Genomic DNA, 112,709 nt, shown 5'->3' on the forward strand with positions numbered 1-112,709 from the left:
GAGATCAACATCGTGGTTTCGGATATCGAAATGCCTGAAATGGACGGTTATGCGCTGACTCGCGCCCTTCGTGAGACCCAGGACTTCAACAAGCTGTATATCTTGCTGCACACCTCGCTGGACAGCGCCATGAACAGCCGGCGGGCCGCGGAGGCAGGAGCCGACGCGGTATTGACCAAGTTTTCATCGCCCGAGCTGACCGAGTGCCTTATCCGCGCTGCTGGCGCTGTCGCCAATAGGCCTGCCTGAGCCGCAGCAGGTTCATAGCTGGATAATCAAAGCGCCAATGCGGACCAGCCAGCCCACAAACGATGGCCCGGCCTGGGGAAACAGCAATTGAACAGCGGCGGCAGCGCCTATAAACAGCAAGCTGGGAACGACACTGTGGGCGATGGACATAAGAAGGCTCTGTTTTGCGTTCGGGCGCTAGTGTCCTTGCCCACCACCGACGAAATCTATCAGCCCTTTCTGCGTCTTCTGTAGGAAAAATAACCGTGGCGGGAGGGGTTCGATTACAGAAAGACCAGGCCGCAGTGACTATTTTCAAACAAGCGTTTGTAACAAGTCCTCGACAAAAGTGTACCTTTACAGATACAACCTATTGAAATACATGAATTTTTTTTGATGATACAGCGGCCTACGTAACATGTTGCCAGCGGCATGGCACTTAGCCGGCGAAACGCGTCTTGTGACCCCCTCCCCCCCTCCATAGAATGACCGCGCCCTGCCGTCGAGCCCGCGTTTCATGCCCAACCATTCTGCCCGCCTTGCCGCCAAAGCCGAGCGCACCCTGGTTATGGGAAGCGCGGCGGCCATCATGACGATCCTCGGGATCGTGCTGTTCCTGCTCAGCGAAGAGTACGACAGCGCCCGCGAAGTGGCTCTGCGCAGCGCCAAGAACATGGCTCAACTCATCGACAGCGACATTCAACGCAACGTTGAACTGTACGATCTTTCGCTCCAGGGGCTTATCGATGCGTCACAAAACCCCGACCTTGCCCGGGTGCCCCCTTCGCTGCAGCGCCAGGTGCTGTTCGGCCGCGCCATCTCCGCCCCCCTGCGTGGCGACATTTTATGGATTAACGAAAGCGGCCAGATCGTAGCCGACTCCTTGGCCGTCGTCCCTCGGCACTTCGACTTCAGCCAGCGGGAAAACTTCCTGTTCCACCAAGCGTCGAGCGCTGACGGCCTACGCATCAGCCGGCCCATTAGGGATCAGCTCGGCGACTTGAAGTGGTGCATCGCCTTTAGCCGCAGGATATCCGGCCCCGATGGCGGCTTTCATGGCATGGCATCCGGAGTATTGCGCCTCGAGTATTTCAGCGACCTGTTCAAGACCCTGAACATCGGCGCCGGTAGCACAGTCAGCCTGATCAACACCGATGGCGATATCCTCGCGCACGAGCCGGAAACGCAGCAAAACTCACTCATCGGGCTCAACCTGGCGGACCGCCCGAACATGCGGCGGATATTAGGAGGTGGCCAGAACGGTTACTTCACCGCCATCTCCAGCTTGCACGGAGGCCGGCTGCTTTATAGCTACACCCGGGTTGAGGGCCTGCCGCTGCTGGTGGTTGTCGCGCTGGCGTACGACGACGTCTTCGGCCCTTGGCAGCGCACTGCCGCGGTCATCTGCATGGCAACGCTCGGGCTATGCCTAGGCATTGCCTGGCTCACCCTGATGTTCCGTCGGGAGCTACGCCGGGGCCGGCGTTCGGAAAGCAACCTGGCCACGCTTGCAGCTACCGATCCGCTGACAGGCCTGGCCAACCGCCGTCGCTTGGACCAAACCCTTGAGTTGGAGTGGGCGCGTGCGCAACGCAGCGGTCGTGGCATGGCGGTGTTGATGATCGACGTCGATCATTTTGGCGCATTCAATGAGCTGCACGGCCACCACGGCGGCGACGAAGCGCTGCGCAATGTGGCCAGGGTCGTCGGCCAGAGTGCGCAACGCCCAGGTGACCTGGCCGCCCGCTACGGCGGCGAGGAATTCGTGGTGCTGTTGGTAGAAACCGGCTTGAGCGGCGCGCTGCAGCTTGCCCAGGCCATTCGCGAACAGATAGAAACCCTTCCCCCATTGAGCAAGGCTACAACGCCATTGACTGTTAGCATCGGCGTGGCGGTCAAGGCGAATGCAGCCTCGCCGCCTGCGACCTTGACCGCCCTGCTCTGCGAAGCGGATGCCGCGCTGTATCGAGCCAAGCACGAAGGCCGCAACCGGGTGTGCCATGCCGACCCGGCACAGCAGTCAAAAAAAACGCCGGCAACGCCGGCGTAAGTGGGAATCCATGCGTTAGCTGGCCCGTGCGATATTGCGTAGCGCCTTGATCTGGTCGTGGTTGCGCTGCACGCCGTGGAACTGGCGTTCGACGATAGCGTAGACATTGGCAGGCAGCGGTTGGGCCAGGGCTTCTTTGTAAGCCTTGATAGCCACGTCTTCGCCGCGCTCGGCTTCATTCAAAACGGCTTCTTCGCTTTTACCAGTGAAGATAGATTTCACATCGACCCAGCGGCGATGCAGGTCGCCCGCCACGCTGGTGGAATCTTCCGGGCTGCCACCCAGAGCGGTAACCTCGGCTTGCAGTTCGCCAGCGGCCGAACCACACTCCTGCGCATGCTTGACGAACAGCGCCTTGAGTTCAGGGTTCTTTACGTCGTCTGCGCAGGCCTTGAAACCTTCCTGGCCATCCTTGCAAGTCTGGATAAGCTCGTTCAGCGTTTTTACTACTTCTTTACCGGAATTGGTCATTTTGTCTTCCTCCTAGTGGATAAGGTCTGCCAGTAATAGAGCATTCACCGTGCCAACTTAGGGATAATGGCAAATACCTTTATATAACAACGACTTGAATATGTAACTGATTTTACCTTACCGTTCCAAATGCAATAAGCACGGCCCTATGCATTGCAAAATGCACGTGCAATTCATCCATCTCGAAAGGCTTATGCGTTAAACAATGGACTTCCAAAAACTAGAGTCACTGGTAACTATGAAAATGCCTTACGGCAAATATCAGGGTCGGTTGCTTGCAGATTTGCCAGGAGACTATCTGGGCTGGTTCGCTCGCCAAGGCTTCCCCCATGGGGAGTTGGGCGCCTTACTGGCGCTGATGCACGAGATCGACCACAACGGTTTGGGGGATCTGTTGCAGCCACTCCGGGCCAAGCACCGCGCCACGTAGCTAAAGCGCGGGCAAAAAAAAAGGTGCGCCGACCAAGCGCACCCTAAAGCCATGAAACGACAACAGTAACTTAGAACAACGCGACAGCCTCCCGGCTGCACTGCTCGACCAGATCCCACTGGCCAGCGCGAATCCATTCTTTATCCAGCATCCACGTCCCACCCACGCACATCACATTGGGCAAGCTGGTGTATGCCTTGACATTGCCCGTGTTCACGCCGCCTGTGGGGCAGAAGCGCACATCACCGAACGGCCCGGCAAACGCCTTGATCGCCTGCACGCCGCCGCATATTTCCGCGGGGAACAGCTTGAAACGGCGATAGCCCAACGCATAGGCCAGCATGATCTCTGACGCCGTGGCCACGCCCGGCAGCAACGGGATGGCGCTTTCCACGCCCGCCTGGAGCATGTCTGGCGTGGCCCCGGGGGTAACCACGAATTGCGCGCCGGCGTCTTCAACCGCGGCGAACATCTGTCGGTCCAATACAGTACCGGCCCCAACCGTCAGTTGCGGGCGGTGCTCACGCAACATCTTGATCGCCTTGAGCCCATATTGGGAGCGCAAGGTGACTTCCAGGCAGGTGAGCCCGCCGGCAGCCAGTGCGTCGGCCAGCGGCAGGATCTCGCTTTCGGAATTGATGACGATCACCGGGAGAATGCGCGCCCGTTGGGCGATCTCGTCGATGAGTTTGACCTTGTCCGCCATGCGGGATTGTTGTTCAGGCGTCATAACGGCTGATCCTTGGCTCAGAGGCACCGGGGCATCTCCGGTGAACGGTGAAGAAATACATGGCCTTGGGCACTACCCCGGCCGGATTCAAATATCGCCATACCAAGACCTGCCATCGCGGGTGATGAGCGCGATAGAGCTCATCGGCCCCCATGAGCCGGCAGCGTAGGGCTTGGGTGCATCCCCGGATTTTTTCCAACCAGCGATCAACTGGTCACACCAGCGCCAGGCATATTCGATCTCATCCTTGCGCACGAACAGGTTCTGGTTGCCCTGCATCACTTCAAGCAGAAGACGTTCATAAGCATCGGGGATCCGCGAACTGCGGTAGGTGTCGGAGAAGTTCAGCTGCAACGGGCCGCTACGCAAATGCATGCCTTTGTCCAGGCCCTGTTCCTTGGTCATCACCCGCAAAGAGATGCTCTCGTCCGGCTGCAGACGAATGATCAGCTTGTTGCTGATTTGCAGGCGCTGCTCCGGGGCGAAGATATAGTGCGGCGGCTCTTTGAAGTGGATAACGATCTGCGAAAGCTTTTGCGGCATGCGCTTGCCGGTTCGCAGGTAGAACGGCACACCAGCCCAGCGCCAGTTACGGATGTCTGCCCGCAGCGCTACGAAGGTTTCGGTGTCGCTCTGGGTGTTGGAATTTTCTTCTTCCAGGTACCCCGGGACCGCGCGCCCTTCGCTGTAGCCGGCGATGTATTGCCCGCGCACCACGTGCGTGCTTAGCCCCTCGCCAGTGATGGGCGCAAGGGCTTTGAGCACCTTGACCTTTTCATCCCGGATCGCGTCCGCCGACAAGTCCGCCGGTGGGTCCATGGCGATCAGGCACAGCAGCTGCAATAGGTGGTTTTGGACCATGTCGCGCAATTGGCCGGCCTTGTCGAAGTAGCCCCAGCGACCCTCGATGCCCACTTTCTCGGCGACGGTGATTTCCACGTGAGAGATGTAATTCTGGTTCCACTGCGTTTCGAACAGGCTGTTGGCAAAACGCAGCGCGATCAGGTTCTGGACGGTTTCCTTGCCCAGGTAGTGGTCGATCCGGTACACGCGGTTTTCCGGGAAATAATGCGCGACCGCATCGTTGACCCGGCGCGAGGAGTCCAGGTCATGGCCAATGGGCTTTTCCAGTACCACGCGGGTGCGCTCGGCCAGCCCGACCTTGGCCAGGTTTTCACAGATCGCGCCGTACACCGCCGCAGGCGTGGCGAAGTAGGCAATGACCTGCGCCGCCGGGCCGATGCGCTCAGCGAGCACGGCGTAATCTTCAGCCAGGAGGAAATCCACATGCAGGTATTCCAGCCGCGCCTTGAAACGCGCCAGATGGTCTGCGTCCAATTCGGCCGCAGGCACGAACTCGTGCAAGTGTTCGTCGATTTCCGCCAAGTGCGTAGCGGCATCGCCCGGCTCACGGGCCAGGGCGAACAGGCGAGTGTCCGGGTGCAACAGGCCGGCGCGTTCGAGCTGGTACAGCGCCGGGAACAGCTTGCGCAAGGCCAGGTCGCCAAGGGCGCCGAAGAGAGCGAAGGTGCAAGGTTCGGAAATCGACAGCATGATATGGGTTCTTTTATCAAGTTGGACGAGTATTACGGGTTTTCACCCCGTCGATCAAGTCGGAATGTAGTAATAAAACAACAACCTTCCGGCTCGCCACGGTGGCGCTGGTGATCGTCGTGGCCCATCAGTACGATAGACCACCCTTCACAGCAGCCGTGCCGGGAATCGACCCGCGGTGCGGGGCGTGTGGCCCATACGAGGCCACTCACTACTTCAGGAGACTACATGGATCGCATGCGCAACCTTCTGGAACAGATCCAGGGGCGCCTCGATGAGCTGAACAAGGCGGAGCGCAAGGTGGCCGAGGTGATCCTCGGCAATCCGCAACAGGCCACCCGTTTCAGTATCGCCGCGCTGGCCCAGGCCGCCAAGGTCAGCGAGCCCACGGTGAACCGCTTCTGCCGTTCCTTCGGGGTGAGCGGCTACCCGGAGCTGAAGCTGCAACTGGCCCAAAGCCTGGCCAGCGGCGCGGCTTATGTCAGCCGTGCGGTGGCACCGGACGATGACCCCGCGGCCTATACCCAGAAGATTTTTTCCAGCGCGATCGCGTCGCTGGACAGCGCCTGCCAGCAGCTCGATCCCCAGCTGGTCAGCCGCGCCGTCGACCTGATGATCCAGGCCCGGCAGATTCACTTCTTCGGCCTTGGCGCCTCGGCGCCCGTCGCGCTGGACGCCCAGCACAAGTTCTTCCGCTTCAACCTGGCTGTTTCCGCCCACGCCGACGTGCTCATGCAGCGGATGCTGGCCTCGGTGGCGCATACCGGCGAGCTGTTCGTGATGATTTCCTATACGGGGCGTACCCGAGAGCTGGTGGAAGTCGCGCGCATCGCGCGGGAAAACGGCGCCTCGGTGCTGGGGCTGACCGCCGCCGGCTCGCCACTGGCCCAGGCCAGCAGCTTGAGCCTGAACATACCGCTACCCGAAGACACTGACATTTACATGCCAATGACCTCGCGCATCATTCAGTTGACGGTGCTGGACGTGCTTGCCACTGGCATGACCCTGCGCCGCGGCGTGGACTTCCAGCCGCATCTGCGCAAGATCAAGGAAAGCCTCAACGCCAGCCGCTATCCCCTCGAAGAGGGTTGAGCCGGCTGGAGGTCTCCGGCAAGCCGTGCTGCTGCCGTGTGGGGCCGGTAGCAGCACGGCCCGCCGGCGATAGGGCGGGCCGTTTTTACGCTTAGAACTTAGCCTGTACCTTCAAGCCGGCAACCAGGGCGTTATCCACCTCATCCACGCCACCTGGGCGCTTGATGTATTGCAGGTTTGGACGCACGGTCAGCCAGTTGGTGAAGTGCACGCCGTAGTAGATCTCGGCGTCGTACTCACTGCTACGTACCGGCACGAAGCCAGGGTTGTCGTAGTCGTCGATACCGCTCAAGGCGTTGGCCAGGCGAGCACGGTCGCTGACGTCGTCGTTCACGTGGATGCGCGCAACGCCTACCCCGATGTCATCCTGAGGACGGGCATCGAACAAGCCCTTGTACACGAAGCCAACCTGCTGGTAGTTGTCCACGACGTTGGTCGCTTTGTCGTGCACGGTGGCGTTGGCGAAGATGCTCAGGCCGCGGCTGGCGTCGCCGTTATGGCTGGTCAGCTGCTGCTGGGCAACCACCCACCAACCATGCTTGCTGCTGTGGCTCTTGTAGGTGCCACCGGTAGCGGCCTGGGCATCGCCGTTCTCGTCTTCGTAAACGTCGTTGGCCTTGGCGGTGCTGTAGTAGTAACCCAGGCGGTATTCGCCCGGCAGGCTGTTGATCGAAGGCGACCAGACCAGTTCGACCGGAATGATCGCGCCCTTGGTGCCGCTGCCGCTGAGTTTCCAGGCGTTGCCGGTTTCCAGGTAGGACGGGTTCTGCTCGTAGGCACCGATCTGCGCATACAGTTCAGGCGTGAGGTTGTACTTCACGCGCAAGGCCCACTGGGCGACTGGCCAGTTGTACCAGATGTCGCCGATCCAGTTGCCCACCTGAGAGCCGCAGAACGCCAGGTTCTGGAAATCGCAAGGGAAGCTGTTGAAGTCTTCGCCCTCGCCGAAGCGGCCGAATTTCACGTCCAGCTTGTCGTCCATGAAGGTCTGCTTGACCCACATCTGGGTCAGCCGCCAGGTTTGGCCGCGGCCCCAGACTTCTTGAGGCGAGCTGAACATGCCGGCGCGCGGGTCGCTGATGCGGTCGTTGCCCAGGTTACGGCCGCTACGCTCGGTGATCGCAAGCTTGGCTTCAGCACCGTGCCAGCCGAACAGTTTTTCCAGGTCCAGCTGCACGCCCAGGGCGAACTGGTCGGAGTAGCGCGCCGTGCGATCGTCGTTGTAGCCGCCATTGAGGTTGGTGGCTGCTTCGCCAACGTATTCGAAGGTGAAGTCGTAGCCTTTGTCGTAGAGCTCGTGACGCAGGCCGCCCCAGTCGCCGGTCATGTACTGGGAGGCGTCGTAGGGCTTGGCCGCGTAGGCAGTTGTCGCCAACCCCATCGCCCCGAGTACCGACAGCTGGCGAGCCAGCCGCAGCGTGTTCACTTTAGTGGTTTTTTGCTTGTTCATTCCCTGGCTACCCTCGTTTTATTGTTATTGGAACTCATTGTAATACCGCGGGTGGCAGCCACCCGTGGCGATCAGCGGCCGGTGAACCGAGCCACGTTGTCACTGCGTTGTGCTGGCGCCGCGGCCGCCAGGCCCAGTCGTTCGCCGCTGGCGGCGTCGAACAGCAGCACCTTGCTCGGGTCGAAGCGCACGTCAAGCGTTTCTCCTACCGCCGGCGCCTCATCCGGGGCCACCCGGCAGCACACCTTGGTGTCGTTCAAGGTCACGAACACGAGTGTGTCCGGCCCGGTGGGCTCGGTTACCTGAACCTCGGCACGCACGCCTGGGAAGGCGCTGCCCGCCTCCTTGGCCACGATCAATTGCTCCGGCCGCACACCCAGGATCACTTCACGGTCTTCCAGGCCTGGCGTCTGCACCCCGAGCGGCAGCTCGAAGCGCGCCAGGCCGCTGTCCAGTACGGCGACCAAGCCGCTGTCCCGACGCTGCAAACGCAGTGGGATGAAGTTCATCGGCGGCGAGCCGATGAAGCTGGCCACGAACAGGTTCGTCGGATCGTTGTAGATATCCTTCGGCGTGCCGAATTGCTGGATGATGCCGTCCTTCATCACCGCGACCTTGTCGCCCAGGGTCATGGCTTCGATCTGGTCATGGGTGACATAGACGGTAGTGGTGCGCAGCCGTTGGTGCATCAATTTGATTTCGGTGCGCATCTCTACCCGCAGCTTGGCGTCCAGGTTCGACAGCGGCTCGTCGAACAGGTAGATCTTCGGCCGCCGTGCCAATGCACGCCCCATCGCTACCCGCTGTTGTTGCCCACCGGACAGTTGCCCGGGCTTGCGAGTGAGCAGATGTTCGATCTGCAGCAGCTTGGCCACCCGAGCGACTTCCTGGTCGATTTCCGCGGTGGGCATCTTACGGATCTTCAGGCCAAAGGCGATGTTTTCCCGCACGGTCATGGTCGGGTACAGCGCGTAGGACTGGAACACCATGGCGATGTCGCGATCTTTCGGGCTCATGCCACTGATGTCGACCCCATCGACCAGGATCGCCCCGCCGGTGATGTTTTCCAGCCCGGCGATGCTGTTCATGAGCGTGGATTTACCGCAGCCCGAGGGCCCTACCAAGATCAGGAATTCCCCGGAGTCGATCGACAGCTGGATGTCCTTGAGCGTGTCCGGCAGGCCACTGCCGTAGCTCTTGATTACGTTACGCAGTTCGAGCGTTGCCATGTTGTTACCCCTTGACCGCGCCGGCAGTGAGCCCGCGCAGGAAATACTTGCCCGCCAGTACATAAACCAGCAGCGTCGGTAGCCCGGCGATCATCGCCGCGGCCATGTCCACGTTGTATTCCTTGACCCCGGTGCTGGTGTTGACCAGGTTGTTCAACGCTACCGTGATCGGTTGGGCGTCGCCGCTGGCGAACACCACGCCGAACAGGAAATCGTTCCAGATCTGGGTGAACTGCCAGATCAGGCAAACCATGATGGTCGGGATCGACATCGGCAGCAGGATGCGGTTGAAGATGGTGAAGAACCCTGCACCGTCCAGCCGTGCCGCGCGCACCAGCGCCTCGGGCACGCTTACGTAGAAGTTGCGGAAGAACAGCGTGGTGAAGGCGAGGCCGTAGACCACGTGAACCAACACCAGGCCCGTGGTGGTGTTGGCCAGCCCCATCTTGCCAAGGGTGAAGGACGCTGGCAGCAGCACGGTCTGGAAGGGCAGGAAGCAACCGAACAGCAACAGGCCGAAGAACAACTGCGAGCCACGGAAGCGCCACATGGACAGCACATAGCCGTTCAGCGCACCGATGAAGGTGGAGATCAGCACGGCTGGCACGGTGATCCGTACCGAGTTCCAGAAGTAACCACCCACGGTCGCCCAGGCTTTTTGCCAGCCGATCACCGTGAAGGTCTCAGGCAAGGTGAGCAAATTGCCGGCGAACACGTCTTCCGGCGACTTGAAGCTGGTGAGCAACATCACCACCAGCGGCACCAGGTACACCGCGGCGGCTACCAGCAATACCGCGTAGATCGCAACGCGATCCCAGGTCAAACCTGGCTTGAGGCGCGTATCAGTCATGGCGCTTGCCCCGCAATTCCGAGTAGAGGTAGGGCACCAGGATCGCCAGGATCGCACCGAGCATCAGCATGGCGCTGGCCGAGCCTTGGCCCATCTGGCCGCGGCTGAAGGTGAAGGTGTACATGAACATTGCTGGCAGGTCGGACGCATAGCCCGGGCCGCCCGCGGTCATCGCCGCGACCAGGTCGAAACTCTTGATCGCGATGTGGGCAAGGATCATGAACGCACTGAAGAACACCGGGCGCAGGCTCGGCAATACGATCTTCAGGTAAATGGTCGGCAGGCTGGCGCCATCCACCTGCGCGGCACGAATGATCGACTGATCGACCCCACGCAAGCCGGCCAGGAAAAGCGCCATGACGAAGCCGGACGCCTGCCATACGGCGGCGATGACCAGGCAATAGACCACGCGATCCTGATCGACCAGCCAGTCTAGGCGAAAGCCCTCCCAGCCCCAGTCACGCAGCATCTTGTCCAGGCCCAGGCCTGGGTTGAGCAGCCATTTCCAAGCGGTACCGGTGACGATCATCGACAGCGCCATGGGGTACAGGTATACGGTGCGCAGGAAGCCTTCGCGGCGAATGCGCTGGTCGAGCAACACCGCCAGGAATACACCGATCACCAAGCTGATGGCGATGAACATGCCGCCGAAGACTGCCAGGTTCTTGCTCGCGACCCACCAGCGGTCGTTGTCCATCAAGCGAGCGTATTGCTGCAATCCGGCGAACTTGTAAGTCGGCATGAAGGTAGAACTGGTGAACGACAGCACGAGCGTCCACAGGATGTAACCGTAAAAGCCGACCAGGACAATCAGCATGCTCGGCGCCAACACCAGTTTGGGCAGCCAGCGTTGCAAGGCGTCCAGGGGCGAGGCTTTGGCCAAGACCGCTACTGAGCTCATAAACAAAGGATCCGCTGAAAAGCATTGGTATTCGCAGCCACCGCGCCTGCCATGGGGAATCGCAGGCGCGGGGCTCGGGTTAACGGCTTACTTGGCTGACTTGATCGCGCTCGCCAGTTGCTTGGCGGTCGCGGCAGGGTCGGCGCTTGGGTTGTTGATGTAGTTGGTCACCACGTCGAAGATCGCGCCCTGAACTGCCAGCGAAGTCGCCATGTTGTGCGCCATGCTCGGCTGCAGGCCGCCGTTCTTGTCATCCGCCAGGAAGTCTTTGGCTGCCTGCTGCGCGCAGGAGTCGAAGCCCAGTTTCTCCATGTCGTTCTGCATGTCGGTACGCACCGGGATCGAACCTTTGTTGATGCTGAAGACCTTCTGGAAGTCGGTGCCCAACGCCACTTTGGCCAGGTCCTGCTGCGCGGCGATGTTGTTCTTGTCTTTGAGCAAGAACACCGCGAGGGAGTCGATGTTGTAGGTGAAGGCTTTTTCGGTGCCTGGGAATGGCACGCACTGGTAGTCCTTGCCGGCGACTTTCTTGGCCGCGGTCCACTCGCTCTTCGCCCAGTCGCCCATGGCTTGCATGCCCGCCTTGCCGTTGATCACATCGGCGGCGGCGATGTTCCAGTCACGGCCCGCGCGGTTGGCGTCCATGTAGGTGGCGACTTTCTTGAGCTCGGTGAAGGCCTTGACCATTTCCGGGCCGGTCAGGGCTTTTTCGTCCAGGTCGACGAAGGCCTTCTTGAAGCCGTCCGGGCCCATGACCGAGAGTACGACGTCTTCGAACACGGTGCTGTCCTGCCACGGCTGGCCACCATGGGCCAGGGCGATGAAGCCCGCAGCCTTGAGCTTGTCACCGGCAGCGTAGAATTCTTCGAGGGTGGTCGGCGCTTTGTCGATCCCGGCTTTCTTGAAGACTTCCGGGTTGATCCACAGCCAGTTCACGCGGTGAATGTTCACCGGCACGGCAACGTATTTGCCTTCGAACTTGACGGTATCGGCGACTTTCTTTGAGAGCAGGCCGTCCCAGTTTTCCTGTTTGGCCACATCGGTGAGGGCGTCGGGATTCAACAGGCCGGTGCTACCCCATTCCTGAATGTCCGGGCCTTTGATCTGAGCAACGCCTGGAGGGTTACCGGCCATGGCGCGGCTTTTGAGTACGGTCATCGCAGTGGAACCACCACCACCGGCGACAGCGCCGTCCTTCCAGGTGAAGCCGTCTTTTTCGACCTGGGCCTTGAGTACGTCAACAGCAGCTTTTTCACCGCCGGAGGTCCACCAATGCACCACTTCGACAGTGCCTTTGCTATCGGCAGCATGGACCGCGAAGGGGAAGAGCGTGGCGAGGGAAATGACAGCGGCGAGGCGATTGATCGCGTTCATCGAAGTACCTTTTTGTTGTTATGCATAGCAAGTCTTGTGCTTGCGCTGCGGGAAGTTTAGACAGACTAATTAGTGCGCCAGGTAACGAATCGACGCACAAATGTCACCAGGCAGTTACATGGAGCGAACCGCCGAGGCGAGGCTCGGTGCCAGGGGCAAACGTGGCAACAGTACGGCTTGCAGCGCATGGTAGAGGTCAGGCTTACCGCCCCACACCTGGGCGGAAGGACGATTCTGCGGGTCAAGCTCGTGGTGCCAGCTGCCGAGCTCGCGGTCGACCAGCCGGGCCTCCGTGTACTCCCAGAACAATCGGTACCAGTGCTCGTAGGTGGGCTCCGCGGTGCGCCGCAAAAGGGCAGCCGCCGCGGCAATGGCTTCGGCGTGAACCCAATGCATGCGCTGGCGAACCACAGGGTCGTCGTTCCAATCGAGGGTATAAACGATGCCCTCGGCGCCATCGACATGCCAGGCGGTACGGCAGGCGGTGTCGAACAGCTGGCGGGCATCGTCGGAGAGCCATGCCGGCGCAGCCAACCCGGCCCGGCTCAGCGCCGCTTCGAGGTGCAGCAATAGCCGCGCCCATTCGAACGCATGCCCGGGTGTGCTGCCATAAGGCCGGAAGGGGTCCGCCGGTTGAGCGTGGTTGTAGTCCAGCAGCGGCGCCCAGCTGCCGCTGAAATGCTCGATCACTCGATAGCCGTTGCCTGCGGCCTGGCCATGGATGATCCGTTCGCAGATGCGCAAGGCCCGGCTCAACCAACGGCTCTCTCCCGTTGCGTCGGCCAGCGCCAGGAAGGCTTCCACGCTGTGCATGTTGCTGTTGGCGCCGCGGTAGGCTTCTTGCTGCGACCAGGCCTGGTCGAAGGCCTCGCGCATGGCGCCCTCCTCCTCGGCCCAGAAGTGCCGCTCGATGACCGCAACGGCATCCTCGAGCAGGGCTTGGGCGCCAGGCCGGCCGGCAACGACCGCCGAGCTGGCAGCCAGGGCCACGAATGCATGCAGGTAAGCGGCCTTGCCACTGTCGCCGTCCGCGTGGCCAGCCACCGCATACCAGCCACCGTGCTCACTATCACGCAGGCAGCCCTTGAGCGCGGCGACGCCATGATCCACCAGCGCGGCAAAGCCCGGCAGCCCTTGCAGGTGCGCGAGCGCGAAGCTATGCGTCATGCGGGTGGTGATCAGGGTTTGCGCCGGGGTGTCGGTGAGTTTGCCGTGCTCGTCCAGGTAGCCGAAGCCCTCTGCCAGGCGTGCCGCCTTGGCGAACTCCAACAGGCGGGTGGCTTCCGCGGCCAACCATTGGTGATGGGAAGTGCTGTTAAGCCAACTGCTGAATTCCAGTTGTAGCCTGTCCATGCTGAACCTTGTTTTTGTAATTCGCAGGGCGAGTCTACTCAAGGGGCCGCTCAGCAGAGGTAACGAAGCCGCGCTTGAGTGTCACCAACTGGTGACATTATCCCTCGCCGTGGAAGCCGCCAGTCGCGGGCAAGCCAGCCACTACGCACGCCCCTGATACACAGCCCCGCCTATACCCGGGGCAACGACAGCGTCACGCGCAATCCACCCAGGGGCAGGTTGCGCAGGCTGACCTCGCCGCCATGGCTATGGGCGATGTTTCGCGCGATGCCCAGGCCCAACCCGTAGCCCTGCTGGTTGGTGGACAGGCGGAAGTGCGGCTCGAAGACTTTCTCCAGCCGCTGCAAAGGCACGCCCGGGCCTTCGTCATCCACGTGCAGCACGAACTCCCTGGCGGTGTCTTCCACCAGCAAGTGGGCGCGCTGGCCATACTTGAGCGCGTTATCGATGAGGTTACCCATGCAGCGCTTCAGGGCCAGGGGCTTGCCAGGGTAAGGCCGGCGCGCCTCACCGGCCAGGGTTACCCGGCCACTGCCGTCGGGCGCCATATAGGGCTCCACCAGGCAATCCAGCACCTGGTTCAAGTCCACCGGTTCGATGTTTTCGTGGATGTCCGTGTCTTTCACGCATTGCAGCGCACCTTTGACCAGCAGCTCCAGCTCATCCAGGTCGCGGCTGAACTTGGCCTCCAGTGGCTCGTCTTCGAGCAGCTCCACCCGCAACCGAAGGCGTGTGATAGGCGTGCGCAAATCGTGGGAGATCGCACTGAACAGCTGGCTGCGCTCGGTCAGGTAGCGGCTGATGCGCTCGCGCATGGCATTGAACGCCCGGCTGACCTCCACCACCTCGCTGCCGCCGCCTTCGACCATAGGCTGGTCCACCTCCGCACCGAGGGACATTTCCCTTGCCGCCCGGGCCAGGCGCTTGAGCGGGCGGCTCTGCCAATGCACCAGCAGGCCGATGAAGAGCAGCAAAAAGGCACTGGTCAGGCCGATGAACCATAGCTGCTGCGCGGGCAGGCCTTCTTCTTCCAAGGTGGTGTAGGGCTCGGGCAACAGGGAGGCGATATACAGCCACTCCCCTTCGCCCAGGCGGATCTGCGTGACCATCACCGGCGGGTTCACTGGCTCAAGCGTCAGGGCGTAATGGGCCCAGGAGCGCGGCAGTTCATCCAGGCTGAGGCCACTGTTGAAGATGCGCAGGTCCTGGGGGCTTACGAACTGCACGGAAATCTCCACCTGGCTCCCCAGGCGCTCGCGCAGCACACCCGTTACCGCGTCGATCACGGCGGTCCGGCGCAGCGTTGGGCCCAGTACCCGCATGCCCAATGGCTTGTCATTGAGCGATACCACGAAGCGGGTACCGCCCATGCTGCGCAGCTGGTCCAGCACCAATGGCCGGTAGGCTAGCGGTAGCGAACGGAAGTAACTGGCGCTGGCCGACATCGAGTGCGCCAGGCTACGGGCGCTGGTCACCAGCCCTTCGAGCTGGGTTTCCCGTAGCTGTGCCAGCCAGATCATGCTCGACAGGGTTTGCGCCAACAGCACCGCCAGCAAGGTCAGCAGCAGCATGCGCCCCAGCAGCGAGCGGGGAAGCGGCAGCCGCCTACGCCGTGACAACGTTTGCCGCCAGCAGGTAGCCACTGCCGCGCACCGTGCGGATCAACCGCGGCGGCTTTTCCGTGTCGCGCAAGCGCTGGCGCAGGCGGCTTACGGCCATGTCGACGATCCGATCCAGCGGCATCAGATCGCGGCCTCGGGTGGCGTTGCCGATGGTGTCGCGGTCGAGGATCTGTTGCGGGTGGTCGAGGAAGAGCTTGAGCAGGGCAAAGTCGGCGCCCGAGAGGATCACTTCCTCGCCGTCGATGTGGAACAGCCGGTGGCTGACCACGTCCAGGCGCCAATCATCGAAGGCGAGCAGCTCGCTCGCACGCTCGCTGCCGAACTGCGCCCGGCGCAGCAGCGCCTTGATCCGTGCCTGCAGCTCGCGCGGGCTAAAGGGTTTGCCCAGGTAATCGTCGGCACCCAGCTCGAGCCCGACGATGCGGTCGGCTTCGTCGGAGCTGGCGGTCAACATAATGATGGGTACGTGCGCCTGGCGCGGGTGCTGGCGGGCCCAACGGCACAGGCTAAAACCGTCTTCGTCGGGGAGCATGATATCGAGGATGACCAAGTCGACGCTGGCGGCATTGAAGGCTTCGCGAAAGCCGTGGCCGTCACCGACCGCACTGACCTGAAAGCCAGCGCGGCCCAGGTAGGCGGTCAGCAGCTCGCGAATTTCCTGGTCATCGTCGACCAGCAGAATGGTTTTGCCAGCAGTGGTCAAGGCGTTCACTTCTCATCAGCCCGGGTCGTCGCCCGTTCGACGCCGATTAGACGCTCAAGCCGACCCTTCCCGCAAGGCCACACCGGCCCCTATCAGCCCCGAAAACTCTGCTGTAACGACCCAAACCGGCACATTTGCGAAATATCCGCTCATGCAACCCTTGTCTGCGAAGCTTTCGTTGAAGCCGCTGGCCAGGAACTGCTCGATGAACCGGGGTATCACCCCACCCACGATGTACACACCGCCAAGCCCACCCACGGTGAGCACGTTGTTGCCAGCAACCCGACCGAGGAAGCGGCAGAACTGGTCGATGGTCTGCCCGGCCACGGCATCCCCGGCCAGTGCCAGCTCGGTGACCTGGGACGGCTGCGTGGCCTTGGCCGTATACCCATCGACGGCGCAGATGGCCTGGTAAAGGCGCAGCAGGCCGCCGCCGCTGAGGATGGTTTCGGCGCTGACGTGGCCGATTTCATTCTGGATATGCTGACGCAGGCGCGCTTCACGCTCGCTGCCCACGGGCAGGTCCACATGGCCGCCCTCACCCGGCAGGGCCATCCAATGGCCGGCGCCGAGGTTCAACAAGGTGCCCACGCCAAGGCCGGTGCCAGGGCCAATCACCACCGCCGGCCGGTTCGCCACCGCCCGGCCTTCGCGCACGGCCTGGTACTCGCCCGGCTGCAAGCGGGTCATGCCCAGGGCCATGGCCGTGAAGTCGTTGATCAGCAGCAGCCGCTCCACCCGCAAAGTGTTGCAGAAGGCCTTCTGGCTGAGCCGCCAATGGCTATTGGTAAAGCGGAATTCGTCGCCATCAACCGGCCCCGCGACTGCCAGGCATACCGAAGTCACCGCGCCCACCGCCAGCCCCTGGCCCTGCAGGTATTGGGCAATGGCTTGCTCGGGGCTGGTGTAGTCGGCAGTGGCGAAGACCTGCACCGCGCGCATGGCATCGTTTTCCCACAGGGCGAACCGGGCGTTGGTGCCGCCGATATCGCCTACCAGTGCCAATGTCATTTAAGAGCTCCCAAAGCCTGAGTGAACGCGCTAGCGCCCTGCTCGGCCGAGCTGAACGCCACGCGCATGAAACTGAACAGTTCGCGGCCGCAACCCACGCCGCTGTCGATGGTCGGCACGGCGGGTTCGCGGGCGGCAAATTCGGCCGGGTCCACCTTCAGTTCCAGGGTGCCGGTCATGCCGTCCACCCGGATGATGTCGCCGTCGCGCACGCGTGCCAGCGGGCCGCCGTCTACCCCTTCGGGGCAAACATGTATCGCGGCCGGGATCTTGCCCGAAGCACCGGACATTCGTCCATCGGTAACCAGCGCGACCTTGAAGCCCCGGTCTTGGAGCACTCCGAGGAACGGGGTCATCTTGTGCAGCTCGGGCATGCCATTGGCGCGTGGCCCCTGGAAGCGCACCACCGCCACCAGGTCCCGCTCCAGCTCGCCGGCCTTGAACGCATCGGCCAGTTCCTGCTGGTCTTCGAACACCCGCGCGGGCGCCTCGACCACTCGGAATTCCGGCGCCACGGCGGAGACCTTCATCACACCGCGCCCCAGGTTGCCCTCCATCACCCGCAAGCCACCCTCGTTGGAGAACGGCCGGCTGACCGGGCGCATGATAGCTTCCTCGAGGCTGGCGGCCGGGCCCTCGCGCCAAACCAGCTGGCCGTCTTCGAGGAACGGTTCACGGGTGTAGGCCGACAGCCCATGGCCGAGCACGGTGTTGACGTCTTCATGCAGCAAGCCGGCGCCGAGCAGTTCGCGGATCAGCAGCGACATGCCCCCCGCGGCCTGGAAATGGTTAATGTCGGCCTTGCCATTGGGATACACGTTGGACAGCGTGGGCACGACCTCGGAGAGGTCTGCCATGTCTTTCCAGGTGAGTTGGATACCCGCGGCCATGGCGATGGCCGGCAGGTGCAGGGTGTGGTTGGTCGAGCCGCCGGTGGCATGCAGGGCCACGCAGGCGTTGACCAGGGCTCGCTCATCGACGATTTCGCCCAAGGGCATGAAGTTGCCACTGGCCTTGGTGATGCGCACCACCTGCTGCGCGGCCTCTACCGTCAAGGCCTCGCGCAATGGAGTGTTGGGGTTGATGAAGGACGACCCTGGCAGGTGCAGCCCCATGACCTCCATGACCAACTGGTTGGTGTTGGCGGTGCCATAGAAGGTGCAGGTCCCTGGGCCGTGATAAGACTTCATCTCCGACTCCAGCAGTTCCTCGCGGCTCGCCTTGCCCTCGGCGTAGCGCTGGCGCACGTCGGCTTTTTCCTTGTTGGAAATGCCCGAAGGCATCGGCCCGCCCGGTACGAAGATGGTCGGCAAGTGGCCGAAGCGCAACGCACCGATCATCAGGCCGGGCACGATCTTGTCGCAGATGCCCAGGCACAGCGTCGCGTCGAACATGTTGTGCGAGAGCGCTACGGCGGTGGCCATGGCGATGGTTTCGCGGCTGGCGATGGACAGCTCCATTCCCGGCTCGCCCTGAGTAACCCCGTCGCACATGGCAGGCACGCCACCGGCGAATTGCCCTACCGAGCCCATTTCACGCAGCGCGGCCTTTATGACCTCGGGGTAGCGCTCGTAGGGCTGATGCGCCGACAGCATGTCGTTATACGCCGACACGATTGCCACGTTGGCAGCGTTGAGCAGGCGCAGCTGCTGTTTATCCTGGGCGCCGCACCCGGCTACGCCGTGGGCGAAGTTGGCGCATTGCAGCTTGCCGCGCTGAGGCCCCTCGGTCGCGGCGGCGCGGATCATCGCCAGGTAACGCTCGCGCGTGGGGCGGCTGCGTTCGATCAGCCGTTGGGTAACCTCGAGGACGCGGGGATGCATGTATGACTCCAGGCTTTAGGTGGGACCGTTCTCGGGCGCCGCAGCGGATCAACCTGGCTTAAATCTTTCAACTTAACTGCCAGGGGTCGATCAAAAGACAGAGCCGTACCGGTCACGCGTTGTAGATAAAACAAAATTCTGCCATCAAAAAGGCTTGTTTTCTATTTCTATGCGAATAATCTTGTAATTCCAACAACAAAACAGATTTGGTGATTCGGGTCCTCGGCTGGAGACGCTCACAATTCTGACAGTAGGTAATGCCATGACCATTCGCATCGCAATCAACGGTTTCGGCCGCATCGGTCGAAATGTCCTTCGTGCACTTTATACCCAAGGCTACCGCCAGGACCTGCAGGTCGTCGCCATCAATGACTTGGGCGACAGTGCAATGAACGCCCATCTGCTTAAGTACGACACCGTCCACGGCACCTTTGATGCAACCGTCGAGCACGACGAACGCGGCCTGAGTGTCAACGGCGACCACATCGCTGTGTCGGCGATTCGCAACCCGGCGGAGCTGCCGTGGAAAGAGCACCGCGTGGATGTTGTGTTCGAATGCACCGGGCTGTTCACCAGCCGCGAAAAAGCCGCCGCCCACCTCACCGCCGGCGCCCGCAAAGTGATCATCTCCGCGCCAGCCAAGGGCGCCGACGCCACGGTGGTATACGGGGTGAACCATGACACCCTGACCGCGGCGCACGAGGTCATCTCCAACGCCTCTTGCACCACCAACTGCCTGGCGCCGGTGGCCCAGGTGCTGGACCGCGAGCTGGGCATCGAGCAAGGCTTGATGACAACCATCCACGCCTACACCAACGACCAGAACCTGATCGACGTCTACCATAGCGATCCGTTCCGTGCCCGCTCTGCGACCCACTCGATGATCCCGAGCAAAACCGGCGCCGCTGAAGCCGTCGGCCTGGTGCTTCCTCAGCTTGCCGGCAAGCTGACCGGCATGGCCGTTCGCGTGCCTGTGATCAACGTCTCGCTGGTGGACTTGACCATCAACGTCAAGCGCGAAGCCTCCGCAGACGAGATCAACGCCTTGCTCAAGGCAGCGGCCGAGGGTTCCAAAGTGCTGGGCTACAACACCCTCCCATTGGTATCGGTGGACTTCAACCACAACCCCCTGTCTTCGATTTTCGATGCCAACCACACCAAGGTGAGCGGCAAGATGGTGAAGATCATGGCTTGGTACGACAACGAATGGGGCTTCTCCAATCGTATGCTGGACAACTGCCTGGCGCTGATGAACGCGAAGTAGAGCCGTTGCTACACGATATTTCTTGACTGGCCGAGAGGATGAGAAGCATTATCATTTGATCCTTTTCGGCCAGTTGTCATCGTGAGCCAATCCCAATTCGACAGTCTTTTCATCAGCCAGCGCCTCAGCCTGCTGCGGGCGCTACAAAGGCTGGTAGGCAACCCCTCTACCGCCGAAGACTTGCTACAAGAAACATACCTGCGGGTCAGCCGGGCTCTGGCCGAGCGCAGCGTTGTCAACTTGCGGCCGTTCCTGTTCCAGACCGCCCGAAACCTGGCCCTGGATCATTTGCGGGCGGCCCGCCGACACGAACGCACCGTGGCCTACGGAGTGGGCGACGAGGTAATGCTCAATGTGGCCCAAGACGGCAGCAGCGCCGAAGAAGCAGCCCATGCCGATCGCCTGCTTCAACGTTTGAGCGCCAGCGTGGCCAGCCTTACTCCACGTCAGCAGCGGATTTTCACGCTCAGCCGTCTACAGGGGCAGAGCTATCTGGAAGTCGCCAAAACGTTGGGCGTTTCGCCAAGTACCGTGCAAAAGGAACTCAAATTGATCATGGCAATCTGTTTGGGTGTCGCTCAACGAATGGGCTAAAGCGGTGGCAGCTCCTCGTCCGTCGCTCGCCATCGGCGTCTATGCCGGGCGACGCATTGAGACTGCGCGACCTGCCTGAACGACCACATTTGTAAGTATTTGCTAAGCTGTGCGCCACTGCCCCCGCCTTAGGAGTTCTCATGACCGACCATGACACCCTTCGCGCCCCCAGCGCGGCGGCGTTGGATCAGGCCATGGATTGGTTAATCGTGCTGCAAAGCCCCACGCCTGCCCAATGCCAGCAGTTCGACGCCTGGCTGGCGCAAGATCCAAGCCATGCCAACGCCTACGCCAAAGTGTCTGCCCTATGGCACAGCGACGCGGTCGGCGAGGCAGCTCGCGTAATCGACCGTGAGGGCTCGCGCAAGCACCGTGGTCATAGGGCCTCTTACCTGAAGCTCCTTACGCTGGCCGCCACGCTGGTGCTGGCGGTCTTGCTGACTACCAACCTTCCCCTGCGGCTGAAGGCGGACTACATCACGCTCTCCGGCGAGCGCCACCGGTTGGAGCTGCAAGACGGCTCGAGGGTGCTGCTCAATACCGAGAGCGCCCTGTCCAGCCGTCAGCAGGATGGCGTGCAAACCGCGAAGTTGTATCAGGGCGAAGCTTGGTTCGAAGTACCCGACCATTCCCTACCCCTGGAATTGCAGGCAGGGCCGTTACAAGCCAGCGCTCGCAGTGGTGCCTTTGCCGTGCGCTACCTGGATGGGCAAGCGCAGGTGCGAGTAGCACGTGGTGACCTGGACCTGCACAACGACCTGAACCAGCGCCGCCGGCTTAGCGCAGGAGATGCGGTTGCAGTGGGCCCTGCTGGCTTCGGCCCCACCACCCGGCTCAATGCCGAAGAGGATTTGTCTTGGGTCGACGGCCGGCTGATCTTTGAAAATCGCCCGCTCAAGCAAGTGCTCGCCGAACTGAGCCGTTACTACCCAGGCTGGATCGTCAACACCAACGCCCAATTGGGCGATATCGCGGTGACCGGCAACTACAAGCTCAACGATCCGATAGCAGTCATTCGTGCCTTAGCCCGGATCACGCAGGCGCAACTGCGCGAATTTCCAGCACTGGTCATCCTCGACTAAAAGTTTTTTTACGCGGTTGGATTCCGGCATACGTCTACCCCCCCAGTTATTGAAAATGATTCGCATCACTGGGGAGTTCTTCGATGCACCTTTCATCATTCCAAGCCAACCTCCTGGCCGCCGCCATCGTATTCACCCTACCCAGCCTGGCCCAGGCGGCCAATTACGATTTCAACATTGCACGTCAGCCCTTGGTTGGCGCGATCAACGCGTTCAGCCAGGCGACCGGCTGGCAGGTGGGCCTGCCGGCGCACCTGGCCGATGGCGTGACGTCACCCGGGGTGGCTGGCAGCTTGCCGCCCGAGCAGGCGCTCGCGCGGATGCTGGGTGGCACTGGCCTGGATTACCAGAAACTGGGCGATAACTCGATCGTGCTGATCAGTGCGGCCGCCGCTGTGGTACTCCCTCAAACGACTATCAGCGCCACTCGCACTGCGCAGGCCACGAACACAGTGCCCAGTTCGGTGAGCGTGATCGACCGCCAGGCCATGGACCGCGGCAACAGCAATACCATCAAGGAGCTAGTGCGTTATGAGCCGGGCGTGTCGGTGGGTGGCACGGGTCAGCGCGCCGGCCTGACCGGCTACAACATTCGCGGCATCGATGGCGACCGTGTGCTGACCCAGATCGACGGCGTCAGCGTTCCCAGCAGCTACTTCAACGGCCCCTATGCACAGACCAACCGCAACTACGTCGATCCAGAAATCGTAAAACGCATGGAAATTCTGCGAGGCCCCGCTTCCTCGCTTTACGGTAGCGATGCCATCGGCGGCGCGGTGAGCTACTACACCCTGGACCCAGATGACATCATCAAGCACGGCAAGGACGTAGGTGCCCGGTTTAAGACCGGCTACAGCTCGGCCGACGAAAGCTGGCTGAAATCCGCAACCGTGGCCGGACGCAGCGGCGAATTCGATGGCTTGTTGCACTTATCCCAGCGCAGCGGCCATGAGACCGAATCCTACGGCGGCAACAATGGCACCGGTACCGCCCGCACCGCAGCCAACCCAGAAGATGCCGAAATTAGCAGTGTGCTGGCCAAGGCCGGTTGGAATTACAGCGGCGATGGTCGCCTGAGCCTGACCTACGAGAGATACAAAAGCGATATCGATACCGACCAGAAAAGCGCCTACGGCGGCCCTTATGTAAATGGCCGTGGCTTTGGCTACTACCGCTGGCGCACGGGTAACGACACCATCACCCGAGAACGCTTCGGCATCGCCCAGGACATGGGCCTGGATAGCCTGCTTGCCGATCATGCCAAGTGGACGTTGAATTACCAGTTGGCGAAGACTGACCAGCAAACCGACGAGCTCTATGCGCCCTCGCGACAAGTGATACGGCACCGCGAAACCACCTACAAAGACCGTACCTGGATCTTTGACGGCCAATTGGAAAAAGCCTTCAGCGCGGGCGATACCGACCACCAGCTCACCTACGGGACTACGCTCAAGCGCCAGAAGGTTACCGGGCTGCGGACCGGCAGCGCCGTGTGCGCCGCAGTCGGTGGCGGATGTACCGCGATCGGCGCCACCAGCCCGATCGCCAGCGATACCCTGACCCCTACCAGCGACTTCCCTGATCCGATCGTCGATACCTACAGCCTGTTTGCACAGGATCAGATCCGATGGAACGCCTGGACCTTCCTGCCGAGCCTGCGCTATGACTACACCCGCCTTACCCCCCATTTGACGGACGAGTTCCTGGCTTCGATCACCAGCTCAGACAACACCGACTACAGTGACGACACCAAACAATGGCACCGGGTAACGCCCAAACTGGGAGTCACTTACGCTTTCGATGACCACTACAGCTGGTACGGCCAGTACGCCGAAGGTTTCCGCACTCCTACGGCCAAGGCGCTGTACGGGCGTTTCGAAAACACGACGGTCGGCTACCGCGTTGAGCCGAACCCAGACTTGAAGCCCGAGCGCAGCCGTAGCTACGAAACCGGCCTGCGTGGCAACTTCGATGCTGGCAACTTCAGCATGGCGGTCTTCTACAACAAATACCGCGACTTCATCGACGAGAACGCCATCACCCCCGGCTACGATGAAACGACTTTCCAGAGCGTGAACATCAAACACGCCACCATCCGTGGCGCAGAACTCAGCGGGCGCCTGAACCTTGATCACTTCGGAGCAGCGCAGGGCTGGTATACCCAGGGTTCGCTGGCCTACGCCCGTGGCCGCAATGACGACACCGGCGAACCACTCAACAGCGTCAACCCACTGACCGCAGTGTTTGGGCTGGGTTATGAGCAGGCGCGCTATGGTGGGCTCCTGAACTGGACTGTGGTTCGACGCAAGAACCGCATCGACGAAACCACCTACAACGCGCCAGACGGCGGCAGCGTGTTCAACACCCCTGGGTACGGCAAGCTGGATCTGAGCGGCTTCTATAAGGTCACGAACGACATTACCGTCAATGCGGGCATCTATAACCTGACCGATAAGAAATATTGGCAATGGGATAGCGTGCGCGGCTACGACAGCGTCGGTGAAGCCGCCGTGACGGCGCCGGCCAACCTGGATCGCCTCACCGATCCTGGGCGCAATTTCATGGTGAATGTGGTTTGGGATATCTAATGGCTTGGCAGGGCTTGACGCCTTGCCACCTGAAGCCCCGCCGGCCGGCGGGGACTTTCTTTACTCGCTTGCCGTTCTATTTCGTCTTGTAGTTACCCTCTTTGCACAAGGATCATTCCCATGCCCGCACAATTGCGTTCACAGCGCCTGAACCAGGCTACCCACGCACCTCATGAACGGCTTGATACACTGGTCAAATCTTATGCACCGTTCAATAACCGGGAAAACTTCAGCCACTTCGTCGTCGCGCAGTACCGCTTTCAGCTGCAACTGCAGCCGTTGTACCGCGATCCTCGATTGATAGCGTTGATCCCGGACCTCTCGGCCCGGTGCCGCGCCGAACAGGCTCGGCAGGACCTGATAGACCTCGGGGTCGCACCCCCCGCTACCGAGCCGGGCGAACTGCATGACCTGCCCGTTGCCGCTGCGCTGGGGTGGATTTTTGTCTCCGAAGGGTCGAAACTCGGCGCCGCGTTTCTGATCAAGCGTGCCGAAGCCCTTGGATTGTCCGAAACTTTCGGTGCTCGCCACCTCGGCGAGCCGGAAGGCGGCCGGGCTGAGGGTTGGAAGCGCTTTATCCGGATGCTCGACGGCTTGCCCTTGAGCGAAGATGAAAACGCCGAGGCCGAGAGCGCCGCGATCGCTGCGTTCGAACGTTTCAGCGAATTATTACGCCAGGCCTATGCCCATGTCGCATTGGCTTAACAGCACCGCGCAAGCAGGCGGCGCGGCTATCAGGGCACAGGCCAGTACCATGCCACAGGTTTCTCCCAATCGCTCCCGCCTCGCTCGCATCCTTTATGGGGTGCTCGCTTATGTCTGCCTGGGCATCGGCATAGTGGCGATCTTCATACCTGGCTTGCCCACCACCGAGTTCGTACTGATCGCCGCCTGGGCCGCCACGCGAAGCTCACCTCGGCTCGCCGCATGGCTGGAACGGCACAAGGTGTTCGGCCCGATCATCGCCAATTGGCGCAACGGCAAGGTCATCACGCGCCGCTCCAAGCTGGCGGCCACCTTCAGCATGTTGCTGTGTGCAACCATCATGTGGCTGATGCTGCGCCACTACTGGCCGATCTACGCGGCCATCGGGGGGATGGTGCTCGTCAACCTATGGATTTGGTCTCGCCCAGAATCAATAAGCGGATCCAAAAAGCAATGACCATTCGTCGGAAATATTTCAAGCCGTAACATTGCAGGCCGATGCGATGAGGTAGCCGACTTTCGGCATGCGGGGCGCCCTGTCCTCGCTGACCAGTGCCCCCCTCATTGTGAGCGCTCCCATGTTGCAGACACTTTCCATCCGCTTGAAGATTGTTCTCCTGGCAGGGCTCTGTCTTGTCGCCGTGGTCGCCACGGTGGTGGGCATGAACCTCTACCAAAGCCGCCAAAACAACCAGCTGGTCAGCACGTCGAGCGAGCGCATGCTCACCGCCAGCGTTGAAAAGCTCCTGCTCGCGCAGGCTGCGGAAAAAGCCGCGCTGCTGCAGAAAACCTATAGCGGCGACGTGATGCTGGCCAGCGACGTGGCCGAGCAAATGGCCCAACTGAGCGGCGCCGGTAAGCGCCATGGTTTTGAGGATGCCTCGGTGCGCGAGGAGGCGAACCGCTCGTTGGAGCTGGCGTTCAAGCGCAACAACGACGTGCTGGGCGTATGGGCGGTCTTCGAGCCTAATGCCTTCGACGGTCACGACGCGGCCTTCGCCGGCGACGTGGCCCGTGGCTCCAACGCCAATGGCCGCTTCAGCATGTATTGGAGCCGCTATGACGGCACCGACAGCAATACGGTGATCGAAGAAAGCGAGTTGGCGAAGACCGATATCAATGCCAGCGGCGTGCCCTACAACACGTGGTACACCTGCGCCTTCCAGGCGGGTAAGTTGTGCCTGCTGGAACCCTATGCCGACACCATCAACAACAAGACCGTGCTGATGACCACCATTGCCTTGCCGATCCGGGTGGAAGGCAAGATCGTGGGCGTTGCCGGTGTAGACCTGGCGCTCAATTCGCTGCAAGCGAGCGCGGTCAAGGCCAAGGCTGAACTGTTCGACGGCGCAGGCCACATCATGGTGCTGTCGAGCAAGGGCGTGCTGGCCGCTAACAGCGATGCCGCCGACACGCTGGGCAAGCGCATCGACACTTCCCTGGGCGATGAAGGCCGGGAAATCCTGCAATTGGTCCAGGGTGGAACCGCGAAGGTAGTAGCGCGCGGCGACATCATTCGGGCCATTTACCCAGTCGTACCGGTCGAAGGTGCCCCCGCCTGGGGCGTCGCCATCGACCTGCCGCGCAATGTGTTGCTCGCCGACGCGCTCAAGCTGCAAGGGCTGCTCGACAGCGCGCAGAACAGCGGTGCCCTGCAAACCCTGCTGGTGGCCGTGATGGCTGGCCTGCTTGGCCTGGCCCTGCTGTGGCTGACCGCATCGGGCGTGACCCGCCCAATCACGGGCGTAGCGATGATGCTCAAGGATATCGCCAGCGGCGAGGGCGACCTGACTCGCCGCATCCAATACGCTCGCCGCGACGAATTGGGCGAACTGGCCAGCTGGTTCAACCGCTTCCTGGACAAACTGCAACCGACCATCGCACAGATCAAGACCAGCATCACCGAAGCGCGTGCTACCGCCGACCAGTCTTCCGAGATCGCCCGGCAGACCAGCGACGGCATGCAGGTGCAGTTCCGCGAGATCGACCAGGTGGCTACCGCTTCCAACCAGATGAGCGCGACCGCCCAGGAAGTCGCCAGCAGCGCTTCGAACGCTGCGAACGCGGCCAAGGGCGCGGACCAGTCCGCCCGTGACGGCATGAACATCATCGAGCGCAGCACCCGCGACATCAACGGCCTGGCCGATGAAGTGAGCAAGGCGGTGGGCGAAGTGGAAACCCTGGCCGTCAACAGCGAGCAGATCGGCACCGTACTGGAAGTGATCCGCAGCATCGCCGAGCAAACCAACCTGCTGGCGCTCAACGCCGCGATCGAAGCGGCCCGGGCCGGTGAAAGCGGCCGAGGCTTCGCGGTGGTGGCCGATGAAGTACGCAACCTCGCCAAGCGCACCCAAGACTCGGTGGAAGAGATCCGCCACGTGATCGAGCGCATCCAAAGCGCCACCCGCGACGTGGTATCGACCATGCATTCGAGCCAGGGCAAGGCGCAGGACAACGCCACGCAGATCCTGCAAGCGTCGTCGGCGCTGTCGCGAATCAGCGAAGCGGTAGGGATCATCAGCGAAATGAACCTGCAGATCGCCAGCGCCGCGGAGGAGCAAAGCGCGGTGGCCGAAGAAGTGAACCGCAACGTGTCGGCGATCCGCATGGTCACCGAGACCCTGACCGGCCAGGCGACCGAATCGGCCCAGGTGAGCAGCCAGCTCAATGCCCTGGCCAGCCAGCAAATGCGCCTGATGGACCAGTTCAAGGTCTGAGCCCCGATAGCCGTTGGCCGTCTATGCTTGATGTTCCACGCCCCGGACCCACCGGGGCGTTCATCATGGGAGCGCCAGCCATGTTCGAGCCTGGTCATCTGCACCTGGAACATACCCCCGTCCAGCCGCGCGACGTTGCCTACCAGCTGGACATCACCTACGAGCCTCGCGGGAACGCCAGCGGCGCCGTCATGCACTTCCAAGTAGCCGGTGACATCGCGGGCCAAGCGGTGCACGAAAGCTTCGACCTCCCTCGGGACCTGGCCTTCAACTTTGCCAGCGACATCGACCATCTGGCGCGCCGGCATGGCCTGCCCGCTACCCAGGTATTGCCGATCAGCCTGCACCGTCAGTACGACGCCATGTTCGCCGACATCCAGCACAAGCTCGAGCGCCACTGTGGCGACCCGGTCGACCTGGACCATTTGGCCCAGCGCTGACGCGCAGCCGGGGCGGCGGTTCCTTCGCAGGCGCGGGCGAGGCATAATTCGCCGCTTCTGCCGCCCAGGCCTGCCTTACCCCCATGCGTATTCACGTCAGCTTCCAAGACCGCGTTGGCATCACTCAGGAAGTGCTCGCCCTGCTAGGCGCGCGCAACCTCAACCTCGACGCGGTCGAGATGGTGCCGCCCAATGTCTATATCGATGCCCCCACGCTGAGCGCGGCTGTGCTCGACGAACTGCGCGGCGCGCTGTTCAGCGTGAAAGGTGTACAGGCGGTGACCGTAGTGGACATCCTCCCCGGCCAGCGGCGGCACCTGCAGCTCGATGCCTTGCTGGCGGCCATGAGCGACCCGGTGTTGGCGGTGGACTCCACCGGCAAGGTGCTGCTGGCCAACCCGGCGATGATTTCCCTGTACGGCGCGGAGCCCGCGGGCCTAGCGCTTGGGCAGCTGTTCAATGACCCGGCGCTGCTGACGGCATTGCTGGAGAACGGTTTTCGCTTGCCCTTGCGGGAGGTGGCCGTGCAGGGCGAAACCCTGCTGCTCGACGCCACGCCTATCCCCAATGCTGGGGCCTTGCTTACGCTGTACCCGCCCAACCGGATCGGCGAGCGTTTGGCGGCCTTGCACCATGACCACGCCGAAGGCTTCGAGGCCTTGCTTGGCGAGTCGGCCGCCATTCGCCAGCTCAAGGCGCGAGCCCAGCGCATCGCGACCCTGGATGCTCCTCTGCTTATTCATGGCGAAACCGGCACCGGCAAGGAGTTGGTGGCCCGCGCCTGCCATGCCGCCAGCGCCCGCCACGGTTCGCCCTTCCTGGCCCTGAACTGCGCTGCGCTGCCAGAGAACCTCGCCGAGAGCGAGCTGTTCGGTTACGCCCCCGGCGCTTTCACCGGCGCCCAGCGCGGCGGCAAGCCCGGTTTGATGGAGCTGGCTCACCAAGGCACGGTGTTTCTGGACGAGATCGGCGAAATGTCGCCGTATTTGCAGGCCAAGCTGCTGCGCTTTCTCAACGACGGCAGTTTCCGCCGGGTAGGTGGCGAGCGTGAAGTGAAGGTGAATGTGCGCATCCTCAGCGCCACGCACCGCGACCTGGGCAAGATGGTTGGCGAAGGGACCTTCCGCGAAGACCTCTACTACCGCCTCAATGTGCTCAACCTGGAAGTGCCGCCACTGCGCGACCGCGGCCAGGACATCCTCCTGCTGGCACGTTGGTTCATGCGCCAGGCCTGCGCGCAGATCGGCCGCCCGGTGTGCCGCCTGGCCCCAGGGACGTACCCGGCGCTGTTGGGCAACCGTTGGCCGGGCAATGTTCGCCAACTGCAGAACGTGATCTTCCGCGCCGCCGCGATCTGCGAGAGCACCCTGGTCGACATCGGCGACCTGGATATCGCCGGCACTTCGGTAGCACAGCAGCGGGACCGGGAAGTCCACAGCCTGGAGCAGGCGATGGACGACTACGAACGCGCGCTCCTGGAAAAGCTCTACACCGACTACCCTTCCAGCCGTCAGTTGGCCGCCCGGTTGCACACCTCCCACACCGCCATTGCCAACCGCCTGCGTAAATACGGCATCCCAGGCACCCCGTGATACAGGGTTTGCCGTAGCCGCCACGGCCAGCCCGCTCTGGCAATGGGCGGGGTGTCAAAACCACAGGCGCTCCGACGCGGCACGTTCGCGTTACAGCGTAATGATTTCAATACAGCTCACATGCCCGAAATTGCGGCCCATGCTCCAATCGCTGTAAACATTTCGCTACACCCTCGAGAGTCGTGCCTATGCTGAGCCTTGGTATTGCCCAGCAAAACCGGGGCCGTGCCCTGTTTGGCAACCAATTTGCAATGCCTCCGCCACCTTGCCCGCTACCACGGGCCCTCGTTTCTGGCCGTTTTGGCCTTCAGGGAGTGCTGCATGAGCGTTTTGCGTTTCACCCACGAGCATGAATGGCTGCGCGCCGAAACCGATGGCACCGTGACCGTCGGCATTACCGTTTTCGCTCAAGAAGCGTTGGGTGACGTGGTTTTCGTGCAACTGCCAACGCCCGGTGGTCATGCCGCTGACGCTGAAGTCGCCGTGCTGGAGTCAGTAAAAGCAGCAAGCAGCATCAATATGCCGCTGGACGGCGAGATCGTCGAAGTCAACCAGGCGCTGGAAGCCAACCCCGAGCTGGTCAACGAAGACCCTCTGGGCAACGGCTGGTTCTTCCGCTTCAAGCCGGCCGATGCCGCGCAACTCGATGGCCTGCTTGACCAGGACGCCTACGATCAACTCATCGCCGCCCAAGCTTGAGGAGACGCAACATGCCTTTTGACGTTGCTTTGACTACCGATAACGAATTCATCGCCCGCCACATCGGCCCCCGTGCCGCAGACGAACAAGCCCTGCTCGATACCTTGGGCTTCGATAGCCTGGAAGCGCTCACCACGGCCGTGATCCCCGACGCCATCAAGGGCACCAGCGTGCTCGACAGCGATGCCGGCCAAAGCGAGGCCGATGCCCTTGCTGCGCTCAAAGCCATCGCAGGGAAGAACCAACTGCTCAAAAGCCTGATCGGCCAGGGTTACTACAACACCCACACGCCAGCGCCGATCCTGCGCAACCTGCTGGAAAACCCGGCTTGGTATACCGCCTACACGCCCTACCAGCCGGAAATTTCCCAGGGCCGCCTCGAAGCGCTGCTCAATTTCCAGACCCTGGTCAGCGACCTGACCGGGCTGCCGATCGCCAATGCCTCGCTGCTGGACGAAGCGACCGCCGCCGCCGAAGCCATGACCTTCTGCAAGCGCCTGTCGAAGAACCGTGCCGGCCATGCGTTCTTTGCTTCGGTCCACTGCCATCCGCAAACCCTTGACGTGCTGCGTACCCGGGCCGAGCCGCTGGGTATCGAAGTGGTAGTCGGCGATGAGCACAGCCTCGACGACACCAGCGCGTTCTTTGGCGCGCTGCTGCAGTACCCGGCAAGCAATGGCGACCTGCTGGACTATGCCGCGGTGGTCGAACGCTTCCACGGCAGCCAGGCCCTGGTGGCCGTGGCCGCCGACCTGCTGGCCCTGACCCTGCTCACCCCGCCGGGCGAATTCGGCGCCGACGTAGCCATCGGCAGCGCGCAGCGCTTCGGCGTTCCGCTGGGCTTCGGCGGCCCGCATGCCGCGTACTTCTCCACCCGCGATGCCTACAAGCGCGACATGCCAGGCCGGTTGGTTGGCGTGTCCATCGACCGCCACGGCAAGCCGGCGTATCGCCTGGCCATGCAAACCCGTGAGCAACACATCCGCCGCGAGAAGGCCACCAGCAACATCTGCACCGCGCAGGTATTGCTCGCCAACATTGCCAGCATGTTTGCGGTGTACCACGGCCCGCAAGGCCTGCAGCAGATCGCCAAGCGCACCCACGCGCTCACTGCGATCCTTGCCGCCGGCCTTCGCGAAATCGGCGTCGCCGTCGAGCAGACACATTTCTTCGACACCCTCACCCTGCGCACCGGCGCCGCCACCGCCGAAGTCCACGCCAATGCCCGCGCTGCCGGCTTCAACCTGCGCCAAGTGGATGCCGAGCGGGTGGGGCTGTCGCTGGACGAAACCAGCCGCCAGGCCGACGTCGAGGCGATCTGGGCATTGCTTGCCAGCGGTCAGCAGCCGAACTTCGCCAGCCTCGCGGCCAGCACCTCCAGCGCGCTGCCCAGTGGCCAGCTGCGCCAGAGCGCAATCCTCAGCCATCCGGTATTCAACCGCTATCACTCGGAAACCGAGCTGATGCGTTACCTGCGCCGCCTGGCCGACAAAGACCTGGCCCTGGATCGCACCATGATCCCGCTGGGCTCCTGCACCATGAAGCTCAACGCCGCCAGCGAAATGATTCCCGTGACCTGGGCCGAGTTCGGCAACCTGCACCCCTTCGCACCCGCCGAGCAAAGCCAGGGTTACCAAGCCCTGACCGACGAGCTGGAGGCGATGCTCTGCGCTGCGACCGGCTACGACGCGGTGTCGTTGCAACCCAACGCCGGCTCTCAGGGCGAATACGCAGGCCTGCTGGCCATCCGCGCCTACCATCAGAGCCGCGGTGACAGCCAGCGCGACCTTTGCCTGATCCCCTCCTCGGCCCACGGCACCAACCCGGCGACCGCACACATGGCGGGCATGCGCGTGGTGGTCACCGCCTGCGATGCCCGCGGCAACGTGGATATCGACGACCTGCGCGCCAAGGCCCTGGAGCACCGTGACCGCCTGGCCGCGTTGATGATCACCTACCCGTCCACCCATGGCGTGTTCGAGGAAGGGATCAGCGAGATCTGCCAGATCATCCACGACAACGGCGGCCAGGTGTACATCGACGGCGCCAACATGAACGCCATGGTCGGCCTGTGTGCACCGGGCAAGTTCGGCGGCGACGTGTCCCACCTGAACCTGCACAAAACCTTCTGCATCCCTCACGGCGGCGGCGGCCCCGGCGTGGGCCCGATCGGCGTGAAGGCTCACCTGGCGCCGTTCCTGCCAGGCCATGGCCAGCTCGAGCGCAAAGAAGGTGCGGTCTGCGCCGCGCCGTTCGGCAGCGCGAGCATCCTGCCGATCACCTGGATGTACATTCGGATGATGGGCGGCGCGGGGCTTAAGCGCGCGTCGCAGATGGCCATCCTCAATGCCAACTACATTGCCCGCCGGCTCGAGGAGCACTACCCCGTGCTCTACACTGGCAGCAACGGCCTGGTCGCGCACGAATGCATCCTGGACCTGCGCCCGATCAAAGACAGCAGCGGCATCAGTGTGGACGACGTGGCCAAGCGCCTGATCGATTTCGGCTTCCATGCACCGACCATGTCGTTCCCGGTCGCCGGCACGCTGATGATCGAGCCCACCGAGAGCGAATCCAAGGAAGAGCTGGACCGCTTCTGCGACGCCATGGTCTGCATCCGCGAGGAAATTCGTGGGGTTGAAAGCGGTGCCCTGGACGCCGAGGACAACCCGCTGAAAAACGCCCCTCATACCGCTGAGGAACTGTTGGGTGAATGGCCACACAGCTATAGCCGTGAACAGGCCGCTTACCCGTTGGCGACCTTGAAAGCCGGCAAGTACTGGCCGCCGGTAGGCCGGGTGGACAACGTGTTTGGCGACCGCAACCTGGTTTGCGCATGCCCGCCGATCGAAGTCTATCAAGAAGCTTGAGCCTTCTGGGGCGGCACCTCGCCGCCCCTTTCCGGCTGCCGATTCATTTACGCGTTGCACGAAGGCCGGCAAGCGCAGCCAGTTTTTCGTCCAGGGCGAGGAGCGATAATGTCACTCAGTGTCTTCGACCTCTTCAAGGTCGGTATCGGCCCTTCAAGCTCCCATACCGTTGGCCCCATGCGGGCGGCGGTGCGTTTCGTGGAAGGCTTGCGGCGCGACGACCTGTTGGCCAGCGTGGCCCAGGTGCGGGTGGAGCTGTACGGCTCGCTCGGCGCGACCGGCAAGGGCCACGGCAGTGACAAGGCCGTGCTGATGGGCCTTGAAGGTGCACAGCCCGATACCGTCGACACCACCACCATCGAGCCGCGCCTGGCGGCCATTCGCGCCTCTGGCCGGCTACGCCTGCTGGGCGAGCACGAAATCGAGTTCATCGAAAAGCAGCACCTGGCAATGATCCGCAAGCCGCTGCCCTTCCACCCTAACGGGATGATCTTCAGGGCCTTTGACGAGGCCGGCCTGCAATTGCGCAGCCGCGAGTACTACTCGGTAGGCGGGGGCTTCGTGGTGGATGAAGGCGCGGCGGGGGCGGACCGTATCGTGGCCGACACCACCGCCCTGGCCTATCCGTTTACCACTGCGAAACAACTGCTGGCGCATTGCACGGAGCGGCAGCTGTCGATCAGCCAGGTGATGCTGGCCAATGAAGCCGCCTGGCGCCCGGAAGCCGAAACCCGCGCCGGCCTGCTGGGCATCTGGCAGGTAATGCAGCAGTGCGTGGCGGCGGGCTGCGAGAACGAAGGCATTCTGCCGGGCGGTTTGAAGGTCAAGCGTCGCGCCGCCGGCCTGTACCGGCAACTGCGCAATCACCCCGAGGCAGCCCTGCGCGACAGCTTGTCCGTGCTGGACTGGGTCAACCTCTATGCCTTGGCGGTGAATGAAGAAAACGCCAGCGGCGGCCGAGTGGTCACGGCCCCTACCAATGGCGCCGCTGGCATTGTGCCTGCGGTGTTGCACTACTACATGCGCTTCGTGCCCGGTGCCAACGACGACGGCGTGATCCGCTTTCTGCTGACCGCCGCGGCCATTGGCATCCTTTATAAAGAGAACGCCTCGATTTCCGGCGCCGAGGTCGGCTGCCAGGGCGAGGTCGGGGTGGCCTGCTCGATGGCCGCTGGCGGCCTGTGCGAAGTGCTCGGCGGCACACCGTTGCAGGTGGAAAACGCCGCGGAAATCGGCATGGAACATAACCTCGGGCTGACCTGCGACCCCATTGGCGGCCTGGTACAGGTTCCCTGCATCGAGCGCAACGCCATGGGCTCGGTCAAGGCGATCAACGCTGTGCGCATGGCCATGCGTGGCGATGGCCAGCACTACGTATCCCTCGACAAAGTCATTCGCACCATGCGCCAGACCGGCGCCGACATGAAGAGCAAGTACAAAGAAACTGCTCGCGGTGGCCTGGCGGTCAACATTATCGAATGCTGACGGCCACGGCCGCGGCAGAAGGAGTACAGCAATGTCTGAAGTTCTATTGAAAACGCTGCTGCATGCGCTGCACCTGGAGCTGGGCGCGCGCATGGTGCCTTTCGCTGGCTACGAGATGCCGGTGCAGTACCCCTTGGGGGTGCTCAAGGAGCATCTGCATACCCGCGACAACGCGGGCCTGTTCGACGTATCGCACATGGGGCAGATCCGCCTGCGTGGAGCCAAGGCAGCAGCGGCGTTGGAAACGTTGGTACCGGTCGACATCATCGACCTACCGGTGGGCACCCAGCGCTATGCGCTGTTCACCAACGAACAAGGCGGCATCCTGGATGACCTGATGGTTGCCAAGATTGCCGAGGACGACCTCTTCGTGGTGGTCAACGCCGCCTGCAAGGAGCAAGACCTGGCCCACCTGCGCGAGCATCTAGCGGGGGCTTGTGAAATCGAGCCGTTGTTCGAGGAGCGGGCGCTGCTCGCCCTGCAAGGCCCGCGCGCGGTCGACGTCCTTGCCCGCCTGCAACCGGCGGCAGCAAGCATGACCTTTATGCAATTCGCCGCCATGGAGCTGGACGGCATCGCCTGCTTCGTCAGCCGTTCGGGCTATACCGGAGAAGACGGTTACGAGATCTCCGTTCCCGCCGGTGACGCCGAGCGCCTCGCCCGCCGCCTGCTGGCCGAGCCTGAAGTCGCGCCCATCGGCTTGGGTGCGCGCGATTCCTTGCGGCTCGAAGCCGGGCTGTGCCTGTATGGGCACGATATGAATGCCGAGCTTACCCCGGTGGAGGCCAGCCTGGGCTGGGCCATTTCCAAGGCGCGGCGTGCAGACGGCGCCCGTGCCGGCGGCTTCCCTGGCGCCGAGCGTATTTATGCACAGCAACGCGAAGGCGTGCCCCGTAAGCGCGTGGGCTTGCTGCCTCAGGATCGGATGCCTGTACGCGAAGGCGCCGAAGTGGTCGATGCCAGCGGTACGATCGTCGGGCAGGTATGCAGCGGCGGTTTTGGCCCTACCGTGAATGCTCCGGTGGCGATGGCCTGGATAGACGCGCACCTAAGTGGGCTGGATACCGAACTTTGGGCACTGGTGCGGGGCAAAAAAGTGCCGGTGAAGGTAGCTCGCATGCCGTTCGTGCCACAACGGTATTACCGCGGCTAGGGCGTTAGAGCCGTTGCGCTAACTTCAACGTGTAATCACCTCGTCATGGCGCTGTGTTTGCATAGCAAGCCAGGTTGATTATCAAACCGCTATAACGGCGAGAGCGTCATCCTGGCTGTAAGGGAATAAGGCACAAACATGGGTTGTAATGCAGTACAAGCGGCCCGCTCCAGGGGCTTGTTTTTGTAACTGGAGTTGGCGTAGAGTCGTCTCGACTGAGTTTGCATGGGTCGCTATGGTTCGTGACCTGGGCAGTAGCGCTAGGCTTTGCTACAACCCGTTCGACGTCTCTTACTTTCCTGCAACCAGCAACAGCGCCCTTTCATTTTGAAAAGCAGCTGACACTAATTTTGAGCTTCAAGGAAATAAGATATGAGCACCCGTCAGAGCGGTACCGTTAAGTGGTTTAACGACGAAAAAGGTTTTGGTTTTATCACTCCTGAGAGCGGTCCGGACCTGTTCGTACACTTCCGCGCTATTCAAGGCAACGGTTTCAAAAGCCTGAAAGAAGGCCAGAAGGTTACCTTCGTCGCCGTGCAGGGCCAGAAAGGCATGCAGGCAGACGAAGTTCAAGCCGAAGCCTAAACCTCTTCGCATAAAAAAAGCCCCGGTTGATTACAACCGGGGCTTTTTTTATGCCTTGCGGGAGCGGAGCCTGTGAGCCCCGCACTGCCTCGGCTACAGGCTAACGCCAGCGCTTACAAGCCTTTACCCCGCCCTACGCAGCAGCCAGGCACCGGCCACGGCACACACCGCCGCCGGTAGCGCGACCGCCAACAGTGGCGGGAAGCCGAAGACCAGGCTGGAAGGGCCGAGCAGGTCCTGGGCGATACGGAACACGAAGCCCACCAGCACACCGGTGAACACTCGCTGGCCCAGGGTCACCGAACGCAGCGGGCCGAAGATGAAGGAGATCGCCATCAGCACCAGCGCCGCGGTCACGAGCGGCTGCAGGACCTTGGTCCAGAAGGCCAGCCAGTACTTGCCACTATTGAGCCCCTGCGCCGCCAGGTAGTGGATGTAATCCCACAACCCGGTAATCGAAAGCGACTCGGGCGCCATGACGACAGTACCCAGCAGCTGTGGCGTCAGCGCCACGTCCCAGCGCTCGCTGTCAGCCGGCACTACTTCCGTATGGTCGCCCTTGAACACGGTGGTAGTGACTTCGCTGAGCAACCAGTAACTGTCCTGGTAAACCGCCTTGCGCGCGAAGCTGGACTTGAGCAGGTGGCGCTGGTCGTCGAACTCGTAGCGAGTTACCCCATACAGCAGGCCATGTGGCTGCACCGTGTTGATATGGATGTATTCATTACCCTGACGATGCCACAAACCATGTTTGCCGCTTTGCGCCTCGCCACCACCCTGGGCCAACGAGCGGGCCGCCTGGGCCTGGTCTTCGGCCGGGGGGGCGACGTACTCGCCGACCAACACGCCGGCCAGCATCAGCACCAGCATGGGCTTCATGACCGCCCACACGATGCGCGGCACGGACACCCCGGCCGCCCGCATGATGGTCAGCTCGCTGCTGCTGGCGAGGCTGCCCAGGCCGATCAGGCAGCCGATCAGCGCGGACATCGGCAACAGCTCGTACAAACGGCGCGGCGCCGTCAGCAGCACATACCAGGCGGCGTCGCCGAGGGTATAGGTATCGTTGAGGTCGCCCAGCTCGTCGATCAGCGCGAACAGGGTCGCCAGGCCGAGGATGATGCCCAGCACCGCGAGTATGGCAACGAAGACGCTGCGGCCGATGTAACCGTCGAGCAGCCTCATTTCGACACCTCCGCCAGGGCACGTCGACGTGCCCGCGACAGGCGCCAGGGTTGCCAGCCCATCAGGCCGACACCGATGGCAAGGAACAGCAGGTGCACCCACCACAGGCCGAGGTCGATGGGCACGCGGCCTTTTTCAAGGGCGCTGCGCATGGAGATAAGGATGGTCAGGTAGGCCATGTAGAGGAGGATCGCTGGCAGCAGTTTGAGGAAGCGACCTTGCCGCGGGTTGACCCTGGCCAGCGGTACGGCCATCAGCGCGACCACGAACACCAGCAGCGGCAGCGATAGCCGCCATTGCAGCTCGGCGCGGTCACGCAGTTCGGCGGAGCCCAGGAGGTCCGTTGTAGGGATGGCTTCGCGCTCGCTGATCTCTTCGCTCACTTCCGGGCGCGGCAACATCACCCCGTAAGTGTCGTAGCGGATGGCGCGGTAGTCTGGCTGGCCAGGATTGCCGTCGTAACGGTAGCCGTTTTCCAGGATCAGATAGCGATTGCCGTTGGGGTCCGTTTCCTGATGGCCTTTGTCTGCCACCAGCACGGAAATCCCCCGGTCTTTTTTACCGTTGCCAGACTCACGCTTCTCGGAAATGAACACGCCGCCGAGGTTGATGCGGTCTTCGGACAGCTCTTCGGTGTAGGTCACCCGGGTGCCATCGCGCAGCATCTGGAAACGGCCCGGCACCAGGGTATCGAACTCCGTGAGCGCGTCTTGCTGGTTGAGGATCTGTGCGACCCGCGCAACCCCTTGCGGCGCGAGGCTCAGGCTCAGCCAGGCCACCAACAGGGCGACCACCGCCGCTGGCGCTAGGGTGATGGCCAGCAAGCGCTGCTGGCTCATGCCGGTGGCGGACAGCACGGTCATTTCGCTTTCCAGGTACAGCCGGCCATAGGCCAGGAGAATGCCCAGGAACAGCCCCAGCGGCAGGATCAGCTGCAGGAAGCCGGGCAGGCGAAAGCCCATGATCTGGAACAGTACGCCCGGGTCGAGGGCGCCACTGGCGGCCTGCGCCAGGTACTTGATGAAGCGACCACTCATGATGATTACCAGCAACACGGCGCTGACAGCGCTGAGGGTCACCAGGACTTCGCGGGACAGATAACGGAAAACGATCAAACCAGACACCCCGGGGTTACCAGCCTTGGCGGCCATGTGCCTGCGCGGCTCGCGCACAGGCCCGACGGAAAAAGTGCGCGCATTATCCTGTGAATGTGGGTGGCTGTCACTTGGCGGCGTGCCAACGGGGTTGTCAGCGGCAGAGCCTGAGGCTCAAACTGGGCGCTTATGCCTGGGGCAACACGGGGCGACACGCCGCGTTTAAGTCGAACAACTTATTAGGGACGCTAAATGGAACTGCTTGTAAAAAGCGTGAATGCCGAAACGCTCAAGACCGCAACCCTGGTGGTGCCAGTCAGTGAGGGCCGCAGCCTCGGCGCCATTGCCAGCAAGCTTGACCAGCAAAGCAATGGGGCTATCAGCGCAGTGCTCAAGCACGGCGACCTGGAAGGCAAGGCTGGGCAGACCCTGCTGCTGCATAGCCTTCCGGGCCTGCGCGCCGAGCGCGTATTGCTGCTGGGCGTCGGCAAGGACGCCCTCACCGATCGGCAATGGCGCAAAGCCGTCGGCTCCGCCCTGGGTGTGCTGAAGAACCTTGGTGGCGGCGATGCAGTGCTGGCGCTCGAGGAAGTACAGGTAAGCAACCGCGATACCTATGGCAAGGCTCGCCTGCTGGCCGAGACGGTGCTGGACGCCACCTATCTGTTCGAGCGCTACAAGAGCAAGAAGGCAGACCCGCGTGCGCTGAAGAAGATCACCCTGCTGACCGCCAAGGCCGACACCGCCGAGGTCGAGCGCGCAGTGCAGCACGCCCGCGCGATCGCCCTGGGCATGAGCCTGACCCGCGACCTGGGCAACATGCCGCCGAACGTCTGCCACCCGACCTTCCTCGGAGAGCTGGCCAAGGGCCTGGCCAAGGAACACAAGAACCTCAAAGTCGAGGTTCACGACGAGAAGAAGCTGCAGCAGCTGGGCATGGGCTCGTTCCTTGCCGTGGCCCAGGGCAGCGCCCAACCGCCGCGCCTGATCGTGGCCCAATACCAGGGCGGCAAGAAGACCGACCAGCCCTATGTGCTGGTGGGCAAGGGCATCACCTTCGATACCGGGGGCATCAGCCTCAAGCCCGGCGCCGGTATGGATGAAATGAAGTTCGACATGTGTGGCGCCGCCAGCGTGTTCGGCACCCTGCGCGCTGTGCTGGAACTGCAGCTGCCGATCAACCTGGTATGCCTGATGGCCTGTGCCGAGAACATGCCCAGCGGCACGGCCACTCGCCCCGGCGATATCGTGGAGACCATGAGCGGGCAAACGGTGGAAATCCTCAATACCGATGCCGAAGGCCGCCTGGTGCTGTGCGACACCCTCACCTACGCCGAGCGCTTCAAGCCCAAGGCTGTGGTAGACGTCGCCACCCTTACCGGCGCCTGCGTGGTTGCGCTGGGCGGGCACACGTCTGGCCTGCTCGGCAACAACGATGGCCTGATCCAGGACCTGCTCTCCGCTGGCCGCCGCGCCGACGACCGCGCCTGGCAACTGCCTTTGTTCGACGAGTACCAAGAACAACTGGATAGCCCTTTTGCCGATATCGCCAACATCGGTGGGCCAAAAGCCGGGACCATCACCGCGGCATGCTTCCTTTCGCGCTTCGCCAAGAACTTCGAGTGGGCGCACCTGGACATCGCCGGCACTGCCTGGCTCAGCGGTGGCAAGGACAAAGGCGCTACCGGCCGCCCAGTGCCGTTGCTGACCCAGTACCTGCTCGACCGCGTCGCCGTTTAAGGAGCATGGCCACCAGGCTGGCACCCGCTAGCCCGGTGGCTCGTCGCCATGACTCAAGTCGACTTTTATGTCCTTCCCAGCCCGCTGCCTTCGGCGCGGCTGGATTTCGCCTGCAAGCTCGCCGAAAAAGCCTGGCGCCTAGGCCATCAGGTGCATGTCCATTGCGCCGATGCCGAACAACGCCAGGATCTGGACGCCCGCCTGTGGGCGTTCAAGGGCGAGAGCTTCGTTCCCCATGCCCAGGCCGAGGAACTTGGCCTGGCGCCTGTGACACTCGGGCTGGCCGAGCCCGCGGGGGGTAACGGCGACCTGCTGATCAACCTGACCCTGGCAGTGCCCACCTTCGTCGCCCGGTTTGCCCGCGTGGCGGAAATCGTCATCGCCGACCCACCGGTGCGAAACCAGGCCCGGGAGAATTTCCGCTTCTATCGCGAACAGGGCTATCCTTTGCAGGATCACCGCCTGACGCGTATCTGAGTTGCCTTCATGGATAAACCCACCCCCTTGCCCGACTCCACCCAACTGCTGGACGACCTAGAGTCCATCCGCCGCCTGCTTGGGGATGATTCCCTGGAGCCGCCGGTGCTGACCGAAACGGTCGAAGAGCCCGCGGAGGAGTCGATCCCGCTGTTGTTCGAGGCAGTCGAGGCGCCAACCGCTGCAAGCGCCGAAGTGCCGGCCCTGGTGGAAGTCGCACCACCGGCGGCTGCAAGCCCGGCGCAAAACCGCCAGGACACGCTGCTGCACCTTGACGCCGAACTGCGCGAGGCCGCCCGGCGGATCATGCAGGATGTGATCGACGACTTCGCGCCGCACATCGAGACCGAAATCAAGCGCCGGCTCGAGGCGCGCATGCAGCGTTTGCTGGATAGCCCGCCCGTAGCATAGCCCGCACTGCGCGCCAGGCTCGTCCCGCGCCGGCGCCCGGAGCCTCGGGCGCATGCCGGGCTTGGCTGCATCCGTGGCCTGTGCGGGTTCACAGGCCGGCGCCAGACGACCGGCCCCCTGCTCCTACAACATAAACCTCCTTCCCGTTATACTGTCCGGCTTTCCCGAATACTTGCCTTACAGGGCCCTGCCGCGCATGGACAAGACTTACCAGCCGCACGCCATCGAAACTTCCTGGTATCAGACCTGGGAAGCGCAGAACTACTTCGCGCCCCAGGGCTCTGGCGACCCCTACACCATCATGATCCCGCCGCCGAACGTCACCGGCAGCCTGCACATGGGCCATGGCTTCAACAATGCGATCATGGACGCCCTCATTCGCTTCCGCCGCATGCAGGGCCGCAATACCCTGTGGCAGCCGGGCACCGACCACGCCGGTATCGCCACCCAGATGCTGGTGGAGCGCCAGCTCGAAGCCAAAGGCCAGAGCCGCCATGATCTCGGCCGCGAGGCGTTTCTCGAGAAGGTCTGGGAGTGGAAGAACGAGTCTGGGGGCAACATCAGCCGGCAGATCCGCCGCCTCGGTTCATCCGTGGACTGGTCGCGCGAGCGCTTCACCATGGACGACGGCTTGTCCGAAGCGGTCAAGGAAGCCTTCGTACGGCTGCATGAAGACGGCCTGATCTACCGTGGCAAGCGCCTGGTCAACTGGGACACCAAGCTGCATACGGCGATCTCCGACCTCGAAGTGGAAAACCACGACGAAAAAGGCCACCTGTGGAACCTGCGCTACCCCCTCGCCGACGGTGCCACCACGGCCGAAGGCCACGCCTACCTGGTAGTGGCCACCACTCGCCCGGAAACCATGCTCGGCGACGTCGCCGTGGCGGTGAACCCGAGCGATGAACGCTACCAGGCCCTGGTCGGCAAGTTCGTCGAGCTGCCTTTGGTGGGCCGGCGCATTCCGATCATCGCCGACGATTACTGCGACCCGGCTTTCGGCACCGGCTGCGTGAAAATCACCAGCGCGCACGATTTCAACGACTATGAAGTCGGCAAGCGCCACAACCTGCCGCTGCTCAACATCTTCGACAAGAACGCCCAGGTTCTCCCAGCGCTGCAAGCCTTCAACCTCGATGGCTCGGTGAACGAGCAGATCGCCACCGAGCTGCCAGCCGCCTATGCGGGGCTGGACCGTTTCGAGGCGCGCAAGCGCATCGTTGCCGACTTCGATGCCGCCGGCCTGCTGGTGAGCGTGGACGACCATGCGCTGAAGGTGCCCAAGGGCGACCGCTCCGGCACGGTGATCGAGCCTTGGCTCACCGACCAATGGTACGTTTCCACCAAGCCGCTGGCCGAGCCGGCGATCGCCGCCGTGGAAGATGGGCGCATCCAGTTCGTGCCCAAGCAATACGAGAACATGTACTTCTCGTGGATGCGCGACATCCAGGACTGGTGCATCAGCCGCCAGCTGTGGTGGGGCCACCGCATTCCCGCCTGGTACGACGAAAGCGGCCAGGTGTACGTGGGCCGCAGCGAAGCGGAAGTGCGCGCCAAGCACGGGTTGGGCGCCGAGGTGACGCTGCAACAGGACAACGACGTGCTCGACACCTGGTTCAGCTCTGGGCTGTGGACGTTCTCCACGCTCGGCTGGCCTGAGCAAACGGACTTCCTCAAGACCTTCCACTCCACGGATGTATTGGTCACCGGCTTCGACATCATCTTCTTCTGGGTCGCCCGGATGATCATGCTGACCATGCACCTGGTGAAGAACCCCGACGGCACGGCGCAAGTGCCGTTCAAGACCGTCTACGTCCACGGCCTGGTGCGCGATGGGCAGGGCCAGAAGATGTCCAAGTCCAAGGGCAACGTACTCGACCCGCTGGACATCGTCGACGGCATCACCCTGGACGCCTTGCTGGACAAGCGCACCAGCGGCCTGTTGCAACCCAAGCTCGCGGACAAGATCGCCAAGCAGACCCGTGCCGAGTTCCCTGAGGGGATCGACAGCTACGGCACCGACGCCTTGCGCTTTACCTTCTGCTCGCTGGCGTCCACCGGCCGCGACATCAAGTTCGACATGGGCCGGGTGGAGGGCTACCGCAACTTCTGCAACAAGATCTGGAACGCCGCCCGCTACGTGCTGGACAAGGGCGAGGACTGCGGCCAGAACGGCGAAGCGGTGGAACTGTCGCTGGCCGACCGCTGGATCATCTCGCAACTGCAACGCACCGAAGCCGAAGTGACCCGGCAGCTGGATCAATTCCGCTTCGACCTGGCCGCACAGGCGCTGTATGAGTTCATCTGGAACCAATATTGCGACTGGTACCTGGAGCTGTCCAAGCCCGTGCTGTGGGACGACACCGCTCCGGTAGAACGCCAGCGCGGCACCCGCCGCACGCTGGTGCGGGTACTGGAAGTGGCGCTGCGCCTGGCGCACCCGTTCATGCCGTTCATCACCGAAGAGATCTGGCAACGCCTGGCACCTCTGGCAGGCATTCAGGGCCAAACCATCATGCTGCAGCCCTGGCCGGTCGCCAATGACAGCCGCCTGGACGACGCCGCCGAGCGCGACATCGAATGGGTCAAGGAGCTGATGCTAGGTGTGCGTAACATCCGCGGCGAAATGAACATCGGCCCCGGCAAGCCACTGCACCTGTACCTGAAGAACGCCAACGGCGACGACCGTCGGCGCCTGGAGGAAAACCAGCACCTGTTGCGCAAGCTGGCCAAGATCGAGGCCTTCACCGTGCTCGAGGCCAGCGATGAAGCGCCGTTGAGCGCCACTGCGCTGGTGGGTGAACTGGAAGTGCTGGTGCCCATGGCCGGGCTGATCGACAAGGACGCCGAACTGGCTCGCCTGAACAAGGAAATCCAGCGCCTGCAAGGTGAAGTACAGCGGGTGGGCGGCAAGCTCTCCAATGCGGCCTTCGTCGACAAGGCACCGCCCGCGGTGATCGACAAGGAGCGCGCCAAGCTCGCCGAAGCCGAGCAGGCCCTGGCCAAGCTGGCCGAACAGCACGCCCGTATCGGCGCGCTCTGAAGCACCTGTCGCGGCTGGCTGCCCTCGCTAATCACGGGGCGCCCGCCGCGAACCTTTTTCTAGCGGCCTACGATGAAACCGACCCTCCACCCGCGTAACCGCCATCAAGGCCGCTACGACTTTCCCCGGTTGATCCAGGGCACGCCCGAGCTGGGTGAATACGTCATCCTCAACCCCTACGGCAAGCAAAGCATCGACTTTGCCGACCCCGCCGCGGTCAGGGTATTCAACCGTGCGTTGCTCAAGGCGCTCTACGGGATTGCCTTCTGGGACATTCCACCAGGCTACCTATGCCCGCCTGTGCCGGGGCGAGCGGATTACATCCATGGGGTGGCCGACTTGCTGGCGCAGGACCATGGCGGCGCCCCGCCCACAGGCGCGTCCATTCGCGCGCTGGACATCGGCACCGGCGCCAACTGCATCTACCCCTTGCTGGGGCACCTGGATTACCGCTGGCGCTTCGTAGGCTCGGACATCGACCCCGTGGCCTTGGCTTCGGCGAAGGCCATCGTGCAGGCCAACGGCTTGGCCAAGGCCATCGAGCTGCGGCTGCAAGGCGCTGCCCAACATATCCTGGAGGGGCTGGTGGCGCCGCAGGAACGCTTTGCCGTCACCCTATGCAACCCGCCCTTCCATGCCTCCGCACAGGAGGCGATCGCCGGCAGCCAGCGCAAGTGGCGTGCCTTGGGCAAGGCCGACCCCAGCCGCAAGCTGCCGGTGCTCAACTTCGGCGGGCAGCACAATGAGCTGTGGTGCGAGGGCGGCGAGATCCGCTTCATCACGCGGCTGATCGAGGAAAGCGTGGCGCGCGGCCAGCGCATTGGCTGGTTCACCTGCCTGGTGTCCAAGGCCGGCAACCTGGCGCCGCTCCAGGCCCGTATCGCCCGCGCGGGGGCGCTGGATAGCCAGGTGGTCGCCATGGGCCAGGGACAGAAGCAAAGCCGCTTCCTGGCCTGGACCTTTCAAACTCCCGAACAGCGCCGTAGAGCCTAGCCCGCCAAGTGCCCGTGCAAGCGGGCGAAGCCTGGGCACATCCGCAGGCTTTGCCCTCACCCTAGGATTCACCGAAATCAGCAAACAGCGACGCAAAAAAAACCGCGCCCTGAGGCACGGTTTTTTCGGCAACGCTCAACTTACTTGTTGATAGCGTCGGTCAGTACCTTGGCTGGCACGAACTTTACAACTTTCTTGGCAGCGATTTCGATGGCAGCACCGGTGGACGGGTTACGGCCAGTGCGTGCAGGACGCTCGGTGACTTTCAGCTTGCCAATGCCTGGCAGGGTGATTTCGTTGCCGTTTTCCAGCTGGTCGGCAACGATCTGGCCGAGCTGCTCGAGGGCGTTCTTGGCGGTAGCCTTCGGAGCGTCTACGGCTTCAGCGATGTCAGCGATCAGTTGGTCTTTGGTAAGTGCCATTGTGGTGTTCCTTCCCTTTCAAATTCGTTGGGTTGCCAGAGCAACGTCAGCCGTCGGACCGGCCCCCGCGGGGTCCGGCGTCTGGGTACAGCCACGCCAATCGGCAATGTAGATGCCCAAACCAGTGTTTGGTTCGCGCTGACGGCCACTGATAAGTGGGCTAACGCCGGGGCCATCGGGCGGGCCGTTGGCGCACCAGCGCAAGAGCCGGCAAAGCTAGCACAGAGCCAAACAAATATCCGCCATTTAGGCAGTAAATATTAAGGTTTATTAGAGTTTTGGCTAAAAAATAGGCAAAACCGCCTATGGGCGCGACCGCCTGCCGCAGCCTCGGCTCACCAAGGCAGCAGCGGCCCGTTGGGCGGGCGGCGACGCAGTTCGATCTCGACCAGCCTTTCGTCAACGAAACGAAGGTATTGATAGCCACCGCCATTTGGCCCGTAAACCCAAACGCTGATCCGTGCGGCATTGAGCCTGGGCATGCCGTTGGGCTGCAGGGCCGGCCCCTCGCTGGCAGAGGCAATAGGCGCGCCACACCTGGCGGTGATATCGGCCATCAGGTCACCTTCGGCAACCAGCCCCGTGCCGCAGCGGAGCGTGGCGTGGGCCCCTGAGGCGCCCATAATGAGTGTGAGCGCAAGCCATGCCAGGCCTGGCATCCGCTTTTGATTCGACATCGCTTACCCTTCCTTGAGAATCGCAGCTCAGTGTACCCGCCATGGCCATCGAGTCACCCCTGGCAGTTACGGTACACTTGGCGTTTTTCCGCTATTCCCGAGGCGTCCATGCCGATCCGTCACTGCATCGTTCACCTGATCGACAAAAAGCCCGATGGCACCCCCTCCGTACTGCATGCACGAGACCGCGCGCTGGAGCATTCCCAGGCACTGGACGACATGCTCGCCGACCTCAACGAAAGCTACAACGCCAAGCAAGGCAAGGCATGGGGGCTGTTCCATGGGGAATCCGGCGCCTATCCGTTCAGCGGCTGGCTCAAGGCTTACCTGGACGATGAGCAGGATTTCACGACGTTTAGCCGCCAGGCGCTGGAGCATCTGCAAAAGCTGATGGACGAGTCCAACCTGTCGGTGGGCGGTCACGTGCTGTTCGCCCATTACAACCAAGGCATGACGGATTACCTGGCGATCGCTTTGTTACATCACAGCGAAGGGGTAGCGGTGAACGCCGAGCTGGACGTGACGCCGTCGCGCCACCTGGATTTGGGCCAACTGCACCTGGCGGCGCGGATCAACCTGTCCGAATGGCAGAACAATAAGCAGTCCAAGCAGTACATTTCCTTTATCAAGGGCAAGAACGGCAAGAAGGTGTCGGACTACTTCCGCGACTTCATCGGTTGCCAGGAAGGCGTGGACGGCCCGGGAGAAACCCGAACCCTGCTCAAGGCGTTCAGCGACTACGTTGAAAGCGAAGACCTGCCCGAGGAAGCGGCGCGAGAAAAAACCAAGACACTGGTGGACTACGCTACCGCCCAGACTCGCCTCGGTGAGCCGGTGGCACTCGACGAGCTGTCCGGGTTGATCGACGAAGACCGCCCCCGCGCGTTCTATGAGCACATTCGCAACAAGGACTACGGCCTGTCGCCGGAAATCCCGGCGGATAAACGCACCCTGAACCAGTTCCGCCGCTTCACCGGCCGCGCCGAAGGCTTGTCCATCAGCTTCGAAGCCCACCTGCTGGGTTCGAAGATCGAGTACGACGAAACCGCCGGCACCCTTACCATCAAAGGCCTGCCGACGCAGCTCACCGATCAGCTCAAGCGGCGGTAGCAGGTAGCGCATTCGAAGTAAGCGGTTGGCGATGGCGCAAGCCTGCGAACCCGAGTGGCACGGGATCGCAGGCTCCTGGAGGTTACAGAAACAGCCTTACTGCGCCTTGATCGCGAAGCCAAGCCGAGGGAAATGCACATGCACGGTCCCGGCGAGCTCCTCCTCGCGGCGGACGACGATCTCCTCCTGGTCGCAATACACAAGCTCACCAGCAACAGGATCGACGCCGTAGTCGACGGCACTTACGGTGACCGCATCGCCAGCCTTGAAGCCGCTGGGGTCGACGAAGTCAATCTCGGGCAGGGCAGCCGGCTGCGCCGCCTTGGCAATGGCCAATGCTTCGCTGCCGCTCAGTTCAGTCGGGGTACCGTGGCCGATGGCCAATACCCGTTGCAGCCAGCCCGCAACGCTTGGGTAACTGTCCACCAGGCCGGAGGTCACGGGCGTGGCCTTCAGGAACCACAGGCAATGCGCCAGGGCGAAGTCCGCATAAGTCGCTTCACCGAACAGGAATTCTCCGCCAGCGTGCAGTTGCCGCTCTACCCGACCGATGATCGACGGCCACTGATGGCGAGCAACTTCGATAGGCAGGCGGCTAGCGCTGCCGCCACTGAACAGCCGGGCGCGGTCGGCGAGGAACGCGTCGCGTTGCTCCGGGGTGAAACGAGAGAAGCGCAACGCGGCCGACTCGGGCTGGAATACGAAGCTCACCGCATGCTGGAACACGACAGAATCGACCCACGCCGCAAAGATAGCCACCACGGCCTCCTGGGCTGGCGGCAGCAATGCAGGCTGTGGCTGCACCTTGTCCAGCTGCCGGGCGATCAAAGCGGTGTCGCAGTAAACGTCTGCGCCGATCTGCAGCACGGGGGTTTTCCGGTAGCCGCCGGTCAACGGCATGAGGTCAGGCTTGGGCATCATCGGCGGAATGTTCACCGACTGCCAGGCCAGCCCCTTGAATCCCAGCATCAGGCGGGCCTTCTCAGCGAAAGGAGAGGTCGGATAGTGGTGCAGGATCAGTGCGGTCATTGCAGCATCCCAGGCGGTTGAAGGTCACACAGCTTAGCTGCCCTGGCGCCCTTTAGCCTACCGGCGCGCAACGATTAACGCTTATTCATCCCGGCTATGGCTGCTCTGCCATTCCAAGGCCATGGCTTCTTTCACCCGCTTGGGCAGGCGCTTGATGGCGCGCTCCAGGCGCAGCGCGTCGCCTTTGGCTTCGCACGGCTGGACGTATACCAGCGCTATTGCCGGGCTCGAACGAAAGAACCGTGCGCCCTTGCCGCCCTGGTGCGCGGCGAATCGCCGCTGCGGGTCGTTGCTGATGCCGCAGTAAAGCGACCCATTGGCCGCCCGCACCAGGTACACACACCAAGGTGCACCCACGGCTTCAGCCATCGATGCGCTCACTGCGCACATTGACGTGGCGCGCGCGCCCAGCGCCCATGCCCGCTACCGTCGCGCAGACGCCGATGAGCCCGAACACCCAGCCCATCGCGGACCAACCTCCGCTGAGGTCGTGCACTACCCCCACGGCCAGCGGGCCCATGGACGCCAGGGTGTAACCGAAGCCCTGGGCCATGCTCGACAAGCCGGCGGCCACATGTGCATCGGGCGAGCGCAGGACGATCAGGGTCAAGGCGACCGCGAACACACCACCCTGCCCCAGCCCAAGTACCACGGCCCAGCCCCAGAGGCCGCCCATGGGCGCATACAGGCAACCGAACAGCCCCGTCAGGCTCAGCGCCATCACCACGAGGATAGCCAGCCGTTGATCTCGGCCGCGAGTGGCCAGCCAGGGCGCGCTCAGCGAACTGGCCAACTGCACGATGATCGAGCCCGAGGTCACCAGCCCCGCCTCGGCCGGCGAAAGGCCGCGGTCGATCAGTATCGACGGCAACCAACCGAACACGATATACGCCAGCGACGACTGCAGGCCCATGAACACGGTGACCTGCCAGGCGAGCGGGTCGCGCAGCAACCCCTCCACCCGCCAAGCGGCGCCCCCCGCATGGTGGCTGCTCCGCGCTTGCGGCCACCAGGCCAACGCGGCAATGACTGCCGGCACCAACCAGAAGCCCAGGCCAAGCCGCCAGCTGTCGCCGAACGCTTGGCTCAAGGGCACGCTGGAACCGGCCGCGACCGCCGCACCCAGGCAAAGCGCCATGGTATACACGCCGGTCATGGTCCCAGCGTGGGCAGGAAAGTCGCGTTTCACGATGCCTGGCAGCAGTACCCCGATAATGCCGATGCTGGCGCCGGCGACCACACTGCCTGCAAACAAGCCGGCCACACCGAATTCAGTGCGTAGAAAAACCCCCGCCGCCAGCAGCAAGAGAATGCCGCCGATGGTTCGCTCGGCGCCAAAACGGCGCGCGAGCATCGGAGCCAACGGCGCGAACACCCCAAGGCAGAACACTGGCAAGGTGGTCAAAAGGCCAGCCGCGGCGGCGCTCAGGCCCAGGTCCTTGGACACCTGATGCAACAGCGGGGACAGGCTCGACAACGCCGGCCGCAGGTTGAGCGCTACCAGGATCAAGGCGCCGATCAAAAGCGCCGGTTGCCAGGCGGAACGGGCATGGGCATGGGAGGCAGGGGAATCGGCAGGCATAGAAAGGGCTCGGCGGCAATGTTCAGTCAGCCGGGCACTTTACTACATGGAACGCCGGAGGAGTTCGCGGGCGTCGCCCGCTCCAACATGGGTGGGAGTGGGCGAGAGCCCGCGAACCGCATGCCCCCGGTGTACAACGGTAAAACTGCGGGGGCGGGTACGCGCTTAGTGCAGGATCTGGCTCAGGAACAGGCGGGTACGGTCGCTTTGTGGGCGATCGAAGAAGTCGTCAGGCGCGGCCTGCTCGACGATCTCGCCTTTGTCCATGAAGATCACCCGGTTAGCCACGGTGCGCGCAAAGCCCATCTCGTGGGTCACGCACAGCATGGTCATGCCGTCTTCGGCCAGGCCGATCATGGTGTCCAGTACTTCCTTAACCATTTCCGGGTCAAGCGCGGAAGTAGGTTCGTCGAACAGCATGATCTTGGGCTTCATGCACAGGGCCCGGGCGATAGCTACCCGTTGCTGCTGGCCGCCAGACAGTTGCCCCGGGAACTTGTGCGCCTGCTCTGGGATGCGCACCCGCTCCAGATAATGCATGGCGATTTCCTCGGCCTGGCGCTTGGGCATCTTGCGTACCCACATAGGCGCCAGCGTGCAGTTCTGCAGGATGGTCAGGTGCGGGAACAGGTTGAAGTGCTGGAACACCATGCCCACCTCGCGGCGGATCGCTTCGATCTGCTTGAGGTCGTTGGTCAGCTCCACGCCGTCGACAATGATGCTCCCCTGTTGATGCTCTTCCAGGCGATTGATGCAGCGAATGGTGGTGGACTTGCCGGAGCCCGACGGCCCGCACAACACGATGCGCTCGCCCTGGCGAACATTGAGGTTGATGTCCTTGAGCACGTGGAACTGGCCGTACCACTTGTTCACACCGGTCATGCGAATGATGCCTTCAGCGCCGGCGGCTTGTTTGATGGGGTCGTTCATATTCTCTCCTGACGCTTAGCGCTTGTGACCGGTATCGAGCTTGCGCTCCAGATGAATGGAGTAGCGGGACATGCCGAAACAGAAAATCCAGAACACCAGGGCAGCGAACACGTAGCCCTCGGTGGCCATGCCAAGCCATTTGGGGTCGGCGGCGGCTTGCTTGACGCTGTTGAGCAGGTCGAACAGGCCGATGATGATGACCAGGCTGGTGTCCTTGAACAGTGCGATGAAGGTGTTCACCAGGCCTGGAATCACCAGCTTGAGCGCCTGCGGAAGGACCACCAGGCCCATGCTGCGCCAGTAGCCCAGGCCCATGGCCGCGGCGGCTTCATATTGCCCCTTGGGGATAGCCTGCATACCACCGCGAACCACCTCGGCCACATAGGCGGACTGGAACAGGATCACCCCGATCAGCGCACGCAGCAGCTTGTCGAAGTTCATGCCCTCGGGTAGGAACAACGGCAGCATCACCGACGACATGAACAGCACGGTGATCAGCGGCACCCCACGCCAGAACTCGATGAAGGTCACGCACACGACCTTCACCGCCGGCATTTTCGACCGCCGGCCGAGCGCCAGCAGAATGCCCAGCGGCAATGCCCCGGCGATGCCGACCGTGGCGATGACCAGGGTGAGCATCAACCCGCCCCACTGGCTGGTCGGCACCTCGACCAGGCCGAACACACCGCCGTGCAGCAGGCACCAGGCGATGATCGGATAGAGGATCAGGAAGCCGATCGCATACTTGACCTTCTTCGGCACCTTGGGAATGAACAATGGCGCCGCGCCGATCAATGCCAGCCACACGGTCAGGTCCACGCGCCAGCGCAGTGGGCCTGGGTAGTAGCCATACATGAACTGGCCGATGCGCTGTTCGATGAAGACCCAGCACGCGCCGGCCTTGGTGCAGTCTTCGCGCACGGTGCCAACCCAGTTGGCATCGAAGATCGCCCAACTGAGCAGCGGCGGTACGATCAGCCAGACCAGGTAGAGCGCGAGCAGGGTCAACAGCGTATTGAACCAGCCGGAAAACAGGTTGGCGCGCATCCAGGCGACCGCGCCCACGGCCTTGACCGGCGGCGGCTGGTCGGGTTTGAAAACGTAAGCAGTCATGGGCAGGCCCCTAGCGTTCGATCAGCGCGATGCGCTTGTTGTAGGCGTTCATGAGCAGCGAGATGCTGATGCTGATGGCCAGGTACACACTCATGGTGATGGCGATCACTTCGATGGCCTGGCCGGTCTGGTTGAGCACGGTACCGGCGAACAGCGAAACCATTTCCGGGTAGCCGATACCGGCGGCCAGGGAAGAGTTCTTGGCAAGGTTCAGGTACTGGCTGGTCAGCGGCGGGATGATCACCCGAAGCGCCTGCGGAATGATCACTTTGCGCAGAGTCGGCCCGTTGCGCAGGCCAAGCGAGCGGGCCGCTTCGGTCTGGCCGTGGCTGACGGACTTGATGCCTGAGCGCACGATCTCGGCGATGAACGCGGCGGTGTAGACCGTCAGGGCGAGGGTCAGGGCAAGGAGCTCGGGAATCATCACCCAGCCGCCGACAAAGTTGAACCCGCGCAGGGTAGGCACTTCCCAGTTCAACGGCGCGCCGAACACCAGCGTGGAGAGGGCGAGGATAACCAGCACGATTGCCAGCCCCGCCCAGAACTTATGGAATGGCTGCCCAGTGGCTTCGAACCGGCGGTTGGCCCAGCGCACCATGGCGTATACCGCCACCAGGGCGATCACCACGCTCACCACGAAGGGCCAGAAGCCTTCGGCCATGCTGGCGCCGGGCATGTTCAGGCCACGGCTGCTGATGAAGAAGCGGTCCAGGATGTTGATGCTGCCGCGTGGCCCGGGAAGCGTCAGGAACACCGCGAAGTACCAGAAGAGGATCTGCAGCAGCGGCGGAATGTTGCGGAAGATCTCGATATAGACCGTTGCCAGCTTGTTGACCATCCAGTTGTTGGACAGCCGCGCCACGCCGATCACGAAGCCCAGCAACGTCGCCAGAACGATGCCAATGAACGTGACCAGGAGGGTGTTGAGCAAGCCGATCAGGAATACCCGGGCATAGGTGTCCGATTCCACATAGGGAATCAGGTGCTGGGCGATGCCGAAACCTGCGCTGCGCTCCAGGAAGCCGAAGCCGGAAGTGATGCCGCGATGTTGTAGGTTGGTCTGGGTATTGTCGAACAGGTACCAACCTAGCGATACCACGGCCACCACGGTGATGATCTGGAATACCCACGCACGCACACGTGGATCGGTCAGGGAAAACCGGCCGGTTTTCGCGCTGGGTGCGCCGATGTGTTTTTGCATGAAAAGCCCCGGAATAAAACGGACGATACAGCGGTTCGGGTGCCAGGGCGGGCTGGAAACGCCAAGGCAGGCGCCGCCGCGGAAAACCGCGTCACTGCGCCTGCCTTGGGTCCATCCTGCCTGTTACCGCGCCAGCATTACCTGCCGGCGCGGTCGGCCATCAGCGTACGGGTGGTGCGTACATGATGCCGCCGTTGTTCCACAGGGCGTTCATGCCACGGTCGATTTCCAGAGAACCCTTGCCCAGGTTCTTCTCGAAGACTTCGCCGTAGTTACCCACTTGCTTGACGATCTGCACGACCCAGTCCTTCGGCAGGCCGAGGTCCTTGCCGTACTCGCCATCGGCGCCCAGCAGACGGGCGACGTCCGGGTTCTTGGTGGACTTGGCCTGCTCTTCGACGTTCTTCGAGGTAACACCAGCTTCTTCGGCGTTGAGCATCGCGAAGAGGCTCCACTTGACCACGTTCAGCCACTCGTCGTCGCCCTTGCGGACCACTGGGCCCAGAGGCTCCTTGGAGATGGTTTCAGGCAGCACGACGAAGTCCGTCTTGGCGGCCAGCTTGGAGCGCTGTGCGTAGAGCTGGGACTTGTCCGAGGTGAGTACGTCGCAGCGGCCGCTTTCCAGCGACTTGGCCGATTCGTCCGAGGTATCGAAAGTGATGGGGGTGTACTTCAGGCCGTTGGAACGGAAGTAGTCCGACACGTTCAGCTCGGTGGTGGTGCCGGCCTGGATGCAGATGGTCGCGCCGTCGAGCTCCTTGGCGCTCTTCACGCCCAGCTTGTTGTTCACCAGGAAGCCTACGCCGTCATAGTAGGTCACGCCGGCGAAGATCAGGCCCATGCCCGCATCGCGGGAGCTGGTCCAGGTGGTGTTGCGCGACAGCACGTCGATTTCGCCCGACTGCAGCGCGGTGAAGCGCTCCTTGGCGTTCAGCTGGCTGAACTTCACCTTGCTGGCGTCACCGAACACGGCGGCCGCTACAGCCCGGCACACATCAGCGTCGATGCCGAGAATCTTGCCCGAGGCGTCCGGCACGGAGAAGCCCGGAAGACCATCGCTCACCCCACACTGGACGAAGCCCTTCTTCTTCACGCCATCGAGGGTGGCCCCCGCCTGAGCGAACCCTGCGGCTCCGAACAGCGCAGCGGTAGTCAGTACTGCCAGGGTGGATTTCAACATCTTCATTCAAACCTCCAATGGGCTCTTGTTGTGTCCGAGCGAGTGTTACCCCGCACCTTCGTGAGGCGATCTCGACCTGTGCTGGCTTCGTTATAGGTCGAGCGGCGTAACCTGCAAGCATGTGAAGACTGGCGCCCGCGTACTGCGTTGCGGGCCCTGCAGGTGATGTGCGTCACCCTGTGGCCCCTCCCCTCACAGTTGTTACCGGTAGTGGGCGCCCGTACATTCGCCAATAGGTTTAGCAAAGCGCGTACCATACTGCCACCAGAAGGCCTTTCCTGAAGCGTCAAGGCCCAAATTTGTAGCCAGGCGACCTTTTGTTTGCCAAATGCTTCATAACGACCCGAATCAATGCACCGATTCGACCCACATCGCACCAATAAGGAGCACTGATGAGCGAAACCCTGATGCTTGAGCCCTCCCAACCCGCAGATGCGTGTGTAATCTGGTTGCACGGCCTGGGCGCCGATCGCTTCGATTTCCAACCGGTCGCGCAACTGCTGCAGCGCCAGCTACCGACCACGCGCTTTGTGCTTCCGCAGGCACCGACCCGCGCGGTGACGATCAACGGCGGCTATCAGATGCCCAGCTGGTACGACATCATGGCGATGAGCCCTGCCCGAGCAATCGACCGCGGGCAACTGGATGACTCCGCTGCGCTGGTGCTCAAGCTTGTGGGCGAGCAGAACGACAAAGGCATTCCCGACTCACGGATCGTGCTGGCCGGTTTTTCCCAAGGCGGGGCGGTGGTCTTGCATGCGGCTTTCGTCGAGGCATCACGCCCGTTGGGTGGCGTCATGGCGCTATCGACCTACGCGCCGAGCTTCGGCGACCTGTTACCGCTGACGACCGTTCAGCAGGCGGTCCCGGTGCTGTGCCTGCATGGCACCCAGGACGGCGTGGTATTGAAGGAAATGGGCCGTGCGGCGCACGACCGGCTCAAGGATGCGGGTGCGCAGCCCAGCTGGCGCGAGTATCCGATGGAGCATGCGGTGATCGAGGAAGAAATCGTCGACATCGCCGCCTGGCTGAAGGCTCGCCTGGGCTGAGCGCACCGGAGCGCGGTACTACGCCGCGCCCGATTCTTGCATTACACTGCCAGCGAATCATTCCTTACAGCTAACGACGAGATGACCGTGCTCAAAGCACTCAAGAAAATGTTCGGTAAAAGCGAGGCTGAGCCGCTCGCCGCCGCGCCCGCTTTGCCCACCGAGGCACGTATGCCTCGCGCTGCTGCCCCGGCCGCGGCCAGTACCAGCAAACCTTCCCGCCAGGTACGCGCGCCGCGGGCTACCGAAGCCCCCACCGAAGCGCCGGCGCCCGTTGCCCCCGCTGAACGCCCGCGCAGAGAGCGCAAGCCTGCGCCAAAGAAGCCTGCACCGGTGCTCTGGAAGCCAGAAGACTTCCAGGTCGAGCCCCAGGAGGGCAAAACCCGCTTCCACGACTTCCCTCTACGTCCGGAAGTCATGCACGCCATCCATGACCTGGGCTTTCCCTATTGCACGCCGATCCAGGCACAGGTGCTGGGGTATACCCTCAAGGGTCGCGACGCCATTGGCCGCGCCCAGACCGGCACCGGCAAAACGGCAGCCTTCCTGATCTCCACCATCAGCCAACTGCTGCAAACACCGCCGCCAGCCGAGCGCTACATGGGTGAGCCGCGGGCCCTGATCATCGCCCCTACGCGGGAGTTGGTGGTGCAGATCGCCAAGGACGCCGCCGGGCTCACCCGCTATACCGGGCTGAACGTGATGACCTTCGTGGGCGGGATGGACTTCGACAAGCAGCTCAAGCAACTCGAGGCCCGTCATTGCGACATCCTGGTAGCCACGCCGGGGCGCCTGCTGGACTTCAACCAGCGCGGCGAGGTTCACCTGGACATGGTCGAAGTGATGGTCCTCGACGAAGCCGACCGCATGCTGGACATGGGCTTTATCCCGCAGGTGCGACAGATCATTCGCCAGACCCCGCCCAAGAGCGAGCGCCAGACTCTGCTGTTCTCCGCCACCTTCACCGAAGACGTGATGAACCTGGCGCGGCAATGGACCGTGGACCCGGCCATCGTCGAGATAGAACCAGAGCAGGTCGCCAGCGACACCGTGGAGCAACATGTGTATGCGGTCGCCGGCAGCGATAAATACAAGCTGCTTTATAACTTGGTGAACAGCCAGGGCTGGGACCGAGTCATGGTGTTCGCCAACCGCAAGGACGAGGTGCGCCGCATCGAGGAACGGCTGGTGCGTGATGGCGTTAATGCCGCGCAGCTGTCCGGCGACGTGCCACAGCACAAACGGATCAAAACCCTTGAGGCGTTCCGCGAAGGCCAGGTACAGGTGTTGGTAGCCACCGACGTTGCCGGTCGAGGCATTCACATCGAAGGCATTAGCCATGTGATCAACTTCACCCTGCCCGAGGACCCGGACGATTACGTACACCGCATCGGGCGGACCGGCCGGGCTGGCAGCAGTGGCGTATCGATCAGCTTCGCCGGGGAAGACGACTCGTACCAGTTGCCCGCGATCGAGCAACTGCTCGGCCGCAAGATCAGCTGCGAGATGCCGCCCGAGGCGTTACTCAAAGCGGTGCCCCGGCGCGGCTAGGCGGTGTGTGGCGGGCAAACCCACTAGCCACTGTCGCCTGAGTCCATTCGCAGGCTGGCGCCAGCTCCCACGGCCGCCTTGTAGGAGCGGGCAAAGCCCGCGAACCACCTGCCATCTGAACCCCTTCGCAGGCTGGCGCCAGCTCCTACAACCACCTCTGTAGGAGCGGGCAAAGCCCGCGAACCATTGTCGCCTGAGTCCGTTCGCAAGCTAACGCCAGCTCCTACAACCGCCTTTGTAGGAGCGGGCAAAGCCCGCGAACCATTGTCGCCTGAGTCCATTCGCAGGCCGGCGCCAGCTCCTACAACCACCTTGTGGGAGCGGGCAAAGCCCGCGAACCATTGTCGCCTGAGTCCGTTCGCAGGCTGGCGCCAGCTCCACCAACCACCTTTGTAGGAGCGGGCAAAGCCCGCGAACCATTGTCGCCTGAGTCCGTTCGCAGGCTAACGCCAGCTCCTACAACCGCCTTTGTAGGAGCGGGCAAAGCCCGCGAACCATTGTCGCCTGAGTCCGTTCGCAGGCTGGCGCCAGCTCCACCAACCACCGTTGTAGGAGCGGGCAAAGCCCGCGAACCACTGTCGCCTGAGTCCGTTCGGAGGCTGGCGCCAGCTCCTACAACCACCTTTGTAGGAGCGGGCAAAGCCCGCGAACCATTGTCGCCTGAGTCCGTTCGCAGGCTGGCGCCAGCTCCACCAACCACCGTTGTAGGAGCGGGCAAAGCCCGCGAACCACTGTCGGCTGAGGTCTGTTCGCAGGCTTGCGCCAGCTCCCACAACCGCCTTTGTAGGAGCGGGCAAAGCCCGCGAACCACTGTCGGCCGAGGTCTGTTCGCAGGCTGGCGCCAGCTCCTACAAATCGGCTAAAGGGGGTAGCCATGGCCGTGAAACGGATCGTGATGAACATCGCAGCCACCCAGGTCGAGGCTGCTCGGGCTTTTTATGAGGGCGTGTTCGACCTGGCGCTGGTCATGGACCATGGCTGGATCCTGACCTTCGCCGCGCCAGGGGCGACCGCGATGCCGCAGCTTAGCGTGGCCAGCGAAGGAGGATCGGGCACTCCAGTGCCGGATCTTTCCATCGAAGTCGATAACCTGGAAGAGGTCCTGCAACGGGTGAGAGCCCAAGGCATGCCTGTGGAATACGGCCCCGCAGACGAACCGTGGGGCGTGCGGCGCTTTTATGTTCGCGACCCTTTCGGCCGGCTGCTCAACGTGTTGACCCACCGAGGCGCCTGAATCACCAGCGCTCGGCGGCGTCCTGATCACTCTGCCGCCCTTCGACCCAACGCGGGCCGCTCGGCGTTTGCTCCCTCTTCCAGAAGGGCGCGCGGGTTTTCAGGTAATCCATGATGAATTCGCAGGCGGCGAAAGCGGCCTGCCGGTGAGCACTGGCGCACGCGACGAGCACGATAGGTTCGCCGGGCGGCAGCTCACCCACGCGGTGGATCACCTGCACGCCCTGCAAAGGCCAGCGGCGCCCGGCATCCTCGGCGATCGCATTCAGGGCTTTTTCAGTCATCCCCGGGTAGTGCTCAAGGAACAGCCCAGAGACGTCCTGGCCGTCGTTGAAATCGCGCACATAACCCACAAAGCTGACCACCGCGCCGACACCCAAACGCCGTTGGTGCAGCCCGTTCAGCTCAGCGCCCGGGTCAAACGCCTCGGCCTGTACCCGAATCGTCATGTCAGCCTCCGGTCACGGTAGGGAAAAATGCCACTTCATCACCGTCGGCCAGCGGCTCGTTCAGGCTGCACAGCTCCTCATTGCGCGCGCACATCAGGTTCGGCTCGGCCAGCACCGAATGCTGGCCGTCCGCAACGAGGAAGTCCCGCAGCGCCTGCAAGGTAGCGAAATCGCCTTCAACCTCCTCCTCGCCCCGGCCTAGGGCTTCGCGAAACCGAGCAAAATACAGAACCTTGAGTTTCATGACGGCTCCGCCTGGAAGTCGCCGCTTTTGCCACCGCGTTTTTCCAGCAAACGCACAGTTTCGATCACCATGCCCTTGTCCACGGCCTTGCACATGTCGTAGATCGTCAAGGCCGCCACGCTGGCTGCGGTAAGGGCTTCCATTTCGACCCCGGTTTGGCCAGCCAGCTTGCAGCGGGCGCGGATCACCACGGTGTCGCTGCCCTCCCCGCTCAATTCAACCTTCACGCTGGTCAGCATCAGCGGGTGACACAGGGGAATCAGGTCACTGGTTTTCTTCGCCGCCTGGATACCGGCAATACGCGCCACGGCGAACACGTCCCCCTTGGGGTGGGCGCCGTCGACGATCATCTGCAAGGTGGCCGGCTGCATCCGCACCCGGGCCTCGGCGAGTGCCTCGCGGGCGGTCACGGCCTTCGTGGTAACGTCGACCATGCTGGCGCGGCCTTGGGAATCAAGATGGGTGAGCATAGGCTCGCTCCTTGAAAAACAGGCGCCAGTGTAACGCAAAAGGCCCCCTGGAAAGCCGGACGGCTTGGCAGGGGGCCTCTCAGATAGGGAGGTGCGGGGGTAGGCGCTGGCGCCAGCCTACGAACCTTCGGCGTCGTTGGTTCGCAGGCCTTGCCCGTGTCGCACAGGGCAAGGCGCTCCCCACGTTACATCACTGCGTGATGGATTTGACCGACACACCTGGGGTAGCAGCGTTGGAGCGGCCGTAGATGTCCTCGAAACGCTCGATGTCGTCTTCGCCCAGGTAGCTGCCCGACTGCACTTCGATCAGCTCGAGCGGGATCTTGCCTGGGTTGCGCAGGCGGTGAACCGAAGCGATCGGAATGTAGGTGGACTGGTTCTCGGTCAGCAGGAACACGTTTTCGTCACAGGTGACCTCGGCGGTACCGGATACGACGATCCAGTGTTCGGCGCGGTGATGGTGCATCTGCAGCGACAGGCACGCCCCTGGCTTGACGGTAATGTGCTTGACCTGGAAACGGCCGCCCTGGTCGACGGAGTCGTACGAGCCCCATGGGCGGTACACTTCGCAATGGTTCTGGGTTTCGCTGCGGCCCATGTCGTTCAGGGTCGAGACCATGTTCTTCACGCCTTGGACCTTGTCCTTGTGGGCGATCATCATGGCGTCGCGGGTTTCCACGACCACGATGTTTTCCAGGCCGATCACCGAGACCAGCTTGCCATTGCCGTGGATCATGCAATTGCGGCTGTCCTGGATGACCACGTCGCCCTTGGTGACGTTGCCGTTGTCGTCCTTGGCGTGCACTTCCCACAGGGATTTCCAGCAGCCTACGTCGCTCCAGCCGGCGTTGAGCGGCACCACGCAGGCGCGCTGGGTTTTTTCCATCACGGCGTAGTCGATGGAGTTATCTGGGCAGCAAGCGAAGCTCGCTTCCTCGATTTCCACGTTGCCGCCTTCGTGCTTGCTGCGCTCGAGGGTCAGCACGCAGTTGTCGTAGATATCCGGATCGTGCTTTTTCAGCTCTTCCAGGAAGCGGCTGGCGCGGAACAGGAACATGCCGCTGTTCCAGAAGTAACCGCCGGCGTCGACGAATTCCTGGGCGCGCTTTTCGTCTGGCTTTTCGACGAAGTGCGAAACGCGGCTCACGCCTTCAGGCAGCAGGGCGTCGTTGGTGGACTTGATATAGCCGTAGCCGGTTTCCGGGCGGGTGGCCGGTACACCGAACAGCACCATCTCGCCACGTTCGGCGGCCACGGTGGCCAGGGCCAGGGCGCGCTGCAGGGCTTTCTGGTCTTCGATCACATGGTCCGCTGGCAGCACCAGCATCAGGTCATCGTGGCCGTCGTTGACCAGCTTCATGGCAGTCAGGGCCACGGCAGGTGCGGTGTTGCGACCGAAGGGCTCCATCAGGATGCCTTGGGTTTCAAGTTTGAGTGCGCTCAGCTGCTCGTTGACAATGAAGCGGTGGTCTTTGTTGCAGACCACGATTGGCTTATCCATGCCTTCGAACACCAGACGTTCCAGGGTTTGTTGGAAGAGCGTGTGCTCGCCCGTCAGCGCCAGGAATTGCTTCGGGAACTGCTTGCGCGACAACGGCCAGAGACGGGAGCCGCTACCACCTGACAAGATCACCGGAATCATGATGTTTCTCCAAGAATTTCGTAAATGAAGTTGGACCGCTAATAGTGCCGCCGTTTCTTCTTATTCAGAGCGGCTGCTTGCGTTGAGCAGCCGCGTATAGATCTTTACTCGGAAGCCGGAGGGTTAAGCCATTCAGCTTTGAGATTGCTACCAGACCCGGTAACGAAGACGGCGGTAAACTTCCCGCGCTCCAGAGCAACTGGCTTAAGATCAAGAACCTTATTAGCGCCGTCGAAGAGAGCCATGCCAGCTTTGACAGGATTTATCTCGCGGCTACCGGATGCGCCGGCAGCAACGGCTGGAACGACTTCGGTTTTGCCATCTGCGGTCTTCAGCGTCAGAGATTTGTCCGTCAAATTCTGGACATCTACACGTGCTTTTTGCTTGTTAGTGAACTTGGCTTCTTCGACCAGTTTCGGCTGAGAAGTTCCACCTACTACAGTGTAATATTTGTCGCTGGCCAGATTGACCGGCAGGCTTTGCGAGCCAAGTTGTGCAGTGTAGCTGCCGCCCGGCAGGTAGCTATATGCTGTACTGCCATTAGCCTGCACCGCTGTAAACTTCGCAGTGCCTACCGCGGGAGTGAATTCGGCACTACCGGAATTATACACACGAACAAACGCGGAGCCGGCTGGCGCGGTTTTGTACAAGGCACCATCACCACCGGCAAATGCCTGGCTGGACAGCAGCCCGAAGCCAACAGCTACGGCGCAGGCTTTGGCGATACGGGAAGAGCGAATGGCAGTTTTCAAAGTTTGTACGGTCATATGTATTCCTCTCGGCTGATATGCAACACGTGCCGTTAATTGAAAATTTTCAGTCGTTCTGACCAATGGCCAGATTCTGAGCATTGTCCGCGGTCTTTTTCAGTTGTGAGATCCATGCGGAATCAAAACCACTGAGGTCGTTCTTCATCGGCAGATAACGCTCAGGGAATTCCCAAACGACAACTTGCGGTGGATTATTCTTGAAGTCATCGCTCTGCAAATATTTGAGCATCGGCAGAATCGGGCCGTGGCCTTCTTCGGCGTAGTTAACGACGTCGCTGCGGAGCGATTCTTTAAGTGCGCCAAGGAAGTTCCAGTGTGCGTTCGCACTGTAGCTGGTGCCCACCAGCCCTACCGGGACCACGGTGTCGCCGAACAAGGCATCACCGCTATCTCCTGCCCCTTCGACCGCGTGAGTCGTCTTTTGTTGCAAATTATCTGGCTGCGGCAGCAAATTCGTAAACAAAGGATCAAGCGGAAGGAACGAGGTTAAGTCACCTTTATACGGCTTAGGTTCCTCAGCATCTGTAACGTATGTGACAGGAGCCGCATTAATAGGCAAATGCGACGAAATAGCGGCGCCAATATTCTGCGCAACAACTTCCGCGCCCAGGGGTGTCCAGTGCGTATCGGTACGCAGGAACACTTGGCCAGTTTGCTTGGCTTGTTGTAACGGCCCCATCAAGTCAGGCGCGAAAATACCTGCCTGTTGGGCTTGCGCATGGAACTGCTCATAAAGGTCACGGTGCATGGTCGCCGGTTGCTTCTCCCCGAAGTGCTCGGGATATAAACGGGCCTTGGCCGGAATGATCGCCATCACCAGCTTCACCCCGCTTTGTTGCAAACGGTCGCGCACACCACGGATCAGCTCGAAGTTTTCCTTCTCGATCTGCTCGCCGTTGGCTACCGGCTTGAACTCTTCGTCGGTGAACAACCACTGGTCCTTGCCGAGGATTACCCCCGGCCGGCCTTCGTTGAACACCTTGTAGTCCACCGCGGCCCAGAGGTTGGTGCCCAGGCGTTTGATCGGGAACTCGTCGTCGTAATGGGTTTCCAGCGCTTTGGTCAGCTTGCCGTTGAGCAGGGTCATCTGCTCGGTACGCGAAAAGCTGCCAAAGGACACCAGGGACCACAGCCCCATCAGCACGAGGATGCCGAAGAACAGGGCGATATAGAGGATGCGTAATGAACGTGTCATGGTCGGCTCGCTCAGAACTGGAAGTAAAGGAAAGGCGAGAAGCTCTGCGCCGACAGCTTCAGGATCGAAGCCACGAACAACAGCAGAATCAACGTACGCATGAGGTAACGCGGCCAATCGGCCACCCAGTAGGCCGGCTGCACCTGGTGCCCCGGCATGTGCGCCTGGACGATGGCGGGCTGGTCTCCTGGAACTGCCTTGATCTGCCCGGGCTGCGCGGTGGCCGGGCCGTTGGCCTCGGTGCTGCGCTCAGGCTGAGCCGCGGCTTTCTGGGCGCGGGCATTGATCGGTGCCTGGTAGAAGTCACGCAGGCCGAAGATCGCCATGGTGATGTAGGCCACAACCAGTGTAGCGATCTGCAGGCCGGTCAGGCTGGCGCGGTTGAGTTCAGAGAGCGACCACTGGCCGAAGCTGAACATGGCTTGGTACATGCGCATCGCCACGTGCAGGTTCTCGGCGCGGAAGATCACCCAGCCCAGAATTACCAACAGGAAGGTAAACGCCCATTTGATCGGGTTGAAGCGGCGCGGTGCAGCGTCGATGCCCAGCGCCCGCTCGATACCCAACCACAGGCCGTGCCACATGCCCCAGATGATGTAAGTGATATTGGCACCGTGCCACAAGCCGCCCAGCAACATGGTCAGGAACAGGTTGCGATAGGTGGCGAAGGTACCGCCGCGGTTGCCGCCCAGGGTGATGTAGAGATAGTCGCGCAGCCAGGTCGACAGGCTGATGTGCCAGCGACGCCAGAACTCGGTGATGGACTGGCTGATGTACGGTTGCTTGAAGTTCTCCATGAAGCGGAAGCCCATCATCAGGCCCAGGCCGATCGCCATGTCGCTGTAACCGGAGAAGTCGAAGTACAGCTGGGCGGTGTAGGCCAGGGCACCAAGCCAGGCATCGCCCGTGGTCGGGTTGGCCAAGGCAAAGGAATGGTCTGCCACCACCGCGATGGTGTCGGCGATGAACACCTTCTTGATAAAGCCCTGCATGAACCGCGTGGCACCCTCGGAGAATTTATCCAGGGTGTGGGTACGATGATTGAACTGGTCCACCAGGTCCTTGAAGCGCAGCACGGGGCCGGCGATCAAGTGAGGGAAAATGGCAACGAAGGCAGCGAAGTCCACCAGGTTGCGGGTCGCGGGGGTGTCGCCGCGGTACACGTCGATGATGTAGCTGATGGATTCGAAGGTGTAGAACGAGATCCCGATCGGCAAGATGATGTGCGTCAGGATGAACGGTTCGAGCCCGAACGAGGTGATCAGCGCGTTGAGGCTATCCACGCCAAAGTTGGCGTATTTGAAATAACCCAGCACGGCCAGGTCTACCGCCACGCCGAGCAACAGCCAGCGTTGAGAGGCCTTCGTGCGCACGCCGTTGGCGCCAATGCGCAGGCCGATAAAGTAGTTCCACAGGGTCACGGCGGCGAATAGCGCGAGGAAGTCGACGCGCCACCAGGCGTAGAATACATAGCTCGCCACCAGCAGCAGCAAGTTGCGATAGCGCGTTCCGCTCAGGTAGTACAGGCCGAAGAAGATCGGCATGAACAGGAACAGAAACACGTTGGATGAGAAAACCATCCCGATCTCTCCTTGTTTTTCCAACAATGGAGGCCGTTCACGGCCCCCCCATACCCCCCCAGCCAAGGCCAGGGGGAAGTGCGATACGAGCCAGACGCCTTAACCGGCCCGCATCGCGCATTTACAGCCGTTGCAACCGGGCTGTTCAGGCCCCGTCGTCGTCCTTGTCATCCTTCTCCGCTTTGTTGCCCTTCTCGCCCTTTTCATGTTGGGGGTCGAAGGTACGGGTCAGGTCGCCGCCGAGGCGGAAGGTCTTGAAGGGTTCCATCTGGCGCTTACGCGCGATGGTGTCCGGGGTGCAGTCGTAGAGCGTGCAGTAGGGTTCAAGCCAGGCGTATTTGCTGTCGACCTTGAGGTCGGTCATGTCCTGGGTTTCACCGTTCTTCTGCTGGAACTCTTCCGGTTGTTTCGAACCTTCCAGCACTCGGTCGCCAAGGCGCTTGAGCGCGCCGTTGCCTTCCGGCCGCAGGTCCACGCCATTGGCCTGGGCGAAGCTGGCAATCATCGCCAGCGGCGGCAGCGCATAGTTGTGGTAGGCCAGCGCACGTTGCTTACGCTTGAGCTCGTTAGGCAAGAAGCCTTGGCCATCAACCTGGCTGGCCGCGACCTTGAACTCCTTCACCGACCAGTCGAACAGGTCGCGCCTATCGGTGACGATGGCGGTAGACATCACCGACCAGGCCGCCCAGTAGGAGTGGTTGTTGATCTGCTCCAGCGGCAAGTTGCTCCAGTCGCTGACCACTTGATCGGCCAGGCGGCCGAACCAGGCTTCGATCTTCTGCGCCTGCGCCTCACGCCCTTGCAGCGGGTGAGACTGGGAGAACTTGAGCCGCAGGTAGGAGGAAGACATGCTACCCAGCGCCCATTTGCGCATGGACTTGCCCGTGTGGTTGAAGTCCGTGGACATCAACGCATTGGCGTCGGCCCAGGTGCTGAGCCAGTTCAGGGTGCAGTCCAGTTCGGCGGGCTTGCCGTCGCGCATGAACTGCATCACTTGCTTGCTGATGCCGCGCTCCAAGGTCGTGATGTCCTTGGTGGAATCGCGGAAAGCCTGCTCCGACACCTCGTTCAACGTGGCACGAGCCTTGTCCGAGCCTTCGTACTTGCTGCGGAACTGCAGCGAACCGGTGAAGGGTTTCGGCACGGCCGGGCACTCGAAGTCCCCGCCCTTCCCTGGCTTCTCGATGGCCTCGTAATATCCTTGAGGCGGAACCAGCCCCGCGGCATGAGCCGCGGAGCCGAACATGGCGAGGCCCAGCAAGGCCGGCGCCAGCAAACGGCGGGCGGCCCGGGAATCAAGACGAGAAGTCAACATATGCATTCAGCCCTCAGAGCCCGGCTTGTTCGTTGCGCTTGGCAACACCGGGGAACACGTTGCGTTTGCAAATCTTCGCTTCGACTTTCTGCGGCCCGGCCTTTGGATCTTCCGGCCCGTGAACTTCCACGGCCAGCAGGTTCATGTGCGGCCAGTCCGCGTCATCGCGCAGTTCGAAGGCGAAGCGCCCATCAGTATCGGAAGTCGTCGGTTTTTCGATCTTGATATCTTCGTGGCGGCCGTTCATGTACCAAAGGGTCGCTTTGAAGTCCTTGACCGAAGGATCGGCGAACTTGATGTCAACCTGGTGATTCCAGTTCTCCAGTTCCTTGATGCCGTTCTGGCCATTGACCAGCAGCTCGGTGACCTGGTTAGGCTTGACCACGCCACTGCCGGTGAGTTCGGCGGCCTTGCCTTCGCAACCATTGCCCATCAGCGCCATCATCTGGCGATAGATGGTTTCCTGGTCGAGCGGGTACAGCGGCGAGAACTCCCACACGAGGATCTTCGGCGGCTTTTTCTGGAATTCTTCGCTGCCCAGGTACTGCAGCATCGAGCCTTCGAAACCACCACCAGGGAAGGCAACGTTAAGCACATCCACGTTGGTGTACTGCTGCAGGAAGCCGGCGAAGTTGTAGTTCTTGCCGCTGTGGCTGGTACCGACCAAGGTCATGTCCGGGCTTGCGGTGTCCCCGAACAGGTCGCCGTCAGACGCCTCGCCCTTGGGCTCGGTGCTGAAAGTGTCCATGTACTGGATCGCATAGCTGCTGCCGCACAGCTGGCCAGCCATGTTCTGCAGGGTGCCGGTTTTACCCATGCGCCCAGAGAGCTTGGTTTCGAACTCTTTCTTGGCGATGCTGGAATAACCCGGCACCTGCTTGATGGTCTCGGCGACGATCTTCGCGGTGCGCTCTGCCCCGTACGGCGTCCAGTGCTGGTCGCCACGGAAGTAGAAGTCATGCGCCTGTTGCTCATTGGTCAATGGAGACAGGTCAGGCACGTGGTAACCCATGGCCTGGAAGCGACCCAGCATGTCCTTGTAGTTTTTCAGCGCCGTGTCGTAGTTAAAGCGTTCACGGTCGGCCGGCAACATGTGCGCGCGATCTACCAGCCCACGGGTGGGCTGATACACGATGACCACTTCCACACCACGGCTCTTGAAGGCGTCGTGCAGTTCCTTCATGCGCCGGTAGCCTTCGGGCGAAGTCTTGAACTCGGTACGCAGGTCTTCCACGGTACGGAAGAGCCAGTCGCCCTCCCCCTTGATCAGGGTGGTGAAGTTCTTCTGGTAGCGGGTGACGTAGTTCTTCGCGTCCGCGGCGGCCGGGCACAGCTGGCAGCAGGGTTGTGCGGTGAAGCTAGGCGGCTGCACTTCGGCGGCCTGCGCGCTGCCCGACGCATAAAGGGCGGCGGCCAGGCCCGACAGGCTGAGCAGCTTGATCAAATGTGAATGCATGGAAATGTTCCTTAATCCTGCGCCATGTCTGTCTGTTTTTCGACGGGGTCGATCAGCACTGCTTTCTGCTGGCGAACCAGCAAGTCCATGATCTCCTCCTGGTGGTCACCCAGGATCCCGTTGAAGCTGATGCCGCCTTGCTTGGCCGGTGCCAGCATCTTCACGTTGTAGAGCTCGATACTCAGCGGGGAGTCGATCGCCAGCGGGTTGGTACCGTTGCCCGACAGCTCGCCGCCTACCACGATCATCGACACTTCGGCGTCGAAGGGGTCCATGGCGATGTCGCGGTCGGTGTCGCTCAGGTCCTTGATGTGGCCGTAGACGCCGGTCAGGCCATTGGCCATGGCCATGTTTTCGTACAAGCGGATGTTGGTGCTGTTACGCACCCGGATCCCGTGGCGCTGGTTCGCGATCAGCTTGTTGCCCCACAGCAGGTTGTCGCCGCTCTCATAGAGGGTGATGCCGTCGGTGTGGTTCTGGTAGATCTCGTTGTAAGCCACCAGGTTGCCCACGCTGTTACGGTCCAGGACCACGCCCGAGAGGTGGTTGTCGTAGCTGCGGTTGTTGATGATGAAGCTGTCGTTCACTTCCCGCGACACGATGATCCCGTGCTTCTTCTTGGTCCCGTACACCGTGTTGTCGGCGATGATCAGGCCATGAGAGCGGTCATGCGGGTCGATGCCGTAGATGATGTTGTCGTGGTAGGTGTTGCTCTTGACCACGAAGTCCCGGGTTTCATAGCAGTAGTACCCGTACCACATGTCCGAGAAGGTGGAGCCGATGATCCAGCCGGTAGGCTCGGTACGGCCCATCTGCACTTTCATGCTCGGGGTGTACTGGGAAATACTCACACCGTAGGACTTACTCTCGTTGTAACCGAAGCTTTTGATCTCGGTGTTCACAAGGTAGGTCTCGGTGCCGCCCCAGCTCACCAGGAACGGGCGGAACTCGTTCTTGTCCTTGAACCACGCCTGGTCGTTGTTCGCCTCGCTCCACCCGGTGATCTTGGTGTCGAAGGAGAAGAACTTGCCGTCATTGACGATGAACGAGCCACCGTCCTGGGACAGGCGCAGCTCTTTCACGCGACCGTCGATTTCCAGCACACCCTTGTGCGCGACCACGATCGGCACCCGCGCCAGCCACACGCCTGGCGAGGTTTCACGCAGGTACTGCTTCGGCACGGTCTTGGCCAGGTCAACGAAATTGATGTAGCCGTCGTCGACGAAGATCGCCTGCGGGATGCCCCGCTGCTTGCCGACCCAGGCCATCATCTTGTTGTCGCCACCAATGAATGCCTTGAGCGGCAGCTCTTGCATCATGCGGCGCATGTTGATCTTGCCCTTCTTGCTACGGTCGACCTTGGCATGCGCGGCCGCGGCGGTATAGCCGCTGAGGTCGGGCAGCTTGGGCGGTGCCAGGTTGAGCGGCTCGGTCGGCGCACTGGCAACGCTATAGGTCTTGGCGGCTTGCAGTTCCTTGGTGGTACCAGGCTTGACCACGGCCTGGGTCGCAGGCGCGGGGTTGGCCAGGGCGGTGCCGCCGGCGACCAGCAGGGCACCGGCCAGCACAGCGACTGGCCAGGCGTGCTTGCGCACCTTGCTATATGAATGCTTCATCTCATTGCACTCCCTTGGCGGAACCCATCAGAAACGCCAGATAACGTCGACGATGGCCCGGTGCATATAGTTGTCCACGCCGCCGGCATAGGCATCGCCGGGCTTGAACACACCGGCACGCAGGCGCACCAGCGCAGAAGGTTCGTCGAACGATTGGCTCACGCTTGCGGGCAATAGGCCTTGCTTGAAGTACTTGGTCACTACCAGGTCGACTTCCTGGCCCAGGTCCTTCTCGCCGTCGTTGAGTGGCAGGGTCGACAGGGAAATATCCCCACTGTTGGCATCGACCGACTCGTAGGCGGCGTTGATGTTGCTGCCACCGATCGGCGAGTTGCCGTCTACCCGCCAGAAGCGGTGGTAGATCAGGCTGGCGTCGTAGTCTTCCTGCATTTCCCACGAACCGAATACCGAGGCGGTCTGCACGTTGGCCAGTTCAGCCTGGAAGGCCTCGCCGAAACGGCTGATGCGCGAGCGGGTGCCGGTCCAGTTGGAGCGGTTGCTCTGCAAGCCGTTCTGCTCGTAATCCTTGCTCGCACGGGCGTAGGCACCGCCTACTTGCCACTGCGGGTCCAGGCGCCAGCGCACGCCCAGGTCGGTAGCCCAGCCGCTGACATGCTCGCCATAGGTATCGCCGGCGGTAACGATGCCGTTGTTGTCGGCACGGTTGAAGGTGTCGCGGTTCCCGGTCAGCCAGGTCAGGCTGCCCCAGTAGTTGAACTGGTTGGTGTTGCGATGGTTGTAAGCATCGCTAGTCGCTTCCAAGCCCAGCCAGGTGAGGTTGCCGTTACTGGTCTTGTCCAGGTCGTCGATTTCTTCCCCGGCGTTGGCCAGGTTGCCGTCGTCGTGCACGTGGTGCGCGCGCAGGCCGATCCATTGGCTCGGTGCCCACTGGTAGGCGACATCGCCCCAGACGTGCATGCGGTCCTTATCGGTAGGCGACAAACGCGAGAAGTCCGTGCGGTAGTCGCTGAAGCGCTCGCCCACGCCCACGTCCGCGCGCAGCAGCGTGGTGTCCAGGGCCCAGGTCAGCGATTCGATGTAATTGTCATGCCACTGACCGTCGTCCTGACGCAGGCGCTGGCGGCCGAACTTCAGCTGTTCGCCTGGATAAGGCGTGAACAAGCGGTTGTAGCCTACCCAGAATTCGCGCAGGGCCAGGTAGCTGTCCTCGGCCTCACGGTCCTTGCTGTAGTAACGGCTGCTACCGTTGCTGGTACCGGTTTCGTCCGGTTGCACCAGCGGGTCGGTCTGGATGGTGTCCGTGGCGGCCACTGCCTGGCCCATGAAGTAGGCGCTCCAGTTGCCCCACTCGCCATACGCCCATGGCCGCAGATCCAGGCCCAGGCCGTTGACGTCACCACCGGAACGGGTGCCCAAGTCACGGTCGTTCTCGGACTGGCCAGTGATTTTCACTTCCAGGCCGAAGTTATCGGTCGCGGTCAACGCAGCCAGGGTCGGGCAGGACCACAGTGTCGCAAAGCCCAGACCGATGCCGGCCAGCGTCCATTTATTCAGGGTCATAGATCTTCACCTTCACCAACTGCTGTTTGTTGCGGGGCGTCCGCTTCCGGGGCCACGTCGTCGCCTTGCGGCGTGATCGCGGAGATACCCGGCGCAGGCGATACGCCGCGAGAGGCGACTTCCTGCTGAAGCAGTTGCTGTGCCTGGGGCTTGAGCTGCGGTGGCAGTTGTTCTTCGACGGTTTTCGCCAGGTCCAGGACCTCCTGGCGCGGCTGCGGAGTGGTCAGCGCCTGGGTTTTGGCCAGTTGGCTGAACACGTAGGCGTTCACCGGGTTAGGCACGGTGCCACGGCCGTTGAAATACAACTGGGCCAGGGCGAAGTCTGCGCTGTTCTGGCCACGGCGTGCCGCGGTCAGAAGGTTGTCCACGGCCTTCTGCGGATCGACCATGCCCATGTAGCCGCGGCGGTAGATCTGCCCGAGGTAGTAGTAGGCGCTGACTTGGTCTGGAAGGGCCTTTTTCAGGTGCTCTTCGGACTTGAACGCGTTCGGCAGCACTACCTTGCCTTCGTAGTAAATCTTGCCCAGCAACAGCTCGGCGCGGCTCGGGTCAGCGTCGTGGCCCTTGTCGATGTAGCCCAGCAACTGGTCGGTGTCGCCCAGGTCGGGGTAGTCGTATTGCAGTTGCGCCAGGCTGATGTACGCGCCCGGGTAGGTCGCGGTCGCGCTTTCCAGCAGGCCCTGTGCGACTTTCGGGTCCGGCGTGCCCAATGCGGGGTTGGCGATGACTCGCGCGGTGGCGTCCACCCGTGCCGGTTGAACGCGGCCGGCGGCGAAGTTGTCTTGCAGGCGCTTGACCAGCGCCGCTTGATCCTCGGCGCGGTTCTGCTTCTGGTAGACGGTGGCCAGCTCGACATAGCACAGGTCGCTGGTGTCCAGCGCAGCCTTGCAGATCTTTTCCACTTCGCCCAGGTTCTGGTCGTAGGTGTTCTGCACGCGGTACAGCATGATCTGCGCAAGGCCCGCTTCCGGATAACCGGCGGCGCGCCATTCGCTGATCTTCTGCTGCGCGTTGACGTGCGGGAAGCTCTGCGGGTACTGGATGTACAACAGGGCCAGCGACATCAACACGCCGCCTTCCCCACTGGCGAAGGACTGCTTGAGCAGGCCCTCGGCCTCGTGGCGTTCAGCCTCGGTGCTGTTCGGCTTAGTAGCCAGCAGCTTGCCCAGGCGCGCCGCGGCACGCGGCGACGTGGCCGCGGCGGCCCGGTAGGTCGCTTCGGCCTTGGCCAACTGCGCCGGATCACCGCTTTCAACCCAGATGTCGGCCAGGCCGACCTGGGCATCGGCATAGCCCAGGTCTGCCAGCTGCTGGTAGTTTTGCTGCGCCAGGGCCACGTTGCCGTTTTTCAGGGCTTCGTTTGCCAGGCGCTGGTCTGGCAGGCCGGCACAGCCGGCCAGGCCCAGCGCCAGGGCCACGGCGAGGCCTAATACGGCAGGCCGGTGCAAATGTCGTAAGGTGTCAGCCACACTCATTCTCCTGCCACTCACTCAGAAGCCGTGGGCCATGGCTTTGTCGATCAGCCAGTCCAGCGAAGGGCCACGGGTGCTGGAGACATCTACCGGGCGGCCGGCGTATTTAATGTCCAGCGGCTGGTCAGGCTTGATGGTCACGCGCATGTCGGTGGACAGGTCGTCGCTTTTCAGGTTGGTGGCGGCAACCACTTGGCCCGAACGCACTTGGTCGTCGCCGGCTACGCGGAAGTCAACCTTGGTGCCTGGACGTACGTCGTCGATCTGGCGGTAGGTGTAACGTGCTTCCACGTTGGCGGTGCTGTTACGCGGTACCAGGTTGAAGATCACGTCGCCCTTGCTGGCGTATTGGCCGTTGGCAACCAGTTGCTGTGCCACGATGCAGTCGCACGGCGAGGTCAGGGTGCCGGTCATTTGCTTGCCGAACAGTTCGGTGACCTTCTGCGGGGTCAGGTCCTGTTCTTCCAGGTGGCCTTTGAGCACGTCCAGCATGCTGGTGCTGAAGCTGGCCAGTGGCGAGCCTTTAGGGGCGATGCCATTGGCGCCGACCAGGCTGGACACAGTACCGTCACGCGGCATGGTGATGTTCATCCCTGGCGCGCTGACCAGGCCGGATTCGGCGTGGGTAACGAAGTACAGGTTGTACACCGACTTGAAGATGTAACCGAACGCCACCAGGCCGATGATGAAGATGCCCAGGCTGAAGGTCACTGCACGCAAACGACCGAAGAAGCTCATGTCGTTGCTGGCGGCTTTGCGCTTGCGGGCCTTGGTGAAGTTGTCGCGCTGCAGGGTGCCGAGCACGTCGCCCATGGTGACCAACTCACCGGACAGGTGAGAGGTGATCAGGTGGCGCAGGGTCGCGATGTCGGCCTGTTCCAGGTTCTGGAACTGGGCGCCTACGCGGCCGTTGCCTTCAACCGAACGGGCCTGGAACTCTACATCCATGCCAAGGCCCAGGTTGTCGATCACGAACATCAGGCGGCCACGGTAGATCTCGCCTTCGACCACCGGTTTTTTCGGCAGGAAGGAGAAACCGCCCGCCGACAGTTCGTCGACCTTGGCTTCCTGGGTTTCACGGTTCGGGCCGATGAAACGGATTTTTGCTGGGAGGCGGACCCGGGCATGCTGGCGCTGGGCTTCGGACTCATGGACCACATTGGGGTTTACGGCTGTATTCATGGCAATTTTTCCTACTTAATCCATTGAGGCCCGGTCAGACGACTGCGAACAGGAAAGCAACGAAGATGCTGCCTGCCGCGAACGTCATGGTCCGAGACGACCAGGTGTTGAACCACTGTTGAAAGCTGGCCAGATCGCGTTTCGTGGAAGTCGGCTGGCGTGTCCAGGACTGCCGGTCGAGGCGGAAGAACACGTAGATCTTCATCAGCGCCCCCACGATCTGGTTGTAATACAAGATGACCGGATAGGCCGGCCCCACCGGGTGCCCGCTGAACGACAGCAGGATGGTGAGGATCAGGCGAGTGATACCGATCCACAGCAAATAAGCGAACAGGAAGGTAACGCTGTACTTGAGCGTCGCGATCAACGCCGCGGTCAGCCCGAGCAGGGACGTCCACATGGACACGCGCTGGTCGAACAGCACCACCATGGTGAACAGGCCAAGCCGGCGGATACCAAGGCCCAATGCCCGGGAATTCTGCCGCAGGTTGTTGCCGTACCAGCGATACATCAGCTTGCGGCTGGCCTTGACGAAACTCTTCTCCGGCGGGTGCTCGACCGTGTTGATCGCCGCGTCCGGCACGTAGAAGGTGTCGTAGCCCAGGCGCATCAGGCTGAACCAGCTCGACTTGTCGTCACCGGTCAGGAAGCGGAACGTGCCCAGGCGCCAGTGCTTGAGCGAGTCGCTTTCTACGTCTGCGATGAACATTGGGTCGGTGACCACCGAGGCGCGGAAGACAGACATCCGGCCAGTCATGGTCAGCACGCGCTTGGACAGCGCCATGGAGCACATGTTGATGTGGCGCTGGGCGAAGCGCAGCTTGTGCCACTCGCTCATGATGTAGCCGCCGCGCACTTCGCAGAACTCGTTGGTGGTCAGGCCACCCACGTTCGGCCACAGGGCGAACCAAGGCACCGTCTTGCGCACCACGCCTTCGTTAAGCACGGTGTCGCCGTCGATGACCGCTACCACGGCATGTTCGTCGGGCAAGTGGCGAGAAATGGCGCGGAAGCCATAGGCCAGGCCGTCTCGCTTGCCGGTACCCGCGATGCGCACGAAGTCCAGGCTTACCCGCTCAGGCGGATTGGCCTTGGCCCACAGCGACTTCATCAGCAGCTCGTCAGACATCTCGACGAGCGAGCAGACGATGGTCGTGGGATAACCCGACTCGATCGCCTCGCGAATCACCGAGTTGTACACCGCCGCCGTGGTGCTGGCGTCGATGCGGAAACTGGTGACCATCAGGAACACGTGGGACGGGTCTGCATCCGTGCCCAGCTTGCGCACCTTACGCCGCAGCATCGGATAGACCACGTACAAAAACAGCATGCCGCGCACGAAGTGCATGGCACCCATCGAGTAGCGCCAGATACCCACGGCGCCAATCAGAAATATGAAATCCTTGGAGCCTGAATCAAACAGCGATGGGGGCAGCGCAAGCGCCAGACCCATCAGCAGCCCCACGTAAAACAGCCATCCAGCAGCCTGGAGCAGGCCGTGCTTTAGCCTCGACATATCCGCATCCGTCTCTTCATCGACCGCCCGGATCGGCGTTCGAAAGTGTTAAGGCAGGCGTAAAGAACCGCGGAGGGCACAGGGCCCACCGCGGTTACGGCTGTTACCAGCAGATACCTTCGTAGCTAGCGTTCGAGTCGGTCGCTTCTTTCTTCAGGAAGCCAACCAGGTCGAATACTTGCTTGCCAGCAGGCGGGTTTTGCAGCAGCTCGCCGAAGGCTTTGTCACCGTTACCCAGGATCAGCACTTCTGCGTCGTTCACCACGGCATTGAAGTCAGACTTGAGCAGCGAGGAAACGTGAGGGATCTTGGACTCGATGTATTCCTTGTTGGCACCCAGGATGCGGGCGTGCTCAACGTTCTTGTCGAAGATGCTCAGCTCGAAGCCTTTACCGATCAAGCGTTCGGCCAGCTCTACCAGCGGGCTTTCACGCAGGTCGTCGGTGCCGGCCTTGAAGCTCAGGCCCAGCAGGGCAACCTTGCGCTTGCCGTAGCCGCTGATCACTTCATAGGCGTTCTGCACTTGCTGCTCGTTGCTGGTCATCAGGGAGTTGAGCAGCGGAGTGTTCACGTCCAGGGCACCCGCGCGATAGGTCAGGGCGCGAACGTCTTTCGGCAGGCAGGAACCGCCGAAGGCGAAGCCTGGGCGCATGTAGTAGGCAGACAGGTTCAACACCTTGTCCTTGCAGACCACTTCCATCACTTCGCGGCCGTCGACACCAACAGCCTTGGCGATGTTGCCGATTTCGTTGGCGAAGGTCACCTTGGCGGCGTGCCACACGTTGCAGGTGTACTTGATCATCTCGGCCACTTCGACCGGCTTGCGGATGATCTCGGCGTCCAGCTCGCTGTAGAGCGCTTCGAGCACATCGCCAGACTCTTTATCGAACTCGCCGATAACAGTCATGGGTGGGTGATCGTAGTCTTTGATAGCGGTACTTTCGCGGAGGAACTCAGGGTTCACCGCAACACCGAAGTCAGTACCCGCTTTCTTGCCGGAGTATTTCTCCAGGGTCGGGATAACCACGTTCTTCACGGTGCCTGGCAGCACGGTGCTACGAACGACCACGGTGTGGCGCTCGGTTTTTTCCTTGAGAACTTCACCGATGCTTTTGCATACGGCTTCGATGTAGTTCAGTTCCAGGTCGCCATTCTTCTTGCTTGGCGTAGGTACGCACAGCATCGAGACGGTGGTGTCCCGCACGGCTTCGGCAAAATCAGTAGTGCCGCGCAGCTTGCCCTGGCTCACAGCCTTGGCCAACAGCTCTTCGAGGCCGGGTTCGACGATAGGCGACTTGCCGTCGTTGATCAGGTCGATCTTCACCTGCGAAACGTCAACGCCAACTACATCGTGACCACGAGCAGTCAAGCAACCCGCACATACCGCGCCAACATAGCCCAAACCAAAGATGCTGATACGCATCGCTTCACCTCATGTGTTTATCACGCCGGCCCACTCAGGAACCAGACTAGGGGTTAATTAACCAGCAGTATTCGGGCACTCGGATGCGTGACAACTAATGTGTCATTCCGACTGTCGCACAACCAAATGCAGGCATATAAGTCCGAGTGCCCCAGAATGTGCACTCAACTAGGGCATTTATTGAACCCATCTTTCGAGTTCGCCCTGGAATGTAGCCAGCCTTTATGACAAAACGGCTCACTTACTTTCGCTACTTGCCTTCGCGGGGATATTGTTATGCCTTGCGAATCAAGCATTAAGCCGTATGAATGAGCCTGCCAAGCAAACTCGGAACTGGCCTTGCGTTGAGGGTAGTTATGGTGCGTTCTCTCCTGAGATTAACTTTCGGGCTGCCTGGCAGTCCCTTCGAGTCACACGCCTGAATCACTACATCCAGACGCTTCGATCTCCTGCTTTGTACGTCATCTCTCACACGGAGAAGAATCGGTACGCGTCGTATGAGCTACAGATACCCCGGGAAGTTCCTGAGCGCTAGGACCGCTCATACAATTTCCAACAAGATTTTTCCTACAAAACATGATGGCACAAGGCCATACATTGGCATTAAAATCCTTTAATTTCATTTACTTAGAACGTCTAACCCCCAAAAAGCCAGCACCTAAAATTTTTTTGGCTTTTTTGGGGTTTTTTTGAGGTAGGGGACAGGAGCATGCATTTGACTTGGATCAAATGCTGATTTGTTGGCGCCGGTGTTTCGTCAACTTGCACCTTGCACGAACGTTAAACACAGGAAATGGCCAAAATCACCGGCTCGCCAGGCTATGTGATTAACATCACAGTTTATGCATCGCGTAGAAAAACCAGTTTATTGGCACTCGAACGGGCGGGCGCGTAGCGGTACCCGGCCTCTTCGAACCCCAGCAGGCCCTCGGGCTGCTCCACCCGGTTTCGGATCACGTAGCGCGCCATCAGACCGCGGGCCTTTTTGGCATGAAAGCTGATGATCTTGTACTCACCGTTCTTCAGGTCGCGGAATTCACAATCGATCACCCGGGCCTTGAGCGCTGAAGGCTTTACCGCCGAGAAGTATTCCTTCGACGCCAGGTTCACCAGCACGTCGTCGCCCTGCTCGGCCAATGCCGCGTTGAGCCACTGGCTGATCCGCTCGCCCCAGAAGGCATAGAGGTCCTTGCCCCGGCCGTTGGCCAGGGTGGTGCCCATTTCCAGCCGGTACGGTTGCATCAGGTCCAATGGGCGCAGCAGGCCATAAAGGCCCGACAGCATGCGCAGGTGTTGCTGGGCGTAGTCGAAATCCGCTTCGGAAAAGTCCTCGGCATGCAGCCCGGTATAAACATCGCCCTTAAAAGCCAGGATGGCCGGGCGGGCGTTTTCGGGGGTGAAGTTCGCCGACCAGCTGCCGAAGCGCGCGGCGTTGAGGCCGGCGAGTTTGTCCGAGATGCCCATCAGCTCGCTCAGTTGAGCCGGAGACAGCTCACGCAAGCCTGCGATCAGCTCGCGGGAATGCTCGATGAATGCAGGCTGGGTGTAACGGGTGGTCGCCAAGGGGGTCTCGTAATCGAGGGTCTTGGCCGGCGAAATCACCAACAGCATAAGGGTGCTCCTTGAAAAAGACGCGAGCTTGGCCTGTTACGGGTTTGGCTTCAACACCGCTGTCGCTATCTCCTCGATTGGCGCTGCCCCCGCGCGACAGCCGCCAGGCGGCTGGCTATGATGCCCGGATACCGCCATGGAGGACCTTTCGTTGCGCTTGCCCTCATTGATGCTCGCCACTGCCTTATCGCTCGGGCACCTCGCAGCGCATGCCGCGCCCGCTGAGGTCGCAACCCTGGACCGCACGCAGTGGCCGGAGGCGTTAAGCACCCCTGCCCTCTTCGACGTGGCCTCCCGTGCCCAAATACTGAGCTTCTCGCGCGAGCTGCTCAGCAGCGAGGCGCTGGACGAATCGACCCTCGCCGATCGGCTGGGGCTGCGGCAGATCAACATGGCGGCGATCAACGCCCTGCGAGAACGGCTATGGCAGCGCCTGTGGACGAATTTCGACCACGCCCAGCAAAGCTGTGTCGAGGACGCTTCGTTCTGTTACGCGGTAGACAACCTCGAGGACCTCAAGGCCCAGGCCGGGCAGTTCACGGTCGAGGCCGACTCCTTCTATGCGCGCTGGGCCGAACCCGGCCGCGCCTTCAGCCGTGCCTATCTGGACGAGCAACTGCACATGGCAGCGCTGTTGCCGGACATCAGCAGCGAAGTGGTGACGTTCTCCAAGGTCGAGCACAACGGCGACGAACTCAACGACCGGGTGTTCCTGCTCACCTTCGACAGCGGGCCCAGCGCGGCGGCCGGCAACACCGATTGGATGACCGACTTCCTGCGGCGGCAGAAGATGAACGCGACCTTTTTCGTGCTGGGCAACAGCGTGCAGCTACGCCGGCAGAGCGCACCGGCCGAGGACCTGGATGAGCTCTACCGCGACCAATGCGTGGGCGTGCAAGGTTGGCAGTACCGCTCGCACAGCCAATGGCTGGACTGGCAAGACTCGATCCTGCGCAGCGTGGCATTGGTGCAAAGCCAACTGCCAAACACCTATGTGCCGCAATTCCGCCCGCCGTATGGCCAGCGCCGGCAAGACAGCGGCGAGTTCTTCGAAAGCCAGCAACTGGACGTGGTGCTGTGGGACATCGACGCCCAGGACAGCAATACCCAACTGAGCGCTGAGAGCAGCAGCGACCGGGTGCTGACCCTGATGCTGCTATGGCGGCGGGGGATCATCGTGTTCCATGACGCTCAGCTCAAGGCCCGCACTGCCGTGCCTGCCCTGCTGACGGCTACCGCGCAAAGCGGCATTGCCTGGGAGGATTGTCGCGACTTCCCGTAGCGGCAGGCGCCGGGGGCGGCTGCCTGGTGAAGCCTGCGATCCGCGCCCAATAAGGCGCAAGCTGACTTCCGACTGTAACGAGGCGCGGCGGCCCCGCCAAGCGCTATTCGTCACACAAAAAAATAAACCTGAAACACCCTTCAAAGTGCTTTGTTCGGTCACAGCTTTGCGGTACTAAGAAACTAGACCGCCGAACCCTGCCGACACAGGTGGCGTCCACGCCGGCACCGCTTTTGTCGCCAGGTCTCCCATTGGAGTGACGGCGGCCGTTCGAGGCGCAGCACCGCTCAGGTATTGCGTCGACTGGCTCCCACGAAAGGTGACCGAGTATGGATGAACAAGGACGCACGCTCTCCTCCCACCAGCCGATTCTGTACGTGCTGGATACCAACGTCCTGATTCACGATCCCAACGCACTGCTCAACTTCCAGGAACACCACGTTGCCATCCCGATGACCGTCCTCGAGGAGCTGGACAAGCTCAAGGGAGGCAAGCAATCCGTGGCCGCCGAATGCCGGCAGGCCATCCGGCTGATCGACAATGTGCTCGGCGAAGCCTCGCCGCAGGCCGTCGAACAAGGCGTGCCGATCCAGCGCGGCAAGGGCGACCCAAAGGGCTACTTGTCCATTCTCATGCACAAGCGCGGGGACTTGGGGAGCCCGCTGCCTGACCATCTCAACGACAACGTCATCATCAACCAGCTGATCGATCTGCATTCACGCCGGCCCGACCTGAACGTGGTGCTGGTGAGCAAAGACATCAACATGCGGCTCAAGGCGCGGGCCTGTGGCATCGCCGCCGAGGACTACAGCACCGACCAGTTGGTGGACGACGTATCGCTGCTGTCGCGCGGCTACCACACCGTGCCTGGCTCGTTCTGGGACCGGGTGCAGAAGGTCGACACTCGCCAGGACCGCGGCCGTACCTGGCACCGGGTGCAGCTGAGCGAAGTGCTGCCGCAGGCGCATATCAATGAATTCATCATTGATGAGCAAGGCTTCGTCGGCTGGATCAAGGGCGTGCGCCATGACGAACTGATGATCTTGGACATGCACCAGGAGCCTCTGCTGCACCAGGAGGCGTGGGGCCTCAAGCCGCGGGACATCCACCAGGCTCTGGCGCTGTTCGCCTTGCTCGACCCGGACATTCACCTGGTCAACCTCTCCGGGGCTGCCGGTTCGGGGAAAACCATCCTGGCCTTGGCCGCGGCGATCGAGCAGACCATGGTCAGCAAACGCTACCGGCGGATCATCGCCACCCGCAGCGTGCAAGGGCTGGATCAGGAGATCGGCTTTTTACCAGGCACCGAGGCGGAAAAAATGGAGCCCTGGCTGGGGGCGATCACCGATAACCTCGAAGCCCTGCACATGGATGACGAGAGCACCCACGGCAGCGTGGATTACATCCTGAGCAAGGTGCCCTTGCAGTTCAAATCCTTGAACTACATCCGCGGGCGCAGCTTCCAGCAAAGCCTGATCCTGATCGACGAGTGCCAAAACCTCACGCCGCACCAGATGAAAACCATCATCACCCGAGCGGGTGCCGGCTCCAAGGTGGTCTGCCTGGGCAACCTGGCACAGATCGACACCCCTTACCTGTCGGCCACCAGCTCAGGGCTGACCTACCTGACCGAACGCTTCAAGGATTTCCCGCACGGCGTGCACATCACCTTGCAGGGCGTACCCCGGTCGATCCTGGCCGAATACGCCGAATCTCACCTTTAACGCCCCTCGGGCGAAACCCACCGGTTTCGCCCGCCCGCGGGCTTGGCTACGATGGCGCCTCTCGTTCGCAGGAGGCGCCCCCCCTATGTCCATTACGTTGATCACTGGCTGCTCCAGCGGTATCGGCCTTGCCCTGGCGCATAGCCTGCGCGCGGCCGGCCATGAAGTGTGGGCTACCGCGCGCCAGGAGCGCGACCTGGCAGCCCTCGCCGCGGCCGGCTTTACCGCGCACCGCCTCGATGTCACCGATCCAGGCCAATGCCAGGCGCTGGCGGCGCTGCTCCAGGCCCATGGCAAAGGCCTGGGTGTGCTAGTGAACAATGCCGGCTACGGCGGCATGGGGCCGCTGCTGGATCAAAGCGATGAGCTGCTGCGACGCCAGTTCGACACCAACGTAATCAGCCTGGTAACGCTCACCCGGGCGCTATTCCCCTTGCTCAAGCAAAGCGGTGGTCGGGTGGTCAACATTGGCAGCGTGTCCGGGGTGTTGGTCACGCCCTTTGCAGGAGCCTATTGCGCGTCGAAGGCGGCGGTGCACGCTCTGAGCGATGCCTTGCGCATGGAGTTGGCGCCGTTTGGCATTCAAGTGATGGAGGTACAGCCCGGCGCTATCGCCACCCGCTTCGCCGATAACGCCAGCGCTGAGGCCGAGCAGGTCATTGCCGAAGGCTCGGCCTGGTGGCCCATGCGCGACGGCATCCGCGCCCGGGCGCGGGCCTCGCAGAACCACCCCACCCCCGCCACCGAAGTAGCGGCCCGCATCACCCAGGCGTTGGCCCGGCCGACTTCCCCGCGGCTGCTGCGGGTGGGCCGCGGCTGCTGGGCGCTACCCCTATTGGCAGCGCTGGCGCCAAAAGGGTTGCTGGAGCGGATGCTGCGGCGTTCGTTCGGCTTGTAGTGCGGCGGCTGCGACGTACGCCGTCGCACGGCTCCTCAGGCAGTGCTGGAGGAAGATAGCGGGCGCAGGTACGGCCGCAGCGTCATGACCAGCGGAACGATCAAGCCTGCGGTCGCCGCCGAGGCAAGCACGCCGATGGTCTGGCTGCTGTGATCGGCGACGGCGCCATAGAAAATCGGCGCGATCCCACCAGAACCCACCACGCTGGTGTAGAAAACCGCGAAGGCCCGGCCGGTGTCCCCCCGAGCCAGCTCCGGCACGGTGCCATACAGCACGGAAGAGGTGCCATTGAGCACGACCCCGAGCAGCGGCAGCAGCGCCAACGTGGCCGCCAGCGGCGTGACCAGCGTTGCGGCGATCAGCGCGGCGGTCGCGACCTCGGTCAGCATCACGCTTTTGATCACACCTAACCGCTCGCCGAGCCAGCCGCAGGTCACCTTCCCCAAGGCACCGCCAATGAACAACAGGGCAAGCGCGAAGCCAACGGTTGGCGAGCCACCACCCTGTTGTTGCACCAGAAATGGCAAAAACAGCAGGTAGCCCATGCGGGTAGCCGTATCCAGGCCGCCGATCAGGGCCAGCATGGCGAAACCACCTCGGCCGCCTTCGTCCCGTGCCTGCCCCCGGTTGCCTGGAGCCACGATCACCGCCGGCGCCATGGCCAGCAAGGCGGCCGCCACCATCACCCCGAGCACGGCCAGCAGGCCAAGCACTGGTCGCCACGCCAGCAGCGGCAGCAGCAACGCCACCAGTGCTGGTAATACGGCTTTGCCGAGGTCGCCCGAGAAGTTGTAAATGCCCAGGGGGCGGCGTGACGCTTGGCCGTAGCTGTCGGTAACGAGCATCGACCCTCGCGGGTGCTGGATGCTCGAGCCTATGCCGGCCACCGCCAGGCCCACACAAAGCCCGGAAAAACCAAGCGGCAGCGCCATGATCAGCATGCCCAGCGCCGCCACCAGGGTGGCCAGGATCAACGCAGCCCGCGGCGACAGGCGCCGCAAGGCTAGATCGGCCGGGATCTGCAGCCCACCCATGGTGCCGTAATAAAGCGCGCGGACGGCGGCCAGCCCCGCGTAGGAAAGGCCGAACTGCGCCTGCCATACCGGCAGGAACGCGTACAGGCCGTCGGTGTAGCCGTCGTGCAGCGCGTGGGCCAGGCAGGCCCCGAACAAGTTGCGCTTCTGCGCCGGCCAGGCGCTGTTCGTTTCGGCTGTTGCCGGTTGCATGCTTACTGTCATCTGCCTGTGCTCGTCCGCCGCCCGTGCTTCGCATGCTATAGGCGTGAGGTTTTATCGACTAGCCGGTTTAGACTCACGTATAACGTGCTTTTTTCTCACGGGTTAGCCATGCGCCGCCTTCCACCGTTAAATGCCTTACGTATTTTCGAGGTCGCCGCTCGCACGGGCAGTTATGCCGAAGCCGCCGCGGAACTGGGCTTGACCCATGGGGCAGTGAGCCGGCAGATCAGCACCTTGGAAGGCTGGCTTGGCCAGCGGTTGTTCACAAGGGATGGCCGGCGGATGGCCGCAACGCCGATGGCGAAGATCTTTGCTGCTGAAGTGGGGCTGTCCTTCGACCGGCTGGCGCTGGCAGCGCAAGCCTGTGGCCGGCCCGGCGCGCGCCGCCTGCTGAGGGTCAGCGCCCCTACCAGCTTCGCAATGCGTTGGCTGATCCCACGGCTGGACCGCTACCATGCCGAGCACCCCCACGTAGAGGTGGTGGTCACCACGCTGTCGACGATGCTCGAGGAGTTGCGCGGCGGTGTCGATGTGGCCATCCGCCGAGGCGCCGCTACGGCACACGCCTGGCCACACCACCAGGCGATTGCAGTGCTCGATGACGTCGACACGCTCATCATGAGCCCAGCGCTGTTCGACCAGCGGCCGATCCTCACTCCGGCTGACATCGCCGGACATCGCTGGCTGGCCAGCGAAACCCGTGGAGGGGAATGGGCGAGCTGGCTCGAAGCGGCCGGCCTGCAGCATCTGGCCGGCCACCCCCGGCAAGTGTTCGATCATTTCTTCGTGACCCGCCAGGCCGTGGAAGATGGCCTGGGTATCGGCATCGGCCCGCTGCCGATGCTCAGCCTCGACGTCGCCAATGGGCGCTTGATGACCCCGCTGGCGCACATCCGGGTGCCACGTACCGGTTATGTCGCGCTGGTTCCCCGCCAGGGCAATCCCGGCGGGCTGGTGAGCGGCTTCGTCGACTGGCTGGCCGGCGAGGGCCAGGGCGCCCAGTAGCCAACCCGGCCCAGGCTACGCTGCCGCCTGTCAATGGATCACCACCGTACAGGTGGTCCCGGCCGCGAGCAGCATCCCCTCTGGCACCTGATCCAGGTGGATACGCACCGGCACCCGCTGGGCCAGGCGCACCCAGTTGAAGGTGGGGTTTACATCGGCCAGCAGCTCCCGGCTTTGCGGGTTGTCGCGGTCGTAGATACCGCGGGCGATGCTCTCCACATGGCCGCCGAGGGTTTCGCCGCTCATCATTTGCACCTCGGCGACATCGCCCACATGCACATGGGGCAATTTGGTTTCCTCGAAAAACCCGTACACCCAGAACGAATGCTCATCCACCACGGCCAGCTTGGCCTCGCCGGCCTTGGCGTAGTCGCCGGGGTGCACGTTCAGGTTGGTCACATACCCATCCGCCTGGGCCAGCACCCGGGTTCGCGCCAGGTTCAGTTCGGCGGCCGCCAGTGCGGCCAGCGCCTGCTGGTAATCGGCCTGGGCGGCATCGGCCACGCTGCCGGCGTCCTCCTGGCTCTCCTTGGAAATCACCAAGGCGTCCAGGTCGGCGCGGCGGCGGGCGTTGAGCCTGCGCATGTCCCAGGTCGCCCTGCGCGCGGCAACCAGCGCCCGTGCCTGGTCCACGGCCACCTGGTAGTGGGCTGGGTCCACCTGGATCAGCAAGTCGCCCTTGCGCACATGTTGGTTATCCTTGACCGGCACGGCCATCACATAGCCAGGAACGTCCGCCGCTACGTTGATGATGTCTGCGCGCACGCGGCCGTCGCGGGTCCAGGGGGTGTCCATGTAATGGACCCACAGCAGGCGGCCGAGCAACACCGCCACGCTAAAGACAAACAGGGTGCCAAGCAGGCCGAACAGCTTTTTCATCGGGCAACTCTCAACGGTAAACAGCGAGCGCCAGCGCGCCGAAGATGCAAAAGAACAGGCTCAGCCGCAGCAGCGCTGGGTGCCAGAACCAACGGTACAGGTCCAGGCTCGCCAATAGCCGGTCCAGCCCCCAGGCAAGCGCCATGGCCACTAGCAGCAGCACGGTGAGCACTGGCAGGTAAACGCCATGGAAGGCGACTTCACGGGGCATGGGGGGCTCCTGGTTGGCCTGGCAGTTGGGCCAGCGGTGAACGAGGGTCGAGCAGGCTGCTGCGAATGAAGTGCAGGTAGCTCTGCACCCGGCGCAGCACCGACGTGTCGAAGTGCCGGGCAAACGGCTCGTCCGCTTCGCGCACGCTGTCGATCGCCTGATCAACGGCCGCCAGTGCCCGCTCGCGATTGGCCACGCCGGGTTGAATGAACAAACGGATCAACGCCCGTCCCATGGCGCGGATCGCCTGGCGCCACGGCTGGCCCTGGGCGTAGGCGGGATGAACGAACAGCGCGTCTTGCTCGCGGCGGAGCTCGATCACCGCGTGGCCGACCTCCAGCACCAGCAGCATCCAGCGCAGCAACTCGCGCTGCACCCGGGGCTGCGCCGCCGCCAGCCCGTAGGCGTGGTGAACGATGTCACGGGCGCGGCTTTCGAAGCTGCTGGCCAGCCGCCGGGACTGGCCGCTGACCGCGAACACCATCAACTGGCGCAGCTCGGCCTCGAGCCGGCGCCACATCCAGCCGGCATTGGGTGGCAGAACCACCGCGCCGGCCGCGGCGCAGATGAGCATGCCGATCACCATGGCGATGTAGTCGTTGATAAAGCCGTAGGGGTTATAGACGGTGAGGTTGTCCGGCACAGAGCCAATCGAAAAGAAGATCAGCAGCCCCAGCCCGTAGCCGGCCAGCGGCGGGCGCGAGGCGAGAAACGCGCCGAAGGCGAACACCGGCGTGAGCACTAGGCACAGCAGGGGGAAGCCATCGATGTGCGGATATACGAAAAAGTATTCGACGAAACCGGCACAGGCGGCGAGCAGCGTTCCGCAGGCCATCTGGAACGACATCCGCCGCGGGTTGGGCGTGGCCGCCGAGAGCCCGATGGTCGCCGACGCAACCAGGGTCATGATCGCCCCGCTGGGCCAGGCCGTGGCGATCCAGAAGCCGCCCAGGCCAAGCAACACCAGCGCGCCGCGAACCCCAGCCGCCAGCGACGCGAGCCAGTGAGTATGGGCAGTGTAGTGCCGGGCTCGCTGTTCCGACGCCTGCTGATGGGAAGCTAGGGAAGCATGGGTCAGCGCGTAGACGTGCAAGGTTTCGGCGAAACGGAACAGCAATTCGAACGCCGTATGAAAATCCAGCAGATCGGCTTCGCCTGGCGCGGTTTCGAGAAAGCCTGCGCGCAGGGTTCTTACCTGCTCGGCAAAACCCTCGCGGTAGCGGGCGAGCGCCAGGGCGAGCAGGCTGGCGTCGCTGGTGGTCAACGGGCGGCCAACGAACGGTGCGAGGCAGGCCGCGAAGGCATCCAGCCCGGGCCTGACGAAGCGGCGTACCTGGCCGTGGTCGCTGATGCGCGCCAGCAACTGGTGCAGCGCATTGAAGCGAGTGGTCAGCGCCATGAACTCGCTGTTGAGGCGGCTCACCCGGCCGCTGCGCCGGCGCATGTGCGGGTCCTCGAACGCGGTGACGCTGCGCAGCCCTTCCAACCCTACCGCTTCGGCGAGAAAGCGTACGTTGCTGCTTTCAAAACGTTCATCGCTACCCAACCCGTGCAGGCCCTCGACCACGAAGGCTGCGAACACGCCAAAGCGCTGGTACAAGGCGTTGCGCATGGCCGCGCTGGCCGATTGCGGCAATACCGCGGCGCTGACACTGGCGGCCACCAACAGGCCCAGGCAGATTTCCAGCACGCGCCACACGGCAGCGAAAAACGCCCCTTCCGGATGCGCCAGCACTGGCAAGCCGATCATCGCTGCGGTGTAGCCGGCCAGCACGAAGCCATAGCCGCGAAAGTTTCGCTGGCGCATCGCCCCGGCCGAGCAGAGGCCAACCCACAGCGCCAGGCTGGGCAGGAACAGTTCAGTGTTCTGTGGGAACAGCGCGATCAGCAACACCGTGACCACCGAGCCGGCCAGGGTACCCAGCAAGCGGTAGAAGCTCTTGGCCAAGACCTGCCCGCTTTGCGGCTGCATCACGATGAACACAGTGGCCATGGCGGTGCGCGGCTGCGGCAGCTCAAGGCGCATGGCCAGCCATAAGGTGAGAAACGCCGCCAGCAGCACCTTGAAGATAAACACCCAGGTGACCCCGTCGCTGCGGGCCCATTCCAGCCAACCCCGGCGCAAATGAACGGCGCAGCGCGCCAGCGTCTGGCTCGGGCTGAGGTTCAAGGCCGGGCCCCCGCGCGCAGGCTGCCTAGCACTGCAGGGGCGGCAGATGCCGTTAGCTTCCCTTCACGCGGCGTATCATCGCCCGCCTGCAGGCCACCTCCCAGGGCGGTGAGCAGGTCCGCCTGAGTGGCCAGCCTCGCGGCCTGTACTTGCTCCTCGACGGTGCGTTGGCGCAGCAGGGCGGTTTGCGCCTGTAGCACTTCCAGGTAGCCCGTGAGGCCACGCTGCCAGCCGACCATGGCCAAGTCATAGGCATGCCGAGCACTGGTGACGGCCTGCGCGGCAAAGCCCGCCTGGTGAGCGAGCGACTCGCGCCGAACCAACTGGTCGGACACGTCCTTGAGGGCGTTGGCCAGCACCTCCCGGTACTGCGCGACCGCCACATCGTAGCCGGCCGCAGCCTCGCCCAGTTGGGCGCGCAGGCGGCCACCGTCGAAGATCGGCAGGCTCAGCGCCGGCCCGGCATTGTAACCCAGCTTATTGCCAGTCAAAAACTCCAGCATGCCGCCGCCAGTCGCCATGTAGCCCAGGCTGGCGGTGAGGTCCAGGTTGGGATAGAAGCCCGCTTGCGCCACCTCGATGCCCCGCGCCTGTGCGGCTATGCGCCAGCGGCTGGCGACCACGTCCGGGCGTTGGCCGAGCAACTGCGCCGGCAACCGGCTGGGCAAGCCCGGCAGCGTATCCAGGCGCAGCCGCGGGCGTTGCAATGCGGCACCTTCGCCAGGGCCCTTGCCGGCCAATGCCGCCAGCTGGTTATGCGCCAGGGTGATCTGCTCGCCGAGTTCATCAAGCTGCCGGTGGGTTTCAGGCAGTAGTGCCTGCGCCTGGCTGACGTCCAGCTGGGTGCCGATACCGGCTGCCAGCCGCTGGTTGGCCAGGGCGAGCATCTGCGATTGCTGTGCCAGCGTTGCCTGGAGGATGTCTTGCCGGGCGTAACTCAGCGCCATGCCGATGTACACCCGGACCACATCGCGAGTCAGTGCCAGGCGCACCTGTTGCGCATCGGCCGCCGCCGCATGGGCCATGTCCAGGGCGCGCTCGCTGGCGCTGCGGTCGCGGTGCCAGAGGTCCAGGTCGTAGCTCAGGCTCAGGCCGGCGTTATTGTCCCAGGTGCTCTGGTTCGCCAGGTCTCCGGGGCCATAGAAGCCGTCGGTTGGCCAGTTATGCCGGCGTAGCGCGGCATCGGCGCTCAGTTGCGGGGCCTCGCGGGCTTCGGCCATGCCGGCTGCGGCGCGGGCCTGTCGCAGCCTGGCAGCGGCCATCGCCAAACTAGGGCTGCCCTCGGTGGCCAAGGCTACCCAGCGGTCGAGCTGCGGGTCAGCGAACTCGCGCCACCACTGTTCGGCTGGCCAGCGAGCGTCCACCGCAGCAGCCTGGATCGCCGCGTCGGTGGCCAATTGGTCGGGCACCGGCAGGCTTGTTTCGGGGGCAATGCCGGCGGTACTGATACAGCCACTGATACCGGTTACGAACGCACAAAAGGTCAGTGCCTTGAGCACTGGGGAAAAACGACGCGGCACAGCGACGGTTCCGGAAATAGAGAGGCTGGGAGGAGGACTGGCGAGGGCATTCTAGGGCGGCCGCCGATGGCCGATAAGCTGCGGTTGCGGTGATTCTTTATTACAGCCGCGGAGATAATCGTGAGGGGGATGGGCAGGGCCGGGCATAGGGGGAACCGCGGCCTCAGGTGCAGTGCAGCGCGAGTGCAGCGCGAGTGCAGCGTGGATGAAACCTGCGACAGACCGATCGCGCGCTGGTTGCGATTCTGTAACTTCGTGAGACAATTTGCCCGTTCAGACAGAGAGCGAGCCATGGACACCCTGCAAAACATGCGCGCCTTCACCTGCGTGGCTGAAGCTGGCAGCTTCACCGCGGCGGCCGTGCAGCTTGATACCACCACTGCCAATATTTCCCGCGCCATCTCCAATCTCGAGGCCCACCTGCAAACCCGGTTGCTCAATCGCACTACCCGGCGCATTGCCCTGACCGAGGCGGGCAAGCGTTACCTGTTGCGCTGCGAGCAAATCCTGGCCTTCGTTGAAGAGGCCGAGGCGGAAGCCAGTGACGCCCATGCGCGGCCCGCCGGGCAGCTGAAAGTGCATACCATGACCGGCATCGGCCAGCACTTCGTGATCGACGCGATCGCCCGCTACCGCAAGATCCACCCCGACGTCACCTTCGACCTGACCATGGCCAACCGTGTGCCAGACCTGCTCGACGAGGGCTACGACGTGTCCATCGTGCTGGCCAGCGAACTGCCGGACTCAGGCTTTGTGTCGCAGCGCCTGGGCATTACCTACAGCATCGTGTGCGCCTCGCCGGAATACGTGCGCGCCCATGGCGTGGCACGCAAGCCCGGAGACCTGCGCAACCATGCCTGCCTGCGGCTGGTGAGCCCGGTGGTGCAGCTCGAGCGCTGGCTGTTCGACGGCCCTGAAGGCCAGGAAATGCTCAACATCACCAACGCACCCTTCCAGGTCAACTCCGCCGACGCCATGAAAACCGCGATCTCAAGCGGCATGGGCGTGGGCGTGCTGCCGATCTACGCGGCCATCGAAGGCCTGCGCAACGGTACCTTGGTGCGGATGCTTCCGGATTACCGCCTGCAGGAGCTGAACCTCTATGCCATCTACCCGTCCAGGCAGTACCTGGATGCGAAGATCAAGACGTGGGTGGAATACCTGCGCGGCTCCTTGCCCGACATCCTCGCCGCCCAGGACGCCGACTTGCGCAGCCATGAGCAGAACGCTTGAGCGGCCAGCGTGCCTGGCCGGAGGTTGTGGCTTGCGGCCAGTAGCTTGTAGCTTATGGGCTTGCGGCTTGTAGCCTATGCCCTCACTCACCGGAACCGACGCCCAATGAGAAAGACCGTACTTGCCTTCAGCCGCATCACGCCTCAGATGGTCGAACGCCTGCAGCAGGAATTCGACGTGATCGTGCCCAACCCGAAGCTGGGCGACATCGCTGCCCAATTCAACGAGGCCCTTCCCAAGGCACATGGCTTGATCGGCGCCGGGCGGCCGCTGGGCGAGGCGCAGCTCAAGGACGCGGGCAACCTGGAAGTGATTTCCAGCGTTTCGGTGGGCTATGACAACTACGACGTCGACTACCTGACCCGCCGCGGTATTGCCCTGACCAACACCCCAGACGTGCTGACCGAAAGCACCGCCGACCTTGGCTTTTCGCTGATCATGGGCAGCGCCCGGCGCACCGCCGAGTTGGACGCCTGGACCAAGGCCGGGCAGTGGAAGGCCACGGTCGGCCCGGACCTGTTCGGCAGCGATGTGCATGGCAAAACCCTCGGCATCGTGGGGCTGGGCAATATCGGGGCGGCCATCGCCCGCCGCGGGCGGTTCGGCTTCAACATGCCCGTGCTGTACAGCGGCAACAGCCGTAAGCCAGCGTTGGAAGCCGAGCTGGGCGCCACCTTCTGCGCGCTCGACGAGCTGTTGGCCAAGGCAGACTTTGTGTGCCTGGTGGTGCCACTGAGCGACAAGACGCGCCATCTCATCAGCCGCCGGGAACTGGCGTTGATGAAGAAGAGCGCTTTTTTGATAAACATCTCCCGCGGCCCCGTGGTGGACGAGCCCGCCCTGGTCGACGCGTTGCAGAGTGGGCTCATTCGAGGCGCCGGCCTGGACGTCTACGAACGTGAGCCATTGGCCGAATCCCCGCTGTTCGCCCTTAAAAACGTGGTTACCCTGCCGCATATCGGCTCGGCCACCGGCGAAACCCGCACCGCCATGGCTGAGCGGGCCATGGACAACCTCACCGCTGCGCTCAAGGGCCAGCGCCCGGCTGACTTGGTGAACCCGAGCGTCTTCAAAGGCTAAGCCGCGCGCCAGGTGGGCGCCGCCTTGGCGGCCGCCCTGCCCTCGCTGAACACAAGCCTGGCCCGCGCCTACGGGGCCGCAATCACTAGCCTTGTTGGAGCAGGGCCCGCAGCAGCGCTATCGGTAACGCCAGCGCTGCCAAGGTCAAGGCCAGCTTCGGCCGGTAGGGCAGCAACCCTACCAGCAACCCCGCGCTGGCCATGGCCAGGCCGCAAAAGCGTATCAGCCCCATGGCCCAGCCACCCGAGGCGATCAGCACTGCCATAGCGACAGCCAGCAATACCCAGCCGCTCAACCGCAGGGCCCGCTGTCGTGCGGCACCCGGCCTGGCGCCGAGCAGGTCCAGGTGATGACGTTCCATGGCCAGGCACAGGGCGCTGAAACCGGCATAACACAGCATGGCGGCCACTAGCATCAAGACGCCACCCGCGCTGGCCGGGCCGTTGTCACTGGCACCGCCTGCCTGCGGGCGAGCTTGCGCGCCAGCCACGCCAGCACCAGCGCGCAGAGGATGGCAGTGAGGTCTACCCCGGCGCTGGCCCAGTCCCGCTCGGCAATGGCCTGCGGCAACCCACGTGGCGTGGTGAACAGGCCCAGCAACGGCAATGCCAGGTACAGCGCCGCTGCGGTCGTCAACTGCTCGACCCATCCGCGCCGGCTGTGGCGCAGCGCCGCATGCACAAGTGCCGCCAGCCAGGTAAGGAAAAACACCCGCACTTCCCAGGCGCTACGGTCGGCCAGGTGCGGTGGCAGCAAGCGGTTGGCGCACAGGTAGCCGGCCACCGCCAGCAGCAGCCCTGCCATGCTTGCCTGGTTAAGGGCAGCGACCAGCCGCAGGCCCACCGGCGGGCGGGGTTCGCGGGCGTGCTTGAGCTGGCGCTTGGTGAGCCACAGCATCAGCCCCGTGCCGATCATGGTGGTGCCGCCGAGGCCGAAGATAAAGTACAGCCAGCGCTCCACGGGGCTGGCGAACTGGCCCATGTGCAAGCCATAGAAGCCGCCGCCGATAAGCAGCGCACCGCCGCTCACGGTGGTGGTGGCCAGCGGCTGGCCAGTCACGCCATCGAACGCCAGGCTGGCCCCGGGCAGGTAGGCAATGCGGGCGGCGCCGTCTGGGTAGAACACCACGCGTGCCGCCTTGTCTCCGGGGTTCTGCACCTCCACTCGGTCGAAGCGCGCCCCTGGCCATTGGCCAATGGCTGCGTCGTACAGTCGAGGTAACCCGGCCGACTGCGCTGGCTCACCCTGCGCCGGGCCGGGGAAGGCATTCGGGAACACATCCGTATAGAAGTTGGCCGGGGCGCCTTTGTAGGCAGTGAGCAAGGGCGCGGGCAAGAGCATCACCATGAAAATGACCAGCCCGCTATAGGTGATCATCAAGTGAAAGGGCAGTATCAGTACGCCTACGGCGTTATGCCCGTCCAGCCAGGAGCGCTGGCCCTTGCCAGGGCGGAAGGTGAAGAATTCCTTGAACAGCTTTTTGTGGGTGATGATGCCGCTTATCAGGGTCACCAGCATCGCCAAGGCCGCAAAGCTTGCGACCCAGCGGCCGAAGGGATAGCCCAGTTGCAGCTCGTAATGAAACCCGTAGAAGAAATCGCCTCCGCGGCTTTCCCGGGCATCCACCACCTGCCCCGTCGCCGGGTCCAGCAGCTTGCTGATAAACCTATCGCCCTGCTTCCACATGACCTCCAGCGCGGCCTGGCGCTCATTGGGCGGCATCACATACCAGTTTTCCGCGCGCGGTGCCGTTTGCTGCAAGAACGCTTCGGCGTGGCCGAGGGCCGTGCGGGTGTCCAGCGCCCGCACCGGCACTTCCGGGTGAGCCCAGTGGTTGAGCTCTTCCTTGAAATAGCTAAGGGTGCCGCTCAGGAACATGGCAAACAACAACCAGCCGAAGGTCAGCCCCAGCCAGGTATGCAACCAGGCCATCGCTTGGCGAAAACCCTCTCTCATGCAGCCGCCATCCGGTAAAGGGCAAGGTCCCCGAGCGCCAGGGCTAGGGTGCTCAGGCCTATGCCCATCCAAGCCTTAAGCGCGCTACGGCAGGCAAACGCCCACAGTACGGCGAGCACATACACCACGAACCCGAGCATCATCGCGCTCACCGCCGCCTGGGCTGGCGCGGTGGGCAGCACGCCGGCCAGCAATGCACTGGCAGCGCTGGTCAAGGCGTAACCGCCGAGGCTCGCGGCAAGGCAGCGCGACAGCACGCCCAGCCGGTAGCGCAAAGGTAAGGGAGCAGGCTTTCTCATGGAGTGGCCAAACAGGCAAAGGTGAAGGGCGTCGATTCTATTGATAAACATTCTCATACGCAAAGAAAGCCATTCTCCCCGCACCGGGGCAGTGCGGGCTTTACGAAAATGCCTTGAGGCGGGCAGCCGTTCAGGCCCCTACGCCAGCGGCAGCGCCATGTTGGGGCTCGATTGCCTTCAGTGTTCGCTCCAATCTCTACCCGTCTCTGGGCACAGGGCAACGGTTCCTAGCCTTCCCACGCTGCCGGCACGGGCCTTGCTACAGGTTCAGGGCCCTTGGGATCCAGCGGCAGAGCCCGGCTGATCGCGCTTGAACCGACGGTCAGGATCGCGAGAACTATCACCGGCCGCCCCAGTCAATAGGTGCAGTCTCGACCAGTCAGGTGACGTATGGACAACCCTTTTCAGATCATCAGCGAAGCATTCCAGCCCGATTACCGGGTCAATCTGAGCATTCAGGGGCTGGACGGCACCATCATGCTGACGCTGTCCAATGATGGCGGCATGGTCGCCAAGCGGATGATCAGCCCCGCACAACGTAACGATCCCAAGCGCTTGCAGCGGCTGATCGACAGCATCAAATTCGGCATCGCTATCGAGCGCGGCGACAGTGCCCTGGAAATGCTGGCGGCCATGACCGAGAGCAACAAGCGGCCGTTGCTGGCCCAGGCCGCAGGCAATGCGTGGCAAACCGCCCCGGCTGCGGCAAGCGCTGCCGGGCTGTAACTTCAGGTTTCGCCTTTTTCCAGCTCCACCACCTCGACCTTGCCAGCGCGCTTGCGACGCGGACCTTCGATCTTGATCGACGGGAACCGTGACGAGGCATAGCGCACCACCAGGATGGCAAAGGCCAATAACAAGATCGCGCCCGAGAGGTAGACCACGCCCAAATCCGGAGGCGCATGGTGCGATACGTCGGAGATCAGCAACCGGGTCAGCGCGGTGATCGCCACGTAGATCAAGAAGCGCACCGGCATGTGATTGGTCTTGAAGTAGATCCCTACCATGGCCCCCAGCTCCAGGTAGATGAACAGCAGCAGGATGTCATCCACGCTGATCGCGCCTTTTTCCAGCATCTGCAGGAACGCGATCACCGCTGCCCAAGCCGTGACGCCGCCAATGGCGAACAGCGCCAGGTAATGGAACCCTTCCACCAGCAGGTTCCCGAGCGACTCAGCGCAGTCATGCAGGCGCTCTCGCAACGCGTCCGCCCAATTGTTCTTCACGTGTCTTGATCCTTCTGCAAATGCCCCGGGCAGCGTGCCCGAGGGCTGTTACAACAGAAGCCGCATGCAGAATCAAGGCCACGGGCTTGCCTGCGCGCTCATGACACTGTATAAATAACCAGCATACGCAAACGCACGCGCTTGAGAGGCCCTCATGGCTGTTGAAGTCCTGTATCGAAGTACTCGTGACCTGGAGACCATTTTCTTGGATAGGAAACTCGCAGACGCTCACGACCAAATGCTGGAGCTGGCCGAGGTCGTCGGCCAGGTGCTGGAAAAGAACATCGCTGGCCTTGGCGAGAGCCAGGCAGAAGAGATCGGTATCTTCCTTGCCAAGCACCGGGCGATCTTCGCCGCGGCGTTCAAGAGCAACGTCGAGGCGCTGGCGGAGCTTAAGTAGGGCACAGCCCGAGAGCGGGCAATCATCGCCTCGGCTATGCATCGGCACTCACCGGCCCGCGCGCTCCTACAACGGGGGCTTTGAACATGGCCGGCAACAGCGCCAACACGCCCAAGGTGAGCGCTGCTCCGAACACCCACAATGCCACCGCGGGGCTTAGGCGGTCGGCCAGCATGCCGGTGAATACCACCGGGAGGCTGAAGCCTGCATAGGCCAGCAGAAAGAACCCGGCACTGGCTCGGGTTTTTTCGTTTCCTGCCTGCGCGGTGACAGCAGCGAGCCCGCCTAGATAGATAAATCCATAACAGGCGCTGCTGGCGGCCAAAGTCCCCAACAGTACTGCCGGCAGGTGGCCCTGTATCGCGCCCCAGGCAATGAGGCCATAGCTTGGCGGCAAAATCGCCAGCCCCACTGCCACGGCGCGCGCTCGCGGCATGCGCTTGGCCAAGGGTTGGAATAACAGCCCACAACTGATGACACTGAACGTTGAAAAACCGGCCCAATGGGCCAAGCCCCTGCTGTTCAGAACCGATGGCAGGATGGCGATGACCACGCCGCTGGTTGCCCAAGCCAGCAAGATAGCCAACCCATAACGCAAACTTGCTCGCGGATAGAACGGCAGGCGCAGCATGGCCGAGCGCCGATGCGGGGCTGGGTCTGGTAGCCGGGCGAGTGCTGCCAGCGCCAGCGTCGCCAAGCCTATCTGCAACCAGAAACTCCCGGGGGCGAGGCTATCGCCCTGCATCAAAAACAAGCTGGTAGCCGCAGCGCCGCCCCCAAACCCCACAGAAGTGCTGGCCGTGACCCAGCTCGCCGCCCGCGCCGGGTCCCCGCCCTGCCCCGCCATCAATTCGGTCATGTAGGCGATACCGGTGGCAGACGCCAGGGCCGTACCCACGCCCAGTAGGCAGCGTGCCATGGCCAGGCTGTAGAGGCCCGGGGCAATCAACAGCAGCGAGGTGCTGGCTATCGTTAGCACCAGCCCTATCGCAATAAGGGGCTTGCGCCCGGTGCGATCAGCCAGGCCGCCCAGCAGCAGCAACACCGGCACCACGCCTACCACATAAGCGGCGAAGGCCACGGCGGTCGCGCCGGCGCCGGCGCCGGAAAGCTGTGCATAGGCAGGGTACAGCGGGGCCGGCAAGTTCACCGCGCAGGTAATCAGGCATAGGGCAAAAGCCAGTGCCAGGGTGGGACAACGGTTCATCGGCGCGCTCCGTAGGGATGAGCCTGCACGGTAGCTGGGCCAGCACTGCAAACAAGGCACAGTACGCCGAGGATATGGTTCACTGTGTGGCGAAATTGACCAAACAGAGAAGACCATGCAACTGCAGCTCGACCGTGAGTCCACCATACCGCTGGTCGAACAGCTGGTGCAGGCCATCACCCTGTGGCTCGAGGCCCGCAGGGTTCGCAGCGGCGCGCGCATGCCCTCCATCCGCCAGGTGGCCAGGGCTCACGCAATAAGCGTGTCCACCGTGGTGGAAGCCTACGCCCGGCTGGTTGCCCGCGGCGCCCTGGAGCCCAGGCACGGCAGTGGTTTTTTCGTCAGCCCATCGGCGGCCGCGGACCACGCCGTGGTGCAAGCGCAGCCGGCGGACGAACGCTGGGCGCAGTTCGAGGCAGCGCCGGGGCAGCTCCGCTTGGGCTGTGGCTGGGTCCCGGACGACTGGCGTGACGACGAGGCAGTCGCCCATGCCATCCGTAGAGTTACCCGCGAAGAGCCTGCCAGCCTGTTCAGCTATAACGCCCCATTAGGGTTGGTCACATTGCGCCAGCAAGTGCAACGTCGGCTGGCGGCAGTGCACGTGCAAGCGGGGCTGGAACAGATCCTCACGACCCAAGGGGCCAGCCATGGGCTTGACCTGATCGTGCGCACGCTGCTCAGCCCCGGCGATACGGTGATCGTGGAAGACCCGGGCTACTACAACCTGTTCAACCTGCTGGCGCTGCATCGCATTCGCGTGCTGCCGGTTCCCCGGTTACGCGATGGCCCAGACGCGGCGGCGGTGGAGGCATTGCTGCGCGAACACCGGCCGAGGCTGATGTTTATCAACAGCATGTACCACAACCCCACGGGCACCAGCTTGGCGCCCAGCGTCGCCCATCGGCTGCTGAAGTTGGCCGAGCAGCATGGCTTCCAGCTCGTAGAAGACGACATCTATGCCGACTTCCAGAACGGCCCGAGCACCCGCCTGGCCGCCCTCGACGGGTTGGAGCGAGTGCTTTACCTGGCAAGTTTTTCCAAGACGCTCAGTTGCTCGTTGCGCGTTGGTTACCTGGCCGGCCCGGCGCCCTTGGTGCAGCGGCTGGGAGAGGTAGCCATGTGCACCGGCCTGGGCAGCCAGCGCTTCGCGGAAAGCGTGGTGGCCGATTTACTGGCCAGCGGCGCCTACCGCAGGTCTGTAAGCCGGCTGCGCCAGCGCCTGGCCGGGCGAATGGCCGACACGCTGCTGATGCTGGCCGAGCACGGTTGGGACGTGTTCACCGCCCCCGAAGGCGGCATGTTCGTATGGGCGAGGTTTCCCGGAGCGGCCTATGCCGATTACACCGCGGTGGCCGGCAAATTGGGCATCGTGCTTTCATCGGGGAACGGGTTTCGCCCCAACGGCGAGGCCACTGCCTGGCTGCGCTTGAACGTTGCCTACAGTGCCGACCCCAGGGCCCGGGCCTTCCTGGCCCACGTAGCGAAGCGACCGCGGGCTCAGCCGTAGACCAGCCGCTCAGCCATCGCTTGGGCGACCCGGGCTGGCGAATGATGCGAGGCCTGAGCCTGGGCGAAGATATCGGTTAGGCGTTTGCCGATCTGGCGCAGGTGCGTAGTGATAACGCTCGCTTCTGCGCCTTGGTACTGCAACGCCACCTGAATAAGCCCACCTGCATTGATCACGTAATCGGGGGCGTAAAGAATGCCACGGCTTTCCAGCAGGTCGCCCACATCCAGGCTGGTGAGCTGCGCATTGGCCGAGCCGGCGACCGCCGCACAACGCAATTGGGCAACGCTCTTGGCACTAAGCACGCCGCCATTGGCGCAGGGCGCGAAGATGTCGCAGGGGGTGGTAGGCAAGGCTTCCCCGGCGATGGGGCGGGCGTTGAATTGCTCAACCGCCAGCTGCACTTTGCCGGGGTCGGTATCGCACACCAGCAATTCTGCGCCGGCGGCATGAAGGTGTTCCGCCAGGCCGTAACCCACATGGCCCAAACCCTGGATCGCCACCCGTAAGCCTTCGAGGTTATCGCTGCCCAGCCGCGCCATCGCTGTGCTGCGTATCCCGGCGAACACCCCCAGGGCGGTGTGCGCCGAAGGGTCCCCGGCTTGGGTGGTGCTGGTCACGTAAGCGGTCGCCTGGGCCACGCAGTCCATGTCCGCGGTACTGGTGCCGCTGTCGACGGCGGTGATGTAGCGCCCCTGCAAGCTGTCGATGAAGCGGCCGAACGCTTCGAACAGCAAGGCGCGATCTTCCACATGGGGGCCGCGCAGGATCACCGCCTTGCCGCCGTTGAACGGCAAACCCGCCAGCGCCGCCTTGTAGCTCATGGTCTCGGCCAGGCGAATGGCGTCGATCATCGCGCTCTCTTCGTCCGGGTACGCCAGGTATCGACAGCCACCCAGCGCCGGCGCCTGGCGGCCGCCATGGATCGCGACGATCGCCCGCAGGCCAGTGACCGGGTCGACGGTCATATGTACCGTTTCTACGCGGGTGCGTTGCATCAGCGCGAGCATGGAGGGTGCTTCCGAGGGGGGTATCCCGTTCAGTATAGGTGGCGCCTTCAAGGTTGCCCGGCAGGCGCCTGCCACTGGACGAAACCGCCCCACAGGGCTACAAGAGCTGAAGCACGACAGGCCTGGGCCTGCCGGACGAACGGAGCGTCCATTCCATGAACCCCCGCCAAGCGTGCCTGCACTGCGTTCGCCGCGAACCTGCCGCCCCCTTCGAGGCGGCACTATGGGTGGCGGCCGAGCACGACCCCGACGTACAGCCGGCGCAGCTGATGAGCGACCTGCATAGCTTGCAAGTAGACGTGAGCGCCAGCCTGCCCCTGCTGCCGGTACGAGAGCTGGCCCAGCCGCTGTTGCGCAGGCTTAGCACACTGGGCTTCGCCCGGGATGAATATCACCCCCTGCGAGCCGATGCCGCGCTGCTGCACAAGGTATTGTCGCGCAAGCGTGGCCAGCCGTTGGCGCTGGGGCTGCTGGCGCTGGAACTGGCGCGGCGGCTGGACATCCCGCTGGTCGGGGTGAATTTCCCCGGCCATTTCTTGCTGCAGGTACCCGGGGCAGATCACTTGCTCGACCCTTGCGGCGGGCGCCGGTTGTATCCACAGGATTGCCGCGAACTGCTGACGCGCCAGTATGGCGATGCCCCTGAGCTACGCGCCGAGTACCTTAGCGCCGCCACTTCGGTGCAAATGCTGCAGCGCCTCTCACGCAACCTGCGTCAATTGCACAGCAGCCACGACCAGCACTTGCCAGCCCTCAAGGACGCCGAACGGGTGCTGGAGCTGGGCCCTGGCACAGTGGCCGACTACCTGGCCCGCGCCACCCTTTACCAGCAACTGGGCTGCCCGCAAGCGGAGCGCTTCGACCTCGAACACGCTCTGCTGCTGAGCGATGACCCAGTGCAGCGCCTGCGCCTGGCCGAGCGCCTGCAACTGCTGCCTGGGGCGGCGCACCGCCTGCACTGAGCGTCAGGGCGCGTCCGGCTGCTTGGCGGGGTGCGCCGCGCTGAACGCTGGATGCGCCTTGGCCTGTGCGATCACCGCGCGGACCTTCGGGCAGGCGTCCAGCGGCACTTGGAAGCGCTCCGCCGCGTATGCCTGCGGCACCAGATACAGGTCGGCCAGGCCGGGCCGGGCGCCGAAACAGTAGCCTTCGCTGGCATCGATCATTGCCTCGACGGCGGCCAGGCCCTCACCGATCCAGCGGCCAATCCATTGGCCCACGCGGCTTTCATCCAGCCCCTGCTGGCGTAGTGCGGCCAGCACCGCCGCGTTGTGCAGCGGGTGGATATCAGAGCCGATCAGCGAGGCCACCGCCCGGGCTCGGGCCTGCTGCACCGGAGTGCCCTCGAGCAAGGGTGGCGAGGGATAACAAGCATCGAGGTATTCCAGGATCGCGCTGGACTGGAACAACCGTTCGCCAGACGCCAATTCCAGCACCGGCACTCGCCCTTGCGGGTTGACCTGGCGAAACGCAGCGCTGCGCTGGTCGCCCTCAAGCAGGTTGATCGGTTTATCCGTCCAGGCCAGCCCCTTGAGGCCCAAGGCAATACGCACCCGATAGGACGCTGTGGAGCGGTAATAGCCATAGAGAATCATCCGTTGCCCTCACGCTGGCGTTACACGGCCGCGGCACTCACCGAAGCCCAGGCTGCCGACGCCCGCTTTATGGCAGCGGGCCCGCAGGATGATCTCGTCGCCATCCTCGAGGAACCGCCGGGTTTCCCCGTTCGCCAGCTGAAGTGGCTGGGCGCCGCCTTGGGTCATTTCGAGCAGGCTGCCCAACTGGCCCGGCTCCGCCCCCGACAAGGTGCCAGAGCCAAACAGATCGCCGGGCTGCAATTGGCAGCCGTTGGCACTGTGATGCGCGACCATCTGGGCGACCGTCCAGTACATGCTGCGGGTATTGCTCAGGGATATCCGTTGCGGCGCCACGCCCTGCTCGCGCATGCCCGGGGTGAGCAGCAAGACCTCCAACGTGATGTCCAGCGCGCCGGCCTGCTGGTCGCGCTCATCCCACAGGTAGGGCAACGGCTGCGGGTCGCCCTCGGGGCGCGGCGGCTGGGCGCAGCGAAACGGCTGCAGGGCTTCGGGGGTAATCACCCAGGGCGACACGGTGGTGACGAAGCTCTTGGAGAGGAATGGCCCGAGCGGCTGATATTCCCACGCCTGAAGGTCGCGCGCGGACCAGTCATTGAGCAGGCAGAACCCGGCCACGTGCTCACCGGCCGAAGCGATGGGCACAGCCTCCCCGGCAGCATTGCCCTGGCCAAGCCAGATACCCAGCTCCAGCTCGAAATCCAGCCGGGCGCAGGGGCCGAACTGTGGCGTGCTAACACCTGCGGGAAGGGTTTGGCCATGAGGGCGCCGGACCGGCGCGCCAGACGCGCGAACCGTCGAGGCGCGACCGTGATAGCCAATGGGCACGTACTTGTAGTTAGGCAGCAGCGGGTTGTCCGGGCGGAACAGCTTGCCAACGTTGCGGGCGTGCTCGATGCCTACGTAGAAATCGGTGTAATCCCCAATGCGCGCCGGTAAATGCACGGTGCAGCGATCGGCCGCGAGCAACCAGGGCAGCACCTGAGCCTGCTCGGTGGCGTCCTCGCTGAGCAAGGCCAGCAGTTGTCGGCGCAGTGCCTGGCGGGCCGCGGCACCGAGCGCGAACAGGCCGTTGAGGGTGCCGTCGGCGCAGGCCCTGACCGCATCGCGCGCCAGCCCCTGCAACAGCCCCTCGGCCTCCAGCCCACGCAGGTCGAGAATATGGTCAGCAAGGGCCACGCCTGGCCGAGGGTCGCTCCCTGCGTGGCTGAACACCCCCAGCGGCAGGTTGTGCAGGGGAAAATCCGGATGGTCATTGGCCGCCGCCCACCAGCTGCGGAGTGCGTTATGCGTGTTCAGGGTGTTCACAGGGAGTCTCCGCTGGGGTTGAAGTGGCTGGGTAAGGTGCTCCAGCAGCCGTCGTAGTCGGCTTGCAACTGCTCACACTCCAGGGCAAAGCGGCTGGGGCGCAGGACCTGGCTCGTCTCGAACATAAAGGCCAGGGTGCCATCGAGCTTCACCGGGGCCAGTTGCGCCGCCATGGCGCGGGCGCAGGTGTCGGCGTCCGGGCCGTGGGCGCTCATGCAACTGTGCAGCGAAGCTCCCCCAGGCTGGAAGCCCTCGGCCTTGGCGTCGTAGGCACCCTCCACCAGCCCCATGAACTCGTTCATGACGTTGCGGTGGAACCATGGCGGGCGGAAGGTGTTCTCCGCCACCATCCAGCGCGGCGGGAAAATCACGAAATCCATATTGGCCTGGCCATGGGCGCCCGGCGAGGTCAGCACGGTGAAGATCGAGGGGTCGGGATGGTCGTAGCTGACCGTGCCGATGGTGTTGAAGCGGGAAAGGTCATAGCTGTACGGCACGTTATTGCCATGCCACGCCACCACGTCCAGCGGAGAATGCGCCAACTCGCACGTCCACAGCTCACCGAGGAATTTCTGCACCAGCACCGTTGGGCCGGTGGAGTCTTCATAACAGGCGGCAGGCGCCACGAAGTCTCGGGGGTTGGCCAGGCCGTTGCTGCCGATGGGGCCCAATTCCGGCAGGCGAAGCGGCATGCCATGGTTTTCGGCCAGGTAGCCTCGGGACTCCCCATCCAGCAGGGTGACGCGGAATTTCAGCCCACGGGGGATGACCGCGATCATGCCCGGCTTGATATCCAGCCTGCCCAGCTCGGTGAACAGCTGCACCCGGCCTGCTTGCGGCACCAGCAATAGTTCGCCGTCGGCATTGAAGAACACCCGGTTCATCGAGCGGTTGGCGCACCAACCATAGAGGCTGACGCCGCTGGCCGCCTCGGCGGGCGCGGTAGACGCCATGGGCCGCAAGCCGTCGAGAAAGTCTGTAGGCACCTGGGGGATTGGCAGCGGGTCCCAGCGCAACCGGTTGGGGTTCACCGGGCCCATGGCCAGCCCGGGCAACTGCTGGCCGAGGCGTTCGAAGCGCGGGTGCAGGGCCGAGGGCCGGATGCGATATAGCCAGGTGCGCCGCGCCTCCGCGCGCGCCACGGTGAAGGCGGTGCCAGAAAACTGCTCGGCATATAACCCCAGCGGCGGTCGCTGCGGTGAGTTATGCCCCAGCGGCAGGGCGCCGGGCAGCGCTTCGCTGCTGAAATGGTTACCGAACCCGCATAGAGGGGCTTGTGTGTCGGTCATCTCGTCTCCTGGCGCCTGGCCTGGTTATTTTTATCGTAAACGGATTACGCATAACGTAATTTGCCCTGGAATAACCGTCAAGCTATAAAGAACGCCCTTCTTGACCGGCCATATGGCAACCCATGGACTCCACCCCTGACAGCAGCAACGGCAAGCAGAAAGTGCGCTCGGCCGAAGTCGGCACCGACATCCTCAAGGCACTGGCCAGCCTCTCGCCTTCGACTTCGCTGTCGCGCCTCGCCGAGCAGGTTCAAATGCCCGCGAGCAAGGTCCATCGGTACCTGCAGGCGCTGATCGCCAGTGGCTTCGCCGAACAGAACCCCGCGACCAATCACTACGCGCTCGGCCGTGAGGCCCTGCGGGTTGGGCTGGCGGCACTGGGGTCGATGGATGTGCTCAAGCAGGCGGCGCTGCCGTTGTCGCAACTGCGCGACAGCCTCAACGAGACGTGTTTTCTGGCAGTGTGGGGCAACCAGGGGCCGACCGTGGTACGGATCGAGCCTGCGGTGCGCGAAGTAACGGTCGTCACTCAGATCGGTTCGGTGCTGCCCTTGCTGGGCTCATCTACGGGGCTGGTGTTCTGCGCGTTCCTGCCCGAGCGGGAAACCATAAGCCTGCGTGAAGCGGAACAGCGCGCTCTGCCACTGGAACGGCAAGCAGCCTTACAGCCGCTGCTGGCGACGATTCGCGACACCGGCATGCATCACGTTCACGGCTTGCTCCTGCCTGGCGTAGACGCGCTCTCTGCTCCCGTGTTCGATGCGATGGGCAGGGCGGTTGCGGTGATGACCGTGGTAGGGCCCAGCTCGATGTTCGATGCGCAGGCAGAGGGGCCGGCGGCCGCGGCCCTGCGCGACGCCGCGGCGGGCGTAAGCTGGCGCATGGGGCATGAGCCGAACGCTGGGCGATTGTTACCGCCAGCGCAACGGTGATTGTCAAACAATCGGATTTACCCCACGCGCCCTGGCCCGTATCCTTGCGGCCGTTTCCACCGAATGGTTCGCCTTAGGCTCAAAGCATCCAAGTTAATGCTGACTTAAGCGGCCGCCGCCAACATGGCCAGGTGGTATGAGGGTAACCCCCCGACGTTGTTTGGTAGCTCCTGAACTAACGTCTTTGCTTGGCCGCTGTGTGCGCAGCGGCCTTTTTTATTACAGCCTCACTCCGCTAACGCTCGCGCGAACGCTTCCAGCCAGGGCTCGGCATCGGCTTCCGGGGTAACGCTTTCGCTGGCGTCCAGCCTCAGCATCGGCTGTATTTGCCGAATGCCTAATTCCTCGAACAACTCCGCCAACAATTCCCCACCCGCGCAAAAACTGTCGCTGTAGCTGGAATCTCCCAATCCGATCACGCCACCGGGCAACCCCCGTAGCGCCGCCGGAAGATTGTCACGAAGCTCGCTGTACAGCGGCAGCAAGTTATCGGGTATCTCACCCATGCCGGTCGTCGAGGTAACGCCTAACAATGCCTGGGGATGGTGCGCCAACAATGCGGTGAGATCGCCCCGCGGGTCGAAATAACATGAATGGCCTGCAGCTTCGAGCTGCTTGGCCGCGTGACGGGCAACGTCTTCGGCAGTGCCATAGACGGAACCGGAAAACAGGGCGACTCTCATGCCAGGGGCTCCTAGAGACAAGGCTTGCAGTCTAACAGGGCAACTAAAGGCAGAGTCGATGCCGAGCGCATCGGCGTGGGTTAAACTGCCGCCCTGCCAAGTGGCTGGCCGGGAGGAACCATGATCAACCCTAATCTGTTGCAGCTGGTTGTTGACGCGTCTAACGATGGAATCGTTATCGCCGAGCAAGAGGGCAGCGATAACATCCTGATTTACGCCAACTCGGCATTCGAACGAATGACTGGCTATACCTGCGAGGAAATCCTCTATCGCGACTGCCGCTTTCTGCAGAACGGCCAGGGGGATGAAAACGCCCGCCGCCAGTTGCGCGAAGCCATCGATAACGGACGCCCGGCACGGCAGATCATTCGCAACTTCCGCAAGGACGGCACAGCCTTCTGGAACGAGCTATCGATCGCTCCCGTATTCAACGAGGGCGACGGGCGACATTACTTCATCGGAATCCAGAAGAACGTGACCGAGCAAGTGACCGCGCGGGAACGAATAATGCAACTGGAAGCAGAACTGGCGTCGGCGCGTCAGGAAATTGTCCGCCTCAAAACTTCTCCACGGTGAACACGCAACGGCAATCGCGAGGTCTTTATGCAAACTTTCTCGTCTGTTCAGTGCTGATCGAGCCGTATCATGCGAAATGATGCCCTCCTGACGCAGGATGAACTCGACTTCATCCAGAGCATGCACGACAGCCTGGCCGAAGGCGCGGACGTCAGCGCCGGATTACTGGTCAACGGCGGCAGCCGGCTACAGGACCTGCTGACACGGCTGGTCGCGCAGGAACACGTGACCATCCAGGCTCAATACGAGAACCAGCAGTTGAGCTTTCCGCTGCGCCTGGTCGAGGATGAATTCCACGCTCAGCACATCAAGCTCGGCGCCCCGACGATTTACGAGGACGGCCCGATGGTCCGCCCTTGGCGGATGGCCCTCGCCGACGCACTGCCGCTGCAGGACCGGGAAGGCAAGCCCAGCGCGCTATGGGTGGTGGAGATTTCCGTCAATGGCGTGGTGTTGCAGGTCCGCGATGGGGCGCAGGCACCCGAGGTGTTTTCGTTGTGGCTGGCCCCGGTGGGCTATAGCCCTATTGCCTTGCGCGGTAGCCTGGAGCGGCAGATCGCCAATGGCCTGATGGCGTATCGGCTGATCCCCCACGATCCTCAGGAAACCGAACGGCTACGCCATTACATCCTTGAGCAGCACCGCCTGGCACACCCGCAACTGCATACCTGATCAGGTATCCAGGTGCCCGGCGATGTACTGCAACAGCCGGCGCTGCATCAAGCGTCCATCCCCACCAAGGCAGGCGACCTGCGAATTGACCAACTGGTCCTGAATCAGCTCGCTCATTTCCCCGGCCAGCAGCAGCGGGCAATCGAGCTGCATGGCGAGCTTCATGAACCGCCGGGCCGCGTCGCTGCTGGGGGCGTGGTTGGAAAATAACACGATGGCCTGCGGCTGGATGCGCTCGCTTACCAAGCCCAGTTCTTCCAGCGGCTGGGCTAGGCCTAATGGCTGCACCCACACCCGTTCATTGCCCAGCAGCAGGGCTGCCACCAGCAGCTCGAGCTCATGGCACTGGCCGGGCACCGCGCAGAGCAGCACGTGGCTATCTACCGCTTCGCGCTGAATGAACTGTAGCCGCTTGAGCACTTGCCCACGCAGAAAGTGATCGAGGAACGCCCATTCGCTGGCCAGGCCAAAACCGTCCTGGCGAAGGCGCGCCTGCTCCCAGGCCGGCATGAAGATTTCTTCGAAGGCGACGGCCACCGGGTAGGTGGAAAATACCTGCCCGTAAAGCCGCGTGAGGGTCAGCTCGTCAAAACCCTGCACCACCGCCGCAAGCCGATCCCGCCAATGTGCATATTCCACCGAACCCTGAGCCGGCGCGCTGGGGGCGGTGGCTCTGTACGCCTGGCTTCGCGCCAGCAGCTTGCCTACCTTGCTAACGGCTACACCGCGCTCCAGCCAGCCAAGAATCGCGCGCACTTCCTCGACATCGGCAGGCGAATACAGGCGATGCCCGCTTTCAGTGCGCGTGGGCTGGATCAGCCCATAGCGCCGCTCCCAGGCGCGCAGCGTGACGGGATTTACGCCGGTAAGCCGCGACACTTCCCGGATGGGAAAGAGCTCCTGCTGGCTATAGCCAGGGTTTGCAGTGGGGTAGTGTTCGTGGTCGGTCATGCTGAGGAAAACCCGGCTGTGACAGGCTGTTAGGGAATTGTAACCGTTTGCTAAGACGTTTTGCTTGGCTGAACGTTTCGTCCAGCCCCCTTTCCGCGAGCATTGGGAAGGCGGCCGCAGACGTTGACGCTCAGATCAGGAATAATCCTTGCTTGAATATGTTCGCGCCTCACCACCCCGGGGCGCGGATGCGGCGACCTTACCCTGGACGCACGCCAGAAGCTCGGAGATACACAATGTCTACGCCACCTGTGACCATGCTGGTCGCACGCCGCGCCGCCTACGGCCGCTATCCGGAACTGATCGCCTGGCTGCAGGAAGGCGAGCACTTGGCCACCGATTTTCCCGGCTACCTAGGCTCGGGCATCCTGGCACCACCCGCCGGTGATGATGAGTATCAGATGATCTTCCGCTTCGCCAATGCCGCCACGCTTCACGCCTGGGAATATTCAGCGTCCCGCCAGGCATGGCTGCGGCGTGGCAACGGCCTGTTCGCGCAGCCCTCCGAACGGCGCATTCAGGGCATGGAGGGTTGGTTTGCCGCGCCTTCCGGTGAGGCCGAGGCGCCACGGCCGCCGCGCTGGAAGCAGGCGGTGGCGATCTGGCTGGCATTTTTCCCGGTTTCGCTGATGTTCAACTTCGTCTTCGGCCGCTGGCTCGGCGAACTTGCCCTGGCCCCCCGCGTGCTGGTGAGCACGCTGGCCCTTACGCCCCTTATGGTGTTTGTCTTCATACCGCTGTCTACGCGCCTGCTGGCACCCTGGTTGAATGCGGCGCCGCGGCTTGAAGCGGACACAAAGGGCAGCGTGCAGCCGCGGTAGGGAGGTTGGCGGGGGATTGCGCCTGCGCTAGTGTGGTGCCTCGGCCGTTGCCCCTGGCGCGGCAAGCACAGCGAGCCGCAGATGCCATCACTTTTTCCTATCCTGATCACCGGCGCGGGGCAGCGCCTGGGGCTGCACTGCGCCCTGCGCCTGTTGGCCGACGGCTTCCCGGTAATCGCAACCTATCGTAGTGAACGCCCGGGGCTCGCCCAATTGCGAGCCGCCGGGGCCGTCACCCTGCCCGCAGACTTCACCGATGAAGCAGGCATTCGCCGGTTTATCGACATACTCAAGGCCCACACCGAAGGGTTGCGGGCAATCGTGCACAACGCCTCGGCGTGGCTGCCAGACGGGCCGGAGGGTGACGCAAGCGCCTTTGCGCGGATGTACCACGTGCACATGCTCGCGCCGTATCTGATCAATCTCGAATGCGAGGCCCTGCTCAAGGCCAGCACGGCTGCGGATATCATCCACATCAGCGATGACGTGATCCGCAAAGGTAGCGCCAGGCATAGTGCCTATTGCGCCACCAAGGCCGGGCTGGACAGCCTGGTGCTGTCGTTCGCGGCGCGCCTGGCACCAGCGATCAAGGTCAATGGCATTGCCCCAGCGCTGATTACCTTCAACGAGCAGGACGACGACGCCTATCGGCACAAGGCTCTGGCAAAATCGGCGATGGGCATCGAGCCTGGCGCCGAGGTCATCTACCAAAGCCTGCGCTACCTGCTCGACAACTGCTACGTTACGGGCACCACCCTGACCGTGAATGGCGGTCGACATCTGAAATAGAAGCCAATGGAGCTTGCCCCCATGTCAATGCTTGAGCCAGGAATGGCCCGTATCCGGGTGAAGGACCTTCGCCTGCGGACCTATATCGGCATCAACGAGGATGAAATCCTCAACAAGCAGGATGTGTTGATCAACCTGACCATCCTGTATCGGGCCACCGATGCGGTACGTGACAACGACATCGATCACGCGCTGAACTACCGCACCATCACCAAGGCGATCATCCAGCACGTGGAAGGTAACCGCTTCGCCCTTCTCGAAAGGTTGACCCAGGAGATCCTGGACCTGGTGATGAATTATCAGGCCGTCAGTTATGGTGAAGTCGAGGTCGACAAGCCGCATGCACTGCGATTTGCCGAATCCGTCTCGATAACCCTGGCTGGCCGCCGCTGAAGCCTGCCGTTGCCGACACGCCACCCAGCCTTCTATCATCCCGCCCCCATCCCTGCAGGAGCCCTTACATGAACGATCAACAGCGCCTGGAACTGGAAGCCGCCGCCTTCCGCCGCCTGGTGGAACATCTGGGCAAGCGCACCGATGTGCAGAACATCGACCTGATGAACCTGGCCGGTTTCTGCCGCAACTGCCTGTCCAAGTGGTACAAGGCTGCCGCCGATGAGCACGGCGTCGCCATCAGCCAGGACGATGCCCGCGAGGCGGTCTATGGCATGCCATACGCCGAGTGGAAAGCCCTCTACCAGAAAGAAGCCAGCCCTGAACAGGCGGCGGCCTTTGCCCAGGGAAAAGCCCATGACTGATATCAACGCCTTCCGCGCCAGCCTCGAAACCGGCGAGAACCTGTTCGCCGACACCCTGGCATTCGTGGCCGACCACTATCACTACAGCCCACAAGCCTTCGACAACGGCGCGGTCAGCAACGCTGCCGGGCAGAACGAGGGCTCGTGCAAAACGCTGGGGATGGCCAAGCTGGAAGGTCTGAGCGAGCTGGAAGCCTTGCAGGCCTTTGGCGAACACTATCGCGCCGTACTGGCCACCCCCGACGGCAGTGACCACGCCAACATTCGCGCCCTGATGGTGAGCGGCCTGGATGAGGTACGCTTTAGCGCCCCGCCGCTGGTTCGCAAGACGGCGATGGCCTGATTTAGAGTCAGCACCGTTCGCGGGCTGGGCCGGATGCTGCAGGAGCCGGCGCCGGCCTGCGAACCTAGGTAAGCTCGTTCCCGAGTGCTGCCCCCGGGCCTGCAGAGGCCTTGCTGTAGGAGCTGACGCCAGCCTGCAGCCCTGGGGGCCGAGGTTTATTCGAAGGTAGCGTTCTGTAGGCCGTCCAGGTAACGCTCTACGTCCAGTGCGGCCATGCAGCCGGCACCGGCGGAAGTGATTGCCTGGCGGTACACATGGTCGGCCACGTCGCCTGCGGCGAACACACCTTCCACATTGGTCGCGGTAGCGTTGCCTTCACGGCCGCCCTTGACTACCAGGTAACCGTCCTTGAGATCCAACTGCCGTTCGAACAGCGACGTGTTAGGCGTGTGGCCGATCGCGATGAACACACCGTCGACCTTGAGCTCCGACGTTGCGCCATCGTTATGTTTCAGGCGGGCACCGGTGACACCCGTGTTATCGCCGAGCACTTCATCCAGCACCGCATTGAGCTTGAGCTCGATCTTGCCCTCGGCCACACGCGCATGCAGCTTGTCGATCAGGATTTTTTCCGCTCGGAAGGTCTCCCGGCGGTGCACCAGGGTGACCTTTTTGGCGATGTTGGCCAGGTAAAGCGCTTCCTCTACCGCCGTATTGCCACCACCCACCACCGCAACGTCGCGATTGCGGTAAAAGAAACCGTCACAAGTGGCGCAGGCCGATACGCCCTTGCCCATGAACGCCTCTTCCGAAGGCAGGCCCAGGTAGCGAGCACTGGCGCCGGTGGCCACGATCAACGCGTCGCAGGTATAGGTCCCGCTATCGCCGGTAAGGGTGAACGGTTTGGTGGCCAGGTCTACGGCATTGATGTGATCGAACACGATCTCGGTTTCGAACCGCTCGGCGTGCTCCTGCATACGCTGCATCAGCGCCGGGCCGGTCAGGCCATGGGGATCCCCGGGCCAGTTATCCACTTCGGTAGTGGTGGTCAGCTGGCCACCCGCTTGTATACCAGTGATCAGCAACGGCTTGAGGTTGGCACGTGCCGCATAAACGGCCGCGCTGTAACCGGCAGGGCCGGAGCCCAGGATAATCACACGGGAATGACGAAGCTCAGACATGACACACTCCTGTCGACCGGCCAAAGAGTGCCGCGTCGTAGTGCCGGCTTGACCGGCTTAAGTAAAAAAGGGTTACGGCCATTCCGGGAAGGTTCGTCGCCATAACCCCTGAAATCTGCCACCAGCGCTTACAAGCCCTGGGCGTTTTCCGCCAGGTAAGCGGCAACGCCCTCGGCATCGGCCTTCATACCCTTTTGCCCTGGACGCCAGCCCGCGGGGCACACCTCACCGTACTGTTCGGTGAACTGCAGCGCTTCGACCAGCCGCAGCATCTCGTCTACCTCGCGCCCCAGCGGCAGGTTATTGACCACTTGGTGTTGAACAACACCCTGCTGGTCGATCAGGAAGGAAGCCCGCAGCGCAACGCCATCCGCATGCTCGATACCGTACGAGCGCGTGATTTCATGCTTGACGTCCGCCACCATCGGGAACTCGACGGCACCGATGCCGCCCTTCTCGACCGGCGTGCTGCGCCAGGCGTAATGGGTGAACTGCGAGTCGATCGACACGCCTACCACCTCTACACCCAGCTCACGGAAACGGGCGATACGGTTGTTGTGGGCGATGATTTCCGAGGGGCACACGAAGGTGAAGTCCAGCGGCCAGAAGAACAGCACCACGTACTTCCCGCGCAGCGATGACAGCGTGAAGCTGTCTACGATGCTGCCGTCGCCGAGCACGGCGGGAGCGTCGAAATCCGGGGCCTGGCGGTTGACCAGAATACTCATGGGGCATCTCCAGAAAGGGTTGAAAATTGAAGTGCGTGAAGCTTAACGAGGACCAGCCGGCTTGGGAAATACCCTTTGGCAATTCTGCCCATAGGGGCCGCCTATTCGTCCTCGCTCGGTACCGGCAAGGGCCATGACTATGTTTCCAAGCGCTGCGGAGCGCTTTTCCCGTTCACTCAAAGCCGGTACCGTGCCGCCAACATCTCTGTTGGAGCAAGCTTTCCATGCCATTGCCTGTCCTTTCCGGCCCGCAATACCTGCGCCATGGGCTGAAGCTGGTGCTGAGCCCAGGGCTGCGGCTGTTCGTGCTGTTGCCCCTGTCGATCAACCTGGTGTTGTTCGTGGGTTTGATTTATTTCGCCGGCCACGAGTTCAGTCTGTGGGTAAGCCAGCTGATGCCTGTTCTGCCCACCTGGCTGGGCTTGCTCAACTACATCCTTTGGCCGCTTTTCGTGATGCTGGTCCTGCTGATGGTGTTTTTCACCTTCACCATGGTGGCGAATATCATCGCCGCGCCGTTTAACGGCTTCTTATCGGAGAAGGTGGAAGGCGTGGTCCGCGGCACGGATGTTTCTCCGCCGTTCAGTTGGGCGGAACTCGCCGCCCTGGTGCCGCGCACCTTTGGCCGGGAAATGCGCAAGCTGGCGTACTACCTGCCCCGGGCGGCCGGCCTGCTGGTGCTGTCATTGATCCCCGGAGTGAACATCATTGCCGCACCGCTGTGGCTATTGTTCGGGGTGTGGATGATGGCCATCCAATACATCGACTACCCCGCCGACAACCACAAGATGAGCTGGGACAGCATGCTCGCCTGGCTGCGACAGAAGCGCTGGGCCAGCCTCAGCTTTGGCAGCGTCGTGTACGTGGCGCTGCTGATCCCCCTGGTCAACATCCTGATGATGCCGGCAGCAGTGGCCGGCGCGACGCTCTTCTGGGTCCGCGAGCGCGAGGCCTCCAACCCGCCCGTGGCATAGTTATTTAAAGCCAGAACGGAGCAGGAGTTGGCTCAAATGGCGCCCCCTGAAATTGCCTCAGGGGGCCAGGGCAGGTTAGCCCCATTTGAAGGAACGACTATGAGCGATAGCGAACGGGATTTCAGCCATGTGGAAGGGTTTGAACAACTGGCCGAGCGGGTCTATGCGGAGCTGCTTGCGGCGATGGCGGAACATGG

General features: G+C 62.7%; 106 protein-coding genes (2 of these 106 cut by a window edge). 47 read left to right on the top strand and 59 right to left on the bottom strand.

Annotation, left to right across the window (positions count from 1 at the left end; all coding sequences use genetic code 11):
• On the top strand, positions 1-249 hold the 3' end of the coding sequence (locus OGL93_RS10550) for a chemotaxis protein (protein WP_263262590.1). It extends 645 nt beyond the left edge of the window; only the last 249 of its 894 coding nucleotides appear in the window; the start codon falls outside the window, past its left edge; the stop codon is at positions 247-249.
• Positions 250-261: 12 nt separating this feature from the next.
• Here OGL93_RS10550 and OGL93_RS10555 read toward each other — a convergent pair whose 3' ends face one another.
• Positions 262-399 (bottom strand): hypothetical protein, encoded by a 138-nt coding sequence (locus OGL93_RS10555; protein WP_263262591.1) that lies wholly within the window; start codon positions 397-399, stop codon positions 262-264.
• A gap of 346 nt (positions 400-745) precedes the next feature.
• On the opposite strand from OGL93_RS10555, the gene OGL93_RS10560 reads away from it, so the two are divergent.
• Positions 746-2,278, top strand: a complete 1,533-nt coding sequence (locus OGL93_RS10560) for a sensor domain-containing diguanylate cyclase (protein ID WP_263262592.1) — start codon at positions 746-748, stop codon at positions 2,276-2,278.
• Positions 2,279-2,293: 15 nt separating this feature from the next.
• Here OGL93_RS10560 and OGL93_RS10565 read toward each other — a convergent pair whose 3' ends face one another.
• On the bottom strand, positions 2,294-2,749 hold the full coding sequence (locus OGL93_RS10565; RefSeq protein WP_263262593.1) for a PA2169 family four-helix-bundle protein: 456 nt from the start codon (positions 2,747-2,749) through the stop codon (positions 2,294-2,296).
• Positions 2,750-2,954: 205 nt separating this feature from the next.
• Here OGL93_RS10565 and OGL93_RS10570 point away from each other — a divergent pair, with 205 nt between their 5' ends.
• Entirely contained in the window at positions 2,955-3,179 is a 225-nt protein-coding gene (locus OGL93_RS10570) for a DUF3820 family protein (protein ID WP_263262594.1), read from the top strand.
• Positions 3,180-3,249: 70 nt separating this feature from the next.
• Here OGL93_RS10570 and OGL93_RS10575 read toward each other — a convergent pair whose 3' ends face one another.
• On the bottom strand, positions 3,250-3,909 hold the full coding sequence (locus OGL93_RS10575) for a bifunctional 4-hydroxy-2-oxoglutarate aldolase/2-dehydro-3-deoxy-phosphogluconate aldolase (protein WP_263262595.1): 660 nt from the start codon (positions 3,907-3,909) through the stop codon (positions 3,250-3,252).
• A gap of 87 nt (positions 3,910-3,996) precedes the next feature.
• The gene (gene zwf, locus OGL93_RS10580; RefSeq protein ID WP_263262596.1) at positions 3,997-5,463 is read right to left on the bottom strand and encodes a glucose-6-phosphate dehydrogenase; all 1,467 of its coding nucleotides are present in this window, start codon (positions 5,461-5,463) and stop codon (positions 3,997-3,999) included.
• Between the two features lie 237 nt (positions 5,464-5,700).
• Between zwf and hexR the strand changes: the two genes are divergently transcribed.
• Positions 5,701-6,555 (top strand): DNA-binding transcriptional regulator HexR, encoded by an 855-nt coding sequence (hexR, locus tag OGL93_RS10585; RefSeq protein ID WP_263262768.1) that lies wholly within the window; start codon positions 5,701-5,703, stop codon positions 6,553-6,555.
• Between the two features lie 91 nt (positions 6,556-6,646).
• On the opposite strand, the gene OGL93_RS10590 is transcribed toward hexR, so the two are convergent.
• From OGL93_RS10590 to edd, 10 genes are all read right to left on the bottom strand, one after another.
• The gene (locus tag OGL93_RS10590) at positions 6,647-8,005 is read right to left on the bottom strand and encodes a carbohydrate porin (RefSeq protein ID WP_263262597.1); all 1,359 of its coding nucleotides are present in this window, start codon (positions 8,003-8,005) and stop codon (positions 6,647-6,649) included.
• 71 nt (positions 8,006-8,076) lie between these two features.
• A complete protein-coding gene (gene ugpC, locus OGL93_RS10595; protein WP_263262598.1) occupies positions 8,077-9,234 on the bottom strand; it encodes a sn-glycerol-3-phosphate ABC transporter ATP-binding protein UgpC in 1,158 nt (385 codons plus the stop codon).
• Between the two features lie 4 nt (positions 9,235-9,238).
• Positions 9,239-10,084: a carbohydrate ABC transporter permease gene (locus OGL93_RS10600; protein ID WP_263262599.1), complete on the bottom strand. Its 846-nt coding sequence runs from the start codon at positions 10,082-10,084 to the stop codon at positions 9,239-9,241.
• Positions 10,077-10,985 (bottom strand): sugar ABC transporter permease, encoded by a 909-nt coding sequence (locus tag OGL93_RS10605; protein ID WP_263262600.1) that lies wholly within the window; start codon positions 10,983-10,985, stop codon positions 10,077-10,079. Before OGL93_RS10605 ends, OGL93_RS10600 begins: the two co-directional genes overlap by 8 nt.
• A gap of 87 nt (positions 10,986-11,072) precedes the next feature.
• A complete protein-coding gene (locus tag OGL93_RS10610) occupies positions 11,073-12,359 on the bottom strand; it encodes an ABC transporter substrate-binding protein (protein WP_263262601.1) in 1,287 nt (428 codons plus the stop codon).
• Between the two features lie 114 nt (positions 12,360-12,473).
• Positions 12,474-13,712: an AGE family epimerase/isomerase gene (locus OGL93_RS10615; protein ID WP_263262602.1), complete on the bottom strand. Its 1,239-nt coding sequence runs from the start codon at positions 13,710-13,712 to the stop codon at positions 12,474-12,476.
• Between the two features lie 170 nt (positions 13,713-13,882).
• The gene (locus OGL93_RS10620; protein ID WP_346659639.1) at positions 13,883-15,355 is read right to left on the bottom strand and encodes an ATP-binding protein; all 1,473 of its coding nucleotides are present in this window, start codon (positions 15,353-15,355) and stop codon (positions 13,883-13,885) included.
• Positions 15,318-16,037 carry a response regulator transcription factor gene (locus OGL93_RS10625; protein WP_263262769.1) on the bottom strand — a complete coding sequence of 240 codons (720 nt, stop codon included), beginning with the start codon at positions 16,035-16,037 and terminating at the stop codon, positions 15,318-15,320. Before OGL93_RS10625 ends, OGL93_RS10620 begins: the two co-directional genes overlap by 38 nt.
• A 54-nt stretch (positions 16,038-16,091) precedes the next feature.
• Positions 16,092-17,048, bottom strand: coding sequence for a glucokinase (locus tag OGL93_RS10630; protein WP_263262604.1), 957 nt, complete (start codon positions 17,046-17,048; stop codon positions 16,092-16,094).
• Positions 17,045-18,871 carry a phosphogluconate dehydratase gene (gene edd, locus OGL93_RS10635; RefSeq protein ID WP_263262605.1) on the bottom strand — a complete coding sequence of 609 codons (1,827 nt, stop codon included), beginning with the start codon at positions 18,869-18,871 and terminating at the stop codon, positions 17,045-17,047. Before edd ends, OGL93_RS10630 begins: the two co-directional genes overlap by 4 nt.
• A gap of 262 nt (positions 18,872-19,133) precedes the next feature.
• On the opposite strand from edd, the gene gap reads away from it, so the two are divergent.
• The 14 genes from gap (at position 19,134) to OGL93_RS10705 (ending at position 36,645) form a co-directional block, all read left to right on the top strand.
• Positions 19,134-20,135, top strand: a complete 1,002-nt coding sequence (gene gap, locus OGL93_RS10640) for a type I glyceraldehyde-3-phosphate dehydrogenase (RefSeq protein WP_263262606.1) — start codon at positions 19,134-19,136, stop codon at positions 20,133-20,135.
• 81 nt (positions 20,136-20,216) lie between these two features.
• Positions 20,217-20,729 carry a sigma-70 family RNA polymerase sigma factor gene (locus OGL93_RS10645; protein WP_263262607.1) on the top strand — a complete coding sequence of 171 codons (513 nt, stop codon included), beginning with the start codon at positions 20,217-20,219 and terminating at the stop codon, positions 20,727-20,729.
• A 140-nt stretch (positions 20,730-20,869) separates the two neighbouring features.
• Positions 20,870-21,811, top strand: a complete 942-nt coding sequence (locus OGL93_RS10650; protein ID WP_263262608.1) for a FecR domain-containing protein — start codon at positions 20,870-20,872, stop codon at positions 21,809-21,811.
• 83 nt (positions 21,812-21,894) lie between these two features.
• Entirely contained in the window at positions 21,895-24,399 is a 2,505-nt protein-coding gene (locus OGL93_RS10655; protein WP_276583495.1) for a TonB-dependent receptor, read from the top strand.
• A 111-nt stretch (positions 24,400-24,510) separates the two neighbouring features.
• Positions 24,511-25,104: a biliverdin-producing heme oxygenase gene (locus tag OGL93_RS10660; protein WP_346659641.1), complete on the top strand. Its 594-nt coding sequence runs from the start codon at positions 24,511-24,513 to the stop codon at positions 25,102-25,104.
• A gap of 49 nt (positions 25,105-25,153) precedes the next feature.
• Positions 25,154-25,561 (top strand): YbaN family protein, encoded by a 408-nt coding sequence (locus OGL93_RS10665; protein ID WP_263262610.1) that lies wholly within the window; start codon positions 25,154-25,156, stop codon positions 25,559-25,561.
• A gap of 121 nt (positions 25,562-25,682) precedes the next feature.
• Positions 25,683-27,821, top strand: a complete 2,139-nt coding sequence (locus tag OGL93_RS10670) for a methyl-accepting chemotaxis protein (RefSeq protein WP_263262611.1) — start codon at positions 25,683-25,685, stop codon at positions 27,819-27,821.
• An 80-nt stretch (positions 27,822-27,901) separates the two neighbouring features.
• Positions 27,902-28,261, top strand: a complete 360-nt coding sequence (locus OGL93_RS10675) for a DUF5064 family protein (protein ID WP_263262612.1) — start codon at positions 27,902-27,904, stop codon at positions 28,259-28,261.
• Between the two features lie 83 nt (positions 28,262-28,344).
• Positions 28,345-29,853 carry a sigma-54-dependent transcriptional regulator gene (locus OGL93_RS10680; RefSeq protein WP_263262613.1) on the top strand — a complete coding sequence of 503 codons (1,509 nt, stop codon included), beginning with the start codon at positions 28,345-28,347 and terminating at the stop codon, positions 29,851-29,853.
• Positions 29,854-30,174: 321 nt separating this feature from the next.
• A complete protein-coding gene (gcvH, locus tag OGL93_RS10685) occupies positions 30,175-30,552 on the top strand; it encodes a glycine cleavage system protein GcvH (RefSeq protein WP_263262614.1) in 378 nt (125 codons plus the stop codon).
• Positions 30,553-30,563: 11 nt separating this feature from the next.
• Complete coding sequence (gcvP, locus tag OGL93_RS10690) at positions 30,564-33,422, top strand: aminomethyl-transferring glycine dehydrogenase (RefSeq protein WP_263262615.1); 2,859 nt, start codon at positions 30,564-30,566, stop codon at positions 33,420-33,422.
• 108 nt (positions 33,423-33,530) lie between these two features.
• Positions 33,531-34,907: an L-serine ammonia-lyase gene (locus OGL93_RS10695; RefSeq protein ID WP_263262616.1), complete on the top strand. Its 1,377-nt coding sequence runs from the start codon at positions 33,531-33,533 to the stop codon at positions 34,905-34,907.
• Between the two features lie 31 nt (positions 34,908-34,938).
• Complete coding sequence (gene gcvT, locus OGL93_RS10700; protein ID WP_263262617.1) at positions 34,939-36,060, top strand: glycine cleavage system aminomethyltransferase GcvT; 1,122 nt, start codon at positions 34,939-34,941, stop codon at positions 36,058-36,060.
• Positions 36,061-36,432: 372 nt separating this feature from the next.
• Positions 36,433-36,645 (top strand): cold-shock protein, encoded by a 213-nt coding sequence (locus OGL93_RS10705; RefSeq protein WP_003227496.1) that lies wholly within the window; start codon positions 36,433-36,435, stop codon positions 36,643-36,645.
• A 123-nt stretch (positions 36,646-36,768) separates the two neighbouring features.
• Here the strand turns inward: OGL93_RS10705 and lptG are convergent, their stop codons facing one another.
• Together lptG and lptF are read right to left on the bottom strand one after the other, a co-directional pair.
• Positions 36,769-37,830, bottom strand: a complete 1,062-nt coding sequence (gene lptG, locus OGL93_RS10710; protein WP_263262618.1) for an LPS export ABC transporter permease LptG — start codon at positions 37,828-37,830, stop codon at positions 36,769-36,771.
• Positions 37,827-38,945 (bottom strand): LPS export ABC transporter permease LptF, encoded by a 1,119-nt coding sequence (lptF, locus tag OGL93_RS10715; protein ID WP_263262770.1) that lies wholly within the window; start codon positions 38,943-38,945, stop codon positions 37,827-37,829. Before lptF ends, lptG begins: the two co-directional genes overlap by 4 nt.
• Before the next feature lie 231 nt (positions 38,946-39,176).
• On the opposite strand from lptF, the gene OGL93_RS10720 reads away from it, so the two are divergent.
• The 5 genes from OGL93_RS10720 (at position 39,177) to rlmF (ending at position 45,588) form a co-directional block, all read left to right on the top strand.
• On the top strand, positions 39,177-40,664 hold the full coding sequence (locus OGL93_RS10720; protein WP_263262619.1) for a leucyl aminopeptidase: 1,488 nt from the start codon (positions 39,177-39,179) through the stop codon (positions 40,662-40,664).
• A 48-nt stretch (positions 40,665-40,712) separates the two neighbouring features.
• Positions 40,713-41,141, top strand: coding sequence for a DNA polymerase III subunit chi (locus tag OGL93_RS10725; protein WP_263262620.1), 429 nt, complete (start codon positions 40,713-40,715; stop codon positions 41,139-41,141).
• 9 nt (positions 41,142-41,150) lie between these two features.
• A complete protein-coding gene (locus OGL93_RS10730) occupies positions 41,151-41,552 on the top strand; it encodes a DNA polymerase III subunit chi (protein WP_263262621.1) in 402 nt (133 codons plus the stop codon).
• A gap of 196 nt (positions 41,553-41,748) precedes the next feature.
• Positions 41,749-44,595 carry a valine--tRNA ligase gene (locus OGL93_RS10735; protein ID WP_263262622.1) on the top strand — a complete coding sequence of 949 codons (2,847 nt, stop codon included), beginning with the start codon at positions 41,749-41,751 and terminating at the stop codon, positions 44,593-44,595.
• A gap of 72 nt (positions 44,596-44,667) precedes the next feature.
• The gene (gene rlmF, locus OGL93_RS10740) at positions 44,668-45,588 is read left to right on the top strand and encodes a 23S rRNA (adenine(1618)-N(6))-methyltransferase RlmF (protein ID WP_263262623.1); all 921 of its coding nucleotides are present in this window, start codon (positions 44,668-44,670) and stop codon (positions 45,586-45,588) included.
• Positions 45,589-45,728: 140 nt separating this feature from the next.
• Here rlmF and OGL93_RS10745 read toward each other — a convergent pair whose 3' ends face one another.
• Positions 45,729-46,010, bottom strand: coding sequence for an HU family DNA-binding protein (locus OGL93_RS10745; protein ID WP_263262624.1), 282 nt, complete (start codon positions 46,008-46,010; stop codon positions 45,729-45,731).
• A gap of 335 nt (positions 46,011-46,345) precedes the next feature.
• Positions 46,346-46,687 carry a DUF2845 domain-containing protein gene (locus OGL93_RS10750; protein WP_263262625.1) on the bottom strand — a complete coding sequence of 114 codons (342 nt, stop codon included), beginning with the start codon at positions 46,685-46,687 and terminating at the stop codon, positions 46,346-46,348.
• Positions 46,688-46,795: 108 nt separating this feature from the next.
• Between OGL93_RS10750 and yejK the strand changes: the two genes are divergently transcribed.
• Positions 46,796-47,797 (top strand): nucleoid-associated protein YejK, encoded by a 1,002-nt coding sequence (gene yejK, locus OGL93_RS10755; protein WP_263262626.1) that lies wholly within the window; start codon positions 46,796-46,798, stop codon positions 47,795-47,797.
• Between the two features lie 96 nt (positions 47,798-47,893).
• Here the strand turns inward: yejK and OGL93_RS10760 are convergent, their stop codons facing one another.
• The 7 genes from OGL93_RS10760 to OGL93_RS10790 form a co-directional block, all read right to left on the bottom strand.
• Positions 47,894-48,826 carry a glutathione S-transferase family protein gene (locus tag OGL93_RS10760; RefSeq protein ID WP_263262627.1) on the bottom strand — a complete coding sequence of 311 codons (933 nt, stop codon included), beginning with the start codon at positions 48,824-48,826 and terminating at the stop codon, positions 47,894-47,896.
• 81 nt (positions 48,827-48,907) lie between these two features.
• Positions 48,908-49,195, bottom strand: coding sequence for a GIY-YIG nuclease family protein (locus OGL93_RS10765; RefSeq protein WP_263262628.1), 288 nt, complete (start codon positions 49,193-49,195; stop codon positions 48,908-48,910).
• The gene (locus OGL93_RS10770) at positions 49,188-50,408 is read right to left on the bottom strand and encodes a CynX/NimT family MFS transporter (RefSeq protein ID WP_263262629.1); all 1,221 of its coding nucleotides are present in this window, start codon (positions 50,406-50,408) and stop codon (positions 49,188-49,190) included. Before OGL93_RS10770 ends, OGL93_RS10765 begins: the two co-directional genes overlap by 8 nt.
• A 165-nt stretch (positions 50,409-50,573) precedes the next feature.
• Positions 50,574-51,338: an amino acid ABC transporter ATP-binding protein gene (locus tag OGL93_RS10775; protein ID WP_263262630.1), complete on the bottom strand. Its 765-nt coding sequence runs from the start codon at positions 51,336-51,338 to the stop codon at positions 50,574-50,576.
• Between the two features lie 15 nt (positions 51,339-51,353).
• Positions 51,354-52,451 carry an amino acid ABC transporter permease gene (locus OGL93_RS10780; RefSeq protein WP_263262631.1) on the bottom strand — a complete coding sequence of 366 codons (1,098 nt, stop codon included), beginning with the start codon at positions 52,449-52,451 and terminating at the stop codon, positions 51,354-51,356.
• A 10-nt stretch (positions 52,452-52,461) separates the two neighbouring features.
• Positions 52,462-53,652 (bottom strand): amino acid ABC transporter permease, encoded by a 1,191-nt coding sequence (locus OGL93_RS10785; protein WP_263262632.1) that lies wholly within the window; start codon positions 53,650-53,652, stop codon positions 52,462-52,464.
• Positions 53,653-53,812: 160 nt separating this feature from the next.
• Positions 53,813-54,838 (bottom strand): amino acid ABC transporter substrate-binding protein, encoded by a 1,026-nt coding sequence (locus tag OGL93_RS10790; protein WP_263262633.1) that lies wholly within the window; start codon positions 54,836-54,838, stop codon positions 53,813-53,815.
• A 386-nt stretch (positions 54,839-55,224) separates the two neighbouring features.
• On the opposite strand from OGL93_RS10790, the gene OGL93_RS10795 reads away from it, so the two are divergent.
• The 3 genes from OGL93_RS10795 to OGL93_RS10805 all read left to right on the top strand — a co-directional run bounded on the left by OGL93_RS10795 (position 55,225) and on the right by OGL93_RS10805 (position 58,666).
• Positions 55,225-55,881, top strand: a complete 657-nt coding sequence (locus OGL93_RS10795; RefSeq protein WP_263262634.1) for an alpha/beta fold hydrolase — start codon at positions 55,225-55,227, stop codon at positions 55,879-55,881.
• An 87-nt stretch (positions 55,882-55,968) separates the two neighbouring features.
• Positions 55,969-57,432, top strand: coding sequence for an ATP-dependent RNA helicase RhlB (gene rhlB, locus OGL93_RS10800; RefSeq protein ID WP_263262771.1), 1,464 nt, complete (start codon positions 55,969-55,971; stop codon positions 57,430-57,432).
• Between the two features lie 874 nt (positions 57,433-58,306).
• Positions 58,307-58,666, top strand: coding sequence for a VOC family protein (locus OGL93_RS10805; protein ID WP_263262635.1), 360 nt, complete (start codon positions 58,307-58,309; stop codon positions 58,664-58,666).
• Between the two features lies 1 nt (position 58,667).
• On the opposite strand, the gene moaE is transcribed toward OGL93_RS10805, so the two are convergent.
• From moaE to yaaA, 16 genes are all read right to left on the bottom strand, one after another.
• Positions 58,668-59,114: a molybdopterin synthase catalytic subunit MoaE gene (moaE, locus tag OGL93_RS10810; RefSeq protein ID WP_263262636.1), complete on the bottom strand. Its 447-nt coding sequence runs from the start codon at positions 59,112-59,114 to the stop codon at positions 58,668-58,670.
• Between the two features lies 1 nt (position 59,115).
• Positions 59,116-59,358 carry a MoaD/ThiS family protein gene (locus OGL93_RS10815; protein ID WP_263262637.1) on the bottom strand — a complete coding sequence of 81 codons (243 nt, stop codon included), beginning with the start codon at positions 59,356-59,358 and terminating at the stop codon, positions 59,116-59,118.
• Positions 59,355-59,828, bottom strand: coding sequence for a cyclic pyranopterin monophosphate synthase MoaC (gene moaC, locus OGL93_RS10820; RefSeq protein WP_263262638.1), 474 nt, complete (start codon positions 59,826-59,828; stop codon positions 59,355-59,357). Before moaC ends, OGL93_RS10815 begins: the two co-directional genes overlap by 4 nt.
• A 190-nt stretch (positions 59,829-60,018) precedes the next feature.
• Positions 60,019-61,470, bottom strand: coding sequence for a mannose-1-phosphate guanylyltransferase/mannose-6-phosphate isomerase (locus tag OGL93_RS10825; RefSeq protein ID WP_263262639.1), 1,452 nt, complete (start codon positions 61,468-61,470; stop codon positions 60,019-60,021).
• 104 nt (positions 61,471-61,574) lie between these two features.
• Entirely contained in the window at positions 61,575-62,237 is a 663-nt protein-coding gene (locus OGL93_RS10830) for an alginate O-acetyltransferase AlgF (protein WP_263262640.1), read from the bottom strand.
• Between the two features lie 49 nt (positions 62,238-62,286).
• Complete coding sequence (locus tag OGL93_RS10835) at positions 62,287-63,435, bottom strand: alginate O-acetyltransferase (RefSeq protein ID WP_263262641.1); 1,149 nt, start codon at positions 63,433-63,435, stop codon at positions 62,287-62,289.
• An 11-nt stretch (positions 63,436-63,446) separates the two neighbouring features.
• Positions 63,447-65,015, bottom strand: a complete 1,569-nt coding sequence (locus OGL93_RS10840) for an MBOAT family protein (protein ID WP_263262642.1) — start codon at positions 65,013-65,015, stop codon at positions 63,447-63,449.
• A 145-nt stretch (positions 65,016-65,160) separates the two neighbouring features.
• Entirely contained in the window at positions 65,161-66,330 is a 1,170-nt protein-coding gene (locus OGL93_RS10845) for a mannuronate-specific alginate lyase (protein WP_263262772.1), read from the bottom strand.
• Between the two features lie 13 nt (positions 66,331-66,343).
• On the bottom strand, positions 66,344-67,786 hold the full coding sequence (locus tag OGL93_RS10850) for an alginate O-acetyltransferase (RefSeq protein WP_263262643.1): 1,443 nt from the start codon (positions 67,784-67,786) through the stop codon (positions 66,344-66,346).
• 11 nt (positions 67,787-67,797) lie between these two features.
• Positions 67,798-69,402, bottom strand: coding sequence for a mannuronan 5-epimerase AlgG (algG, locus tag OGL93_RS10855; protein ID WP_263262644.1), 1,605 nt, complete (start codon positions 69,400-69,402; stop codon positions 67,798-67,800).
• 27 nt (positions 69,403-69,429) lie between these two features.
• Positions 69,430-70,923, bottom strand: a complete 1,494-nt coding sequence (locus tag OGL93_RS10860) for an alginate export family protein (RefSeq protein WP_263262645.1) — start codon at positions 70,921-70,923, stop codon at positions 69,430-69,432.
• Positions 70,920-72,398: an alginate biosynthesis protein AlgK gene (locus tag OGL93_RS10865; protein WP_263262646.1), complete on the bottom strand. Its 1,479-nt coding sequence runs from the start codon at positions 72,396-72,398 to the stop codon at positions 70,920-70,922. The genes OGL93_RS10860 and OGL93_RS10865 overlap by 4 nt, the downstream gene beginning before the upstream one ends.
• Before the next feature lie 15 nt (positions 72,399-72,413).
• Positions 72,414-73,577, bottom strand: coding sequence for an alginate biosynthesis protein Alg44 (locus OGL93_RS10870; protein WP_263262647.1), 1,164 nt, complete (start codon positions 73,575-73,577; stop codon positions 72,414-72,416).
• 34 nt (positions 73,578-73,611) lie between these two features.
• Entirely contained in the window at positions 73,612-75,093 is a 1,482-nt protein-coding gene (gene alg8 / locus OGL93_RS10875; protein WP_263262648.1) for a mannuronan synthase, read from the bottom strand.
• 103 nt (positions 75,094-75,196) lie between these two features.
• Complete coding sequence (locus tag OGL93_RS10880; RefSeq protein ID WP_263262649.1) at positions 75,197-76,516, bottom strand: nucleotide sugar dehydrogenase; 1,320 nt, start codon at positions 76,514-76,516, stop codon at positions 75,197-75,199.
• Positions 76,517-77,356: 840 nt separating this feature from the next.
• Complete coding sequence (yaaA, locus tag OGL93_RS10885; protein WP_263262650.1) at positions 77,357-78,127, bottom strand: peroxide stress protein YaaA; 771 nt, start codon at positions 78,125-78,127, stop codon at positions 77,357-77,359.
• Between the two features lie 169 nt (positions 78,128-78,296).
• Here yaaA and OGL93_RS10890 point away from each other — a divergent pair, with 169 nt between their 5' ends.
• The 3 genes from OGL93_RS10890 (at position 78,297) to OGL93_RS10900 (ending at position 82,031) form a co-directional block, all read left to right on the top strand.
• Complete coding sequence (locus OGL93_RS10890) at positions 78,297-79,409, top strand: polysaccharide deacetylase family protein (protein WP_263262773.1); 1,113 nt, start codon at positions 78,297-78,299, stop codon at positions 79,407-79,409.
• 329 nt (positions 79,410-79,738) lie between these two features.
• Entirely contained in the window at positions 79,739-81,133 is a 1,395-nt protein-coding gene (locus OGL93_RS10895) for a PhoH family protein (protein ID WP_263262651.1), read from the top strand.
• An 85-nt stretch (positions 81,134-81,218) separates the two neighbouring features.
• On the top strand, positions 81,219-82,031 hold the full coding sequence (locus OGL93_RS10900) for an SDR family oxidoreductase (RefSeq protein ID WP_263262652.1): 813 nt from the start codon (positions 81,219-81,221) through the stop codon (positions 82,029-82,031).
• Positions 82,032-82,066: 35 nt separating this feature from the next.
• On the opposite strand, the gene OGL93_RS10905 is transcribed toward OGL93_RS10900, so the two are convergent.
• Positions 82,067-83,257, bottom strand: a complete 1,191-nt coding sequence (locus OGL93_RS10905) for an MFS transporter (RefSeq protein ID WP_263262653.1) — start codon at positions 83,255-83,257, stop codon at positions 82,067-82,069.
• A gap of 120 nt (positions 83,258-83,377) precedes the next feature.
• Here OGL93_RS10905 and OGL93_RS10910 point away from each other — a divergent pair, with 120 nt between their 5' ends.
• The gene (locus OGL93_RS10910; RefSeq protein WP_263262654.1) at positions 83,378-84,274 is read left to right on the top strand and encodes a LysR substrate-binding domain-containing protein; all 897 of its coding nucleotides are present in this window, start codon (positions 83,378-83,380) and stop codon (positions 84,272-84,274) included.
• Between the two features lie 30 nt (positions 84,275-84,304).
• Here the strand turns inward: OGL93_RS10910 and OGL93_RS10915 are convergent, their stop codons facing one another.
• From OGL93_RS10915 to OGL93_RS10930, 4 genes are read right to left on the bottom strand one after another with little or no spacing between them, the layout of a single operon-like run.
• Entirely contained in the window at positions 84,305-85,153 is an 849-nt protein-coding gene (locus OGL93_RS10915) for an HlyD family secretion protein (protein WP_263262655.1), read from the bottom strand.
• 10 nt (positions 85,154-85,163) lie between these two features.
• Positions 85,164-85,364, bottom strand: coding sequence for a DUF1656 domain-containing protein (locus tag OGL93_RS10920; RefSeq protein ID WP_263262656.1), 201 nt, complete (start codon positions 85,362-85,364; stop codon positions 85,164-85,166).
• Entirely contained in the window at positions 85,354-87,534 is a 2,181-nt protein-coding gene (locus OGL93_RS10925; RefSeq protein ID WP_263262657.1) for an FUSC family protein, read from the bottom strand. Before OGL93_RS10925 ends, OGL93_RS10920 begins: the two co-directional genes overlap by 11 nt.
• Positions 87,531-89,054, bottom strand: coding sequence for an efflux transporter outer membrane subunit (locus tag OGL93_RS10930; RefSeq protein ID WP_263262658.1), 1,524 nt, complete (start codon positions 89,052-89,054; stop codon positions 87,531-87,533). Before OGL93_RS10930 ends, OGL93_RS10925 begins: the two co-directional genes overlap by 4 nt.
• 291 nt (positions 89,055-89,345) lie before the next feature.
• Between OGL93_RS10930 and OGL93_RS10935 the strand changes: the two genes are divergently transcribed.
• Entirely contained in the window at positions 89,346-90,287 is a 942-nt protein-coding gene (locus OGL93_RS10935) for a LysR family transcriptional regulator (RefSeq protein WP_263262659.1), read from the top strand.
• Between the two features lie 105 nt (positions 90,288-90,392).
• Positions 90,393-91,367 carry a D-glycerate dehydrogenase gene (locus OGL93_RS10940; RefSeq protein ID WP_263262660.1) on the top strand — a complete coding sequence of 325 codons (975 nt, stop codon included), beginning with the start codon at positions 90,393-90,395 and terminating at the stop codon, positions 91,365-91,367.
• A gap of 85 nt (positions 91,368-91,452) precedes the next feature.
• On the opposite strand, the gene OGL93_RS10945 is transcribed toward OGL93_RS10940, so the two are convergent.
• From OGL93_RS10945 to OGL93_RS10955, 3 genes are read right to left on the bottom strand one after another with little or no spacing between them, the layout of a single operon-like run.
• A complete protein-coding gene (locus tag OGL93_RS10945; protein WP_263262661.1) occupies positions 91,453-91,782 on the bottom strand; it encodes a DUF3325 domain-containing protein in 330 nt (109 codons plus the stop codon).
• Entirely contained in the window at positions 91,782-93,323 is a 1,542-nt protein-coding gene (locus tag OGL93_RS10950) for a PepSY-associated TM helix domain-containing protein (protein WP_263262662.1), read from the bottom strand. Before OGL93_RS10950 ends, OGL93_RS10945 begins: the two co-directional genes overlap by 1 nt.
• Positions 93,320-93,622 (bottom strand): DUF3649 domain-containing protein, encoded by a 303-nt coding sequence (locus OGL93_RS10955; RefSeq protein WP_263262663.1) that lies wholly within the window; start codon positions 93,620-93,622, stop codon positions 93,320-93,322. Before OGL93_RS10955 ends, OGL93_RS10950 begins: the two co-directional genes overlap by 4 nt.
• 390 nt (positions 93,623-94,012) lie before the next feature.
• Here OGL93_RS10955 and OGL93_RS10960 point away from each other — a divergent pair, with 390 nt between their 5' ends.
• Positions 94,013-94,348, top strand: a complete 336-nt coding sequence (locus tag OGL93_RS10960; RefSeq protein ID WP_263262664.1) for a DUF3509 domain-containing protein — start codon at positions 94,013-94,015, stop codon at positions 94,346-94,348.
• 2 nt (positions 94,349-94,350) lie between these two features.
• On the opposite strand, the gene OGL93_RS10965 is transcribed toward OGL93_RS10960, so the two are convergent.
• Complete coding sequence (locus tag OGL93_RS10965; protein ID WP_263262665.1) at positions 94,351-94,848, bottom strand: phosphate-starvation-inducible PsiE family protein; 498 nt, start codon at positions 94,846-94,848, stop codon at positions 94,351-94,353.
• Between the two features lie 154 nt (positions 94,849-95,002).
• Between OGL93_RS10965 and OGL93_RS10970 the strand changes: the two genes are divergently transcribed.
• Positions 95,003-95,248, top strand: a complete 246-nt coding sequence (locus tag OGL93_RS10970) for a YebG family protein (protein WP_263262666.1) — start codon at positions 95,003-95,005, stop codon at positions 95,246-95,248.
• Between the two features lie 34 nt (positions 95,249-95,282).
• Here the strand turns inward: OGL93_RS10970 and OGL93_RS10975 are convergent, their stop codons facing one another.
• Positions 95,283-96,455, bottom strand: coding sequence for an MFS transporter (locus OGL93_RS10975; protein ID WP_263262667.1), 1,173 nt, complete (start codon positions 96,453-96,455; stop codon positions 95,283-95,285).
• 115 nt (positions 96,456-96,570) lie between these two features.
• Here OGL93_RS10975 and OGL93_RS10980 point away from each other — a divergent pair, with 115 nt between their 5' ends.
• The gene (locus tag OGL93_RS10980; protein ID WP_263262668.1) at positions 96,571-97,962 is read left to right on the top strand and encodes a PLP-dependent aminotransferase family protein; all 1,392 of its coding nucleotides are present in this window, start codon (positions 96,571-96,573) and stop codon (positions 97,960-97,962) included.
• On the opposite strand, the gene OGL93_RS10985 is transcribed toward OGL93_RS10980, so the two are convergent.
• Positions 97,953-98,972, bottom strand: coding sequence for a Glu/Leu/Phe/Val dehydrogenase dimerization domain-containing protein (locus OGL93_RS10985; RefSeq protein WP_263262669.1), 1,020 nt, complete (start codon positions 98,970-98,972; stop codon positions 97,953-97,955). The two genes, OGL93_RS10980 and OGL93_RS10985, sit on opposite strands and share 10 nt — an antisense overlap.
• A gap of 155 nt (positions 98,973-99,127) precedes the next feature.
• Between OGL93_RS10985 and OGL93_RS10990 the strand changes: the two genes are divergently transcribed.
• Complete coding sequence (locus OGL93_RS10990; protein WP_263262670.1) at positions 99,128-99,934, top strand: tetratricopeptide repeat protein; 807 nt, start codon at positions 99,128-99,130, stop codon at positions 99,932-99,934.
• A gap of 3 nt (positions 99,935-99,937) precedes the next feature.
• Here OGL93_RS10990 and maiA read toward each other — a convergent pair whose 3' ends face one another.
• Genes maiA through hmgA form a run of 3 tightly spaced genes read right to left on the bottom strand, consistent with a single transcriptional unit; the run spans position 99,938 to position 103,164 of the window.
• Complete coding sequence (maiA, locus tag OGL93_RS10995; RefSeq protein WP_263262671.1) at positions 99,938-100,567, bottom strand: maleylacetoacetate isomerase; 630 nt, start codon at positions 100,565-100,567, stop codon at positions 99,938-99,940.
• 9 nt (positions 100,568-100,576) lie between these two features.
• On the bottom strand, positions 100,577-101,866 hold the full coding sequence (fahA, locus tag OGL93_RS11000; protein ID WP_263262774.1) for a fumarylacetoacetase: 1,290 nt from the start codon (positions 101,864-101,866) through the stop codon (positions 100,577-100,579).
• A gap of 5 nt (positions 101,867-101,871) precedes the next feature.
• Positions 101,872-103,164: a homogentisate 1,2-dioxygenase gene (gene hmgA / locus OGL93_RS11005; RefSeq protein ID WP_263262672.1), complete on the bottom strand. Its 1,293-nt coding sequence runs from the start codon at positions 103,162-103,164 to the stop codon at positions 101,872-101,874.
• A 122-nt stretch (positions 103,165-103,286) separates the two neighbouring features.
• Here hmgA and OGL93_RS11010 point away from each other — a divergent pair, with 122 nt between their 5' ends.
• Positions 103,287-104,096 (top strand): IclR family transcriptional regulator, encoded by an 810-nt coding sequence (locus tag OGL93_RS11010; RefSeq protein WP_263262673.1) that lies wholly within the window; start codon positions 103,287-103,289, stop codon positions 104,094-104,096.
• A gap of 227 nt (positions 104,097-104,323) precedes the next feature.
• On the opposite strand, the gene OGL93_RS11015 is transcribed toward OGL93_RS11010, so the two are convergent.
• A complete protein-coding gene (locus OGL93_RS11015; RefSeq protein ID WP_263262674.1) occupies positions 104,324-104,779 on the bottom strand; it encodes a flavodoxin in 456 nt (151 codons plus the stop codon).
• A gap of 120 nt (positions 104,780-104,899) precedes the next feature.
• Here OGL93_RS11015 and OGL93_RS11020 point away from each other — a divergent pair, with 120 nt between their 5' ends.
• A complete protein-coding gene (locus OGL93_RS11020; protein WP_263262675.1) occupies positions 104,900-105,355 on the top strand; it encodes a PAS domain-containing protein in 456 nt (151 codons plus the stop codon).
• A gap of 69 nt (positions 105,356-105,424) precedes the next feature.
• A complete protein-coding gene (locus OGL93_RS11025; protein ID WP_263262676.1) occupies positions 105,425-106,027 on the top strand; it encodes a hypothetical protein in 603 nt (200 codons plus the stop codon).
• On the opposite strand, the gene OGL93_RS11030 is transcribed toward OGL93_RS11025, so the two are convergent.
• The gene (locus tag OGL93_RS11030) at positions 106,028-106,978 is read right to left on the bottom strand and encodes a MerR family transcriptional regulator (protein WP_263262677.1); all 951 of its coding nucleotides are present in this window, start codon (positions 106,976-106,978) and stop codon (positions 106,028-106,030) included.
• Positions 106,979-107,214: 236 nt separating this feature from the next.
• Here OGL93_RS11030 and OGL93_RS11035 point away from each other — a divergent pair, with 236 nt between their 5' ends.
• From OGL93_RS11035 to OGL93_RS11055, 5 genes are all read left to right on the top strand, one after another.
• Positions 107,215-107,799, top strand: a complete 585-nt coding sequence (locus OGL93_RS11035; protein ID WP_263262678.1) for an antibiotic biosynthesis monooxygenase — start codon at positions 107,215-107,217, stop codon at positions 107,797-107,799.
• An 81-nt stretch (positions 107,800-107,880) separates the two neighbouring features.
• Positions 107,881-108,588, top strand: coding sequence for a dihydromonapterin reductase (gene folM, locus OGL93_RS11040; protein ID WP_263262679.1), 708 nt, complete (start codon positions 107,881-107,883; stop codon positions 108,586-108,588).
• Positions 108,589-108,609: 21 nt separating this feature from the next.
• Positions 108,610-108,981, top strand: coding sequence for a dihydroneopterin triphosphate 2'-epimerase (folX, locus tag OGL93_RS11045; protein ID WP_263262680.1), 372 nt, complete (start codon positions 108,610-108,612; stop codon positions 108,979-108,981).
• Positions 108,982-109,049: 68 nt separating this feature from the next.
• Positions 109,050-109,346 carry a DUF1244 domain-containing protein gene (locus OGL93_RS11050; RefSeq protein ID WP_263262681.1) on the top strand — a complete coding sequence of 99 codons (297 nt, stop codon included), beginning with the start codon at positions 109,050-109,052 and terminating at the stop codon, positions 109,344-109,346.
• A complete protein-coding gene (locus OGL93_RS11055; RefSeq protein WP_263262682.1) occupies positions 109,339-109,689 on the top strand; it encodes a HopJ type III effector protein in 351 nt (116 codons plus the stop codon). The genes OGL93_RS11050 and OGL93_RS11055 overlap by 8 nt, the downstream gene beginning before the upstream one ends.
• Positions 109,690-109,844: 155 nt before the next feature.
• Here OGL93_RS11055 and trxB read toward each other — a convergent pair whose 3' ends face one another.
• On the bottom strand, positions 109,845-110,810 hold the full coding sequence (gene trxB, locus OGL93_RS11060) for a thioredoxin-disulfide reductase (protein ID WP_263262683.1): 966 nt from the start codon (positions 110,808-110,810) through the stop codon (positions 109,845-109,847).
• 128 nt (positions 110,811-110,938) lie between these two features.
• Positions 110,939-111,538: a peroxiredoxin gene (locus tag OGL93_RS11065; protein WP_263262684.1), complete on the bottom strand. Its 600-nt coding sequence runs from the start codon at positions 111,536-111,538 to the stop codon at positions 110,939-110,941.
• A 224-nt stretch (positions 111,539-111,762) separates the two neighbouring features.
• On the opposite strand from OGL93_RS11065, the gene cysZ reads away from it, so the two are divergent.
• Both cysZ and OGL93_RS11075 read left to right on the top strand, forming a co-directional pair.
• The gene (gene cysZ / locus OGL93_RS11070) at positions 111,763-112,512 is read left to right on the top strand and encodes a sulfate transporter CysZ (RefSeq protein ID WP_263262685.1); all 750 of its coding nucleotides are present in this window, start codon (positions 111,763-111,765) and stop codon (positions 112,510-112,512) included.
• Between the two features lie 99 nt (positions 112,513-112,611).
• Positions 112,612-112,709, top strand: partial view of a hypothetical protein gene (locus OGL93_RS11075; RefSeq protein WP_263262686.1) — the start only. 268 nt of this gene lie beyond the right edge of the window; 98 of the gene's 366 nt are visible here — the first part of the coding sequence; the start codon lies at positions 112,612-112,614; the stop codon falls past the right edge of the window.

Source organism: Pseudomonas sp. RIT-PI-S (assembly GCF_025642975.1).
Taxonomy (GTDB): domain Bacteria; phylum Pseudomonadota; class Gammaproteobacteria; order Pseudomonadales; family Pseudomonadaceae; genus Aquipseudomonas.

What these genes read in the sequence shown, in the direction of transcription:
- OGL93_RS10555 (WP_263262591.1), bottom strand. Translation starts at nt 399, where the DNA reads ATGTCCATCGCCCACAGTGTCGTTCCCAGCTTGCTGTTTATAGGCGCT.
- OGL93_RS10560 (WP_263262592.1), top strand. Translation starts at nt 746, where the DNA reads ATGCCCAACCATTCTGCCCGCCTTGCCGCCAAAGCCGAGCGCACCCTG.
- OGL93_RS10565 (WP_263262593.1), bottom strand. Translation starts at nt 2,749, where the DNA reads ATGACCAATTCCGGTAAAGAAGTAGTAAAAACGCTGAACGAGCTTATC.
- OGL93_RS10570 (WP_263262594.1), top strand. Translation starts at nt 2,955, where the DNA reads ATGGACTTCCAAAAACTAGAGTCACTGGTAACTATGAAAATGCCTTAC.
- OGL93_RS10575 (WP_263262595.1), bottom strand. Translation starts at nt 3,909, where the DNA reads ATGACGCCTGAACAACAATCCCGCATGGCGGACAAGGTCAAACTCATC.
- zwf (WP_263262596.1), bottom strand. Translation starts at nt 5,463, where the DNA reads ATGCTGTCGATTTCCGAACCTTGCACCTTCGCTCTCTTCGGCGCCCTT.
- hexR (WP_263262768.1), top strand. Translation starts at nt 5,701, where the DNA reads ATGCGCAACCTTCTGGAACAGATCCAGGGGCGCCTCGATGAGCTGAAC.
- OGL93_RS10590 (WP_263262597.1), bottom strand. Translation starts at nt 8,005, where the DNA reads ATGAACAAGCAAAAAACCACTAAAGTGAACACGCTGCGGCTGGCTCGC.
- ugpC (WP_263262598.1), bottom strand. Translation starts at nt 9,234, where the DNA reads ATGGCAACGCTCGAACTGCGTAACGTAATCAAGAGCTACGGCAGTGGC.
- OGL93_RS10600 (WP_263262599.1), bottom strand. Translation starts at nt 10,084, where the DNA reads ATGACTGATACGCGCCTCAAGCCAGGTTTGACCTGGGATCGCGTTGCG.
- OGL93_RS10605 (WP_263262600.1), bottom strand. Translation starts at nt 10,985, where the DNA reads ATGAGCTCAGTAGCGGTCTTGGCCAAAGCCTCGCCCCTGGACGCCTTG.
- OGL93_RS10610 (WP_263262601.1), bottom strand. Translation starts at nt 12,359, where the DNA reads ATGAACGCGATCAATCGCCTCGCCGCTGTCATTTCCCTCGCCACGCTC.
- OGL93_RS10615 (WP_263262602.1), bottom strand. Translation starts at nt 13,712, where the DNA reads ATGGACAGGCTACAACTGGAATTCAGCAGTTGGCTTAACAGCACTTCC.
- OGL93_RS10630 (WP_263262604.1), bottom strand. Translation starts at nt 17,048, where the DNA reads ATGACATTGGCACTGGTAGGCGATATCGGCGGCACCAACGCCCGGTTC.
- edd (WP_263262605.1), bottom strand. Translation starts at nt 18,871, where the DNA reads ATGCATCCCCGCGTCCTCGAGGTTACCCAACGGCTGATCGAACGCAGC.
- gap (WP_263262606.1), top strand. Translation starts at nt 19,134, where the DNA reads ATGACCATTCGCATCGCAATCAACGGTTTCGGCCGCATCGGTCGAAAT.
- OGL93_RS10650 (WP_263262608.1), top strand. Translation starts at nt 20,870, where the DNA reads ATGACCGACCATGACACCCTTCGCGCCCCCAGCGCGGCGGCGTTGGAT.
- OGL93_RS10655 (WP_276583495.1), top strand. Translation starts at nt 21,895, where the DNA reads ATGCACCTTTCATCATTCCAAGCCAACCTCCTGGCCGCCGCCATCGTA.
- OGL93_RS10665 (WP_263262610.1), top strand. Translation starts at nt 25,154, where the DNA reads ATGCCACAGGTTTCTCCCAATCGCTCCCGCCTCGCTCGCATCCTTTAT.
- OGL93_RS10670 (WP_263262611.1), top strand. Translation starts at nt 25,683, where the DNA reads ATGTTGCAGACACTTTCCATCCGCTTGAAGATTGTTCTCCTGGCAGGG.
- OGL93_RS10675 (WP_263262612.1), top strand. Translation starts at nt 27,902, where the DNA reads ATGTTCGAGCCTGGTCATCTGCACCTGGAACATACCCCCGTCCAGCCG.
- OGL93_RS10680 (WP_263262613.1), top strand. Translation starts at nt 28,345, where the DNA reads ATGCGTATTCACGTCAGCTTCCAAGACCGCGTTGGCATCACTCAGGAA.
- gcvH (WP_263262614.1), top strand. Translation starts at nt 30,175, where the DNA reads ATGAGCGTTTTGCGTTTCACCCACGAGCATGAATGGCTGCGCGCCGAA.
- gcvP (WP_263262615.1), top strand. Translation starts at nt 30,564, where the DNA reads ATGCCTTTTGACGTTGCTTTGACTACCGATAACGAATTCATCGCCCGC.
- OGL93_RS10695 (WP_263262616.1), top strand. Translation starts at nt 33,531, where the DNA reads ATGTCACTCAGTGTCTTCGACCTCTTCAAGGTCGGTATCGGCCCTTCA.
- gcvT (WP_263262617.1), top strand. Translation starts at nt 34,939, where the DNA reads ATGTCTGAAGTTCTATTGAAAACGCTGCTGCATGCGCTGCACCTGGAG.
- OGL93_RS10705 (WP_003227496.1), top strand. Translation starts at nt 36,433, where the DNA reads ATGAGCACCCGTCAGAGCGGTACCGTTAAGTGGTTTAACGACGAAAAA.
- lptG (WP_263262618.1), bottom strand. Translation starts at nt 37,830, where the DNA reads ATGAGGCTGCTCGACGGTTACATCGGCCGCAGCGTCTTCGTTGCCATA.
- OGL93_RS10720 (WP_263262619.1), top strand. Translation starts at nt 39,177, where the DNA reads ATGGAACTGCTTGTAAAAAGCGTGAATGCCGAAACGCTCAAGACCGCA.
- OGL93_RS10725 (WP_263262620.1), top strand. Translation starts at nt 40,713, where the DNA reads ATGACTCAAGTCGACTTTTATGTCCTTCCCAGCCCGCTGCCTTCGGCG.
- OGL93_RS10730 (WP_263262621.1), top strand. Translation starts at nt 41,151, where the DNA reads ATGGATAAACCCACCCCCTTGCCCGACTCCACCCAACTGCTGGACGAC.
- OGL93_RS10735 (WP_263262622.1), top strand. Translation starts at nt 41,749, where the DNA reads ATGGACAAGACTTACCAGCCGCACGCCATCGAAACTTCCTGGTATCAG.
- rlmF (WP_263262623.1), top strand. Translation starts at nt 44,668, where the DNA reads ATGAAACCGACCCTCCACCCGCGTAACCGCCATCAAGGCCGCTACGAC.
- OGL93_RS10745 (WP_263262624.1), bottom strand. Translation starts at nt 46,010, where the DNA reads ATGGCACTTACCAAAGACCAACTGATCGCTGACATCGCTGAAGCCGTA.
- OGL93_RS10750 (WP_263262625.1), bottom strand. Translation starts at nt 46,687, where the DNA reads ATGTCGAATCAAAAGCGGATGCCAGGCCTGGCATGGCTTGCGCTCACA.
- yejK (WP_263262626.1), top strand. Translation starts at nt 46,796, where the DNA reads ATGCCGATCCGTCACTGCATCGTTCACCTGATCGACAAAAAGCCCGAT.
- OGL93_RS10760 (WP_263262627.1), bottom strand. Translation starts at nt 48,826, where the DNA reads ATGACCGCACTGATCCTGCACCACTATCCGACCTCTCCTTTCGCTGAG.
- OGL93_RS10765 (WP_263262628.1), bottom strand. Translation starts at nt 49,195, where the DNA reads ATGGCTGAAGCCGTGGGTGCACCTTGGTGTGTGTACCTGGTGCGGGCG.
- OGL93_RS10770 (WP_263262629.1), bottom strand. Translation starts at nt 50,408, where the DNA reads ATGCCTGCCGATTCCCCTGCCTCCCATGCCCATGCCCGTTCCGCCTGG.
- OGL93_RS10775 (WP_263262630.1), bottom strand. Translation starts at nt 51,338, where the DNA reads ATGAACGACCCCATCAAACAAGCCGCCGGCGCTGAAGGCATCATTCGC.
- OGL93_RS10780 (WP_263262631.1), bottom strand. Translation starts at nt 52,451, where the DNA reads ATGACTGCTTACGTTTTCAAACCCGACCAGCCGCCGCCGGTCAAGGCC.
- OGL93_RS10785 (WP_263262632.1), bottom strand. Translation starts at nt 53,652, where the DNA reads ATGCAAAAACACATCGGCGCACCCAGCGCGAAAACCGGCCGGTTTTCC.
- OGL93_RS10790 (WP_263262633.1), bottom strand. Translation starts at nt 54,838, where the DNA reads ATGAAGATGTTGAAATCCACCCTGGCAGTACTGACTACCGCTGCGCTG.
- OGL93_RS10795 (WP_263262634.1), top strand. Translation starts at nt 55,225, where the DNA reads ATGAGCGAAACCCTGATGCTTGAGCCCTCCCAACCCGCAGATGCGTGT.
- OGL93_RS10805 (WP_263262635.1), top strand. Translation starts at nt 58,307, where the DNA reads ATGGCCGTGAAACGGATCGTGATGAACATCGCAGCCACCCAGGTCGAG.
- moaE (WP_263262636.1), bottom strand. Translation starts at nt 59,114, where the DNA reads ATGACGATTCGGGTACAGGCCGAGGCGTTTGACCCGGGCGCTGAGCTG.
- OGL93_RS10815 (WP_263262637.1), bottom strand. Translation starts at nt 59,358, where the DNA reads ATGAAACTCAAGGTTCTGTATTTTGCTCGGTTTCGCGAAGCCCTAGGC.
- moaC (WP_263262638.1), bottom strand. Translation starts at nt 59,828, where the DNA reads ATGCTCACCCATCTTGATTCCCAAGGCCGCGCCAGCATGGTCGACGTT.
- OGL93_RS10825 (WP_263262639.1), bottom strand. Translation starts at nt 61,470, where the DNA reads ATGATTCCGGTGATCTTGTCAGGTGGTAGCGGCTCCCGTCTCTGGCCG.
- OGL93_RS10830 (WP_263262640.1), bottom strand. Translation starts at nt 62,237, where the DNA reads ATGACCGTACAAACTTTGAAAACTGCCATTCGCTCTTCCCGTATCGCC.
- OGL93_RS10835 (WP_263262641.1), bottom strand. Translation starts at nt 63,435, where the DNA reads ATGACACGTTCATTACGCATCCTCTATATCGCCCTGTTCTTCGGCATC.
- OGL93_RS10840 (WP_263262642.1), bottom strand. Translation starts at nt 65,015, where the DNA reads ATGGTTTTCTCATCCAACGTGTTTCTGTTCCTGTTCATGCCGATCTTC.
- OGL93_RS10845 (WP_263262772.1), bottom strand. Translation starts at nt 66,330, where the DNA reads ATGTTGACTTCTCGTCTTGATTCCCGGGCCGCCCGCCGTTTGCTGGCG.
- OGL93_RS10850 (WP_263262643.1), bottom strand. Translation starts at nt 67,786, where the DNA reads ATGCATTCACATTTGATCAAGCTGCTCAGCCTGTCGGGCCTGGCCGCC.
- algG (WP_263262644.1), bottom strand. Translation starts at nt 69,402, where the DNA reads ATGAAGCATTCATATAGCAAGGTGCGCAAGCACGCCTGGCCAGTCGCT.
- OGL93_RS10860 (WP_263262645.1), bottom strand. Translation starts at nt 70,923, where the DNA reads ATGACCCTGAATAAATGGACGCTGGCCGGCATCGGTCTGGGCTTTGCG.
- OGL93_RS10865 (WP_263262646.1), bottom strand. Translation starts at nt 72,398, where the DNA reads ATGAGTGTGGCTGACACCTTACGACATTTGCACCGGCCTGCCGTATTA.
- OGL93_RS10870 (WP_263262647.1), bottom strand. Translation starts at nt 73,577, where the DNA reads ATGAATACAGCCGTAAACCCCAATGTGGTCCATGAGTCCGAAGCCCAG.
- alg8 (WP_263262648.1), bottom strand. Translation starts at nt 75,093, where the DNA reads ATGTCGAGGCTAAAGCACGGCCTGCTCCAGGCTGCTGGATGGCTGTTT.
- OGL93_RS10880 (WP_263262649.1), bottom strand. Translation starts at nt 76,516, where the DNA reads ATGCGTATCAGCATCTTTGGTTTGGGCTATGTTGGCGCGGTATGTGCG.
- yaaA (WP_263262650.1), bottom strand. Translation starts at nt 78,127, where the DNA reads ATGCTGTTGGTGATTTCGCCGGCCAAGACCCTCGATTACGAGACCCCC.
- OGL93_RS10890 (WP_263262773.1), top strand. Translation starts at nt 78,297, where the DNA reads ATGCTCGCCACTGCCTTATCGCTCGGGCACCTCGCAGCGCATGCCGCG.
- OGL93_RS10895 (WP_263262651.1), top strand. Translation starts at nt 79,739, where the DNA reads ATGGATGAACAAGGACGCACGCTCTCCTCCCACCAGCCGATTCTGTAC.
- OGL93_RS10900 (WP_263262652.1), top strand. Translation starts at nt 81,219, where the DNA reads ATGTCCATTACGTTGATCACTGGCTGCTCCAGCGGTATCGGCCTTGCC.
- OGL93_RS10905 (WP_263262653.1), bottom strand. Translation starts at nt 83,257, where the DNA reads ATGCAACCGGCAACAGCCGAAACGAACAGCGCCTGGCCGGCGCAGAAG.
- OGL93_RS10910 (WP_263262654.1), top strand. Translation starts at nt 83,378, where the DNA reads ATGCGCCGCCTTCCACCGTTAAATGCCTTACGTATTTTCGAGGTCGCC.
- OGL93_RS10915 (WP_263262655.1), bottom strand. Translation starts at nt 85,153, where the DNA reads ATGAAAAAGCTGTTCGGCCTGCTTGGCACCCTGTTTGTCTTTAGCGTG.
- OGL93_RS10920 (WP_263262656.1), bottom strand. Translation starts at nt 85,364, where the DNA reads ATGCCCCGTGAAGTCGCCTTCCATGGCGTTTACCTGCCAGTGCTCACC.
- OGL93_RS10935 (WP_263262659.1), top strand. Translation starts at nt 89,346, where the DNA reads ATGGACACCCTGCAAAACATGCGCGCCTTCACCTGCGTGGCTGAAGCT.
- OGL93_RS10940 (WP_263262660.1), top strand. Translation starts at nt 90,393, where the DNA reads ATGAGAAAGACCGTACTTGCCTTCAGCCGCATCACGCCTCAGATGGTC.
- OGL93_RS10945 (WP_263262661.1), bottom strand. Translation starts at nt 91,782, where the DNA reads ATGCTAGTGGCCGCCATGCTGTGTTATGCCGGTTTCAGCGCCCTGTGC.
- OGL93_RS10950 (WP_263262662.1), bottom strand. Translation starts at nt 93,323, where the DNA reads ATGAGAGAGGGTTTTCGCCAAGCGATGGCCTGGTTGCATACCTGGCTG.
- OGL93_RS10955 (WP_263262663.1), bottom strand. Translation starts at nt 93,622, where the DNA reads ATGAGAAAGCCTGCTCCCTTACCTTTGCGCTACCGGCTGGGCGTGCTG.
- OGL93_RS10960 (WP_263262664.1), top strand. Translation starts at nt 94,013, where the DNA reads ATGGACAACCCTTTTCAGATCATCAGCGAAGCATTCCAGCCCGATTAC.
- OGL93_RS10970 (WP_263262666.1), top strand. Translation starts at nt 95,003, where the DNA reads ATGGCTGTTGAAGTCCTGTATCGAAGTACTCGTGACCTGGAGACCATT.
- OGL93_RS10975 (WP_263262667.1), bottom strand. Translation starts at nt 96,455, where the DNA reads ATGAACCGTTGTCCCACCCTGGCACTGGCTTTTGCCCTATGCCTGATT.
- OGL93_RS10980 (WP_263262668.1), top strand. Translation starts at nt 96,571, where the DNA reads ATGCAACTGCAGCTCGACCGTGAGTCCACCATACCGCTGGTCGAACAG.
- OGL93_RS10985 (WP_263262669.1), bottom strand. Translation starts at nt 98,972, where the DNA reads ATGCTCGCGCTGATGCAACGCACCCGCGTAGAAACGGTACATATGACC.
- OGL93_RS10990 (WP_263262670.1), top strand. Translation starts at nt 99,128, where the DNA reads ATGAACCCCCGCCAAGCGTGCCTGCACTGCGTTCGCCGCGAACCTGCC.
- maiA (WP_263262671.1), bottom strand. Translation starts at nt 100,567, where the DNA reads ATGATTCTCTATGGCTATTACCGCTCCACAGCGTCCTATCGGGTGCGT.
- hmgA (WP_263262672.1), bottom strand. Translation starts at nt 103,164, where the DNA reads ATGACCGACACACAAGCCCCTCTATGCGGGTTCGGTAACCATTTCAGC.
- OGL93_RS11010 (WP_263262673.1), top strand. Translation starts at nt 103,287, where the DNA reads ATGGACTCCACCCCTGACAGCAGCAACGGCAAGCAGAAAGTGCGCTCG.
- OGL93_RS11015 (WP_263262674.1), bottom strand. Translation starts at nt 104,779, where the DNA reads ATGAGAGTCGCCCTGTTTTCCGGTTCCGTCTATGGCACTGCCGAAGAC.
- OGL93_RS11020 (WP_263262675.1), top strand. Translation starts at nt 104,900, where the DNA reads ATGATCAACCCTAATCTGTTGCAGCTGGTTGTTGACGCGTCTAACGAT.
- OGL93_RS11025 (WP_263262676.1), top strand. Translation starts at nt 105,425, where the DNA reads ATGCGAAATGATGCCCTCCTGACGCAGGATGAACTCGACTTCATCCAG.
- OGL93_RS11030 (WP_263262677.1), bottom strand. Translation starts at nt 106,978, where the DNA reads ATGACCGACCACGAACACTACCCCACTGCAAACCCTGGCTATAGCCAG.
- OGL93_RS11035 (WP_263262678.1), top strand. Translation starts at nt 107,215, where the DNA reads ATGTCTACGCCACCTGTGACCATGCTGGTCGCACGCCGCGCCGCCTAC.
- folM (WP_263262679.1), top strand. Translation starts at nt 107,881, where the DNA reads ATGCCATCACTTTTTCCTATCCTGATCACCGGCGCGGGGCAGCGCCTG.
- folX (WP_263262680.1), top strand. Translation starts at nt 108,610, where the DNA reads ATGTCAATGCTTGAGCCAGGAATGGCCCGTATCCGGGTGAAGGACCTT.
- OGL93_RS11050 (WP_263262681.1), top strand. Translation starts at nt 109,050, where the DNA reads ATGAACGATCAACAGCGCCTGGAACTGGAAGCCGCCGCCTTCCGCCGC.
- OGL93_RS11055 (WP_263262682.1), top strand. Translation starts at nt 109,339, where the DNA reads ATGACTGATATCAACGCCTTCCGCGCCAGCCTCGAAACCGGCGAGAAC.
- trxB (WP_263262683.1), bottom strand. Translation starts at nt 110,810, where the DNA reads ATGTCTGAGCTTCGTCATTCCCGTGTGATTATCCTGGGCTCCGGCCCT.
- OGL93_RS11065 (WP_263262684.1), bottom strand. Translation starts at nt 111,538, where the DNA reads ATGAGTATTCTGGTCAACCGCCAGGCCCCGGATTTCGACGCTCCCGCC.
- cysZ (WP_263262685.1), top strand. Translation starts at nt 111,763, where the DNA reads ATGCCATTGCCTGTCCTTTCCGGCCCGCAATACCTGCGCCATGGGCTG.